Here is a 113127-nt window from a genome sequence, read left to right on the forward strand (position 1 = left end):
GGCGGCAACACCGACCTGTAGCTCGGCGGCGAAGTCGGTCTCGGGATCGGGCGCGCGGAGATCCAGCCGGATCGTCCGCACCCCGGCAGACATCAGGGTGCGGGCGATCGCCGCACCGATACCCGAGGCCGCACCGGTGACCAGCGCGTCACCGCCGCTGAAGGTCAGCGGCAGCGACTTGCGGCCCGTCGTGCCGCTCATCGCGAACCGAATCTGCGCCCGTGCTCGGCAAGCGCGTCGGCGAAACACTCGCGGGGCGCCCGGATGACGCCTGCGCCGATCTGACCGCCGTCGCGACCCGCCAATCCCACGTCCATCACCGGAAGGACCGCAGTCTCGAGGACCTTGCGGGCGTCGATACCCGTGGGCGTACCGCGGAAGCCGAAATGCGGTATCCGGTAGGTGCTGTTCTCTCCATACGTGATGGCATACATCTCGAGGTTGCGCTCGATCATCACTTCTGGCGAACCGCCCTGATATTCCTGCAGCGACAGCGCGCAGGCCTGAGCGAAGCCGCCCAACCCGATGGTCTCGGTGATGGGCGATTCGCCGCCCATCCACGTGATCTCGTCCTCGGTGTGACCGGCGAACAGCTTGCCCTGATGGATCGGGGGCGGCCCCTCGAACCAGGTCTCGCCCAGGCCCGCGAGCTTGATCGCGAACCCGCGGCACGAGAACGCCATCGCCGAGACCAGCGTGGAACCGGGGACCACCATCGCATCAGCTGAGGCCTTGGCGGCCGCCATCGACAACCTCAAGAAGAAGTAGTCGTTCTCGGCCAGGTGCAGCATCGTCTCGCGCACACCCGCCACACCGTCGTCGACCATGTCCAGGACCGCGGGCAGGATCTCGCGGTTGAACAGGATCGACGCTGCGGCGTTGCGGCTGTGCACCTCATCGCCCATCCGCAGAGCCCGGGCGATCAGCGGCTTGAGCGCGATCCCCCCGCGGCGACGGATCGCCTCTCCGACCACGGGCGCCAGCACGGAGTTCACGTGCAGGAGACGTTCGTGCACACCCTCGTCGTAACAGCCATAGTTCAGGCGGCGCGGTTCCTTGCCCTCATAGAAGTTGCAGAAGCCCACGTTGCCGTGCGTGCGGTTCTCCACCACGAACACCGGCATGGAGGCGGTGTAGATCCCGGCCAGCGATCCCACTGCGGCGTAGTCATGGCACGCGCCCACCTCGATCTCGCCGCTGGCGAAACCGGCGATGGCGTCCTCGCGGTTGTCGGCCAACCCCTCGAACAGCGCCCCGCCGATGAGCGCCTCGCGCTGCCCGCCGGTGTAGTCGTGCCATGACATCGGCGCCCCCGAGGTGAGCACCAGATTGTCGCGGTAGCCCGGCAGCACGTCGCGTGCCGGCCGGACGTCGATGACCCACGGGTCGGCGGCATCCAGGCGGGAAAAGGCCTGCGCGTTGGCGTCCTCGACCGAGGTGAACTCGCGCAGACCCGCACCAGCGTGCTCGGTGCTCACCACGCGACCACACCCCCATCGACCAGCAGGGTCTGGGCGGTGATGAACGACGCGCGCGGCGAGAGCAGGAACTCAACCGCCTCGGCGACCTCTTCTGGCTCGCCGATGCGCTTGAGCATCGCGTAGCTAGCGCTGAGTTCCTCACCGCCGGACACCCGCGCCATCGACGGGCTCATCGGTGCGCGGATGACGCCCGGGGCGACGTTGTTGACCCGGATGCCACGATCGGCGAGTTCCTCTGCCAGGTAGCGGGTGTAGGCCGCGATCCCGGCCTTGGTCGCGCCGTACACCGATGCACCCCGGAAGCGTCCGAAATGTCCAGTGAGACTGCCGATGTTGACGATCGCGCTGCCCTCGGTCAGCAGCGGCGCCACCACGTCGGTGACGCGAGCCATCCCCGCGATGTTCACCTGGAACATCAACTCCAGCTTCGCCTCGTCCAGCTCACCCAGGAACGAATCACGCAGAATGCCAGCGCAGTTGACCAACCCGTATAGCGTCTCGCCGTCCTCGACCACCGACGCCACCGCGGCGGCCACGCTATCGCGGTCACTCACATCCATCGCCACTGCCTGCGCGCCCTCCATGCGGGCCTGCACCAGATCCAGCTCGCCGACCACCGATTCGACATCCGCGGCGACCGCAACGTAGCCACTCTGCAGCAGCCGGCGGCAGATGGCCTGGCCGATGACGCCCGCTCCTCCGGTGACGATGACTTTCTGTCCCACGGTTCTTCCCTTCACTGGTGATGGCGATCACTACTTGAAGCAAGTCTCACGCACAAAGACCTATTGGTCAAGTTTTTAGGTGTTTAAATTCCGGCCCTCCGATCGGCCCCCTTTTGCACCCCCGTACCGATTGGTTCAAAGGTCAGGGCTAACCCGGTTTGAAGGTGCGGTGCGCTACCCTCGGGCAAGCGAAAGGGGGCAATCCGATGACGGCAACAGGGCGATCCTCGGCACTGAGTCCGGTCCGTCAGATTCCGGCCCACGAACTGGTGGTCGACCAGATGCGCCGAGCGCTGGAACTGGGCCAATTTCGGCCCGGCGACCGGCTCCCCACTGAACGCGAACTCTCCGAGATGCTCGACGTATCGCGAACCACGGTGCGCGCGGCGGTGGCCGTTCTCGAACGCGAGGGTTTGATCGCCGTACGGCGAGGCCGCGGCGGCGGTTTCACAGTGCAGGCCCCTGAGTACGACCCCGTCGAGATGCGCCGCGAGATGCGCCGCAACAAGCGGGCGATCCGGGACGCCTTCGACTACCGGATCATCGTCGAGACGGGCGCCACCCGCCTGGCGGCCGAGCGACGCCGCAATCTCGACCTGACCGATCTGCACAAGTTGCTCAGCGGAATGGACACCGCGTTGGACACGGCGCTGCACGAGCAGTCCGCACAGCACACCACGGAGTTTCAGACCTTGGACTCGGCGTTCCACATGGGGATCGCCCAGGCGGCGCAGAACGACCGGCTGCTCGACGCGGTCGCCGACGCCCGCAGGCGAATGTGGCTGCCCGTCGGCGCGATCTTCGGTCGGCTCGAGGCGAATGCCAACGACTACCACGAGTCGATCCTGGAGGCCATCGAGAATCGGGAGCCCGAACTGGCTGCGGCTCGAATGGAGGAACACATCAACGACACCCGCCACACCATCGAGTCCTGGCTCAAGCGCTGAGCCAGGACCCGAGGCTCACACACCCTCTGGGAACTCGGGCAGGGTCTGGCCACCGTCGATCACCAGCGTCTGGCCCGTGATGAACCCGGCCCCCTCGCCCGCGAAGAAGACTGCAGCAGCAGCGATGTCGGCGGGTGTGCCCAGGCGACGCTGCGGTATGCAGGCTCGCATCTTCGCGATCGCTTCATCGCCAAGGCCGGTGAGCCCCTCGGTCAGGATGCTGCCCGGCAGGATCGCGTTGATGGTGATGTCGTCACCGGCCAGTTCCAGGGCGGCACTGCGCACGAAGCCAAGCTGAGCGGCCTTGCTCGCGCCGTAGTGACTGAGCCCGGGGTAGCCGGTGACGGGTCCGGTGATGGAGGAGATCACCACCACCCGACCGCGCCCGGAGGACCTCAGCGCCGCCCGGCACGCCTGCACCGAGAAGATCGTGCCCGCGACGTTGGTGCCCATGATCTCGGCTACGTCGGCGGCCCCGAGATCATCGAGGCTGCGTTCGGGATAGATACCGGCGTTGGCGCACAACACATCCAGCCCGCCCATACGCTCCTGGGCCTCCGCCGCCATCTGCGCACACGACTCAGGGCTCGCGACGTCGGCCACAATCGTGTGGACTCGATCGCCGTGTTCGCCGAGACCACGAGCCGCGCCGGCCAGCGCGGCGGCGCTGCGGCCGCTGATCGCGACCGCCGCACCGGCGCGCAGGAAACCCTCTGCGATACCCAGCCCGATCCCCCGGCTACCTCCAGTGACCAGCACCCGCATCCCGGAGCGGTCCGTCACGACCGGGTCTCGGCCGGCAGCTCGTTGGGAGCGTCGTCGAACACGGTGCTGCCGATCCGCTCATACAGATCGGGACGCGCCTTGCGGAGATAGGCCGCCACAGCCATCGAGCCGAACAGCAGTCCCACGACGACGTACGGAATCACCTTGAAGAACAGGGTCTCCGAGGCTCCACCCGCGGCAGCGGACATATTGGAGAGCATCAGGTAGATGACGTACACCATGCCGGCCCCACCGATGATCGGGGCGGCAATCGTGCGCCACCAGCTGGCGGTCTCGGGGTGCTGCTTCTTGACGTGGAAGTACACCACCGTCGCGACCGACGACATGGTCTGCACGATCAGCAGACACAGCGTCGCCATGATCGCGACCAGGACGAACAACACGCCGTAGGGGTCGGCACCGCTGACCGCACAGATGATGAGGATGACGCCGGCGATGGCACTCTGCGTCAGGGACGCGATCCACGGTGACGCGTGCTTGGGATGAGCCTCACCCAACCGGCGCCACAGCAGGCCGTCGCGGCCGAATGCGAACAGGTAGCGTGCAGCCGAGTTGTGAATGGCCAGGGCACAGGCGAACGATCCACCCACGACCAGCCACTCGAAGACCGTCACCGCCCAGCTCCCGAGATACGCCTGCGCCGGTGCATAGATCAGGTCGAACGGACTTGCGCCCGAGGCCAACTCGACTGCCTTGGTCGGGCCATTGCCGACAATGACTGCCCATGAGATGAAGGCGTAGAAGACGCCGATCCCGATGACCGCGATCATCGTGGCCTGCGGGACGATCCGCTTGGGATTCTTCGACTCCTCGCCGTAGATCGCCGTCGACTCGAAACCCACCCAGGACCAGAACGCCATCAGCAACCCGAGCCCGACCACGCCTCCCGCGACACCGTTTGTGCTCATGGCAGTCACCGGATTGAGCGACGTCCAGCTCATGCCCTCGGGGTGATGCATCAGGGACGCCACGGCACTGATTGACAGCATGGCGATCTCGGCAACAAGAACCACACCGAGAACCTTGGCCGCCAGCGAGATATCCCAGTGCGACAACAGCGCGATCACGACCAGACAGATTGCCGCGTAGACGAGCCACGGCAGGTCCAAGCCGAACTGGTTGGTGAATGCCTGATCGGCGAAGGCGGAGAAGATCCCAATCAGCCCCGCCTCCATCGTCATGTAGACGAACATCGACATGACGCCCGCGGGCAGCCCGGGGATTCGCGACCAGCCGCGTGAGACGAAGGTGTAGAACGCTCCGGCCGCGGTGATGTGCCGCGCGAGCGCGACGAATCCGACGCTGAAGATCGCAAGCACGATGGTGGCGAGCACGAATCCGCCCGGCGCCCCCAGACCGTTGCCGAACCCGACGGCGACCGGCAGGTTGCCGGTCATGGCGGTGATCGGAGCGGAGAACGCCACCACCATGAACACCACGCCGGCCAGCCCGATCGCCCCGCGTTTGAGGGTCGCGCGGCCCGGCTCCACGCCAGCCGGCGTGGCGACCTCGGGTACAGATTCAACGGCCATGAACAGCCCGCCTTTCGTTAGGCACAAACGTGACGTGCATTACAGATGACGCGAGCCTAGAGGCTTAAAGATCTAAAAACAAGACCTATAGACCAAACGCGATGTGCCGTGACATGCTGTTAACACCCCAGTCAGCACTTCCCGTGCGCAACAGGAGAATCGCCATGCCCACCTGTGCAGAGCCCACCGCGTTGACCGCGGAGTTGACCGCACACCTCCATGCCGCCGCCGCGCACGGCCGTCACAGCTCCTGTACAGGTTCGGTCAGCACCCAGATCCCCGCGCTGGCCGCAGTGCCCGCCACCAAGTTCGCGATGGCCGTGGCCACTGTCGACGGGACAGTCATCCACACGGGAGACAGCACCGAGGCCTTCTCCATCCAGAGCCTGTCCAAGCTTTTCGCGCTGTGCGTGCTGTTGCAACACGACCCCAGTGCCTGGCTCGACGTGGGATGGGGTCCGACCAATGCCGGCTACGGGTCCGTCGCCGACCTCGAACGCAACCAGGGCCGCCCCGCCAATCCGTTCGTCAACCCCGGCGCCATAGTCGTCACCGATCGGTTGATAACCCATACCGGCGACCCCGTCAGGGCCACCAGTGCACTGCTGCAGCGGGCCGACCCCGACGGGGTCGTCTCATGCGATACCGACGTCGCGATATCGGAAGCCCGTACCGGGCACCGTAACTCGGCCATCGCGCACGTGCTCGCCGAGCATGGACTACTGAACAATCCGATCGAACAGGTGCTGCACCACTACTTCGCCCAGTGCGCGATCACCGCCACCGTGCAGACCCTGGCCAAGGCGACTCTGTTCCTGGCTGACAGAGGCGGCGGCAACCCGCCGCTCAACCGTCCACTCGACGAGGCCACCGTGCGGCGCGTCAACGCCGTCCTGCTCACATCGGGAATGTACGGCGCTGCAGGCGACATCGCCTACCGCATCGGACTTCCCGCCAAGAGCGGTATCGGTGGCGGCGTCCTTGCCGTCATGCCAGCACGCGGCACAGTGTGTGTCTGGAGTCCACCACTGGACGGCGACGGCAACTCCGCCGGCGGCGTCGCCGCGATCGAGGAGTTCGCCCGGCTCGCCGGGTGGTCGGTGTTCTAGGGGCGTCCCATCGCCGCATCGAACCGCGCGGCATGAATCGAACGGCCGCGCGGGCGCTCACCGACGGAGACGATGGCGACGATTCGCTCGTCCTCGGACAGCCCTCCCCAGATGCCGAAACCCTCCCGGCCAGCCACGGCGAATGCCGCACACTCACGGATGACCGGACACTGCATGCACACCTGTCTCGCGCGCCGCAAGCGGGCGGCGCGCGCCGCGGCACGTTCGCCCTCGGGGTGAAAGAACAGGTCAGGGTCGACGGTGCGGCATCGCGCGGCCTCCTGCCAAGCCCCGTCCCCATGACCGGACAGGGTCGGCGGGGTTGCGGGCCTGACGACTGGGAGGCTTTGTCGGTTCTGAAGTTCCATGACTTGTTGAGAGAGTGCCTACGCGCAGTGCGCGAGCGGGGAGAGCACGTCGGCGCCGAGATCGGCCGCCATGGCATCGGACCTGGTAGCACTCATTCGCTCGTCCCTCCTGTACCGGGGTTGTGTCGCTGACCCACGGTAGGGGTACAAACACCTAATAACAAGACCTTTAGCCCAATATTTACGGTTCTCGTACTGCGACTGTTCAGTAGTCGATGAGTCGCGTCACGTAGGGCATCATGCCGGTGGTACGCACGGGTGACACCTTGACCTGGGATCCGGTGTACGGCGCTTCGAGCATCATGCCGTCGCCGAGGTACATCGACTCGTGTTGGCTGGCATTGGGCCCATAGAAGATGAGGTCACCCCGGCGCATCTGTGAGGCTGGGATCTTGCGGCCGGCGTTGTACTGCGATCCCGAGTAGTGGTCGAGCTTGATTCCCACACCGGCGAAGGCATACAGCATCAGCCCCGAGCAATCGAATCCGACGGTGCCCGCCCCCTGATCGACGCCACGCGATGCGCCATTGGCGTTACCGCCGCCCCAGGAGTAGGGAACCCCGATCTGCGACATCGCCCGGCGAATGACGTACTCGGAGGCCTGTCGGCCAGATACCCGCGGAATCCGACCATTGGTGAAACCGGGGTCTGCGGCTGCCGTCGGTTGCGGCAGGATCCCGATCCTCGCCAGGAACTTTCTACCCATCTCCGCAGTCACCTGTGCCGAGGTGGACGATATCTGCAGCACCGAATTGAAGATGGCCACCGGGTCTCCGGTGACGTTGGCGCTGGGCACCATCGGCAATGTGGTGTCCCACTGACCCGCATCGGTGTGAACGCTGGTGTCGTGACCGGCAGAGGCGACGCCAGCTGCGCCAAGCAACAATGCGGGTACGAGCATGACCGCGAGAATGCAGGTGCGGTAGGGGCGCATACGCCTCATGCGAACTCCTAAGCAATAGGCGCGCAGCTTGCGCGATGATCGGCACGGTGCCACGCAGATGCCGTCCGGCACCGCTACGTAGTCGTTACGTACGTACTGACTCAGTACGTATCGGCAACGTATATCACCGCAGCCACGCGGGGAACACCTGGCGCGTGTCATCTCGATAACGATTCCCGGGCGGGACGGTCCGCCCACAGTCCGGTAAATATGTTCCGGTACAGCGAGTTTCACGGACTCAGCGTGACGCGATCGCGAGGCGATAACAGCATGGCGTCAAGTCTGCGGCGCGCTGAACGAGGTCAAATCCGCTGTTACAGTGGCGAACAACGTCGTATCGCTGTCGAGTGACCGGCTGGTCGGCACGCACTACGGGTTACAACACCATCGTCGGAATGGGGATCCTCGTCGGCAATCTCGCGACGGGTTCGTCACCCCTTGTGCGCCGCACCTCCCGGGGCTACGGTGTTCGCATACCCTCCAGGGGTACCACGCCAATCTGACGAAGCGGTGATGGCTCACCGTTGGAAGGAGCCGACACCATGTCCGCGCCCTCGCACGAGCATGAGAACCACGCGCACCAGAACCACGCTGACCACCACGATCACGATATGGGCAGCACGAACGCGATGGCCGTCAGCGCGACGCTGCACTGCCTCACCGGGTGCGCCATCGGCGAGATCCTCGGGCTGATGATCGGAACCGCGATCGGACTGAGCAACCTGGCCACGATCGCCCTGGCTGTCGGCCTCGCCTTCCTGTTCGGATACGCGCTGTCAACGCTGCCGCTGCTCAAGGCCGGATTGACCTTCTTCGCAGCGCTCAGCGTGGTGCTGGCCGCAGACACCCTCTCGATCCTCACGATGGAAATCGTCGACAACCTCGTCATGGCGGTGATTCCAGGGGCGATGAACGCCGGCCTGGTCAACCCCGTCTTCTGGGCGTCGATGATGATCGCGCTGACCGCGGCGTTCTTCGTCGCGTACCCGGTCAACCGCTACCTGCTGCAGCGCGGCAAGGGCCACGCGCTGACCCACAAGTACCACCAGTCCGGCGGCACCGTGACCGGCGCGCGGCGCTTCATCCCCGACCTCAGCACCGGCGCGCTGGTCGCCGTGATCATCGCCTTCATGTTGGGTGGCCTGGTGGTGTCGATCGCCGCCGAACTCACCGACTCCGGCAGCGCGCCGCCCCACGCACTGGCTGCTCAGATGCCGATCAGTGGATGACCATCGGCCTGCCACGCCCGCATTCCGCCGCGCAGCTCGACAACATCTGTGTAGCCGAGCTTGTGAAGCGTCTCGGCCGCGATAGTGCTCATCGGTCCGGAACGGCAGTAGATCGCAAGTCCGGTACTGCGATCGGCCGGTAGCCGGCCGGCATTGGCGTCGATCTGGTCAAACGGAATGGACAGGTCGGTACCGGCGATATCACCCTCGAAGGGCACGTGAACATTGATCGTCACTCGGTCAGGCTGGGCGACCATGCCTGCGAATTCATCGGAATCCACAAGGCGCGCAAACGATGTCGTATCGGCTGACGCACTCGCCGGCGTTTCCGGCCGGTCGGTTCCGCACCCCGTCAGCGCCAGCACGCCGCAGGTGGTGAGCACCGCGCCGAATGCCCGGCGCCTACTGATTGTCCGCATGCGCACATGATACCCCCATGGGGTACTAACCCTGGGGTGGTGCAGCCTCGGCGGGCCCGGGTTCCACGTCGTCGGCCTGCCCCTTGATGGTCGGGCCGACCTCGGCTTCGAGCCTGGCCTCCTCGACATCTGGATCGTCGGCGATCAGGACGCGCGTCGCACTGTTCAGAAACGCCACGATCGGAACCGCCAGCAGCGCACCGACGATGCCGGCGAGCACGCCACCCGTCGCGATCGCGAGGACAATCGCCAGGGGGTGGATCGACACCGCGCGGCCCATGACAAGGGGCTGCAGGACGTGCGCCTCGAGCTGCTGCACGGCGATGATCAGGCCGAGCGTGATCAGGGCGTAGACCCAGCCCTTGGCGATGAGCGCGACGATCACCGCGATGCCGCCGGTGAGAACGGCACCGACGAGCGGGATGAACGCACCGAGGAATACCAGTGAGGCCAATGGCAGGGCCAGTGGAATCCCCATGATCGCCAGGCCCGCTCCGATGCCGATGGCGTCGACAAGCGCCACCAGGAACGTCGCGCGCACGTATCCGATCAGCGAGTGAAACCCGGCGCGGCCGGCGTCGCGCACACGACTGCGCACCGACGTCGGAAAGACCAGGGTGACGAACGAGAAGATGTTGCGTCCGCCGTGGAGCAGGAAGACCAGGGTGAAGAACATCAACAGTGCCCCGGTGACGATCTCGGCGATCGTGCCCGCCGTCGAGAAGGCACCGCTGGTCAGCTTGGCCTGGTTGCTCTTCAGCGCCTCGATCGCTGCGTCGGTCGCACTCTTGACCTGGTCATTGCTGAAATGGGAGAACACGCCGGTGGACAACCACTGCCGGGCATTCGTGATGCTTCGCGTCATCTGATCGATCAGAGCGGGCGCACCCTCGATGAACTGGCTGATGACGAATGCCAAGATGCCGCCGACCACCACGAAGCTGCTGAGCAGGACCACCGAGACGGCGGCTCCCCGGTTCAGGCCACGGCGGTCGAGGTAGTCGACGAGGGGCAGCAGCATCGCCGTCACCATCGTCGCGAGCAGGACGGGCACGACGATGAACTCGATGTGCCCGATGACCCATAGCAGGGCGATGAGCGCACCGAGGATGACGATCAGCCGCCACGACCACGCCGCGGTCTTGCGTACCAGCGGATGCACCGAGGCGTCGGCCGCCGAGTCCAGAGAGAACCCGGAGTCCACCGAGAAGCCCGACAAAGAACCTGATCCCCCACCCACCGGCATGCCGGTAGCGTAACGACTTGAATCCCGACGACGCGGCACGCTTGGCCGACGCGCCCGCGCCGTTACCCTGTAGGGCGTGTCGCACGACGCGCCGGCCGGCGACGCTCGCCAAGAGAGCCGCTCGCGTGGCAAGTACTGGTGGCTGCGATGGGCGATCATCGCCCTCGCGGTGACCGTGCTGACCGTGGAAGTGGCGCTGGTCTGGGACCAGCTCGCCAAGGCGTGGCGCAGCCTGCTCTCGGCCGACCTGTGGTGGGTGCTGGCATGCGTGGTCGCCGCCATGGCCTCGATGCACAGCTTCGCGCAGATCCAGCGGACGCTGCTGCGATCGGCGGGCGTGCGGGTGCACCAATGGCGTTCGGAGGCCGCGTTCTACGCAGGCAATGCACTGTCCACCACGATGCCCGGCGGCCCCGTGCTCTCGGCCACCTTCATATACCGCCAGCAGCGGCTCTGGGGCGCGTCGCCCGTGGTTGCCTCCTGGCAGCTGGTGATGTCAGGTGTGCTGCAGGCCGTCGGTCTGGCCCTGCTCGGACTGGGCGGCGCGTTCCTACTGGGCGCCAGCAAGAACCCCCTGTCGTTGATCTTCACCCTCGGCGGCTTCATCGCGCTGCTGGTACTCGCCCAGTCCGTGGCGTCCAATCCCCAGCAGATCGACGGCATCGGCGCCAGGGTGCTGTCCTGGTACAACTCGGTGCGCGGCAAACCCGCCGACACCGGTCTGGTCAAGTGGCGCGAAACGCTCGAGCAGTTGGAGTCGGTGAGCCTGAGCCGACGCGCCCTGGGGACGGCGTTCAGCTGGTCGTTGTTCAACTGGATCGCTGACGTGGCGTGCCTGGCCTTCGCCGCATACGCGGCAGGCGGCCATCCATCCCTGGCCGGCTTGACGGTCGCCTACGCGGCGGCGCGCGCAGTGGGTTCCATACCGCTGATGCCCGGCGGCCTCCTGGTGGTCGAGGCCGTCCTTGTGCCAGGGTTAGTATCAAGTGGAATGACGCTGGCGTCAGCAATCTCGGCGATGCTGATCTACCGGCTTGTGAGCTGGATCTTCATCTCCTCCATCGGCTGGGTCGTCTTCTTCTTCATGTTCCGCACTGAGAAGGACCTCGACCCCGACGCCAACGACACGACCTCCACAGGCACGACGGAAGTCGACGAGACACCCGCCCCACCGCAGTTCAGCCCTGATCCCGAAGTCGTGCACGAACCGGACTCACCTCCGGATTCCACTCCACAGGAGCGATGAATGAAACCCCCCATGCACCGCATCGCCGTGCTCGTCGGCGCACTCGCGCTCCTCACAGGCTGTTCGAACTCCACCGAGTCAGCCACGCAGACATCGGAATCCGAGTCGAGTACACCGTCCAGTTCGGCCGACGCCGAGCCGTCGGCGGCAACCCCGATGCTGGGGCGCGTTCTCGCTGCGCCGATCCCCGTGGCCGCCACCGACGGCAAGGTGCACCTGGCCTACGAGCTGAACCTGACCAACTCCCTCGGCCAGGAGATAACCGTGGAGTCGGTCACCGTCAACGCCGGCGACAGGAAGCTGCTCTCACTCTCCGGCGAGGACCTGGCGGATAAAACGCGCATTCTCGGCGCGATGGACAGTCCGACAACCAAGTTCGGTCCCGCGCAGAGCGGCCTCGTCTGGCTGGACGTGGTGATTGACGGCGCCGAAGGTGCCACACCCGCAGTGCCCGAGCAACTCTCGCACACCGTCGTAGTCAACCTGACCAAGCCAGCGCCACCCATCATGCCCGCCACCATGGCCGAGGACATCGCCAAGGTCACGGTCTCCACGCGCAAGCCTGCAGTCATCGCACCACCGCTCGACGGCCCGAACTGGCTGTCCGCCAACAGCTGCTGTGACGCCATGACGCCACACCGGATGGCGGCGAACCCGCTCAACGGCGAGCTGTGGATCTCCGAGCGGTTCGGCATCGACTATCTCCAGTTCGGCGAGGACGGCACAGCCTTCCGCGGTGACGGCACCAAGAACGAGAGCTACCAGTTCTTCGGCGACGACATCCACGCCGTGGCCGACGGCCCCGTCGTATCGGTGCTGGACGGGATGCCCGAGCAGGTCCCCCTCACGGATGCCACCGGACTCAAGGTCGAGGAGTACGGCGGCAACCACGTCGTACAGGACATCGGCGGTGGCAACTACGCCTTCTACGCCCACCTGAAGACCGGCTCGGTCAAGGTCAAGCCCGGTGACCGGCTCAGCACCGGCCAGGTGCTCGGAAACCTTGGTAACAGTGGGAATACGTCTGCACCGCACCTGCACTTCCACGTCATGGACGGTCCTGATTTCCTCAAGGCCAACGGCCTGCCCTTCGTATTCGACTCCTTCAAGCTCGACGGCCGGATGGTCTCGAATGACGACGTGGTTCCACTGCTGGAGGGCAAGCCGATCAATCTGGAGCCCGGCTTTGTGCCACGCGACGAAACCAATGTCAGCCCGCTAGTCCTGGATGTGATGACCTATGACCTCGGCTAGCCCGACCACGGCCCGCACCGTCGCCGTTGCGGCGGTGCTCGACATCGTGTGCGTACTGGTGTTCGCCACCGTCGGCCGCCGCAGTCACGACGAGGGACTCACCCTCGCAGGGGTTGCCGAGACGGCGTGGCCGTTCCTGACGGGAACGGCACTGGGCTGGTTGGTGATACGCGGCTGGCGCCGCCCCACAGCGTTGTTCCCAACTGGACTGGCGGTGTGGGTGGCGACTGTTGTCGTCGGGATGGCGTTGCGCAAGCTCACCGGCCAGGGCACGGCCATCAGCTTTGTGGTGGTCGCCTCGATCGCGACCGCCATCGTGCTACTCGGCTGGCGCGGCGTCGCAGCCGCCCTTGCTCGCCGCTGACCGACTCGTCCCGCTCCGAATCCTGCTCGCGCACAGGAGAGGTCGATAGCGTCAGCGTGCCACGCAGGCCACCCATCGGGCTGTCGGACAACGCGAACGAGCCACCGTGCAGTTCCGCCTGCTGCGACACCAGTGCCAGGCCCAGCCCCGACCCGCCGGGTGCTGCGGTGCTGCCCCTGGCGAACCGGCCCATGACGGCGTCGTGCTCCTCGACGGGAAGCCCGCGGCCGTTGTCGTCAACCACAATGGTCAGCACCTCGGCCGCGCCATCGCCGACTGTCCTCTCCCGACGCGCCGCCAGCACGATACGGGTGGCTCCACCGTGCGCAATCGCGTTGCGTACCAAGTTGTCCACGGCCAGTCGCAACCCACCAGGCCAGCCCCATATGGTGCCGATATCCTCACCGGCCTCCACCACGATGTCCACGACACCGTCCTTCGCGTTCTCCCGCGCCACCCGGTCGAGCATGTCGGTGATGTCGATGACCTCACGGTCCTCGGCCTGGGCGAGTTGACCCGACGCGAGCTGACCCAGTGCGGTGATGATCGCCTCAACGCGCCGTTGGGCACGGGCCAGGTCAGCCACGACCTCATCGCGCTCGTCGGCGGGCAGGTCGTGGATGCGCAGCGTGTCCAGGTCTGCCCGCATTGCCGTCAACGGGGTGCGCAGCTCGTGTGCGGCGTTGGCCGCGAAATCCTGTGCGGCTTGCAGCGAATTGGTGGTCGCCTGTTGCGCGGCGGCCAATCTGCTCAGCATGTCAACCATGGCGTCGGACAACTCCTCGGCCTCCCGGACACCCGTGACAGCCTCGATGTGTTCGGTGCCCTTGCCCAACCGCATCGTCTGCGCGGTCAGTCTGCGCAGGGGGCGGATCGCTGGACCCGCAAGCAACCAGCCGAGCCCACCGGCGACCAGCACGGTGAACACCCCGACAGCGGCGTAGACCGGAATCCTGGCCGGGCTCAACAGAATACTGTCAGTCCGGATACCCACCGACACCAGCACGCCGCCCTGCTGGTCCATGGGGATGGTGCGCACCCGGTACTCGAGTCCGTTCACCTCAACCGAGGCCGTGCCGGTCGAGAGACGAGGCAGCTGAAATCCGCGTTGGAACACCACCTGCCCCGATGAGCGCGACCGGCCGGTGGTCAGAACACCGCGGCTCGGATCGCTGAGCTGTTCGGGATACATGCTGGCGTCGACGATCGAGTCGAGGCGCCGATCAAGTTGCACCGCATCGTTGTTGGCCAGCACCACTGACGTCAGCACGGTGAAGACCGCCACCACTGCGGAAGCCGCCGCCGCCGCCGCCAAGGCGACCCGCGTGCGCAGCGACGCAGATCGGAGAAACCGTGGCCAGCGCACCTACGGATCGTGACGCAGGACGTAGCCGATCCCGCGCACCGTGTGGATCACCCGGTTGTGCCCATCACGCTCCAGCTTGCGCCGCAGATAGCTGATGAACACGTCGGCGACGTTGGTGTCGACGTCGAAGTCGTAGCCCCACACCAGTTCCAGCAGACGCTGCCGGGACAACACCACGCCAGCGTTCTCGGCGAGGATCGCGAGCAGATCGAACTCCCGCTTGGTGAGTTCGACGCGCTCACCGTCGACGAACACCAGCCGGCGCGCGGTGTCGATGGTCAGCGGACCGACCCGCATGGTGTCCGACGTCGGGTCCGAATGCGACGACCGGCGCAAGAGGGCATGCAGGCGCGCGACGAGTTCACCGAGATCGAACGGTTTGGTCAGGTAGTCGTCGGCCCCGGCCTCTAGCCCGGCGATGCGGTCATTGACCGTATCGCGTGCCGACAGCACGCAGATGGGAATGTCGTTGCCGAGCGCACGAAGCGCGGTCACGACGGCCACTCCGTCGAGTTCGGGCATCTGCACGTCGAGCACGAGCGCGTCGTGCGTCTCGGTGGAGAGCAGCCGCAACGCTTCCTTACCGTTGGCCGCGACCCGAACGTCAAAGCCGGAGTGCCGCAGTCCGCGGGAAACCGACGTCCTGACGTCCGGATCGTCGTCGACCATCAGGACCATCCGGCCCGATCCGTCCGCAGTGGACGGATCGGTGCCGGATTCCTCCCCCCTATTGGGAGGTGCCCCCTGCCGAACCGGCACGGGGATTACGGAATTGCAGGCGCAGGTGCCGTGCCGCAGCGGTTCTTAAGATCGACCAGCGGCTGGCGGATGCCCGTCAACTCGGCCTTCACCTGGGGGTTGTTGTTCAGGTAGGTCGACACCTCTTCGCGGATGTCCTCACGCTGCTTGCCTTCGAGGCTCGTGAAGAACCAGTTCACGTCGGGATGTGTGAACAGGTACGCCGATGTCGAGGCCGACACGCCTGCGGCCACACCGGCCAGATCGGCCGCCGTGCAGTTCGGCGGGTTGAGCGCCGGGTCGTCGGCCATGGCAGACGGGATGGCACCGAACAGCATCGCACCGGCGATCGCGCCAGCGCTCGCGACGCCAGCAACCGCACGCCGCCGACCAGTGGTCGAGAGCAACATGATCAAGCTCCTTTATCGAATACTGAATGGCCGTAACCACGGACGGTTACCGACACAGAAAAGCTAAGCAGAATCGGCGAAGACTTTCTCCCCTTGCGGTCAACCAATCTTCCTGACGCTCAAAACCCCAGTTCAACGAGTTGGCCGGGAGTCTGGGACGCGTCGCGGAAAGCTAGCCTGCGGCGGTCGCGGCGGTTGTGGCGGGACCAGGCAATGGGCCTGCGCCTTGGCGGCCGACCGATGCCGGTGGCCGCGACGCCGGCAGACCGGCACCCGGGACGCCTACGGTCTGAGCCGACCCGAGCCCTCCTGGCAAACTTTCCGGGGTCGCGCCCTGCAGTGCGCCCGCCTGTGACTGCGCGCCCTGCATCAGGCCCATAAGCTGCGGCAGCGTGAGCGGAAGCTTGCAGCGCGACGACAGCACGACGAGGGGCTGCTGCAACTGCTGCATGTCCTTGCCGGCCTGCGGGTTGGCATCGAAGTACGTCTTGAGCGCCGCCAATGACGCAGGACCCGCTTGCTGTTTCGATATGGTCGTCAGCGCTGTGTTGGTCTCCGGATGAGTGTCCAGGTAATTGCCCGTGGACGTTGCGACCGAACCCAACGTCTTGGCGACCTCGCTGGCCGCGCACGGGTCGGATGCTGCGGTGGCCGATGGGGCGGCCAGACCGCCCGGAACGGCCAGTGCGACGACGGCAGCACCGCCCGCCGCAGTTACAGCGAACGCTCCGAAGAGTCCTCGTCGCGCACGCTCAGATGTGCTTCCCATGGTTGGCTCCTCACGGTTCACGCAGGGCTCCTACCCGCACAAACCCTTGCTAATGGCGGCAATCTGATCCCCGACCCGAGGCCGCACTCGCCCATCCTGCCATCGCGGCGGACCACCGGCACAATCCGCACAGCAAATTCGCAGGTCAACCAGATCGCTGGCCGACCAATGCGGTCGCTCCTGGCGAAGCCGGTCACCCTACCCCACCCTGCGGTACGCTCCAGCTACGAAACGCCGCGAGAAGGCCGAGGTTCGTCATACAGCAGTTCATGATGCGCTTGAGTAGCAATCTGCGCAGATATCGCTGGGCGGTCTTCGCGGTGTGGCTGCTCCTCCTATTGCCGTCGATCTACCTGTCACTCAGCCAGGCCGGCAATCTCACCGGCGGCGGCTTCGAGGTCGCGGGATCGCAATCGCTGGCCGTCGAGCGGCAGGTCGAGGACCACTACCCCGATCAGGGCGCATCACCTCTGGCATTGGTCGCCGCGCCGCGCGCCGACGCGTCTTACGAGGATATGAACGCCGCCGTGGCGCAGCTCGAGCGCATCGCCGCCGCGGAGTCCCGCGTCACGATCGTCCCGAACCCGCAGCAGCCACCACCCCGGCCTGACCGCCCCTACGTCGTCTCCCTGCAAACCGGTTTCGACGCCGGCAGCACCGACGTCGCCAAGCAGTTGCGCAAGGCGATCGGCGTCGACGGGGATCAACCCGGACAAACGGAGAACGGAAAGGTCCGGCTCTACGTCATCGGGCAGGGCGCGTTGGGTGCCGCCGCAAGTGAGGCCACCAAGCACGATGTCGCGCAGGCCGAGAAGTGGAATCTGCCGATCGTCATGATCGTGCTGCTGGCGGTCTTCGGGTCGCTCGCCGCCGCTGCGCTTCCGCTGCTGCTGGGCGTGTGCACCGTCGCCGTGACGATGGGGTTGGTCTTCCTGCTGTCGATGGTGACGACGATGTCGGTGTTCGTGACATCGACGGTGTCGATGTTCGGTATCGCGCTGGCAGTGGACTACTCGCTGTTCATCCTCATGCGCTTCCGTGAAGAACTGCGCGCAGGCCGTGACGCCGAACAGGCCGCCGACGCGGCGATGGGCACGTCGGGCCTGGCGGTACTGCTTTCTGGTCTGACGGTTATCGCATCGGTTACGGGCATCTACCTCATCAACACGCCGGTGCTGTCGTCGATGGCGACCGGCGCGATCCTGGCCGTCGCGGTCGCCGTGTTGACGTCGACCACCCTGACCCCGGCCGTGCTGCGAACTTTCGGCAAGGCCGCCGCGAAGAGGTCGACCTACCTTCATATGTCCCGCCGGCCGGACACCACGCAGTCGCGATTCTGGACCCGCTGGGTCACCGGGGTGATGAGACGTCCCTGGCTGTCGGCGATCGCGGCCACCATCTGCTTGCTGACGCTGGCCGCCCCGGCGTTCGCAATGACCCTGGGCAACAGCCTGCAGCGACAGTTCGAGCCCACCCATGAGATCCGCGGCGGTATCAACGCGGCGGCCGATGCGCTCGGGCCTGGCGCGCTGGGGCCGATCCGGGTGCTGGTGACGTTCCCTGAAGGCAGCGCCAACGAACCCCAGAACGCCGCCACCCTGACCGCAGTCGAGGCAAGGATCGCCGAGGCGCCGTATGTGGTGAACGTTTCGCCCGCCGTATTCGGCGACGACAATCGCAGCGCCCTGGTGTCGGTCGTGCTGTCCATCGACCCCGAGGAGATGGGCGCCCGCGACACCATCGACTGGTTGCGAGCCAATCTGCCCGAGGCTGCCGGTGATCGCGCGCATATAGATGTCGGCGGACCGACCGCCCTGCTCAAGGACTTCGACGATCGGGTGGCGGACACCCAACCCCTGGTGTTCGCGTTCGTGGCGTTCATCGCGTTCGTGATGCTGCTGATCTCGATCAGATCGGTGTTCCTGGCCTTCAAGGGCGTGCTGATGACGGTGCTCTCGGTGGCCGCGGCGTACGGCAGCCTCGTCGTCGTGTTCGAGTGGGGGTGGTTCGAGTCGCTCGGATTCGAGCCGCTGACGTCGCTGGACAGCACCATCCCGCCGCTGGTCCTGGCGATGACCTTCGGGTTGTCGATGGACTACGAGATCTTCCTGCTGACCCGCATCCGCGAGCGTTTCGTCCAGACCAAGAACACCCGGGATGCAGTCGCGTACGGCGTGAGCACCAGCGCCCGCACCATCACCAGCGCGGCGCTCATCATGATCGCGGTGTTCGTCGGCTTCGCATTCGCGGGCATGCCGCTCGTGGCACAGCTCGGCGTGGCCTGCGCCGTGGCGATCGCCGTCGACGCCACGGTGGTGCGGCTGGTCCTGGTGCCGGCGTTGATGGCGATGTTCGCCGAATGGAACTGGTGGCTGCCGCGCTGGCTGGACCGGATCCTGCCGTCGGTGGACTTCGAGAAGCCGCTACCCAAGATCGACATCGGCGACCTCGTGATCATCCCGGAGAACATCTCCGAGCTGGGTCCGTCAGGCTCCGATATCCGCACCGTCGTCAAATCGGCAGCCAAACTGAAGACCCTTGCGCCGCAGGCGATCATCGTCGCGGACCCGCTGGCGTTCAGCGGCTGCGGACCGCTTGCGGTCAAGGGCTGCGACACGCCCGTGGCGCTGGCCGGGTCCATGGTCCGGGTAAAGAGTCCAAGCGACAACGGCGGCGGCGTGGCCAGCGCAACCCGCGCCGGACAGACCAGCGCGACCCGCGCCGGACAGACCAGCGCGACCCGCGCCGGACAGACCAGCGCGACCCGCGCCGAGGCCCGCACCGTACGGATCGGGTTGCGCGGCGTGGCCGGTGCGGGTCGAGCGGGTGGCAAGGCGGCGCCCACAACCGTCCACCCGGTGACGCTGTGGCGGGGACGACTGGCGGTCGCGCTCGACGCACTGCAGACCGCTGCAGACGCCGAGGCGCCCGTGGTGGAGCGCCGCAGGCCGATGGAGACCACCAACGTTCTGCTGCCCACCGGCGACCGGCTTCAGATCCCCACCGGAGCCGAGACACTGCGACTCAAGAGCTATCTCGTGATGTCGCGGAACGCCACGCGGGACTTCAGCGAGTTCGCCGATCTGATCGACTCCATGGAGACCCAAACTGCAGCGGAAGTCTTGACCCGCATCGACCGGTACTACGCTGGTCAGCGCTCGAGGAAGCAGTGGGTCGCCACGCAGCTGATTCGCCGCCTGTCCGATCCGCAACCGTCGGATCATGATGACGAGAGCGCGTCTGACCCGGCAGCAGTGGCAGACTGGGAGCGTGTCAGGCAGCGCTGCCTGGAAGTGGCAGTGGCGATGCTGGAGGAGGCGAGGTGACGTTGAGTTCCGACGTGCGGGACACGCATGACGACGCCGCGCCCGGCCGTCCGACCCCGGTCCCGGACCCGGCAGCGGCACCGCGGCGTCGACAGACCGACAGTCGTCCCGTCGAGTTCTGGCCGACGTCATCGATCCGTGCGGCGCTGGAAACCGACGATCTCAACGTGTGGCAACGCATCGTCGTCGCCGTCAAGCGCGACCCCTACGGCCGTACCGCGCGACAGGTCGAGGAGGTCCTGCACTCCGCGCCTCCGCAGGGCGTCTCCAAGGCGTTGGCCGAGGTCCTGCTTCGCGCCCGCGCGAATCTCGAGGCCAATGAGTGCGCTGAGGTCGGCCGCCATGTGCGCCTACTTCTGGAGCGCTCCGGTCTGGGCCAGCAGGAGTTCGCGTCGCGGATCGGACTGCCGAATGAGGAGTTCGGCTCCTATCTCGAGGGCCGCGACTGCCCGGCCGCGTCACTGATGATTCGTATGCGCCGGCTGTCGGACCGGTTCGCCAAGATCCACGACGAGCGCACCGGTCGCACCGGCTGATGTCGCTGACGCCGGCGATCAGCGGGCGTTGATCGGCGAGACGTCGACCACCAACCACTTGCCGCTGGCCTTGGTCAGTGCCACCCGCAACGCCAGCACCGCCACGTCCTGCGGCTTGCCCGGCGCGTTCTGCGTACCCCGCATCACCACCGCCACGCTGGCGGCCTCCGGGCCGATAGCCTCTACGCCAGCCGAGATCGTGGACGCCTGGCCTGAGACGTTCCTGCTCGTGAGTTCCTTTGCCACCGACTCGAATTCGGCGCGGTAGGCCTGTGCTCGCTCGGACGTCATCAGATCTGCTGCCCGGTTGATCGATGCGTTCGGGTCCTGCGGGGTGAAGGTGGCCGACGCCTCCGCGACGCTGCTGGCGATGCCCACCACCTCGGTGATGTCGGCGCGCATGGCACGGTCCGGTGCCGTCCACTGCGTGTAGCCGACCGCGACGGCGGCCACCAGCGCGGCCGCCGCCAGACCGACGACGGCCAGACGCAGCACGGGCCCGTCGTCATCGGTACCGATCGTCACACCGTCGCGCCGGTACAGCACGAAGTCGACGATCATGCCCTGCACGATCAACAGTGCTGCCACCGAGCACACCGACACCCACCACAGCGGCCACGCCAGAGCGGCCCCCACGTAGACCAGGGCGGCGATCGCGGCCAGCGGGGCCAGCACGTCGACCGCGGCGACCCGCAGCGCATTCCTCATCGCAGGGACTCCAGCCGCGAGATCAGCAGCTTGCCGTCCACGTCGGAGACTCCGAGGCGCAGATTCCAGCGCACGGGTCGTGGTTCCGTGCCGCCGGCGTTCTGGCTCATCGACGTCGCGACCACGAGCACCGTGTCGGTGCGTGAGGCCACCGTGGACAGTTCGGGCTGCGGCGGCGCTCCGGCCGGGCCGGGAAGCTGGTGGTAGAGCGTTTCGATCGACACCGACTCGACCTGGCCGGTGGTCTGCGACTGCAACTTCGCCACCAACTGCTTGAACGGTTCGACAGTGCTCTCGAAGTCGGCGTTCAGCTGGCCGACGGTCCCACTGTGCAGTGTGCGCAGGCTGTCGTCGATGGAGTCCTTGTCCATGTTGATCAGGACGGTGGTCCAATCGGCGGCGGTCTGCAGGACGTCGGTCTGGTAGGTGCGCTCGGCGACATCGCTGCGGTGACCCGACCAGATCATGAACGCCAGGACCGCGGCCACCACCGCCACAAGCCCCAGTACCACCGACCCGATGCCGTAACCGCTGAGTCCGCCGCGGGCGGCGGCGTCAGCCTGCTCCACCTTGACGGCCTGCTCCACCTTGACCTCGTCGGGCATGGCGTGAGGGTACCCGGCGCCACGGCACGCACTTGCCAGGCGATGGCAGGATGGCGGAGTGACGCTTGAAGCCATCCGCTCCGGAATCGATCTGTCCTACGTCGACGAGGCTGCACGCCCGCAAGACGACCTGTTCGGCCACGTCAACGGCCGCTGGCTCAACGACTACGACATTCCCGCCGACCGCGCGACCGACGGCGCGTTTCGTCTGCTCGCCGACCGCGCCGAGGAACAGGTGCGTGATCTGATCGGTGAGGCGGCCGCAGCAGGCGGGGCCGCCGGCACGGACGAGCAGCGTGTCGGTGACCTGTTCGCGAGCTTCATGGACGAGGCCGCGGTCGCGGCCGCCGGCGTGCGGCCACTGCTCGACGAACTCACCGCGGTGGATTCCGCCGCGGACCTCGTGAGCCTGGCCGCCGTGATGGGCGCGTTGCAGCGCAGCGGCATCGGCGGGGGCGCCGGTGTGTACGTCGACACCGACTCCAAGGACTCCACCCGCTACCTGCTGCACTTCTCGCAGTCGGGCCTCGGGCTGCCCGACGAGTCCTACTACCGCGATCCCGCGCACGCCGAGATCCTGGCCGCCTACCCCGGGCATATCGCGCGGATGCTCGGGTTGGTGTTCGGGGAGGAGCCGCAGCCAGGCGAGTGGGCGGCAACGGCCGAGCGCATCGTCGCGTTGGAGACCGACCTGGCCGCGGCCCATTGGGACGTGGTGAAGCGCCGCGACGCCGACCTGACCTACAACCTGCGTACCTTCGCCGATCTGCCGAATGAGGCGCCCGGCTTCGACTGGGCTGGCTGGGTCGCCGCGCTGGGCACCACTGAGGGCGCCGTCGCCGAGATCGTGGTGCGCCAGCCCGACTTCCTGACGGCCTTCGCCGCGCTGTGGGCGCAGCGCGACATCGAGGACTGGAAGCGCTGGTTGTGGTGGCGTGTGATCAGTGGCCGTGCGGCGATGCTGACCGACGAGATCGTCGCCGAGAACTTCGACTTCTACGGCCGCACCCTGAGCGGCACCGAGGAGATCCGCGACAGGTGGAAGCGCGGCGTCTCCCTCGTCGAGAACCTGATGGGCGACGCGGTCGGCAAGCTCTACGTCGAACGCCACTTCCCGCCCGGTGCGAAGGCGCGGATGGACGAGTTGGTGGCCAACCTGCGCGAGGCCTACCGCGTCAGCATCAGCGATCTGGAGTGGATGACTCCCGAGACCCGGCAGCGCGCCCTGGCCAAGCTCGACAAGTTCACGCCGAAGATCGGGTATCCGGCGAAGTGGCGTGACTACTCGACGCTGGTGATCGACCGCACCGACCTGTACGGCAACTATCTGCGCGGTCAGGCTGTCGCCACCGAACGGGAACTGGCGAAACTGGGCCAGCCGGTGGATCGCGATGAGTGGTTCATGACCCCGCAGACCGTCAACGCGTACTACAACCCCGGTATGAACGAGATCGTCTTTCCCGCGGCGATTCTGCAGCCCCCGTTCTTCGACGCCGAGGCCGACGACGCCGCGAACTACGGCGGGATCGGGGCCGTTATCGGACACGAGATCGGGCACGGCTTCGACGACCAGGGCGCCAAGTACGACGGCGACGGGAACCTCGTCGACTGGTGGACCGACAGCGACCGCGCCGAGTTCGGCGTCCGGACCAAGGCGCTCATCGAGCAGTACGACCACCTCGTGCCCCGCCAACTCGGTGAGGGCCAGCACGTCAACGGCGCGTTCACCGTCGGCGAGAACATCGGCGATCTCGGCGGGCTGTCCATCGCCCTGCTGGCCTACGAGCTGTCACTGGGCGGCAAGGATGCACCCGTCATCGACGGCCTCACGGGCGCGCAACGGGTGTTCTTCGGCTGGGCCCAGGTGTGGCGCACCAAGTCCCGCGACGCGGAGGCGATCCGCCGGCTGGCCATCGACCCGCACTCGCCGCCGGAGTTCCGGTGCAATACCGTCGTCCGCAACATCGACGCGTATTACGACGCGTTCGATGTCGACACGGCCGACGAGCTGTACCTGGAACCTGCTGCGCGGGTGCGCATCTGGAGCTAGGCGCGGCCCAGCCAACCGCGCCGGCTAACCAACCAGACGGGGCGGTTTCTCGGAAGAGCCTGGACGCACCAGCCCGTGGGCGAACATGTCGTCGACCTGGTTCAAGATGACCGCCATCGCTTCGGCGTCCTCGACGAATCCCGAGTACAGGCCGACCCCCCACAGGATCGAGGCCAGCAGGCCCACCGTGGTGCGGACGTCGCTGTCCGGCGGGAGTTCACCGCGGCTGATCGCCGAGCGCACCATCGTGACGAACAACTGTGCGGTGCCCGCCGTCAGGGGCCCGCTGTCGCGGCCCACCTCCGGGCTGCGCGCCGCGTCGAGGTAGGTCCGGACCATGAACGCCATGATGGATCTGTCCTCGGAGTCGAGCCTGTGCATCGCGAAGATGAGCGCTCGGATCTGCGCGCGAATCGTTGGCTGCTCGAGGACCTCGCCGATAATCGCCTCAAGGAGGGTCACGGTGTCCGCCACGACTTCGTCGTAGATCTCCTCGAGGCTGCCGAAGTGGTAATAGACGCCGGTCACCGATAGCCCGGCCTGCTCGGCGACCATTCGCACGCTGGTGGCCGAGTAACCCCGTAACCCGAACACCGTGCGGGCCGCGCGCAGAATCCAGGCGCGCGTCACCTCCGGATCCCTGCCTGCGGGCCTGCCGCGTTTGGGTTTACCCGGTCGTTTTCGTCTCATTCCGCTTTCAGCCATGTCCACCCCTGCTCAAAGAATGCCACCAACCGGCGAAAGGAGCGAGGCGATTGGCATGTGGCAAATTCTGCCCGGGAATGACCCCGAGGGATGGCATCGCACATCATGCTGATGAAACGAGGTTGCCCCCGGAGTCTTGGACTCCGGGGGCAACCTCGTTTGAGCTGGTGTGCGTCGGTTAGAACATCTGCCAGTCCGACGCGCCGTCGGGCTTGTTGTAGAGCCCGACGGAGTTCTTGACGACGACGGGGTCGCCGCTGCCGAAGTTGTCGTAGAACCACTGCGCGTTGGCCGGGCTGAGGTTGATACAGCCGTGGCTGACGTTGCGCTTGCCCTGATCGCCGACCGACCACGGCGCACTGTGCACGAAGATTCCGCTGTTGTCGATGCGCACCGCGTCCTGGACCTTGAGCTTGTAGCCCTCGGCGGAGTCGACCGGCACACCGTAGGTGGACGAGTCCATCACCATGTCGGCGAACTTCTCCAGCACGTAGTAGGTGCCGTTATGGGTCTCGTGCTTGCCGTCGGGCTTGCCCATCGACACCGGGAAGGTCTTCTCGAGCTCGCCGTTGCGCCGGATCTCCATCTGGTGGGTCTTATCGTCGATCGTGGCCACCAGGTAGTCACCGGTGCGGAAGCTGGACTTAGTGCCTCCCGCGTCGATGTTCACCGTCGTGTTGGCCGGCCAGAAGTCCTGCGGACGCCACCGCAGCTGCGTATCGGTGACCCAGTAGAACCGACCAGCCACGGGCGGGCTCGACGTGATCCGGACGGCCTGCTCAGCAAGTGCCCGATCGGCGATCGGCCGAGCGAAGTTGATGTAGATCGGCTTGGCCACACCCACCATCGACCCGTTGACCGGGTTGAACGTCGGCGGCGCGAAAACGGGCTCACCGGTGTATGGCGTCGGGTTCTGGCCCGCGGGCGTGCCCTCCGGGATCACCGCGGGCGCGCCGTACTGGTTCAGCGGCGCCGCCGGTTCGGTCGGGGGTGGCGGCGGAGCCGGCGGGTCCCAGGGCATCGGGAACGCCGGTGGTGGCGGCGGTGGTGGGGCCGCCACGACTGGTGGTGTGTCGACCACCGCCGGATCGGGGCCCACCTCCGGATCCGCCATCGCTGACGGGCTTCCGACTACTCCACCGACCAGTCCAACCGCGAAGATCGCGGTGGCCAGTCTCCTCAACGTCCCTTGCGGCATACGCCACCTCCATAACCAAATCTGAAACCAGTGTGGCACAACGCCAGGGGCTGGCCCTCGCGGCGATATCGGCCCGGCCCGGGCCCTGGCTCTTCCAAAAGTGCGCTGAACTGCACTGTTAATCGTCACGCGGGCCGACATCGTTACCTCCGTCTCCCCGGTGCGTGGACCGCCGTTACGAGGCGAGAGGGTCAGGACCGGACCAGCCTGGCAATCGCCGCCGACGCCTCAGCCAGCTTCTTGTCGGCCTCAGCGCCACCCTCAGCCACGGCATGGCTGACGCAGTGGCCGAGGTGCTCCTCGAGCAGGCCGAGCGCCACCGACTCCAGCGCGCTCTTGACGGCGCTGATCTGCGTGAGGACGTCGATGCAGTACTTGTCCTCGTCGATCATCTTGGCGACCCCGCGGACCTGGCCCTCGATACGCCGCATCCGCTTCGCGTAGTTCTCCTTGTTAGGCGAGTACCCGTGCGGGGCGGCAACCTCTGTCTCATCTGCCATGTCAGGCTCCCAACATCTGCTTCATCTGATTGATCTCGGTCTGCTGGGCGGTCACGATCTGCTTGGCGAGCGCCTTTGCATCCGTGTTCACGCCGTCGGCGATCTCGGTGTTGGCCATCGTGATGGCCCCTTCGTGATGGCCGATCATCGACTGCAACCACAGCGTGTCGAACTCAGCACCCCGCAGCGTCTCCAGCTTCGCCATGGTGGGTCCGTCGACCATGCCGTCCATGGAACCCATGTCATGCCCCGCATGGGGGTCCGGGCTGGATCCTGCGGACTCACCGCCCCGCCACTGAACGAGGAACACCTTCAGGGCCTCCATCTCGGGCTTCTGAGCCCCGGAGATGGCCGCCGCCAGTTCGACGAGGGCCGGGTCCGAGGAGCGTTCGGGCACCAGCGCCGACAGTTCGATCGCCTGCTGGTGGTGCGGGATCATGTCGGTCGCGAACACCACGTCGGCATCGTTGAAATTCGCCCCCTGCGCTGCGGCGGACGTCTCGCTGTGGTGCGATTGGTCGGTGTGGCCGTCCGATGCGGGCGGGCTGGAACAGGCCGACATGAACAGTGCGGTGGCCAGTACGGAGGTCAGGGCCACAACGCGGGCAGTCATCAGCTTCACGAACCCATCATACCTCATACCCCTCGGGGGTATTGGAATTGGTTTGGTGGGCTCACTGCTCAGGCGCATAATCGTCCAATGCCCTCAGAAAGCACGCCCGATATCAAGCCCCGCAGCCGCGACGTCACCGATGGCCTCGAGAAGACCGCCGCCCGCGGGATGCTGCGCGCGGTCGGCATGACCGATGACGACTGGGTCAAGCCGCAGATCGGTGTTGGGTCGTCGTGGAATGAGATCACCCCGTGCAATATGTCGCTGCAGCGACTGGCGCAGGCGGTCAAGGGTGGTGTGCACGAGGCCGGCGGTTATCCGCTGGAGTTCGGCACCATCTCGGTCTCCGACGGTATCTCGATGGGCCACGAGGGCATGCACTTCTCGCTGGTGAGCCGCGAGGTCATCGCCGACAGCGTCGAGACCGTTGTGCAGGCCGAGCGCCTCGACGGCACGGTGCTGCTGGCGGGCTGCGACAAGTCGATTCCCGGCATGCTCATGGCCGCCGCCCGACTCAACCTGGCCTCGGTGTTCCTCTACAACGGGTCGATCATGCCGGGCGTCGCCAAGATGACCGACGGCACCGAGAGGGAAGTCACCATCATCGACGCCTTCGAGGCCGTCGGGGCCTGCTCCCGCGGGCTGATGTCCCGGGCGGACGTCGACATCATCGAGCGAGCCATCTGTCCCGGCGAGGGCGCCTGCGGCGGCATGTACACCGCCAACACCATGGCATCGGCCGCCGAGGCGCTGGGCATGTCACTGCCGGGCAGCGCATCACCGGTGGCCATCGACAAGCGGCGCGACGAGTACGCCCGCAAGTCCGGTGAGGCGGTGGTCGAGATGTTGCGCCGCGGTATCACCGCGCGCGACCTTCTCACCAAGGAGGCGTTCGAGAACGCCATCGCCGTCGTCATGGCATTCGGCGGCTCCACCAACGCGGTGCTGCACCTGCTGGCGATTGCGTGGGAGGCAGGGGTCAAGCTCACGCTCGAGGACTTCACGCGGGTCGGACGGAAGGTGCCGCACCTTGCCGACGTGAAGCCGTTCGGCCGCCACGTGATGAAGGATGTCGACGAGATCGGTGGTGTGCCCGTCGTCATGAAGGCCCTGCTGGACGCCGGCCTGCTGCACGGGGATTGCCTGACGGTGACGGGTAGGACCATGGCCGAGAACCTGGCCCACATCGCGCCGCCGGACCCCGACGGCAAGGTGCTGCGGGCGATGAACAACCCGATCCACCCGACAGGCGGCATCACGATTCTGCACGGCTCGCTGGCCCCCGAGGGCGCCGTGGTGAAGTCGGCGGGCTTCGACTCCGACGTGTTCGAGGGCACCGCAAGGGTTTTCGAGCGCGAGCGAGCAGCACTCGACGCGCTCGAGGACGGCACCATCACGCACGGCGACGTCGTCGTCATCCGGTACGAGGGCCCCAAGGGCGGCCCAGGTATGCGCGAGATGCTCGCGATCACCGGCGCCATCAAGGGTGCGGGCCTGGGCAAGGACGTGCTGCTGATGACCGACGGCCGGTTCTCGGGCGGTACGACGGGCCTCTGCGTCGGGCACATCGCGCCCGAGGCCGTCGACGGCGGACCCATCGCGTTCCTGCGCGACGGTGACCGCATCCGCCTCGACGTCGGCAAGGGCACCCTCGACGTGCTGGTCGACGTCGACGAGTTCGAGTCCCGCAAGGCAGGTTTCGAGCCGCTGCCGCCGGTCTACACCACCGGCGTCCTGGCCAAGTACACGAAGCTGGTCGGCTCAGCGGCAACGGGCGCTGTCTGCAGCTAGTCGACGTCGGCCGTCCGGCCGGGGACACACCCGGCCGGCCACTCGCATTGGCTCAGCGCGTTACGGGACTACCCGTGCCGGGCTCCGGAATCGCGGACGCGCATTCCGAAGTACACGGCGTTCATGCCAAGCAGCGTGATCAGCGCACCGCAGATCACGTGTGACCAGATCATGCCCGCGGTCGGTGACGCGACGAACATCCACGGTGAGGCGATGAGCCACAGACCGAAGACGGGCAACGTCCACGTCATGCCGTGGGTACGGTCCAGCGCCGACCCGAAACACATTGCCAGTACAGCGACAGTGATACCGACGATCAGATCGTTGAAGGGCAGCCGCGTGAAGGCGTCGAAGCCGAAGATGTACGGCGTCAGCGCAACGAAAACCGCCGTCAGCAATGTCAGGCCGAAGGTGGCTTGCGCGGTCATCGACTCGGAGGCGCGGTCATAGCTCGCGCGCAGAGCCAATATGTCAGGATGCTGATCGATTGATGTATGGGACGTTGTCATTTCGTATCCTTTCCGTTATGCAGCAAGCTTTTTGAGGCTTGCCGCACCCCCATTCATCACTGTCCAAAGTACGCCTGGCCCGACAGGCCAGCCATCAAGATCCGGTCGCAATGAGCTCGCGAGCCGCCTCCTATCTGACCAGCGCCACGGCGAACCCGTCCCACCCCTTGGTGCCGACCGTCTGAATCGCGGCGGTGTCCAGGCGCGGGTGCTCGCCCATCATCACGAACATGTCCCGCACGGCGCGGGCCTGATGGTCCTCCGGCCCGGGATCGAGCACACGGCCCATCCGGGCGATGTTGTCGACCACGATGACCGCGCCGGGCTCGGCCAGCGTGACCGCCCACTCGACGTAGGCGGGGTTGTTCTCCTTGTCAGCGTCGATGAAGAAGAAGTCGAACCTGTCACCACGGTTCGCCAGCCGGGGCAGGGTGTCCAGCGCGGCGCCGACGATGATCTCGACGCGCTCCCCCACATCGGCGTGGTCGAGGTTTCGGCGCGCGACGTCGGCGTGTGCCTGCTCGTACTCCAGGGTCACGACCTGCCCGCCCGGCCCGATGCCGCGCGCCAGCGCGATGGTGCTGTAGCCCGCGAGCGTGCCGATCTCCAGGACGCGCGCGGCTCGGGTGCTCGTCGCCAGCAGGGTCAACAACTTCGCGTGCTGCGCGGACACCTCGATCTGGGGCATGCCCGCGGCGTCGGCGGCCTGACGTGCCGCGGCCAATGCCGCGTCCTCGGTGTGCAGCAGCTGGGTGAACATGGCATCCAGTGCGCGGGGATCGGGTTCGGTCACCTCGCCCACGCTAGCCGGTTTGTGTTATCGCGCAGTCTCCTTCACCGCACACCCTCCTTCGCGTAAACCACGCGCAGCACATGGGCCACCTCGGGGCCCATCACCGCGGCCGCCAGATCACACAGCGTCGAGGTGAACTCCGGCCCGTGCGCAGGCTCGCACGGAGACAGGTGGTGGGCGATCTCGTGCAGCACCACCAGTTCGCGCAGCGCCCACGTGGTGTGGCGATCGGGGACGGCGATGGTGGCGACCCCGTCACCGCGTTCGTAGTGTGCGGCCGTGCAGCCCCGTCGACTGCGCACGGCCAGCGGTTCGGCATCGGGCCAGCGCTGCTCGACCGCGCCGTGTCCGAGTACGGAGTCGACGTAGCGCCGCACGGACTCGACCGACGCGAACCGCGCCTCCGGGGGAAGGGTGATGTTCGCCCCGAAGAACTCCAGCGTGCTCTCACCGCGGGACTGCGCCCGGTCGAACAGCGTGCGGACGAACTGCTCGGCCGCGTAGACCTTCGAACGTTGCGCGTCGCGGGGCACGGGCGTCAGCGGTCCAGAGCGCCGCGGGAGCCCGCGAGTTCGGCACTCGCGCCCAGTCGGGCGCGCTTGCCGGCCCGGTCGCCTGCCCGTCTGGCGGCCGACGAGTATCCCGCGGAGGCGCTGGTGGCCCGCCACGTGCCGCGCGCCTTGGAGGCCTCCCGGTAGAAGGACTTGAGTTCGATGTCCTTGTTGCGCAACGCGACAGCAGTGCCCGGACGCTGATCGGCACCATGGGTCGCCTGGCGGGTCGCCTCGTCGCGAGCCTCGCTGAGCCGTTGGCCAATGCGCGCGCCGAACGCCAGGTGGAAGTTGAGCCGGGCGGTGATGGTCGGCGTCGGCTTATGTGCACCGGTGGCGATGTAGGAGTCCGACGCCTTCACCATCTGCACCACCAGGCCGGCGTAGAGGGCGTGGGTGGCGTCGATGTCCTCGGCGAAGCCGTACGCGTAGACGAACGTGGAGTTGGACGCGACATCACACTTCACGTCGTTGGCGATCGCGATCGCCACGAACAGCTGCACGTAGGTGCGCAGGCCCTTGGTGCCCGCGGTCCCGATCGTGACGGTGCGCTGCACCGGGGTCTGGGCCGCCGTGCGGGTGGCCGCGTGCGCCCGCGCCACCGCCAGGTCGATGGACGTGGTGGTCGCCAGCCGTTGCGCAGCGGTCATGAACGCCTCAGCCTCGTGGGCGTTCTCGGTGTTCTCGGCCTGCCGCAGCAGGGCTGCGATCCGGGCCAGCATCTTGTCATCGGTCATGCGCGGATCCGCTCCGCTTCTCGCTGAACGGTCATGTCATCACTCGCTGGGTTGTCGGGTTATCCGTCATGGGCGTCACGTTAGGGAACGAGTCTGACCTTCCCCGGGCCATCGCACGCCCCGTGGCTGCACACCGTGTCATCCATCCCCACAACAGTATTCATCCACAGGCGCCACTACTTGCCGACGAAGCCGTCCAACGCGGCCAGTAGCTGGGGCGACAGCGGGTCCTTGCTGGCGTAGTTCCCGACGTTGTCGGTCGGGTCGTCGCGCAGGACGTGATTGACGCCCTTGAGTTCCACGACGGTCAGGGCCGTGTGCCCCAGAGCCGCGAACAGCGGCCGCTCCGCCTCGCAGTTGGCCTGGGCGTCGGAGTCCGAGCACGTGGCGAGGACCGGCATCGCCGCGGGGAGCCTGGCGGCCAGCGCCAACGGGTCGATGGCGTCGGCCTCCACGACCGCCTTCACGTTGCCCGGATTGAGGACCGCGCTCAGGCCCTCAGGCAGTTTCGCCGGCGCGGTGCCCTCGGTGCGCGCCTGCGCGACGGCGGCGTTCCACGCCGTCAGCACCTCACCGGCCTGCTCAGCGGTCTTCGCCCCCGATGACACCGCGGCGTCGACGTCGGCGTGGACGCGCCCCGTGATGATGTCGAGATAGCGGGCGGACAACGGCGCAAAGAGCCCCAGCGAGTGGATCTTCGGCGCACCCGCGGCCGTGTCGAGGGCGACGGCCATGGCGTGCACGGTGCCCTCCCCCAGCGCGTAGACCGAGATGCGGGCCGGATCGGTACCCGGGCGCTGCGCAAGGAACCCGGCCGCCGCCTGGGCGCCCGTGGTGTAGACGGCGCTACCGACGTCGGCGGGCCGCTTCGCGTACGGGCCCAGGCCCGTCTCACCCGTGCCGACCTTGTCATAGCGCAGGCTCGCGATCCCCTTGCCGGACAGGTACTCCGCGAGTTGGCGCATATTGCCGACCGGGCCTGCCACCGCGTTGTCGCCGTTGCGGTCGGTGTTACCGCTCTCCGAGATGAGCAGGGCCGCGGGTCCGGGCGCGGCGTCTTGGCGATGCCGATACGTGCCGTGAATGGTCAGGCCGTCGGCCTCGAACGACACGGACTCCTCGATCCAGCCGTCCGGAGTGACCGCCTTCGTCGACGCTGCCGCGGCCGACGTGCCCGGGGTATCCGCAGTGGACGAGGCTGCCGGGGTGCCATTGTCGGAGGAACACCCCGCGACGACGAGCGTCAGTGCCACAACCCCGATGAGCCACCGCGCCGGGGCGCGAGTCAGACCCCGCGCAGTCACAGATGAACCTCGATCCACGACACCACGTCGTCGAGCACCAGCTCGCGCTCCGGCTCATTGAACACTTCGTGGAACAGCTCCGGGTAGACCTTCAGGTTCACGTCCGAGGATCCGACGCACTCCACCAGACGTCTACTCCCCGCCACGGGGATCAAACTGTCCCGACCGCCGTGGACCACCAGAAGCGGCGCGGTGAGCGCGGCGGCCCTGGTCGGCATCGACTCGCCCACGCCGATCAGCGCCTTGGCGATACCCGCGGGCAGCTTGCCGTGGTGCACCAACGGGTCGGCGATGTACGCGGCGACGACGGCGGGGTCGCGGGACACCGCCTCGGCAGGCAGATCCTGCACGGGAAGGCCGGGCAGCACGCTGCCGACCACCTTGGCGACGCCGATCATGAGGGACGAGACACCGTCCTGGGCATAGACAGCAGGCCCGGACAGCACCATCGCCGCATAGTCGTCGGGGTGCTCGACGCCGTAGGCGAACACGACACCACCACCCATGCTGTGCCCGAGGACGACCCGCTTGAGTTCAGGACGGTCGACGGCGGCGATCCCGACCAGCGCGCCGAAGTCAGCGGTGCACTCCGAGATGTCCTTGAGGTAGACGCGCTTGCCACCCGAGCGACCGTGTCCCCGCTGGTCCAGCGCGTACGTGATGAGACCGGCCTCGCCGAAGCGCTGCGCGACGTGGTCGTAGCGGCGAGCGTGTTCGGCGTAGCCGTGGCACAGCACCACCACGCCGCGCGGTGCTCCGTCCGGGGTCCAGACGTCGTAGACGATGCGGACACCGCCGACACCGTCAAAGCTGCGTTCGTCGCGGGTTGTGAGCACCAGGCGAGACTATCGGTCGCCTTCACTTGTCGGAGGGTCTGAGTAGGGTCGTGGGGGTGAGCCTCCTGGCGGATATCCCGGAGTCGTTCGACTCAAAAGACACCTTCCTGGCCGATGCCCAGCGCTACCGGCGTGAACTGCTGGCGCACTGCTACCGCATGACCGGGTCCCTGCACGATGCCGAGGATCTGGTGCAGGAGACCTACCTGCGGGCCTGGAAGTCCTACGAGGGGTTCCAGGGTCGGTCCTCTGTGCGGACCTGGCTATATCGGATCGCCACCAACACGTGCCTCACCTCGATCGACAGCCGCAAGCGCCGGCCGCTGCCCACCGGCTTGGGGGCACCGGCCTCGGACCCAAGCGGCGATATCGCCGAGCACCACGAGATCACCTGGCTTGAGCCGCTGCCCGACGCGCCTCAGGAGGATCCGTCGGATCCCTCAGTGATCTTCGAGGCACGGGAGTCGGTGCGGTTGGCGTTCGTCGCGGCGCTGCAACACCTGTCGCCGCGGCAGCGCGCAGTATTGATCCTGCGGGAGGTGCTGCAGTGGAAGGCCGCCGAGGTCGGTGAGGCGATCGGCGCCTCGACGGCGGCGGTCAACAGCCTGCTGCAGCGCGCTCGCGCGCAGCTCGACGCCGTGGCGCCGACGCAGGACGGCGAGGTCGCGGCCCCGGACTCCCCCGAGGCTCAGGATCAGCTCGCCAAGTACATCGAGGCGTTCGAGACCTACGACATGGACAAGCTCGTCGAGTTGTTCACCGCCGAGGCGATCTTCGAGATGCCCCCGTTCGACGGCTGGTATCAGGGTCCGGAGAACATCGTCACGCTCTCCAAGACGCACTGCCCCGCCCAGGGCGCGGGCGATATGCGCTTCCTGCGCACCGTCGCCAACGGCCAGCCCGCGGCCGCGCTCTACATGCTCAACCCTGAGACCGGCGCGCACGAGCAGTTCCAGTTGCACGTGTTGGAGGTCCGCCCTGGCGGTATCTCGCACGTGGTGGCATTCCACGCCGCAGAGGGCCTGTTCGCGACGTTCGGCCTGCCTGCCGCGCTGTAGTCACCGTGACCGACGGTGTGGGGACGAACCCGCAGTACAACGATTTCGCCGACGAGTTCCTCGAGCACAGCCGCGACGGCCTGTACAACGCGCACTACGACCGGCCGGCGTGTCTGGACCTCCTCGGTGACGTCGCGGGCCGCACCGTCCTCGACGCGGCCTGCGGACCCGGTCTCTACGCGTCCGAACTCGTCGCCCGCGGCGCGACGGTGCTCGGCTTCGACCAGAGTCCGCGCATGGTCGAACTGTGTCGGCAACGGGTCCCATCGGGGTCCTTTCGGGTGCATGACCTCGCCGATCCGATCGCCTGGTTGCCCGATGAGTCGGTTGATCTGGTGCTTCTCGCCCTTGCGCTGGAGTACCTCGACGACCGGACGAGCGCACTGCGCGAGCTGCGGCGGACGCTCCGTCCCGACGGTGCGCTGGTGCTGTCGCGCATGCATCCCACCGGGGACTGGCTGCGTCATGGCGGCAACTACTTCGACGCCCGGGTTGTCGACGAGGTCTGGAGTCGCGGCTGGCAGGTCCGCTACTGGTTGTCACCGCTGGAGCAGACCTGCGAGGAACTGCGCGCGGCGGGTTTCCTCATCGAACGGCTCGTCGAACCGCGCCCGACCCCGGCGGCCGCCGAGATCGACCCCTCTGCCTATCAGCGTCTGACCAGCGAGCCGTCCGGGTTTCTCGCGATCAGGGCGATACCCGATCCACGACTGGTTCTGACCGATCATCACCGCAGGTAAGTGGCCTAGTTCACGCGAGTTCTGAAACGTGTTCTATGATCGCCGCCATGAAGACCAAGGGCGCTCTGCTGTGGGAACTGAACACGCCGTTCCGGGTCGATGAGATCGAGTTGGGCGACCCCGTCGCCGACGAGGTCCAGATCCGCATGCACGCGGCGGGCATGTGTCACTCCGACTATCACCTGACGACGGGTGCCACTCCGATCGCGCTGCCCGCACTCGGCGGCCACGAGGGTGCCGGCGTGATCACCAAGGTCGGCAAGAACGTCACGGGCATCGAGGAGGGCGATCACGTCATCCTCGCGTTCATCCCCGCGTGCGGTGAGTGTCCGCCCTGCATGAAGGGGTTCCGCTCACTGTGTGACCGCGGCGCACTCCTTCTCGGCGGCAAGGCCATCGCCGACGGAACGTCGCGGATCCACTCGGGCACCCACGAGGTGTCGCCGATGAACCTGTTGGGGACGTTCGCGCCGTACATGACGGTGCACAAGGACTCCGTGGTCAAGATCGACAAGGACATCCCGTTCGAGACCGCCGCCATCATGGGCTGCGCGGTGCCGACCGGATTCGGGTCTGCCACCAACGTCGCGCAGGTCGCCCCGGGTGAGACCGTCGTGATCGTGGGCGTCGGCGGTATCGGCATGAGCGCTCTGCAGGGCGCGGTGATCTCCGGCGCCAAGACCGTCATCGCGATCGATCCCGTCGAGTGGAAGCGCGACCAGGCGATCAAGTTCGGCGCGACCCACGTCTACCCGTCGATGGCCGAAGCCATCGGGCCCATGATCGACGTGACGCACGGCCTGATGGCCGACAAGGTGATCATCGCCGTCGGTGAGATGCGCGGTGAGTACGTCGAAGAGGCGATGATCCTGACCGCCAAGACCGGCACGTGCGTGGTGACCGGCATGGGCTCGATGATGGACGCCGACGTCAAGCTCAACCTGTTCCTCTTCACGATGTTGCAGAAGACGTTGAAGGGCAACATCTTCGGCGGCGGCAGCTCACACATCGAGACGCCGAAACTCGTCGGCCTCTACAAGTCGGGCGTACTGAACATCGACGACATGGTCACCAAGACCTACACGTTGGACAACATCAATGACGGTTACCAGGACATGCTCGACGGTAAGAACATCCGCGGTGTCGTCACGTTCGACGAATCCGACTGGTAATCCCCTCTGCCGAGCAGTCCGCAAGCGGCTCCAGCAAAACTGCCCCTTTTCGCGTGAAAAGGGGCAGTTTTGTGTCTGCTGGCGGGGGGCTCTCGGGAGTTACTTGGGTGGCATCCGGATGCCACCGTCCACTCGAACGACCTCAGCGTTCATGTAGGAGTTGGTGATCAGTTCGATGACCATCGACGCGAGTTCGTCCGGCTTGCCGAGGCGATGCGGGAAGAGCACCGATTCGCCCAGCTTGGCCTTGAACGCCTCCGACGCCTCGCCCTCGCCGTAGATCGGCGTGTCGATGAGACCGGGGGCGACGGTGTTGACCCGGATGCCGACGGCTGAAAGATCGCGCGCCACCGGCAGTGTCAACCCGACCACGCCACCCTTGGACGATGAGTAGGCGGCCTGGCCAATCTGGCCGTCGAAGGCCGCGACGCTCGTCATGTTGACGATCGCGCCGCGCTCGCCGGTGTCGGTGACATCGTTGCGGCTCATCGCGGTCGCCGCCAGCCGAATGCAGTCGAAGGTGCCGACCAGGTTGATGGCGAGCACCTTCTTGTAGGCGTCCAGGTTGTGCGCCGAGGCGAACTCCCCGTCCTTGCCGATTGTGCGCTGGGCCCAGCCAATACCCGCCGAGTTCACCAGGGCCCGCAGTGGACCGAGGTCGGCGGCAGTGTTGACCGCATCCTCGATCTGCTCGGTGTTGGTGACGTCGACGCTGACGAACACGCCGCCGATCTCGTGCGCGAGCTTCTGCCCGCTCTCCGCGTTCAGGTCCGCGACGACGACCCGAGCACCCTTGGCCGCCAACTGGCGTGCAGTTGCCGCGCCGATACCCGACGCGCCACCAGTGACGATTGCGCTAGCACCATTGATATCCACGTCGACAGACTAAGCCCATTCCACCGGTCGCTCAGTCAGCGGTGTGGCCCAGCCTCTCCAGCACCGCGGAGGTCCATTGCGTCAGCGCACGGGCCTGCTCTGTGCTCATGCCCTCGAACACCACCGAGCGCACGAGTTCGGCATGCCCCGGAGCCGCTGCTCGAAGCGCCGAGCGCCCATCGTCGGTGAGGTCGACGGTGGCCGCCCGACGATCATCCGATGCGCCCTGACGCGCGATCAATCCACGCGTGCGCATTCTCGACAGTTGATGTGACAGCCTGCTCTGCTCCCAGCCCAGCCGGTCTCGGAGTTCGGAGATTCGACACTCATGCCGTTCGTCGAGCGCGACCAGCACGTCGTACTCGGCCAGTGACAGCCCACAGTCTCGCGAGAGCTGGCGGCTCATCTCCGCCTGCAACCCGGCGGTCATCGCCAGGTAGGCGCGCCACACCCGTTGTTCGTCGTCTGACAACCACACGGAATACATGACACATCATCTATGTTGTCGTGTCCAGTGCTCGCCGCTTAGGCTGGCCAGGACCTCCAAGGAGTGATCAGATGACCGGCACCGAGACCGTCGAGATTCGACGCGCGGCGGATCGCGCCGCCACCACGATCTCCTGGTTGGACTCCAAGCACTCGTTCTCGTTCGGCGGCAACTACGACCCCGCCAATACCCATCACGGCCTGCTCCTGGTGAACAACGACGACGTCGTCAAACCAGGCCAGGGCTTTGACACCCATCCGCACCGCGATATGGAGATCGTCACGTGGGTGCTGCGCGGATCACTCGTGCACCAGGATTCGACCGGGCACTCGGGTGTCATCTATCCCGGTCTGGCGCAACGGATGTCGGCAGGCCGCGGAATCCTGCACTCGGAGAGAAACGACTCATGGACGCTGACCGGCGACTCGGAACACGCGGAGCCCGTGCACTTCGTCCAGATGTGGGTGATGCCCGATGAGGCCGGTGTCACCCCGGGCTACCAACAGCTCGAGATAGACGACGAACTGCTGCGCGGCGGGCTGGTCACCATCGCCTCGGGGATGCCCGAGCATGCCGGCGACGCGGCCGTCACGATCCGCAACAGGCACGCGGCGCTGCGGGGCGCCCGGATGCAGCCCGGTGACGTCGTCGAGCTGCCGCACGCGCCCTATGTGCACCTGTTCGTCGCCCGCGGCGAGGTCAGCCTCGAGGGGGCTGGCGCACTGGCCGAGGGTGATGCGGTGCGGTTCACCGCGTCCGGCGGTCAGAGGATCACCGCCATCGAGCCGTCGGAGATCCTGGTCTGGGAGATGCATGCAGGGCTCTCGGCGGCGTAGCTCCTGGCGCGCGGTCCTTGCGACCGGACTCGCCGCCGCGGTTGTGGCGGGGTGCTCGTCGGCGCCCCCGCCCGGCACCGACTCGACCGGCACCGCCTCGACCCGCCCGCCGATTGAGACCGGGCTCGAGGAGGTCACCGTGACCGTGCCCGACGATCTCACAGCGGCCCCGTTCAACGAGCCACGAAAGGCTTTGGTACCCAAGGGCTGGACGATGTCGGTGTGGCAGCGGATACCAAAGCCCAGGCTGATGGCCTGGACGCCGGATGGCGATCTCCTGGTGTCGCTGCCAAGCACCGGGCAGGTCATTCGCATGCAGCCCACGGGCGCCGGTCCGCTGTACTCCGCACTGCTCGACGGTCTCGACCAGCCGCACGGGCTCGCGTTCGCCGGGTCGACGCTCTATGTCGCGCAGAGCGATCAGGTGGACGCCTATGAGTACGCCGACGGAAGGGCGAGTCTTCCGCGCGTCGTCGCCTCGGGCCTACCCGACGCCAAGAGCCCCGACCTGCAAGGCGCCTACTCGCATGCACTCAAGAGCGTGGCGGTGGGACCCGATGGGGCCGTGTACTTCTCGATCGGCTCCACGGGAAACATCTCGGCATCAGACCGCACCGCCACCCCGCCACGCGCCACCATCATGCGGGTACCACCGGGCGGTGGCCCAGCCGAGCCGTTCGCGACGGGCGTCCGCAACGGGACCGGGCTCGCCATCGCCCCGGACGGTGCGGTGTGGACCGCGATCAACAACCGCGATAACGTCGCGGTCCCCGACGCGGGACCGGACTACGGCCGCGTCGTGCCCGGCTATGTCGATGACCATCCGCCCGAATCGCTGGCCAGGCTGACGCCGGGACGCGAGCTGGGTTGGCCCTACTGCAATCCCGACGGCGGACCCGCCGACCTGCCCCTGATCCGCGACGTCCAGACCAACGCCGACGGTAACGAACTCGACTGCGCTGCACTGCCACCCATTGAGCAGAGCCTCGGCGCCCACTCCGCGCCACTGGGATTGAGCTTCGTCGACGGTGCCCTGCCCGCGCCGTACGCGCGTGGGGCACTCGTCGGCGTGCACGGTTCCTGGAACCGGCAGGCGCCGCAGGCTCCGGAGGTGTCGTTCTTCCCATGGCAGGACGGAGGCCTGGGGAACCAGCAGACGCTGGTCGGTGGATTCCAGACCGGCGACGGGGAACGCTGGGGCCGCCCAGTTGCCGCGGTAGTGGGGCCCGACGGTGCGGTCTACGTCTCCGACGACTACGCCGACGCCATCTACCGCGTGGCGCCGCCGGGGCGCTGAGACGGCGCGGTCAGTTGGTGGTCGTTGAGGTGGCGACGTCGTCACCGAACCATTTCTCTTTGATCAGGTTGTAGGTCCCGTCTTCTCGCATACGGAACAACGCCTGGTTGATCGGCTTTCGCAGTGGACTGTTGATTTTGAACACGAAGCCTTGGTTCTCGTCTTGGAACACCGGCCCAGCCATGACGGCGACACCTTCGCCTCGGTGGGCAACGTAGTAGCGCAGGACGGGGGCATCGAAGACCACCGCGTCGTAGCCCTCTTCGCGCAGGAGGTGGTAAGACTCCTCGATGGTCTTGGTCTCAGTCGCGTCAATACCCATGCTGCGAAGAAACGCGGCAGCTGTGGTGTCACCAACGGTAGCGACGGATTTTTCGTAAAGGTCGGCCGGGCCGCTGATCTTGGCATCCAATTTGGCGACCGTCAGGGTGGCGCTCAGATTGGCGGAGTAGAACGAGACGAAGACGATGCCCGCGAAGCCCCACAGGATCGCCAGTGCCTGGGTAATCGTCTTCGTCGCCGAGGTGCTGTTCTTGCCAACGAGCGATCCGATGCCCCAACCGAAGGACTGCAAGATTCCTGGGAAGTAGGACCGCGACACGACGGGTTCTGCGCTGCGACGTTCGATCAGCCAAAAGATGTGCGCGGGCACCACACTGACCACCACGGCCGCGCTGAGCCAGATCAGCATTGTCCGCGACAGCAGCAGATCAAGGTAGCCGCCGAGCCCAGGCACCGAGGGGCGGGTGTCGTGCACTGGGACGATGATCTGCAGCCCGGCATCGAGAGTGGGCTGAGAGAAGTCGAATAGCTGTTCGCGATCAGCCGTCAGCGAGATCGCCCCGATTGCGACGTCGGATCGTCCCTCGGTGATCGTTTCCAACTGTCCGCGTACGTTGTCGGTTTCGATGTAGTCGGTTGTCCATCCCAGTCGCTGGGCGACTTCGTTCCACAGGTCGATGCTGAAACCCGTCAGCTCACCGCTGCTCGTTCGGACGACAAACGGCTCCAGGGTATGGACGGCGACGGTGACGGATTGGGAATCGGAATCGGCTGCGGGTTCAGCCGCCGCCTGCGGAATGGCCGCCGGTACCGCGCCGAGCAAGGACAACGCGAACACAAACGCCGTCAGCACGAAATACCGCAATCTGCTATCGGCAACGAGACCGCCAATTCCCACGGGCAACACCCTACGGGCGGCCTATCCGGACGCGCCCGGGACCTGGAGACCGCGGCGCGGGGTTAACTCCTCGCCGCCAGGTCGGCACGGGCCAGTTCCGCTGGGTCGCAACTACGGCAAACACATTGCCGTCAACGCAATTCTCCCGTTGTGCATCCGTGATGCAGTTGTGACGAAAGTTGACAGTGTGTCACCTGTGATTATTGTTGTCTTGTATTCGGGGATCACCAGAAGGGGGCGCCGGTGCCGAACCCAACCGCAAACATCCGGCGCATCGTCGCCTTCGCATCATCACTGATGATGTGCGCCACCCTGGCTACCACAGCGGGCGTGCCGACAGCCCGCGCAGCCGATGCCCGGGAGCTGCTCGCCGGGGCCATCGCGGGAACGCGCGGCTCCTATCTGGTCTACAACTTCGGCGGCGGAAATCCGGCACCCATGCTCAACGCGGGTGGCAACTGGTACGAGATGACCAGCGGCGGGCACCTGATGATCATCAAGGCGGCGTCGCAACGGCTCACGCCACGCCTGCTGGTGGATTCGCACCGCGGTTACCAGGCCCGCTGCGAACGCGATCCGCGCGCCCGCACGAGCGAGGGCCTGTGGCAGGCATCGGAGACCTTCTCACCTCTGCAGGCATGGCAGGCACTCGGTCGACCGACCATCGCGATCAACGCCAACTTCTTCGACGTGCGCGGTCAGAAGGGCGGCTCGTGGAAGTCGACGGGCTGCAGCTCACCGCTGGGCGCCTACGTCGACAACACCCGGGGGCAGGGCCGCGCGAATGCCGCCGTCACGGGCACCATCGCGTACGCAGGCAAGCAGGGTCTGTCGGGCGGAAACGAGACCTGGACGGCGCTGAGCACCATGATCCTGCCGGTCGGCGGTGCGCCGTTCGTCATCGCCCCGAAGTCGACCGACGACTACGACGCGGCAACCCCGGTGATCACCGACCTCGTCGACAAGGGCAACCGCTTCGTCGCCGTTGCCGGCCTGCACCTGCTGGCGCCGGGCGACACCGCGCAGATGAACGACGGCGGACCAAGCGCCGCGCGCACCGCGCTGGCGTACTCCCGCGACAAGGACGAGATGTACGTCTTCCAGGGCGGCAGTTACACACCGGATCAGATCCAGGATCTGTTCCGCGGCCTCGGCAGCGACAGCGCGATACTGCTCGACGGCGGCGGATCCTCGTCCATAGTGTTGCGCCGTGACACCGGGGGCATGTGGGCGGGTGCCGGTGTGCCCAAGGGATCCTGCGACACCTACGAGGTGCTGTGCGACTCTCGCGAGCGGGCGCTTCCGAGTTGGCTGGCCTTCAACTGAGGTCAGGCGGCGTCGGACGCGCTGCCCTCGGACGACGCGTCGGCGCCGGTCGCGGCAGCGGCCTCGGTGACACCCTTGCCATCGTTGCCGTTCTTGGACTCCGACACGGGGCCGGGCTTGCCCTTGGGCGAGAACGCATTCGCGATATCGCGTACGACGTTGAGCGACGGCTTGGGCTTCTTCACCGGCTTGGTGGCGGTCTCGTCGGCCGCCGCCGCAGGCTTGGCCTCATCGTCGGACTTCGCGTGCTTCGGCGCCTTGGCCTCAGCATCGGACTCAGGCGACTCGCCTGGCTCACCCTCACCTTCGGGCTTCGCGTGCTTCCCCGGCGAAAGCTGTTCCGGGGCAGGCTCTTGGGCGCCGGGATCTGTTTCGTCGGCGGGCTTCTCGTCGGCGGGCTGCTCCGTGGGCACCTCCGCTGGCTTCTCGGCACCGTTGGCCTCTGCGGCCTGGCTCTGATCAGCCTGACCCTCGGCCTCGACGGCCAACTTCTCGGTTGATTCGTCTGCGATGGAGCCGGTTTCGTCCTCCACGGCGCCGGCAGGAACGGAGATCCTGGAGAACGTCGCGTTCAGGTCGGGAACATCTCCGATCTCGGACTCGGAGCTGATCGCGGCTGGGGCGATGGAATTGCCCAGTCCCCCAAACAGTCCGCCGAGCAGGCCACCGACACCGCCGATGACTCCTCCCAGCAGATCACCGAGCGGATTGCCCGGCGCCGATGGCGTTCCGCCGGGCACCTGCGGAGTTCCGGCAGCGCTCGTGCCGCCAAGGAGGTCCCCGCCAAGCAGGCCGTCCAGCAGGTTCTTCAGTACGTTCGGGCCGCTCGGCGTCGGGTTCCCGCTGAAGAACTCCTTCTGAATGCCGCCGACGAGGGCCCCGAACGTGTCAACGAGCGCCCGCCCGTAGTCGATGTTGGCGAAGGAGAAGAACGGCGTCTCAACCCCGGCATTGGTGAAGTCCCGGGTGTAGGTGCCGTCGGGATTCCGCACCACGTTGGAGTAACCGATGTTGGTGAGAATTGTCAGAGCGGGCATGAGCGCGTTCGCAATTCGCATCGGAATCTGCGCCAGCAGGCCCAGGCCGACCAGATTCAGGAAGTCGGCGGCAAGGAAGAGCGGCTCCACCAGGGGGAGAGCCTTCGACTGCAGCGTGAGATAGATGTTGAGCGCCAGTGGGTCATCCAGGTCGAGCGCCTCGTCCACAGCATCTCCGACGAGATCGATCAGCTGATCGTCCAGACCTTCGAGGGTCAGCCCACGCAACATGTAGGTGGGCATCATCGCAGCGGCCAGATTGTTGGCCAGCGTGAAGGGATTTGGCCAGGACGCCAGGTCAGACATGGGTTGATACTCGAAGGCGATGTCGACCAGGATCGGCAACACGTTCGCGCCGCCGATGTGCAGGCCCAGTGGCCCCCCAATCCCCCCGTTGCCTGTCACCTCCGTCGTCGGATTGACGGTGTTTATTCCGAACAGCGCCGCGAGCGGGCCGAAACGCGCGAACGCACCACCGTCGGGCCGACCCGGGTTGTTGATCAGAATCATCGGAAGCAGGGTCAGACTGCCCAGCAGCGGTTTCACGCCGTCGTAGTTCAGTCCGCCGGGCTGGTTCGCCAGATCCGCGATGACCCGCTCATAGGCCATCGCCGCGGCGAATGCGCCGAGCCCAATGCCCACGGTCGGAACGACGCGGAGGTCGAGCACGTCCGGGATGGCCGAGGTGAGGCCGTCGATCGCGTCCCTGAGCCCGTTCCTCAACAGGCCGAGCGGATCGAGGATGTCCACCAGCGGGTTGTCCTCGAGTTTGTCGAGCAGATTGGTCAGCAGGCCATTGGCCCCGATCTCGAGATACGGGGAGTTGTTGATCGCGTTGGCCACCGAGTTCGGCAGCGCGGACGTCCACCCGAGGTCCAGGCCCAGCATCTTCAGGATCGAGAACGTCGGCCCGGCCGTAACGATGTTGACCCCGGACAGGTCAAGCAGATTCGACAGATTCAGCGGATTGGACAGGTCGAGACCGATCAAGGCGAGCAGCCCCGTCAGCGATCCGTCGACGAGTTCGTCCAGACCGAGCGCGTCGAGTACGTCGGCGAGCAGCTCGCCGATCCCGGGGACCTGGTCGAGCACCACGCCCAGGAGCGGAAGGTCGAGCGCCAGCGCGGAGATGATCCCCGGCAGCAGGTTCGCGGGGATGTCCGCCAGCAGCGTGTTGATCAGGCTCCGTGGATCGATGCCCGCCGCCTGCGCCAGCGTCGCGAGGTTGATGCCGTTGACCACCGCCCGGATCAGTTGATCACCGATCGCCTGGCTGCCGTTGTAGATCGTGGAACCAAGGCCGCCGGTGATATCGGGCACCTGCCCGGAGTTTGGCAGCAACCTGATGGCAGCCGACAGGTCGATGGCCTCCTGGCTGACCGACCTGGACGGCTGCGGCGCCGGAGCCGCACCCACCGTCAACGCCGATACCGTCGCTGTCGCGGTGGCGACCACGGCGATCTTCTTAACCTGACGGCTCCCCTTGCGATGCTTGGCTGCCACCTGACCAGTCCCTTCGCCGCATTCTCATCCGTTTCACAGGACGCTAACACTTACGCCGACGGCAATAGTGCGGATTGCTGAGGGAATACTTGTAGATGCAAGTGACGGATTTCGACCCACTCCGAACCCGCCCACCGGAACGTTCCACCGAGGCTCGGCAGGCAAACAGAGGAGTCGGTGCAGGCCGGTCAGACCCGCAATCATCAGACCGCCTCGACGTCGCGGATCTGTCAGACCACCTGGTGGACCGCTAGGGCCTGCCCGCAGTCCACGCCAGCAGCTTGTCCGCGGACCAGGTGTTGACGATGCGGTCGATCGGCACGTCGTTGTCGAGCGCGCGTTGCGCGCCGTAGCCCAGGAAGTCGAGTTGGCCGGGTGCGTGCGCGTCGGTGTCGATGGAGAAGTCGCAGCCGATCTCCAAAGCCATTGACAGCAGTCGGGTGGGCGGGTCGCGACGCTCGGGTCGCGAGTTGATCTCGACGGCGGTGCCGTGGTCGCGGCACGCGGTGAACACCTTCTCGGCGTCGAACGCCGACTCGGGCCGGATGCCGCGGTTGCCCTCCACCAGTCGTCCGGTGCAGTGGCCAAGCACGTCGGCGTATCCCTCGGAGACCGCCCGCACCATGCGGCGCGTCATCGCCGGGGCGTCCATCTTGAGCTTGGAGTGCACGCTGGCGACGACGACGTCGAGGCGATCCAGGAGTTCGGGCTCCTGGTCCAGGCTGCCGTCGTCGAGGATGTCGACCTCGATGCCGGTGAGGATGCGCATGGGCGCGAAGCGCTCACGAAGTTCGTCGATGACGTCGAGCTGCCGGCGCAGCCGTTCCGGGGACAGTCCGTTGGCGACCGTCAGGCGGGGCGAGTGGTCGGTCAGCGCGCAGTACTCGTGGCCGAGAGACATGGCGGTGGCCATCATCTCGGCGATCGGTGCCGATCCATCCGACCAGTTGGAGTGCAGGTGCAGGTCACCCTTCAGCGCGGCCCGGACCTCGCCGCCACCGAGATCTTTTGCCGCTGAGCGCAATTCAATGAGCGTCTCGGGTTCGCGGCCTGCCCACGCCTGCGCGATGACCTTGGCGGTCTTGGGTCCGACTCCGGGCAGGATCTGCCAGCTGTTGGCCTTGCCGTGCTTCTCGCGCTGGGTGTCGTCGAGGCCCTCGACGACGTCGGCTGCGTTGCGGTAGGCCATCACCCGCCGCGAGTCCTCGCGCGCACGGTCCTTGTAGAACGCGATCTCGCGCAGTGCGGCTACGGGATCCATGTCCTCCAGTGTGCCCTGCGCGATCACGAGCACCATGCAGGTTCCGGGTCTAGGCTCGCTCACGTGCGATTCGCCTTCAAGACCTCCCCGCAGAACACCACCTGGGCCGAGATGCTGCCGGTCTGGCAGACCGCCGACGATATCGACGTCTTCGAGTCGGGCTGGACGTTCGACCACTTCTATCCGATCTTCTCCGACCCCGCCGGCCCGTGTCTGGAGGGTTGGATCACGCTGACCGCGCTGGCTCAGGCCACGACGCGATTGCGCGTCGGCGTGCTGGTCACCGGCATCCACTACCGCCACCCCGCCGTGCTGGCCAATATGGCGTCCGCGCTCGACATCGTGTCGGGTGGACGCCTCGAGTTGGGCATCGGCGCCGGCTGGAACGAGGAGGAGTCCGGCGCGTACGGCATCGAACTGGGCAGCATCAAGGAGCGGTTCGACCGCTTCGAGGAGGCCTGCGAGGTGCTCACCGGGCTGCTCAGCCAGGAGACCACCACGTTCGAGGGCAAGTACTACCAGCTCAAGGACGCCCGCAACGAGCCGAAGGGACCGCAGCAGCCCCACCCGCCGATCTGCATCGGCGGGAGCGGCGAGAAGCGCACGCTGCCCATCACGGCCAAGTACGCCGACCACTGGAACTTCGTCGGTGGTCCGCCCGACGAGTTCGCCCGCAAGCGTGATGTGCTCGCCGCCCGGTGCGCGGACATTGGCCGCGACCCGAAGGAGATCACGCTGTCGGCGCACGTGCGCCTGGACACGGACCTCGACTACGCGAAGGTGGTCGCCGAGGCCGCTGCTCTCGGTGAGGAGGGTCTGGATCTGGCGATCATCTACCTACCGCCACCCTTGGATCCGGCGGTCCTGGAACCGCTTGCGCAGGAGATCCGGGACTCAGGGCTGCTCTGACCCTCTCGCTGCGAACGCGTTTCGCCAAGCAAACAACCACTCGCCGGTGGCGGTGGGTGTCTGCTCGGTTCAGTATCCGTAGCGCAGCATCTCGGCCGCGGTGACGAGGCGTTCCTGCTTGGCCGGGAACTCGCGGCACTTCATCGGGTGTAGGAGGTATGACCAGGCGATTCGCTTCATCCGCGAACGCGCCAGCGGGTTATTTGGCACGGTGTTCACTCCTGCGTCGTACGGCTGCACCGTGGGGTCACACTCACGCACGACCCCCGCAGACCATTAGACACCTGTGACGTAGCTAACACCACGTGACTCGCCGAGCTTTGGTCAGATGTTTTTGGTGTGACTGAAGTGATTATTGGGACTTCGCGCAAGCGCTCATCGCTGGCTCATCTGCTCTTCGCGCAAGCGCTCATCGCTGGTTCATCTGCTCTTCGCGCAAGCGCTCATCGCTGAGGCGCGGCGGTCGGCTTGATGGGTACGGGCAGCGCACTGTCCCCCATCAGGTACCGATCCACACCAGCAGCAGCGGCACGACCCTCGGCAATCGCCCACACGATCAGCGACTGTCCGCGTCCCATGTCACCGGCCACGAACACACCGGGCAGCGACGTCTGGAAGTCGTCGTCACGCTTGACGTTGCCGCGGTCGGTCAGCTCCACCTTCAACTCGGTCAGCAGTCCCGCGCGCTCCGGGCCCACGAAGCCCATCGCGAGCAACACCAGGTCGGCCTCGAGTTCGAAGTCACTGCCCTCGACCTTGACGAACCTGCCGTCCTGCATGACGACCTCGTGCACCTTGAGCGCGGTGACGTGACCATCGGCGCCGACGAACTCCTCGGTGTTGACCGAGAACACCCGCTCGCCACCCTCCTCGTGCGCCGAGGACACCCGGTACATCAGCGGGTAGGTGGGCCACGGCGTCGAGTCGGCGCGCTCCTCGGGAGGCCGCGGCATGATCTCGAACTGGTGGACACTGGCCGCGCCCTGACGGTGCGACGTGCCCAGGCAGTCAGCACCCGTGTCGCCGCCACCGATGATGACGACCTTCTTGCCCTTCGCGGTGATCGGCGGCTGGCCGTCGGCATCGAGGACGTCATCGCCCTGCTGCACGCGGTTGGCCCAAGGCAGGAACTCCATCGCCTGATGGATGCCCTTGAGTTCGCGGCCAGGAATCGGCAGGTCACGCCAGTCGGTCGCGCCGCCGGACAGCACCACCGCGTCATAGTTCAGGCGCAGCTGTTTCACCGTGATGTCGACGCCCACGTTGACGCCGGGCCGGAACTGGGTGCCCTCGGCCGCCATCTGCTCCAGGCGCCGGTCGATGTGGCGCTTCTCCATCTTGAACTCGGGGATGCCGTAACGCAGCAGACCACCGATGCGGTCGGCCCGCTCGAACACCGTGACGGTGTGACCGGCCCGGGTGAGCTGCTGGGCAGCTGCCAGCCCGGCTGGTCCGGACCCGACCACGGCGACCTTCTTACCGGTCTGCACGTCGGGCAGCATCGGGACAACCCAGCCCTTGTCGAAGGCGTTGTCGATGATCTCGACCTCGACCTGCTTGATGGTCACCGCGTCCTGGTTGATGCCCAGGACACAGGAGGCCTCGCACGGGGCTGGGCACAGTCGTCCAGTGAACTCCGGGAAGTTGTTGGTCGCGTGCAGGCGCTCGATGGCATCGCGCCACCGATCCTTGTACACCAGGTCATTCCACTCGGGGATGAGGTTCCCCAGCGGACAACCGTTGTGGCAGAAGGGAATGCCGCAGTCCATGCATCGGGCAGCCTGATCCTGCAGGGCCTCGTGGGAGAAGTCCTCGTAGACCTCTTTCCAGTCGCGCAGGCGCAGCGGGACCGGCCGGCGTTGCGGGGTCTCGCGATGAGTGTGCTTGAGGAAGCCGCGCGGATCAGCCACTGGTGGCCGCCATGATCGCGGTGCCGACGTCCTGGCCGTTGCGTTCGGCCTCGGCGATCGCCTCCAGCACACGCTTGTAGTCGCGTGGCATGACCTTCACGAAGTGCTTCAGCTCACCCTCCCAGTCAGCGAGGACACGTTGGCCCACAGCCGAATCCGTTGCGTCGACGTGCGCGACGAGGATGTCGCGCAGCCAGCCGACGTCGTCATCGTCCAACGCCTCGAGTGCGACCATCTCACCGTTGAGGTTCTCACTCAGTGCGGTGTTCGGGTCGTACACGTAGGCGATACCGCCCGACATTCCGGCGGCGAAGTTGCGGCCGGTCGGGCCGAGGATCACCACCCGTCCGCCGGTCATGTACTCACAGCCGTGGTCGCCGACGCCCTCGACGACGGCGTGCGCACCGGAGTTACGGACGGCGAACCGCTCGCCGCTCTGGCCCCGGATGAACGCCTGACCGCTGGTGGCGCCGAACAGAATCACATTGCCGGCGATGATGTTGTCCTCGGCGGCGAAGCCCTCGGGCGCCTGCTCGGACGGGCGGACCACAATCCGGCCACCCGACAGACCCTTGCCGACGTAGTCGTTGGCGTCGCCGTAGACCCGCAGGGTGACACCCTTGGGAACGAACGCGCCGAAGCTGTTTCCGGCCGAGCCATCGAAGGTGATGTCGATGGTGCCGTCCGGAAGCCCCTGCCCGCCATAGGCCTTGGTGACCTCATGGCCGAGCATGGTGCCGACCGTGCGGTTGACATTGGTGATCTTGGTGGCGAATCGCACCGGCGATCCCGAGTCCAGGGCCTCACGGCTTTGGGCAATCAGCTGCTGGTCCAGCGCCTTGTCGAGACCGTGGTCCTGACGCGAGCTGCAGTACAGATCCTGGTTCATGAACGCCGATTCGGGTTCATACAGCACCGGCGACAGGTCCAGCTTGTGCGCCTTCCAGTGCTCCGCGGCCTGGGTGGTGTCCAGCGCGCCGACTTGGCCGACCATCTCGTTGATGGTGCGGAAGCCCAACTCCGCCATGAGTTCACGGACCTCATCGGCGATGAACATGAAGAAGTTCTCGACGAACTCGGGCTTGCCATTGAACCGCTCGCGCAGCACCGGGTTCTGGGTGGCGACACCCACCGGGCAGGTGTCGAGGTGGCAGACCCGCATCATGATGCAGCCAGCCACGACCAGCGGCGCGGTGGCGAAACCGAACTCCTCGGCACCCAGCAGCGCAGCGACAACCACATCGCGGCCGGTCTTGAGCTGACCGTCGACCTGGACCACGATGCGGTCGCGAAGACCGTTGAGCAGCAGGGTCTGCTGAGTCTCGGCGAGACCAAGTTCCCACGGCGCACCGGCGTGCTTCTGTGAGGTCAGCGGGGTGGCACCGGTGCCACCGTCGTGGCCCGAGATCAGCACCACGTCGGCATGCGCCTTGGAGACACCCGCGGCCACTGTTCCGACGCCGTTCTCAGACACCAGCTTCACGTGCACGCGGGCGCTCGGGTTGGCGTTCTTCAGGTCGTGGATCAGCTGGGCAAGATCCTCGATCGAGTAGATGTCGTGGTGCGGCGGCGGCGAGATCAGGCCGACACCCGGGGTCGAGTGCCGCACCTCGGCCACCCACGGGTACACCTTGTGCCCCGGAAGCTGGCCGCCCTCACCGGGTTTGGCGCCCTGCGCCATCTTGATCTGAATGTCGGTGCAGTTGGTCAGGTAGTGACTGGTGACACCGAACCGGCCAGACGCCACCTGCTTGATGGCACTGCGACGCCAGTCGCCGTTGTCGTCGGGCTCGAACCGGTCCACGCTCTCGCCGCCCTCGCCCGAGTTCGACCGGGCGCCAAGGCGGTTCATCGCAATGGCCAGTGTCTCGTGCGCCTCGGCCGAGATCGACCCGTAGCTCATGGCGCCCGTCGAGAACCGCTTGACGATATCGGCGGCCGACTCCACCTCATCCAGCGGAACCGGCTGGCGCACCCCGTCGCGGAACTTCAGCAGACCGCGAAGCGAGGCCATCTGCTCACTCTGGTCGTCGACCAGTGCGGTGTACTCCTTGAAGACCTTGTACTGCCCGGTGCGGGTGGAGTGCTGCAGCTTGAACACCGTGTCCGGGTTGAACAGGTGATACTCACCCTCGCGACGCCACTGGTACTCACCGCCCACCTCGAGCTCACGGTGGGCGCGCTCATCGGGCCGATCCAGGAAGGCCAGCGCGTGCCGGGAGGCGACGTCGCTAGCGATGTCCTCGAGGTCGATTCCGCCGACCGGGCAGTTCAGCCCGATGAAGTACTCGTCGAGCACGACCTGGGAGATGCCGATGGCCTGGAACAGCTGCGCACCCGTGTAGGAGGCCAGGGTGGAGATGCCCATCTTGGACATCACCTTGAGCACGCCCTTGCCCGCTGCCTTGACGTAGTTGGCCTTGGCCTGGTCGCTGTTGATTCCGGTGATCACGCCGCGGTCGACCATGTCCTCGATCGACTCGAAGGCCATGTACGGGTTGATCGCGGCGGCGCCGAAGCCACACAGCATGGCCATGTGGTGCACCTCGCGCGCGTCGCCGGCCTCGACCACCAGGCCGACCTTGGTGCGGGTGCGCTCACCGACGAGGTGGTGATGCACGGCCGCAACGGACAACAGCGACGGGATCGGCGCCATGGTCTCGTTGGACTCGCGGTCGGACAGCACGATGATGCGGGCACCCTCGCGGATCGCCTCCGACACCTTGGCGCGCACAGTGTTCAGTGCTTCTTTGAGGCCCTGCCCGCCCCGATTCACCGGGTACAGACAGCGGATCACCGCGGCGCGCATACCGTGCTTGTGGCCGCGGATCTCGTGGTCGGGATCGACGCAGATCAGCTTCGACAGATCGGCATTGCGCAGGATCGGCTGGGACAGGACGATCTGGCGACACGACTCGGGGCCCGGGTTGAGCAGGTCCCCCTCGGGCCCGATCACGCCCTGCAGGCTGGTCACGACCTCTTCGCGGATGGCGTCCAGCGGCGGGTTGGTCACCTGGGCGAACAGCTGCTGGAAGTAGTCGAACAGCATGCGGGGGCGCTGCGAGAGCACGGCGACCGGTGTATCGGTCCCCATCGAACCGAGGGCCTCGGCGCCGGTGCGCGCCATCGGCGCCACCAGCATGTTCAGTTCCTCGTAGGTGTAGCCGAAGATCTGCTGGCGCAACACCACCCGGTGGTGCGGCATGCGGACGTAATCGCCGGGGGGCAGCTCGTCGAGGGGGAACAGGCCCGCGTCGAGCCACTCCTGATACGGATGCTCGGCGGCGAGTTCGGACTTGATCTCCTCGTCGGAGACGATTCGGCCCTGGGCGGTGTCCACCAGGAACATCCGGCCGGGTCGGAGGCGCAACTTCTGCACGACGGTGGACGGGTCCAGATCGAGCACACCGGCTTCGGATGCCATCACGACGAGACCGTCTTCGGTCACCCAGATCCGCGACGGGCGCAGGCCGTTACGGTCGAGCACGGCGCCGATGACGGTGCCGTCGGTGAAGCACACCGCAGCCGGGCCGTCCCACGGTTCCATCAGCGAGTCGTGGAACTCGTAGAACGCGCGACGCGCGGGGTCCATCGACTCGTGACGCTCCCAGGCCTCGGGGATCATCATCAGCACCGCGTGCGGCAGGCTGCGACCGCCGAGGTGCAGCAGCTCCAGCACCTCGTCGAAACGCGCGGTGTCGGATGCGCCGGGGGTACAGATCGGAACGATCTTGTCGAGCCCCTCGGTCCCGAAGGCGTTGGTGCGGATCAGCGCCTCGCGCGCCCGCATCCAGTTCTCATTGCCTGTGACGGTGTTGATCTCGCCGTTGTGGGCGACCCGTCGGAACGGGTGAGCCAGCGGCCACGACGGGAAGGTGTTGGTGGAGAACCGCGAGTGCACGATGCCCAGCGCGCTCATCATGCGCTCGTCCTGGAGATCCAGGTAGAAGGCCTTGAGCTGAGGCGTGGTCAGCATGCCCTTGTAGACGAACGTCTGACCGGAAAGGCTTGGGAAGTACACGGTTTCGCGTCCCGGCCCGTCTTGCCCCGGCCCCTTGGTGCCCAGCTCGTGTTCGGCGCGCTTGCGCACCACGAAAGCCTTGCGCTCCAGGTCCATACCCTCGGCGCCGGCGATGAACACCTGACGGAACGTCGGCATCGCATCGCGCGCCAGTGCACCCAGTGAGGAGTCATCGGTGGGGACCTCGCGCCAGCCGAGCAGCGTCAGACCCTCGGCTTCGACGATCTTGCCGACGGCCTCACAAGCGGCGGCCGCATCCTTGGCCGACTGCGGGAGGAACGCGATACCGGTGGCGTAGCTGCCTGCCGCGGGAAGCTCGAAGTCCCCTTGTTCCGCACACACCGCCCGCAGGAACTCGTCGGGCACCTGAAGCAGGATTCCGGCCCCGTCACCCGTACTCGGCTCGGCACCCTGAGCACCGCGGTGCTCGAGGGCCACCAGCGCCGCAATGGCCTTATCCACAATGTCACGGCTACGTCGTCCGTGGATGTCCGCAACCATCGCGACACCACAGGAATCGTGCTCATATGCGGGGTTGTACAGCCCGACCGCCTTGGGCGCCATTCCCACCTGACCTTTTCTCTTCACACGCCTTCACGCAGCGTGTCTGCGTGGCAGCCGTCAACAGACGGCACTGCCGGGCTAGGCGATGGGAGGGCCAGTGTGCAGCACTGAACGACGGGCTTTATGTCCCCAATTGCCTCGAGTGATAAACGATATGACAGACACTGCCTGACATGCCAACTTAGCCAGACCTAACTAATGCGCCGGGGCATCCAGCCGCGCCGCCCGGCGTCAAGGCACGATTTCGACTCTAAAATGTTGCAGCACTGCAACTTTCGTGACAACGCCGAACAGGCCGCCCGATCGAGGTGCGATCCACGTCACGCTCGGGATCGTCCCACCAGTTTGCCCTAGATCAATATCAGCTCATCTAGCTGCTACTATCAGGTTATTTCAATTTGCTGGAAAGCTTTCCCGGATTCTTAGACCCGACCAGGGCAAACTTGGCCGCCACGGAGCCCGCCCATACCCGTCCGGATACCCCTGCTGGGTATCAAGGAGCGCCCCTGCCGCCAAGCTTTGCCAGATGCGACACCACGCGAGTAACACGCCGATCGGCAGATTCCGGATCGAGACCCTCGAGGAAGGCGTCGACCGATGCGCCGCCACGATGCCCATTGAGGGGTTGCTCAACCCAGCCACCGGGGAGCCGAGCCTGGGCCCACTGGCAGTCCTGACCGATCACATCGCCGGGTTGCTCAACCACCACCGCCGCCATGATCACGAATGGACCGTGTCCAGCGAACTCTCTCTGGAACTGGCGCCTGACGCCGCCGCGGCGGTCGCTGCCGCAGGTGACGAGACCGTGCTGGGCATCAGCCGTCCGATGAGCGGCAAGCACGCCACCGCGGTCGGCGAGTGCGAGTTGCTCCTCGCGGGCAGGCTCATCGGGAGCGGGACCGTGCGGTCGTTCTACATCGACCACCCTGGCGAGTTCGCCGAGGCAGCCGCCCGCGAGGGTGACATGGAGGAGAAGTTCGGCCTCTCCGACATGATGGCGATCGACTCCCCGCGTGGCGAAGGCGAATCGGTGATCCTGGGACAACGCGCCGATCGAGTGCTCAACAACAACATCGACGTCGTCCACGGTGGTATCGCCTCGGCAGGCCTGGAGATTGCCGCGTCGGCCGCCGTGAACGCCGGCCGCTCCGGGAACCCGCTGATCACCGCGTCACTTCGAGTGAACTTTCTGCGGCAGTTCCTGGCGGGCGGGGAGTCCCGTTACGTGGGAACGCCGTTGCGCGTCGGGCGCCGCAGCGGCGTCGCCGATGCGCAGGCAATCGGCGCCGACGGTAAGGTCGCGATCATCGCCCGCCTCACCGCATACCGCAGCTAGCGCGAAACCACGCTACGTAACGTCCCGGTAGCTTTCGGTCACGATCAGGCAGAGGTTCGGCCACAGTCACCCCTTCGCAGTGTTCAACCGTGCGACCCTCTCGCAACGGGCACCTCAACGGCGCACCGGCAAGGGAGGTTTCACATCATGACAACCCCGACCATGACTCACCGCTTGGCAGCCGAGTTCATCGGTACATTCTGGCTTGTACTCGGCGGCTGCGGCAGTGCGGTGTTCGCCGCGAAGTTCATAGCCGACGACGGCGTCTCGCTTGGCATCGGATTCCTCGGTGTCGCACTGGCGTTCGGCCTGACGGTGCTCACCGGCGTGTACGCGTTCGGCACCATCTCGGGCGGCCACTTCAATCCGGCCGTCACGCTCGGCGCCGCCCTCGCGCAAAGGGTGGAGTGGAAGGCAGTGCCCGGCTACTGGATTGCACAGGTCATCGGCGGCCTCGTCGGCGGCGCGGTGATCTACGTGATCGCCAAGGGCCAGGACGGCTGGACGGCGACCGGCAACATGGCCGCCAACGGTTTTGGCGACCATTCACCCGGTGGCTACTCGATGGTGGCGGTGCTCATCGCCGAAGTCGTCCTCACCGGTGTGTTCCTGCTTGTCATCCTCGGCTCCACCGATGACCGGGCACCAAAGGGATTCGCGGGCTTGGCAATCGGGCTGACGCTGACACTCATCCACCTCATCTCGATCCCGATCTCGAACACCTCGGTGAACCCGGCACGTTCGACTGGCGTCGCGTTCTTCAACGGCGACGGGGCCCCCGCGCAGCTCTGGCTGTTCTGGTTGGCACCTCTGGTCGGAGCGGCGATCGCCGGTATCGCCTACCCGTATCTGTTCGGCCGCGCCGAGGAACTGGCCGACCGGCCCGTCCGCGACGATGCGCTCGATCAGCAGAAGTCCTGAGCTAGAAGGGAAGTCGGACCCGCACCCATGTGGTGCGGGTCCGATCCCCGGCTGACTACTTAACCGGAGCCTTCTTCTTGGCGTTCTGCGCGGCCTTCTTCTCGGTGGTCGCGCCCTGGCTGGACAGCTGACCCCCGGAGTTCTCCAGGTGCGCACGAACGAACCACTGAAACTTCTCCAGTTCGCCGACCTGACCGATCACCAAGTCTTGAGAGACGAGATCAAGATCGTCGAGCGTGTCGATCGCCTTGCGGGCGTCCTCGATCACGCCGGTGTACACCAGATCCAGCGCGGCAAGATGGGCCTGCACGGTGTCCCGGCCGACCGAGTAGTCGTCCCAAGTGCGATCCTTCAAGATCGCGCCTGGCGTGCCCTTCGGCGACGCGCCCAGCGCCGCAATCCGCTCGGCGGCGTCGTCGGCGTAGCCGCGCACCAGCTCGACCTGCGGATCGATCATCTCGTGCACGCCGATGAAGTTCGGGCCAACTACATTCCAGTGCACGTGTTTGAGCGTGAGGTGCAGGTCATTGTAGGTGCTGAGCAGCTTCTGCAGCAGTTCAGCGACCTCGCGGCCGGCCTTGTCGGATAGGCCCGGAAGCGTGAATTCAGCCATAGTTGGACTCCTTTGGTCTTGACGTCCTAGGAGTCCTACCCGCGACTTGCAGGGGCTAATCCCCGCCGTCAGAGACTGCGCAGATCCGGGATCGCCATGCGCGCGCCGTAGCGTGGATTACGCGCCATGCCACTGACTTCGAGGAGACGCACGGCCCGATGCCGGTGCGGCCGTAGCGGTTCCAGCAGCTCCAGCATCTCGGCATCGTCGATGCGGTGGCCCAGCAGGGTGCAGCCGACCACGTTCGACAGGTTGTAGTCGCCGACCGACAGGGCGTCGGCGTCGCCCCACGCGCGTTGGGCGGTCTCGGCGGCGGTCCACTCGCCCACCCCGGGTAGCGATTGCAACGCCTCCCTCGCGCCGGCGCTGGGGCGCGCCGTCAACCGTTCCAGGGACGCGGCCCGCTGCGCGCACGACACCAGCGTCCGGGCGCGTCCGGGATCGACGTTGGCGAGGTGGAACTCCCAGGACGGGATGCGCCGCCACACGTCGGCGGCAGGCGGCACGCGCATCCGGGCCGGGGCGGGCCCGGGTGCGAGTGTGCCGAACTTCGTGACCAGCAGGCGCCATGCGCGAAACGCGTCCTTACCTGCGACGCGTTGTTCCAGGACGGCGGGCAGCAGGGCCTCAAGCACGCGTTCTGTGCGCCCAAGCCGAAGGTGCGGCACACGCCGATAGGCGGCGGCGATCGTCGGTTCCCGCGGCGCGAATCCGGCCGCGTCGTCGTGGGCACCGAGGAAGGTGGGCAGGCCGTCGACGAATTCGGCCGCGCCGTCACCCCAGGCCTCACACTCGACGGTGTCGCGCCCGGTCTTGAGAATGCGGGCGCTCACCGGGCCGCTGGTCTGCAGGCTGGTCTTCCAGATCGCGCCGTCGGCCAGTTGGTAGCACGGGTCACCGGGGCCGCGTCGCAGTGGCGAAAGGGTCAGCGCCGGACTCGCAGGGCCTGAGAACGCCACAGTCCTGCGCAGCGGTTCAGCGTCCACCCCACCATCCTGGCCTATGTCGCCAGGACTAGCTCGAAACTACGATGTCGGCCTTGTCGGCGTAGAACGCGACGTGACCTGCGATCGCGGCGACGGCCGGGTAGGGCTGCTCGTAGGTCCAGATGGCGTCGGCGACCGTGGTCTGGCCGTTGGTGACGTCGTAGTAGTTGGCCTCACCCTTGTATGGGCAGTAGGTGGTGGTTTCGCTGCGCCGCAGGAAGTGTTCGGCGACGTCCGCGAGCGGAATGTACTGAACGGCGGGGTAGGTGGATTCCTGCAGTGTCAGCGCGTCGTCGGTTTCGGCGACGACGTCACCGTGCACCCGTACGACGACGTGTCGGGCGGTCGGCGTGACGGTTATCGGATGTTCGGCGGTGGGCTCTAGAACGGGTCGATCGGTCATGTTGATGCCAACGTACTCAGCAGGGTGTGAGATTCCTTTCTCACCTGAATGCCTCATCGCTACGATCGCCCCGTGAGCGAACCCGGTCCAGCGTCGGCCCAAGCTTCTGTGACGATCACTGCCAGCTGCGGCGACGTATATGCCCTGATCACCGATCTCCCGACCATGTCGACACTGACCGCGGAGACCAACGCCATGGAATGGCATCGGGGTGACTCCGCCCAACCCGGCGCGGTGTTCAAGGGCCACAACAACAATGGCGGCAAGGAGTGGACGACCGAGTGCACGGTCACCCATGCCGAACCTGGCCGAGTGTTCGCCTTCGACGTCGTGTACGCCGTCGACGCCGAGAGCCCCGTCATCTCGGTCTCGCACTGGCGTTACGACATCGCACCCGTCGACGGTGGCTGCAGTGTCACCGAGCAGACCTGGGACCGCCGACCGGACTGGTTCCGCAAGCCCGCGGAGCAGGCCACCGGCGTCCACGATCGAACCTCCGCCAACGCCGAGCACATCAAGCTGACCCTGGATCGCCTCAAGGCGAAGGCCGAAGCCGGGGCCTGACGCTCCGATCCCTCGATACGATCGCCGAATGACACCACTCGGCCCTTCCTCCGCCCAGGCCTCGATGACCATTGCCGCCGCGCCCGAGGCGGTGTACGCGCTGATCACGGACCTTCCGACCATGGCGGCTCTAGCCGAGGAGACCGACGCGATGGAGTGGCATCAGGGCGCTAGCGCCACACCGGGTGCGGTGTTCAAGGGTCACAACAGCAACGGTGGCCGGAAGTGGACCACGATGTGCACGGTGACGCATGCCGAGCCAGGCAGGACGTTCGGGTTCGACGTGAAGAGCCTCGTCATCCCCGTGGCGCACTGGCGCTACGACATCGCACCGGCCGAGGGCGGCTGCACCGTCACCGAGCAGACGTGGGACCGGCGCCCCGGCTGGTTCCGCAAGGTGGCCGGGTTGGCCACCGGCGTCAGCGACCGCGAATCCGCCAATGCCCAGCACATCCGGCTGACGCTGGAGCGCCTGAAGGCCAAGGCCGAAGCCTGATTTACACGGCCTGATTCATGGCCTTCCAGTGATGACGTCGGCGACCCGCGCGATCGGCGAGGTGGTGGCGCGGCCGCCGGCCTCGTGCCGGTCGGCGAGCTTGTAGGCGATGTAGAGGCCCCGCACTCCCAGCCAGCGCAACGGCTCGGGCTCCCAGTTGCGCGAGACGTGGCCGACCCAGGGAAGTTCGGTCAGCGGGGTTGCCTGCTCGAGCACCAGGTCAGCCAGGGTGCGGCCGGCCAGGTTGGTCGCCGTCACGCCGTGGCCGACGTAGCCGCCGGCCCAGCCCAGCCCGCTGGCCCGGTCCAGGGCGACCCCGGCCTCCCAGTCCCGCGGCACGGCGAGCACGCCACACCACCCGTGCGCGATCGGGACATCGCGGACCTGGGGCAGGACGTCATGTAGCACCTGAGACAAGTGGCGGATGGTGCGCGCGGGCACCCGACCGTCGACGTCGGTACGCGACGCGTAGCGGTAGGGCACGCTGCGGCCACCGATGGCGATGCGGTCGTCGACGGTGCGCTGGGCGTAGAAGAAGCCGTGCGCGGTGTCACCGACGGTCTCACGGCCGTTCCAGCCGATCGACTCCCACCGCTCGGCGCTGATGGGCTCGGTGGCGATCATCGAACTGTTCATCGGCAGCCAGCGTCGACGCAGACCGCGCAGCCCAGGAGTGAATCCCTCGGTGGCGCGCAACACGATCTGCGCGCTGACCGTGCCGAGCGGCGTGGTCGCGCGGCCCGCCGCGATCTCCGTGACGGGCGAGCGCTCGTAGATCTGCACGCCGAGACGTTCGACGGCTTCGGCCAGACCCGTCGCGAGGTGGGCGGGCTGGATCCGTGCACAGTGCGGCGTGTGGTAGGCCGAGATCACGTTGGCGAATCGAATGCGTTGCGCCGCTTCGGCTGTCGTCAACGGTTCGATACCGTCGACCCCCCACTTGCGCTCCTCCGCGATCGCATCGGCAAGCCGGGTGGCCTGCGCGCGGTTGCGGGCGATCTCGAGGGAGCCGCCCTTCACGATGCCCGCGTCGATACCCTCACGCTCGGCCACCGAGGCCACCTCGTCGACGGCGTCGTTGAGTGCGCGCTGCCAGGCGACGACGCCGTCGCGGCCGTACTGCTTGGCCATCGCGTTACGGTCTCCCGGCACGAGGCCCGACAGCCACCCACCGTTTCGGCCCGAGGCCCCGAAGCCCGCGAAGCGCGCCTCGAGGACGACGACGCGCAGACTCGGGTCAGCCCTCTTGAGGTAGTAGGCCGTCCACAGACCGGTGTAACCCGCCCCGACGATGCAGACGTCGGCGTCGAGGTTCCCCGGCAGAGATTGACGTGGTGTCGGCAGCCGGTCGAACCAGTGGGAGACGAGACCGTTCTTCGCTGTGGGCTCATGAGTTGGCACGAACCAATTCTGTCAGCCGCCGTGGTGGTCTAATCGGCACATGACCGCTCTCCAGCGCCGCGACGCCGTGTACGTGTTGACCCTCGGTGATGACGAGAACCGGTTCCACCCCGACCGCGTGGCGGCGATCAATGCCGCGCTCGACGAGGTGGAGGCCGCGCCCGGTCCCAAGGCCGTCGTCACGACGGGTGTTGGAAAGTTTTACTCCAACGGCCTGGACCTGGCCTTCATGGCGGAGAACCCCGATGCGGCCGAGGCGAACCTGCGGGAGGTGCACGCGCTGTTCGTCCGGGTACTGACGTTCCCGGCCCCGATGGTTGCCGCCCTGCAGGGGCACGCGTTCGCCGCCGGCGCCATGCTCGCGCTGGCACATGACCTGTCGATCATGCGATCCGACCGCGGCTACTTCTGCCTGCCCGAGGTCGATCTCGGCATCCCGTTCACCCCGGGTATGAACGCATTGATCCGGGCGCGCCTGCCCATCGCCACCGCGCACGAGGCAATGACGACGGCGCGGCGCTACGGCGGCGACGAGGCCCACGACGCGGGCATCGTGATGGGCGTCGGCACCGAATTCGAGATCCTCGACATCGCCGTGGCCCGCGCCGCCGAGCGTGCGGCCAAGGCCGGCCCCACCATGGGCGCGATCAAGGCCGGGCTCTACGCCGAGGTGGTCGCAGCGCTCGCCAGCTAGAACGGCGGATTCATATGGTCAAGACAACATCCATCGCACCCGACGCCGCCCGCTGTGGCAATCCGAATGCACGGGCGTCAACGGCGCGGTACGCCCATCGATACCCGTACTCGTCGAGCGTCTCGGTGAGGTGTCTCATGACGATGGACATCACCGACCGTCGAGCCATCGCCTTTGCCCTGGTTACATCGTCGTCAGCAGCGACGCGCTAAGCGTGTCAGACGTTAGGGTTTGCCGGTTCACCGTGATAATGGCCGAGTGACGGATGGGGGTGGCGATGCGGCTGGTGCGCCGTCGCTGATCCGCTTCCTGCTGGACACCAACGCGTTGATCGCGCTGGAGCCGTTCGACGGCCAGATGGAAGCGGGGATGGGCCCGGCCGCCGCGTTCATGCGTCTGGCGATGAAGCAACGGCATCACATCTTCGTCCACCCAGCTAGTCGCGACGAGCTGGCGGGCGGCAAGGACGCGGCCCGCGTGAAGCAGCGCATGGCGGAGATCGACAAGTTCGATATGTTGGCCGAGTCGCCGATCCACTCGTCCATCGACAACGAGCTAGGTCCGGTTGAGCCGGACAGTAACGATCACCGAGACCGACGCATCTTGGCGTCCTTGCACTCAAACTCGGTCAACTTCCTCGTTAGCGACGACGGCCGGCTCCGCAAGAGAGCTAGGCGGGTCGGCGTGGGCATGCGTGTCCTCACACTGGCGGACGCAGTGGCGATGTTGGAGGGTTTCGAGCCCACAGCCATACCTCCCCCTCCTCAGGTCGCTAACGTGCCTTCGTATGCGCTCGACGTCGAGCAAGAAATCTTCGTCAGCATCCGTGGAGACTACGATGACTTTGATGACTGGATCACCAAAGTTCAAGGGGATTCTACGAATCGCGAGTGCTTCGTCGTAAAGAAGGACGACGGCACGTACGCCGCAATCGCTATCCTCAAAATTCGCGAAGATGATTGCGAGTACGACTTTACTCAACCAGTCACTAAGATATCTACTTTCAAAGTGGCAGAGGACTTTTCGGGCAACCGCTACGGAGAGCTTCTACTAAAGGCTGTTCTCCAGTCGCACCATGATCACCGTGTCGGCAGTGCGTACGTGGAGGTGTGGGACCATCATCAGCCTCTGATCGACTTCCTCGGTCAATTCGGCTATCTCGACGCCGGTCAATCGCCGAAAGGTGAAATTGCGCTTGTCAAGTCATTCGGGCCGCGCGACGAAGCGTTGAGTCCACTGGACTATCACATCCGGTACGGGCCTCCTGCCGTGTCAGCCGCCGCCTCGGCGTTTGTCATACCCATCCGGAATCATTGGCACAACCAACTATTCCCAGAATGTGCGATGTCTGGGCCGAGAGGCCAGCTGATCTTTCCCGACTTAGCTGGCGAGCCCATCCGGCCCTGGGGCAACGCACTCCGAAAGGCATACTTGTGCAACGCTTCAACCAATAGCATAGAGCCAGGAGACATCATCCTCTTTTACCGGTCCGGAGGATTCAAAACGGTGGAAGTCGTGGGCATTGCGGAGGAGACACATCGAACCGCATCGGCAGAAGAGGTAATGAACATGGTTGGTGGCCGCACCGTGTACAGCGCGGAAGATGTTGAACTGCTCGCGCAACATCCATCTCAGGTGCTCGTCGTCCTCTTTCGTCGGGATTGGGTCATCGATCCACCTTGGACTTTGGGTGAGTTGCAAGCCAACGCCGTTTTGAAGGCACCGCCGCAGACTGTTCAACAGGTGAAGGAGGCTGGTACGCAATGGGTTCACCGGCAACTGGCCGACAGGTAGTGATGTCGGTACATCCGCAGTATGCGGAGGCGATCATGGACGGCCGCAAAAAGGTCGAGTTCCGCAAGCGCCCCCTGGCGGACGACGTCACGGTGGTATGGGTATACGCAACGGCACCGGTACAGCGGATCGTCGGATACTTCGAAGTTGGCCCGAGCGTTACCGCCGCTCCCAAGGTTCTGTGGCGACAGTTCAGACGTGTGGGTTGCATCGACCGAACCGACTTCGACCGCTACTACGCAACGAGCGCCATCGGTGCAGGAATCCAGATCAGGAGTGCAACGCGTCTTGCAACGCCGATTCTCATCAGGAATCTGCTTCCGTCAGGTGTTCCACCTCAGAGCTTCGCGTACGTCGGTCCTAACGGCGTCGATGTCAACACTTCCTCTTGTCCGCTGGCCGTCGAATCGGAGATCATTCAGTAGGGCAGGTCGCTCAGCTCTGCAGGTCGCGGTTACAGCGGGTGGGCTCTTGATCTCTCAGTTGCTGGTCGCTTGCGGCACCCCGTGGAGTAAGGGCGTCAATCTCGTAGTTCCCTTACCTCATCGCCAACTCTGACACTAACGACGACGGCGGCGGCAGGCTTCCGCGATGGGCTGGGCTGATTCGCGATGCGCTGGCGACCGAAAATGCTGCCTGCACCAGAATCGAGAATGTCACGAACGTCGACGCCAGACATGCCATCTAGCGGAGTCACGATCTTGTACGTCTCAGCCAACGAGTACTGAGGGAAAACTTCGGCGACCTTCAGGCGAAGCTTCTCGCCCATGCGCGGGCCGAGATCCGCTCCCGTCTTTGGATGTCTAACGCGCTGGCCTACCTCTCCGATGACGGCGAAGATCATCCCTACCTCTACACCGTCGTCACTTCCGACGCTAATGATGACCGAGTAGCGATCTTCCACATCAGCGACGACCCCAGTAATAACCGGCTTGTCAGCCATTGGTCGGACCTCCTCGAGCGACGTCTCCCGCCGGGGCCCCCGTTGCTGTAGTGATCACTGGTCCTCCCGCGGCCGCGCTAGAGAGTTGCGCGACGACTGTTACCTCCTGACGTCTGCCTTTCTTCTCTTCATCTAGTTCGAATTTCTTGGTGGCTCTCTCGACCGCCGCAGCTGAAAGGCTTTCCCACTCTCGTAGCGACTGGTGTGCGTTACGCAGAGTGCCGGAAGTGATTGCAACTGCTGTTGATACTGCGACTAGGGCCTTAGCAGGCTTGCTCTCGTTGAGTCTATTGGATGCTTCGGCAAGCTGATCCTCGATGTCGTATACGCCTTGAAGCATGACATTGGTTGCGTAGGCTGCGTTCTCCACATCTCTTTGGATCTGCTTGTACGCGTCTCGCCGGTGATAAAAGTCGGCAGACCAGAAGCTAAAGGCTGCGACAAGGACAGGTGTCACAACGTTCCGAAGAAAATCCTGAAGTTCGGCCCCGGCCCGAAAACCACCAAAAATGCTGAGCAGCGATGCCGCGCCAAGAAAGATGCCGAGTGCGATATACATAGCGGACTGCTTCTGCGGGTGCGGCTCTGTGTCTTCCATCCTGTGGTCTTTCCGTTTGCGGCCCGGTGTTGCAACCTTGTAGCTAGGTATCCTAACTTCCGCGGCGAACGCCTAGGATCCGCCTCGTATTAAGGGGCAGCGATCCAGTGAACGAGGCGTCGTCGCCGCTTCTGCGTGAGGGTGCGGAAACCCCGTCCTCACTCTCCCAAAGACCAACGGCCGCAACGCTAATTCGTGGCTGTACGGGTTGAGGACATTTTCACAGGAGGAAATGTACCAATTTGTATCGGTCGCAGCGATGGAGTCTTTTCGGCTGAGACTTAGCCAACCTGTACTTGCGCCGTTCGCTGGCCCTCACCGCTATCGTTTTCGGTGCCTACTCCATACCGTCGCTCATCCGAAACAACCCTTGGGACGTTGCCCAAGGTAGGCCGCCGCTGCCATCGCCTGACGTGGAGGAGCCTCCGGTTAGATCGACACCCTGGGGTCGTCGCAACCGTCGCATCGAACGGGGCCCTTAATGAGCTGGGTATCGACTACTTCTCCAGCCTCAATGTCGTCTACCACCATGAGATGGACCGTCCCGCCACAGTTCTGGCACGGGCGAGTCGTTTCGCGCGGTGCTCCCGCTATCCCCATCCTGCGTTCCTCTCCTCGGCCTGATCGTCGCGAGCAAGTCTTCCTTGAATTCGGTCCCATTGCTTCGCTTTTCTGCACATTGACGAAGACTCATTGAGCCGATTCCTGTCTCCATGCCCGCTGCCGCTCGTCCGACGTCCTAGAAGCCACCATCGGATTGCAAGACCGCGCGATTGACAATGGGCGCGCCTCGCAATGATTACCGTGCCGCCAGAAAATGTGATCCCGAGGAGGTCAAAGGGCGACCACACTGCGATAGCAAGCTGCACAAACTGGGTGGCACTATGGGCACCTACTTAGCTAGGTCGAGTTGGGCTGACGTGGGCTTGCGTCAGACGGCCAAGGTGTACCTCAGAAAGGTCGCGGTGCCATCGGGCAACTGTCGGTCGCACCAACCCGCGTGCCCGCTCCAGAATGTCTTGAGCAAGTGATGGCATCGACTCGTCGAAGAACATTTCAAGTTGCGCGGGCGCCCTCCTATTCAACTGGTACGGCTAATATTCCGATTACGACGTCATGCTCGAGAGCCGGGTCAACGCTCAGGTGCATGCCAGCTCGGTGATTCTCCCGTCACATGGATTCCACGGACGGAGGGGGCGATCGTGACCCAGGAGCGAGCCGAGTGAATCGATCGTCGGCTTCCACAGGTTCACCCAGTTTCTACTGGGGCCAATCAGGAAAGCGAGTTCGAGCTTGACGGGCCGTATGAGATCGCGGCGGCGGTAGCGGTGGCGGTTTGGATCTGTACCTGTGCGGCGTGAGCATCCCACGACGCTGTCGTTGTCACGTGCAATACGCCAGTCGGCGCCGCGGGCATCATTCGGGCGGCTTCGATCCGCATGGAAGACTGCTCGCCGTGCTGCTTCATGCAGCACACCGACACCAGGCGGTCATCCTCGAGGCTAGAGGCTTTGCACAGTTGTTGAGGTCCCTTTTGTCGAGGAGTTCCTGATCTCGCGACAGGGCTACATCGAGTGGGAGTGTCCACGGGCCGTTGATCGCCGCGGTGTCAATCAGATCTTCGGTGTCGTCGAGGAATGCCCGCAGTGCAACCTGATTCGCGTGATCGGCTTTGTACATGGACCACAGCCGTGGGGCGACTCTCAGCTGATGGTTGTCGCGTTCAGTGCGGGCGTGCCAGAGCACGCAGACAAAGTTGCACATCCTCGGCCTAGCTTCGGCGCTATAACGCATACGGTGCCAGAGGCAGCGCGACGAAAAGTAATACGCTGCCCACACTCTGGGCTGGCGATTGGGACCGAGTCAGCTGCAAACGTTTCCAGCATGGTTGGGATCTTCAAGTCGTTGGTCTTGAAAAAATCTGTACAGCGTCGCGATGTCCACAATCCTTTCGCGCGCCAGCTCGGAACAAAACCCGGACGGACCCGCTAACTGTCAACTGGCTGAAGTATGTGTCGGAGAGTCGAGCTGCAGGCAAGTTAGGAACCGCACTTCGATATCTGTGCGCGCAACAACGCGCTGGCCAGGCTCGATCTTGACCGAACTGGGGTGAGGATCTGGCCTTGGAACGCAATGTCTATCCCACCGGACCAAACGCGTAGCGGTGAAACTGCGCCATGGTTCGCACGCCGGGGATCCGGTTCATCACAGCCGCCATCACCCGGTAGGCACCGGGCAGCGTGCCGAAGACCTCCGACTCGAACACGGGCACCCACGCCAGCAGCCTGGTGCCCGGCACCTGATCGAGGATGTCCGCCGGCCCGTTGATACCCCAGTACAGCGTCGAACCTGACCGCCGCACCACCGGATTGCTCCACTGCGACTTGATGCCGAGCGTGTTGAACGCGTCGAATTGCAGTTCCCCGGAGGGGAATCGGTTGACGACGCGACGAAGCAGCGCGATGCCCTCGTCGCGGGTGAGGTACATGGTGAGGCCCTCGCCGAGGACCAGCGTCGGGCGATCGTCGGGCACCTCGGCGAGGTAGGCCGCGTAGGTGACGGAGCTGGCGAGCACGTGATAGTGCTCCCGAGTCGGGTAGAGCTGGGTTCGCAGCGCAGCCACGTCGGGATAGTCGACGTCGAACCACTCGACGTCGGGGCCGGGATTGACGCGGAAGTAGCGACTGTCCAACCCGCAGCCCAGGTGGATCACCGTGGCACGGGGATGAGCGGCAAGGAACTGCCGAGTCCAGATGTCGAAGTGCGCCGAGCGCGAACTCACCGACGGTGAGTTGCGCGGCGTCATCGACGTCCGCGACCAGTCGTAGTCGATGCGATCCACGACATCCCTGGCCCAGGTGTCGTGCAGCACCGAGTTGGGCAGATCGGCGTCCAGGGCCTTGGCGTACAACGTGGCCAGCATGGTCTGCGGCGATCCGGACAGGTCGACGCGCAGCTTGTCCGTCATGGTGTTCAGGCTAGGCGGGTCCTGCGCACACGCCCAGCACCTGAACGACGCACCGCGCGTCGTTCAGCCGGCCTGCTTGCTCTTGCGCCTGCTGTCGCGCAGCCCCGCCCAGAACGTCGCGGCCTCGCGGATCGACTCTTCGACCGGCCTTGGCTGCCAACCCAGTTCACGCTTCGCCTTGCTGCAGTCGACCGGCGCCTCGGCGCGCATCAACCGCAGCGAGTTGATCGACAGCTGCTCGTCGGTGCCCTTGAATCGGCCCTTGGCGCTACCGAGGGCCGCCATCGCGTAGGACACCGGCAGCGGTACCGACTTGGTCGGGGCAGGCATTCCGGCGGCCTCTGCGGCGATGCGCACAACGTCGGCGTTGGTGATCATCCGGTCCGAGATCAGGTATCGCTCGCCGACGCGGCCCTTGTCGGCGGCCAGAATCATCGCGCGGGCGGCGTCGTCGACGCCGACGGCCTCGAGCTCGATACCGCTCATCACGAACGGCAGCTTGCCGAACGCGGCGCCGGCGATGATCGCGCCGTGCGGGGTTCGGCCCCAGTCGCCCGCACCGTATGTGGTCGACACGCACATGGCGACGGCGGGCAGGCCCCGCTCGCGGGCGTACTGCAGCACCAGGTTCTCCGCCTGCACGCGCGAGCGGACATACGCGGTGAGCCGCTTGTCGTTGACGTCGGCGATGACATCGGCCTCGGTGGACGTGCGCCCGCGCCTGCGGCCGACGGTGGCATAGCTGCTGGTGAAGACGAAGCGCCGCAGGCTGGCCGCGATGGCGGGCTCGACGGCGATCTCGAGCACGTTGCGGGTGCCCTCGACGTTGGTGCGAAACAGCGGTGCCGGGTCACGCAGCCAGCCCCGCGTGTCGACCACGCAGTAGTAGACGACGTCGACGCCGGTCATGGCCTCGCGCAGCACGTCGTCGTTCCAGATGTCGCCGACAAAGCGCGTCACCTCGAGGTCATCGATGCCGATGGTGGTGGCGCCCTCGCGCACCATGACGCGCACGTTCTGGCCGTCGGCGACGAGCTGGCGCGTGACGTGGCTGCCGAGATAGCCGTTGGCCCCGATGACCAGGCTCGTCGTACTCCCGGACTCGTTGGCAGTCACAGTGCGCGCCCCACCTGCCGCATCCACTTCTCGGCCTCCTCGGGCAGCGTGCCGAGCTCATTGGCCTTCCTGCACCACTTCGCCGCCGCAGAGACGAACCGAAGGGGGTTGTAGACGTCCTCCTGACGGCTCCACTTGCCGTCACCCGCGTAGGTGAGGATCGACAGGTTGGTGGCGGTGATGATCGTGCCGTCGCCGGGATCGCGCATGGGGTTGTCGAGTTCGCAGATGATGCGCCCGGTGGCCTCGTCGATCACCGACCACAGCGACGGGAACGACGTCATGTAGCTGCCGGGGAAGCTCTCCATGGTCTGCCAGATCCACGGACGCACCTGTTCGCGGCCGCGCATGGTGCCTGCGGCGTGCTCGACGTAGACCACGTCCTCGGTGTACTGGTCAACCCACGGATCCCAGTTTCTGGTCTGCGCGGCACGATCGACTGTGTTCTCGAATTCGACGAACGCCGAGGCGAGTTCGTCACGACTGAAGGTGTTGCCCGTCACACCCAGAACTAGAACACGTTCTACCGGAGTTTGTCGAGGGGCTGCGCGCGGAACTTCTCAGGGACACCTGTGGTTATACGAGTGCCGACCCAAGGAGGTCACAGTGGAGAAGGTCTACAACAAGAACCCCGCGGCCGTGAGCGCGCTCTCCCCCGAGCAGTACCAGGTCACCCAGGAGAACGGCACCGAGCGACCGTTCACCGGTGAGTACTGGGACAACCACGCCGCGGGCCTCTATGTCGACGTGGTGTCGGGCGAGCCGTTGTTCGCCTCGACCGACAAGTTCGACAGCGGATCGGGCTGGCCGAGTTTCACCAAACCGATCGAGTCCGCGAACGTCATCCAGAAGCGCGACTTCAGTCATCTGATGCTGCGCACCGAGGTCCGGTCCACGCACGGTGACAGCCACCTCGGCCACGTCTTCAAGGACGGTCCGGCGCAGGCGGGTGGCTTGCGCTACTGCATCAACTCGGCTTCGCTGAGATTCATCGCGCTCGAGGACCTCGAGGCGCAGGGCTACGGCGAATATGTGTCGCTGTTCAATGAGGAGGCGCAGGCATGACGACCACACAGACCGCGGTACTCGCCGGTGGATGCTTCTGGGGCATGCAGGATCTGATCCGCAAGCAGCCAGGCGTGGTGAGCACCCGCGTCGGCTACACCGGTGGCCGCAATGACCACCCGACGTACCGCAATCACCCCGGTCACGCCGAGGCCATCGAGATCGAATACGACCCGGCCCAGACCGACTACCGGGCGATTCTGGAGTTCTTCTTCCAGATCCACGATCCGAGCACCAAGGACCGCCAGGGCAACGACGTGGGGTCCAGCTACCGGTCGGCGATCTTCTATCTCGACGACGAGCAGAAGCGTGTCGCCGAGGACACCATCGCCGACGTCGACGCCTCGGGGCTATGGCCAGGCAAGGTGGTCACCGAAGTGACACCGGCCGTTGACTTCTGGGAGGCCGAGCCGGAGCATCAGGACTACCTGGAGCACTACCCCAACGGCTACACGTGCCACTTCCCGCGGCCGGGCTGGAAGCTGCCGAGGCGCGAAACCGCGTCGCAGTAAGCGGACGGTTCAGCCCAGCGGGGTGACCCGACGGCGCACCGTCAGGCGCCCACCGGACTTCGGCGTGTAGGCGACGCCGCGGGAGTGCGGTTTCTCGTCCGGTGCCGTGGTGGTCTCGATGGCGAAGTGACGCAACACCGTTCGCAGCACGACGTCCATCTCGACGTTCGCGAAGACCGCACCAACACAACGCCTGGTACCACCGCCGTACGGCATGAAGGCGAGCATCGACGGCTTGTTGTCGACGAAGCGCTGCGGATCGAACCGGTCGGCCTTGGCGAAGTCCTGCTCCCGGTGTTGCACCTTGTTGATCGCCACCGTGACCGAATAACCCTGCGGGACAACCCACTCGCCGAGCTGCACGGTGGGCGCGTACACGTGCCGTCCGGCGAAGTCGATGACGGTGCGCACGCGCTGAGTCTCCAGAATGGTGGCCTGGCGGTACTCGTTGTCACCGGTGGCCGCCTCGGCCTCCAGCGCGGCGAGCACCTCGGGATGGCGGCTGATGCGCTCGAAAACCCAGGCCAGGGTGGAGCCGGTGGTCTCGTGGCCTGCGGCAAGCAACGTCAGCAGTTCGTCGGCGATATCGCGCCGCGACATCGCCGAGCCGTCCTCGTAGGTACTGCGCAGCAGCAGGGCCAGCACGTCGTCGCGGGTGTCGAAGTTGGGATCGGCCGTCACATCATCGATCAGCCGGTCGACGACCTCGTCGTACTGGCGGCGGTACTCGGCCAGTCGACCCCACGGGGTCAGGCGACCGTAGGTGCGCGACGGCACCGGCAGCACGGCCAACCGGGAGCCCAGCGTGACCCACGGCGGAATGATCCGTCGCAGTTCGTCGAGCCGTTCCCCATCGGCGCCGAAGACGGCCCGCAGGATGGTGTTCAGCGTGATCCGCATCATCGGCTCGAGGGTCTCGAACTGCTCGCCCTCGGGCCACGACGCCGTCTCGCGCAGCGTCTCCTCCTCGAAGATTCGCTCATAGTTCTTGATGCTCTTGCCGTGGAAGGGCGGGGTCAGAAGCTTGCGTCGACGACGGTGCTCGGTGCGGTCGAGGGCGAACACCGAACCGGAGCCCAGCACCCGGCTGAGATTGGGCTGGATGTTGCCGACATCGTCTGTGTTGGCGGTGAAGAGCTGCTTGGCGACGGCTGGGTCGGCGACCACGACGGAGCGCCCGAACACCGGCAGCGTCATCGTGACGACGTCACCGTACTTGCGCGTCATCCGCTCGATGGTCCACGTCCGCGAGACCGCGTAGGCCAGGCCCTGGACGAACTTGGGTAGCCGCGGACCGGGCGGCAGGTTGATGACGGCAGTGGATGCCTCGTTGATGGTCGCTTGGCTCACGCGAATCTCCAACCAGTCGCGGTACTGCGCTGTACCGAAGGTGTGTGAGGTACGGTACCGCCTGGTACCGCACATTCGCAAGGGTTGGAGGTGACGACATGGCGGCCTCTCTGATGGAGCCCGACCCGACGAACACCCAGGGCTTCCGAAACCGACTCCTCGACGGCCTGATCTCCTCGATCGAGCACCGCGGCTACCGCGACACCACCGTCGCCGACATCGTCCGCGGCGCCAAAACCTCCAAGCGCACCTTCTACAGCGAGTTCGCCAGCAAGGAGGAGTGCTTCGTCGAACTGCTGCGGACCAACAACGACGAACTCATCGTCGACATCCGCACGGCGGTGAATCCCGAGGCCGACTGGCATGTCCAGATCAACTCTGCGACAACCGCATACGTCGACCACATCTCATCTCGGCCCGCCATCACGCTGAGCTGGATCCGGGAGGCGCCCGCGTTGGGCGCCGCAGCGCTTCCCCTGCACCGCGCCGCGATGGGCAGCCTCGTTGACATGCTCGTCGACCTGACCGACAGTCCCGGTTTCCGCCGCGCCGACCTCGAACCGATCTCGCGCCCGTTGGCGCTGATCCTGTTGGGCGGCCTGCGCGAGCTGACGGCGCTGACCGTCGAGACCGGCAACGATCCACAGCAGATTCTCGAGCCCGCCGTCACCGCGGCGACGGCGATCCTGGGGCCGCGCGTCAGCCCAGCATGAGGCGGGCGGACTTCTCGAGCCGCTGTGCGATGTCGGCGTAGGACGCGTATCCCATGCCTGCCCGCACCAGGGCACCCGAGTAGAGCATCTCCAGCGAGTCGATCACGTCGGGATCGGTGTCCGGGGCCAGCGCTGCCGCCAGCCGGTCGCGGATGTCGCGGCCGATCCGCTGGCGCAACGCCTCGACATCCGGATCGCGGCCCAGCAGCGCGGTCGTGACCGCGCCGGCGAACTCCGGCTCGTCGGCCATCAGCAACGCGATGTGACTCAGCACGTCAACCACGCGGGATGCCGCGTCCTCGGAGTCGTGCGGAACGGGCGGGGACGAGACGAGCCGTCGCCAGAAGACCTCGGCGACGAGGTGTTCCTTGGATGAGAAGTACGTGTACGCGGTGGCGGCACCGACGCCCGCCTCGGCGGCCACGCGCCGGACCGTCAGACCCGTGAAACCCTCGCGCTTGAGCAGCTCGACCGCGGCCTTACCCAGGCGATCGACAGTGTCGGCCTGCTTGGCGGTCAGTCGGCGCCGAGTCGACTCCAAAGCCGGATCGGACACGTGTCTGGACGCTACTACAACCCGGGTGGACCAGCAACGGTAGGTTGGCCGAATGAGCACCGCCGACACCGCACTGCCGCCGTCCGCCGCGCGCCTGTTCTCGCACGCCGAGCAGGTCACCGGTTTCATGCCCGCGGACGAGGGACGCGCCCTCTACGACGCCGCCGTGCGCTACCTCGGTGACGGCGTCGGCGTCGAGATTGGCACCTACTGCGGAAAGTCGACCGTAATGCTCGGCGCGGCCGCGCAGACCACCGGTGGCGTCCTGTACACCGTCGATCACCATCACGGCTCCGAGGAACACCAGGTCGGCTGGGAGTACCACGACACGTCCATGGTCGATCCGGTCACCGGACTCTTCGACACGCTGCCCTCGCTGCGCCACAATCTGGACGCCGCGGGACTCGACGACCACGTGGTGGCCGTGGTGGGCAAGTCGACGGTGGTGGCCCGCGGCTGGCAGACGCCGGTGCAGTTCCTGTTCATCGATGGCGGCCACACCGAGGAGGCCGCGCAGCGCGACTACGACGGCTGGGTCAAATGGGTGACCGTCGGTGGCTGCCTCGTCATCCACGACGTGTTCCCCAACCCCGAGGACGGCGGGCAGGCGCCGTTCCACGTGTACCAGCGTGCGCTGAACTCGGGCCAGTTCCGTGAGGTCGGCGCGACCGGATCGATGCGCGTCCTGGAGCGCACCGCGCCACACACGGAGTAATCCCCACCCCCACTGCGCTCGTTTGTGAATCTGACGACGCGAAACCGACTGAAACGTCGCAGGATTCACAAATGGGCGTAGAGACAGGCGCTGACTAGCGCCGGGTCACGCAGGCGCAGTCGAACTCGCTCTCCAGGCCGCGCGGCAGGTCGTCGGCACGGAAGATCCCGCTGCCGGCGGTGGTCGACGACAGGGCATCGGCGGCCAGGATCATGGCGGCACCCGTCCAGGTCGTCCGCTCCACCGGCCAGCGCTTACCGTCGGCGAACACCAGACCCGTCCAGTACGAACCGTCGGTCTCACGCAGATGGTGCATCGCCGCGAACTGTTGGTGCGCACGCGCCGAGTCGCCCATGGCGTCCAGCGCCATCACGAACTCGCAGGTCTCGGCGCCAGTCACCCACGGCCGATGGTCGATGCAGCGAATTCCCAGGCCCGGCACCACGAACTCGTCCCACCGTGCGTCGATACGCGCGCGGGCGGCCTCGCCCCGGATCGCTCCACCGAGCACCGGGTAGTACCACTCCATCGAGTGGGTGTCCTTGGCCAGGAACAGCTCCGGATGCTCTGCGATGGCGTGGCCGAGTGCACCGACCGCGACCTCCCACTCGGGCTGCGGCTCGTCGAGGTAGTTCGCCAGCGCGATCGCGCACCGCATCGCGTGGTGGATGCTGGCACAACCGGTCAGCAACGCCTCCTGGATGATTCCGGCAGGGCTTGCGGCCCAGGCGATCTCGCCACCGTCGAGCTGCAGCGTCAGGACGAAGTCGATGGCCCGGCTCACGACGGGCCACATGGTCTCAGCGAAGCCCCGGTCCTGGGTGATCAGCACGTGGTGCCACACGCCGGTGGCGACGTACGCGCAGAAGTTGCTGTCGCTGTTGGCATCCTCGATGACACCGTTACGGAACTGAATGGGCCACGATCCGTCCGCACGCTGCGTGGCCCTGCACCACTCGTAGGCGGCGCGGGCGGGTTCCCACAGCCCGGCGACGGTGAGAGCCATCGCGTTCTCGACGTGGTCCCAGGGATCGGTGTGACCACCGTCGAACCAGGGCAGTGCGCCGGTCGACTCCTGGGTGGCGGCGATGGACTCGGCGGTCTGCAGGCACTGATCTGGAGTCAGAACGCCTGCGACGCCTGGAATTTCGTGACTGTGCTTAGGACTTCTCACTGGCAATCACCGGCTTACGGAAGTACAGCGCGACGCTCTTGCCGATCAGCGGATTCAGCAGCGCCTCGGCATTTCGGGTTAGCCACGGTCGCGACATCATGTCCCACACCAGCAGCTTGTGATAGGCAGCGACGGCGGGGTGGTTCGGCTTCTCCACGCCCACAGCACATTTCAGCCACCAGAACGGCGAGTGCAGCGCGTGCGCGTGGTGACTGTGATCGAACTCCAGGCCGCGAGCCGCGATCTTGGCGTGCAGCTCATCGGCGCGATAGATGCGAATGTGGCCGCCCTCGTTGGCGTGGTACTCGTCAGACAGCAGCCAGCAGACCTTCTCGGGCAGCCAGCGCGGCACCGTGACGGCGAGCCGGCCGCCCGGCTTGAGCACACGAACCAGCTCATCGATGGCGCGGTCGTCCTCCGGGACGTGCTCGAGGATCTCCGACGCCATGACGCAGTCGAATGTGCCGTCGGCGTAGGGCAGTTCGAGCGCATCGCCCTTGACCGCCTCCGCCTTGGCCGATGCTGGCGCCTCACCCTGCTCCTGCATGGCCTGCAGAATGGCGTCGACATCGTTCAGGTCTTCAGCGCTCTGGTCGAACGCGATAACGTCCGCGCCCCTTCGGAACGCCTCGAACGAGTGCCTGCCCGCACCACAGCCGACGTCGATGACGCTGGTGCCCGGGCCCACGCCAAGCCTGTCGAAGTCGACGGTCAGCATGCGCCTGCCTTCCTCTGCCCACCACGTTGAGTTCGCTCACACGCCCGCTCGTACACGGCGACGGTCTGTGCGGCCACGGACTCCCAGCTGAACACATCGACGGCCCTGGTACGACCCGCGGCACCGAGGCGCCGCAATTCGAGCGGCGAGTCGAGCAGTGCGCCAAGCACATTGGTCAGGTCGTCGACATCGCCCGGGTTGACCAACCGCGCGCACTCGCCGTCGGGCCCCAGGACCTCCGGCAGCGCACCCGCGCGGCTCGCGACGATGGGCGTGCCGCTGGCCATCGCCTCGACGGCCGGCAGCGAGAAACCCTCATACAGCGACGGGATGCAGGCAACCTCCGCCGAGGCCAGCAGGCTGGCGAGCGCGGCGTCGGACAACCCACTCGAGCTGTGCACGATATCGGAGATGCCCAGTTCGGCGATCAGCTTCTCGGTCGGGCCGTTGGGCTCGAGCTTTGAGACGAGCTGAACGTCGAGGTCACGCTCCACGCGCAACCGTGCCACAGCGTGCAGCAGGTGGCTGACGCCCTTGAGTGGCACGTCGGCGCTGGCGATCGCGATGATCCGGTTGCGCACCCGATCACCCGCGGGCTTGAACAGCTCGGTGTCCACGCCGAGCGGAACCACCTGCAGCTGATCGAGCGAGACGCCGAAGTCCGCGGCGATGTCGGCTGCCGAGGTCGATGAGACGGTGAGCAGCTCCGGGATCCGGCGAGCCACCCGCTTCTGCATCTCGGCGAACCCGTACCACCTGCGCACCAAGGGCTTTCGCCACCACTTGGCGGCTGCGACGTCGACCACGCGGTCGCGCGTGATCGGATGGTGCACGGTGGCGACGACCGGCAGACCCGTGGCGACGATCTTCAGCAGCCCGTCGCCAAGGCTCTGGTTGTCGTGCACGACGTCGAACTCGTCGCGACGCTCGGCGAGGATGCGCGCCATCCGCAGACAGAAGGTCTTGGGCTCGGGGAAGGCCGCGGTCCACGTGGACAGCAGCTCGAGCAGATCGATCCGATCGTGAATCTCGCTGGGCCGCGGGATACGGAACGGATCCGGCTCCCGATAGAGGTCCAGGCTGGGCACCTCGGTGAGCCGCACCCGGGGGTCGAGGCCCTCCGGGTAGGGCGGGCCGGAGAACAACTCGACGTCGTGACCGAGTTCAACGAGGCCGCGACTGAGGTGCCGGACATACACACCCTGGCCGCCACAATGCGTCTTGCTCCGATAGGAAAGCAGGGCGATCCGCATGGTCAGTTCACCGCGGCCAGAGTCGGCGTGAGGGCTCTGGACATGTGTCCAGACTATAGTTTGACTAGCTAGTGACCGCAATGTGGCCGCCTTGGCCGACCACCGCGAGCGGTGCTCTCGCCCTACGCGGGAGGGAATCCTCCGGTGGCGATCGGACCCCATCGCGTCGGCGTCACACGGATCAGGCACTTGCCCTGGACGATCATCGCCTCGCGGTATTCGTCCCAGTCCGAGTGCTCGCCCGCGACGGCGCGGAAGTACTCGACCAGACCGTCTACGGCCTCGGGCACGTCGATGACCTCGGCATCGCCGTCGACCTGCACGTATGGCCCGTTGAATTCATCGGACAGCACCGTGATGCTGGCGCGGCGGTCACGGCGCAGGTTCACCGACTTGGCCCGCTGCGGATAGCTCGCCACCACGATCCGGCCCTCTCCGTCGACACCCCCGGTGACGGGCGAACTCTGCAATGAACCATCGGCCCGATGGGTGGTCAGCACCATGTGATGGCGGGAGCGGATGAAGTCGAGCATCTCGGGGCGGGCGACGACGTCAGCCGTGGCGTACTTGCGAGCCATGCCTCCAACGTACTGACGTGCGCGAATTCCGCTACTTGCGCTTCAACGTCCAGGCCGGCACCCAGTGCGTGACGGCCCTGCGATCTGCGCCGTAGGCCACGTCGTAGGTCACCCATCCCCACCAGTGGCCCTGCTCGCACAGCCCCCAACACGTCAGCCTTCCCTCGACGATGGCGTGCATCTGCAGGCCTGCCGGGTGGTAGCCGCCGGTCCGATGCGGCTCGCGCGGGAACATCGTGGCGAGATCGATCAGGACCGGCATGGGCGGATCCACCCGGCGAAACGTCGCCGGCTGCGGCTGACCGTTGTGCCCGATCGACTGCAGCTGCCCCATTGTTCGATCATACGTTCGAATCAAGGTCGGACGGCAGCACGAACGTGAACGCTCGCGGGAAACCCAAGCCGGTCAGCCGGCCGGTGCGCACCGCGCTCACCGAAGTCGTCCTGACCTCACCGGAGGACGGTTCGTAGCAGCGCAGACGCTCCCCCGACGCCTCGACGATCAGCACCCAGTGCCGCGGGATGACGTTGCCGACGAGCATGGCTACGGGACGCTCCTGCGCGACGGCGGCCAGCACGTCGGCCATCGCGTCGCGTCGACCCCACAGCCCGCGGCACAGACGCCACCGATAGGGCACACCGCAACCGGCACCCTGCGCGCTGATCGCCCTGGTCATGCCCATCGGGGTGGTGCCGAGCGCCCGCGGCCAGACCCGGTTGATTCGCCCGTGCACCCGGCCCTGCTCCCTGGCGAACCACGTGGGCGCCGCAAGTTCGCGGCGATACGCCGGGTCCAGCAGCGCACCCGCCACCACGGCGACGGCAGGACCGCACGAGACGCCGTCGCGCTGCCGCAGGCGCAGAGCCGCGAGCTTCACGATTCCCAGGCTAGGCCGATCGGGATTCCCGTCACCCAGATATGGGTATCGGTGAACACATGTCCACTGGAACGCAGGGTCGGCCATGAGCCTCGACTTCACGCCGACCATCGCGCAGCATGATCTGGCCCGCCGCACGCACGAGTTCGCCGAGCACGTGATTCGGCCGGTGGCACGCGACTACGACCAGCGCCAGGAGTTTCCCTGGCCGGTGCTGGAGGAGGCCGCCGAGCGCGGGTTCTACAGTCCGCTGTTCTATCGCGACCTGATCGGCGACCCGAGCGGCCTCTCGCTGCCGATGTTCATGGAGGAGCTGTTCTGGGGCTGCGCGGGGATTGGGCTGGCGATCGTCATGCCCGCGTTGGCGCTGTCAGCGATCGGACAGTCCGCGACGCCCGAACAGATGCTGCAGTGGGCTCCGGAGTGCTTCGGGTCGCGCGGCGACCTCAAGCTCGCCGCGCTGGCCATCTCCGAACCCGAGGGCGGCAGCGATGTCCGCAACCTGCGTACACGCGCACGACGCGACGGCCCCGGCGAGAACGCGGACTGGATCATCGACGGCAGGAAGATGTGGATCGGCAACGGCGGCATCGCCAACGTGCACGTCGTGAACGCAGTGGTCGACGACGACCTCGGCCATCGCGGGCAGGCGCTGTTCGTGGTGCCCGGTGGCACACCCGGTCTGGAGATGGTGCGCAAGCTCGACAAGCTGGGCTGCCGCGCGTCGCACACCGCGGAGCTGAGATTCTCTGGTGTCCGGGTGCCTGCGGCCAATCTGCTCGGTGGACCGGACAAGCTCGAACGCAGGCTGGCGAGGGCCCGCGAAGTGGTGGCCGGGGCCAAGCACTCGGGTTCGGCGACCATGGGCACGTTCGAGCAGACCCGCCCGATGGTCGCCGCCCAGGCCCTTGGAATCGCGAGGGCCGCACTGGAATACGCCACCGAATATGCCAACGAACGCGAAGCCTTCGGCGCGCCCATCATCGACAACCAGGGCATCGCGTTCCCGCTGGCCGATCTGGCAACCAAGGTCGACGCCGCCCGACTGCTCACGTGGCGGGCCTCGTGGATGGCCGCCACGGGTGTGCCGCTCGAACGCGGCGAGGGCTCGATGGCCAAGCTCGCCGCGAGCGAGGTGGCGGTCGAGGCCACCGAACGCGCCATCCAGACCCTCGGCGGCTGGGGCTACATCACCGACCACCCCGTCGAGAAGTGGTACCGCGACGCCAAGCTGTACACGATCTTCGAGGGCACCAGCGAGATCCAGCGCATCGTCATCTCCAACGCACTGGGCGCCGCCGCGGGCAAGCCCCCGCTGCACGTCGAACTCGAGCCGTCCGGCGGCCCGCTCAACGCGGCGTTCGGTCGTGGCACCCCAGCGCGCACCTGGGCGGCCAATGCCGCCCTGGACATGCGGGACAAGGTGCCGGGTCCCGTGATGAACCTGGCGATGAAGGTGCTGCGGCCACCCAGGAAGAACCGATGATGCGGTACCCCTGGTCACGCATACCGGATTCTGGCAACATTACCGGCGAGTAGGTTCGGCTGGCCGAACACGATTGAGGTGGGGATTTCGATGGAGACTCGGCAGTTCGCAGTTACCTACCTCGCCGCGGGCACCGAGGGTGGCGGGGCGGCGATCGGTGAGGTCATTGGCATGTCCGCCGTCGGGCTGGTCGTCGGCGTCATCCTGATCTGGGTGGGCTATCTGCATCGGGCACGCAAGATCACCTGGCTGCACGATCTCGGCGAGCGCGCCGCCCGCAGGTTCAAGCGCCCGGCCTGGGTCGCACTGCCCATCATGCTGTTCATCACGACCATCATCAGCGCGCTGTTCGGCTTCATCTGGGACGTCAGCCTGCACATCGGCAACGGCCGCGACCCGGGGCCGCTGGCCAACCCCGCCCACTACTTCATCCTCTTCGGGCTCTTCCTCCTGTTCGTCGCCGGCTGCCTGGCGTGCGTGCTGCCCTATGACAAGCCGGGCCCGTCGGCCGTCCGGATCACGCGCACCTGGTACGCCCCGGTCGGGGGGCTACTGATGGCCGGATGCGGGCTGTACGCGTTGATCGGGTTCCCCCTCGACGACATCTGGCACCGCATATTCGGTCAGGACGTGACGCTGTGGGGTCCGACCCACCTGATGATGATCGGAGGCGCGGGATTCTCCACGCTCGCAGCGCTGTACCTCGACCACGAGGGCCGTCGGGCAGTCGGTGAGGACGCCCCCAAGGACGGACCCGGGCTGAAGTTCGTGCAGTACCTGGCTTTTGGCGGCGTGGTCATTGGGATGTCGGTGTTCCAGATCGAGTTCGACTTCGGCGTGATGCAGTTCCGCCAGGTCTTCGAACCCATGCTGATCGCCGCCGCGGGAGCCTTCGCACTCGTCGCGGCCCGGATGATGCTCGGCCGTGGAGCCGCGATCGTGGCGGCGCTGCTGGCGATCGCGCTGCGCGGCCTGATGGCCGTGCTGGTGGGCCCGGTGCTTGGCGCTCCGATCAACTGGTTCGCGTTGTACCTCGGTCCGGCCATCGTGATCGAACTCCTCGCGCTGACACCGCTTTTCAAGCGCCCAGTGCTGTTCGGCCTCGTCAGTGGCGTCGGGGTGGCGACGGTCGGCCTGTGGCTGGAGTCGCTGTGGATCGGCGCCGTCTACGAGTACCCGTGGCCTGCCAGCATCTGGCCCGAGGCGCTGATGATGGCGGTTCCCGTCGCCGCGCTCGTCGGTGCCTGCGGAGCCATGGTCGGCATGGTGGTCACCGGGCAGACGCTGCCGAGTCGAGCAGTGAGCGTCGGCCTGGTGGTGCTGGCAGTCATCGCCATCGCCGCAGCCACGGCCAACGGGCTTCGCTACGACGTCCCACAGAACGCCACCGCGACCATCACGTTGACCGAAGCGCCCAGCATCGGCGACCAGCGCATGGCGACCGCCGACATCCGCATCAACCCACCGGATCTGGTCAGCGCAGACCCCAACTGGGTGTCGGTGTTGGGCTGGCAGGGCGGAATCGAGAACGATCGCGGCATCTTCGTCGATCATCTGGAGCGACTCGGGTCGGGGCACTTCCGCTCGACCGAGCCGATGCCGATCTCGGGTACCTGGAAGACGCTGTTGCGCGTCCACGACGGCCGAACCCTGGCGGCCGTGCCGATCTACCTTCATGGCGACCCGGGCATCGGCGCCGAGGAGGTACCCGCGGAGTCCTCGATGACGCGGCCGTTCGTCGCCGAGGTCACCATCCTGCAGCGCGAACGTAATCCCGATATTCCACAAGCACTTTGGCTTATCGGCTGCCTCGTGGTGCTGTTCTGCACGCTGACCCTCATCGCCAGTCTGGCCTGGGGCGCGGGACGGCTCAACAAGAACGAGCCGACCACCAGCGAGCCCGAGCTGGCACCGTCCGGGCAGACATGACGGGCAGCACCGCACCCGAGATTCTCGCCGACCATTCGATCCTGCTCGCGATTCCCGCTTTCGCACCAGCGCTTGTCGTCGTGGGCGTGGTGATCTGGATTGTGATGCGCGACAGGCGCCGCGGCGACGACGAGGGTCCTTCCAGCGAATCCCCAGCGTCGACCGGCGAGGATGGCTCACCGTGACCACATCCACAATCTCCCGGACTCTGCTTGCCACCCTTGCCGCGGCACTGATCACCGCGGGCTGCGGCGGACCGACTCAGGAGGCGACGAGCAGCTCCCCGACATCTCCGGGCGCTTCCCCATCATCCACGGCCGCACCGGAACTCACCGATCAGCAGGAACCACCCGCCGTCGCGTCGCTCGACGTCACGATCAGGGACGGTGAGGTCATACCCACCAACACGCAGATGGACGCCCAGGTGGGACAGCCCATCGTGATCCGGGTCAACAGCGACGCGGCCGACGAGTTGCACGTGCACTCCAGTCCCGAGCACAGCTTCGCCATCACGCCGACGAACGGTCAGTCCTTCCAGTTCACCGTCGACGTGCCCGGCAGGGTCGACGTCGAACTGCACCAGCTACACACGACCATCGTCACCATCACCGTCGTGCAGTGACGCCCGCGCAGGCGACGGTGGTACTCGCGCACGGGTTGGGTGGATCTTCCGATCTTCCAATTCCCTTCACCTACGCCCTGATCGGCGCCGCGTGGGCGTTGACGTTCACATTCGCCGTCGTCGCACTCGCCTGGAAGCGCCCCCGCTTCGACCCGGACAGACCCGCACGGCCCCTGCCCCAGTGGTGCACGGCCCTGGTCGACAACTCCGCCGTGCGGTGGACGGTCGCGCTGCTCGCGCTGCTGCTCGCGCTGTGGGTGGGGGTGGCGGCGGTGTTCGGGCCCCAGGACGGCGACAACCCGTTGCCCGGCGTCTTCTACGTGCTGCTCTGGGTCGGTCTGGTGGCAGTGTCGGTGGTGTTGGGGCCGGTCTGGCGGCTGCTGTCACCGGTGCGCACGGCCTACCGGCTGCTACCCATCTCGCGCAGGCCGCCGCCGCGGGCGTACCCGGCGCGTTGGGGGTACTGGCCGGCCGTACTGGGCCTGTTCGCGTTCGTCTGGCTCGAACTCGCCAGCTCCGATCCGGGATCGCTTGCCGCCATTAAGGTATGGCTGCTGGCATACCTGGCGGTGACGATGGCCGGCGTGCTGCTGTTCGGGACGCGCTGGGCCGCCCGGGCTGACCCGTTCGAGGTGTACGGCGTTGTGGTGTCACGCCTGTCGCCATTGCGGCGCAACGCCGACGGTCAGCTCGGCGTCGGCAACCCGTTCGACCACCTGCCGTCGTTGCCGGTTCGGCCGGGCACGGTTGCGGTGCTGGCGGTCCTGCTGGGATCCACTGCGTTCGACAGCTTCTCGGCGATGCCGGGATGGCGCGGTTTCGTCGACGATGTGTCGGGCGGTTCGGGAACGGTCGCGGTACTGATCCGCACGGTGGCGCTGACCACTTTTGCCGGGGTGGTCGGCGGGTCGTTCTGGCTCGCGGCGCGCGCGACGGGCGGGGTCGACCACGCGAAGCGGCGGGAACTGCCGGGCCTGTTGGCGCACTCGCTGATTCCGATCGTGGTTGGTTACGTGTTCGCGCACTACCTGACCTATCTGGTGGAGCGCGGCCAGCAGACGGTGCTGCGCCTCGCCGACCCGTTCGGCTGGGGGTGGCTCGGCGACGCGCACGTGTCCTATGTGTTGTCGATGCACCCGTCGGTCCTGGCCACCCTCAAGGTCGGCTTCGTGGTGGCCGGGCATATCGCGGGTGTGGTGGCCGCGCACGACCGGGCGCTGGCAGTGCTGCCGAGACGCCACCAGGTGAGCGGGCAACTCGCGATGATGCTGGTCATGGTCGGTTACACGTTCACCGGGCTGTACCTGCTGTTCGGCGGTTAAGTTTGTCAGCATGCGCGCGCTGATCATTGTCGACGTTCAGAAGGACTTCTGCGAGGGCGGCTCCCTTGCGGTCGAGGGTGGCGCGGACGTCGCGCGCAAGATCACCGACCTGTTGCGCAACCACGACTACGACCACGTGGTCGCGACGATGGATTACCACATCGATCCCGGCGAGCACTTCTCCGAGCACCCCGATTACCAGGACTCCTGGCCGCCGCACTGTGTCGTGGGTACCGCGGGCGTCGAGTTCCATCCGGCGTTCGATCCGTCCGCCGTCGAGGCCGTGTTTCACAAGGGCCACCACTCGGCGGCCTACAGCGGTTTCGAGGGTGCGCACGCCGAGGACGGCACGGGGCTGGCCGACTGGTTGCGCCAGCGCGGTGTGGACGCCGTCGACGTGGCGGGCATCGCCACCGACTACTGCGTGAAGGCCACCGCGGCCGATGCGGTCGCCGCCGGTTTCACCACCCGCGTCCTGCTGGATCTGACGGCGGGGGTGTCGCCGGCGACGACCGCGCAGGCGGTCGACGCGCTGCGTGCCTCGGGCGTCGTGATCGGCTAGCTGCGGACCTCCCGGGCGGCGCTCACCAGGTGCCTCAGCGACGCCGTCACCTCATCGGTGGTCCGTGTCTTCAATCCACAGTCTGGATTGACCCAGAGCCGTTCGGCGGGAACGGACTTCAGCGCCTCCCGCAGCGATGACACCATCTCGTCGACACCGGGAACACGCGGTGAGTGGATGTCGTAGACACCCGGTCCGACGCTGTTGGCGAAGCCCACCTCGTTGAGGTCACCGAGCACCTCCATGTGTGACCGCGCCGCCTCGATCGACGTCACGTCGGCGTCCAGGTCGGCGATCGCTCCGATCACCTCGCCGAACTCCGAATAGCAGAGGTGCGTGTGGATCTGGGTGGAGTCGGCGACCCCCGACGTGGACAGCCGGAACGCGTCGACTGCCCACCTCAGGTACTCGTCCTTGTCCTTCGATCGCAGCGGTAGCAGTTCACGCAGCGCGGGCTCGTCGACCTGAATGATCGCGATACCCGCCGCCTGCAGATTCACCGTCTCGTCCCGGATCGCCAGCGCCACCTGGGCCGCGGTGTCGGCCAACGGCTGATCGTCGCGGACGAACGACCACGCCAGGATGGTCACCGGGCCCGTCAGCATCCCCTTCACCGGCTTGGCGGTGAGCGACTGCGCGTAGGTGATCCACTCGACCGTCATGGGCGTCGGCCGGCTGACATCGCCGTACAGGATCGGCGGACGCACGCAGCGGCTGCCGTAGGACTGCACCCAGCCGTTCTGCGTGGCGAAGAACCCGTCGAGCTGTTCGGCGAAGTACTGCACCATGTCGTTGCGCTCGGGCTCGCCGTGCACCAGCACGTCAAGACCCAGGTCCTCCTGAAGCTTGATGACGTCGGCGATCTCCGCCTTCATCCGGCGCTCGTACTCCGCCGCATCGATCTCGCCGGCCCGCAGTGCGGCCCGGGCCACTCTGATCGCCGATGTCTGCGGGTAGGAACCGATGGTCGTGGTCGGCAGGTCGGGCAGCCGCAGCCGTTGGTTCTGCGCCTCGCGGCGCTGCGCCGCCGGACCGCGCGTGGTGCCGGATGCGGCGATCGCGGCGATACGCGCGCGGATCCGCTCGTTGGACAGGCGCGGGTCGGCACGCCGTGAGGCGATGGCCGCGTTCGATGCGGCGACCTCGGCGGCGATGGCGTCCCGCCCGTCCCTCAGACCGCGCGCCAACGCGACCACTTCGGTGACCTTCTCGGAGCCGAACGCCAACCAACTGCGCAGCGCGGTCTCGAGCCCGGGCTCCGCGTCCAGTGTGTATGGCACGTGCAGCGTTGAGCAGGACGTCGAAACCGCCACTGCACCCGCCGATCCCACAATCGTGGCTAGCGTGCCCAACGCCGCCTCCAGATCGGTGCGCCAGACGTTGCGGCCGTCGACGATCCCGGCGACGACGGTCTTGCCCGCCAACTCCGGGACAGCGGCCACTGCCGATACGCCGCCCGCGACCAGGTCGACGCCGATGGCCTCAACGGGCGTCCGCGCCAGTGCGGGCAGCGCATCGGTCAACTCACCGAAGTAGGTCGCCACGAACAGCGCCGGCCGCTTGGCCAGCCCGCCAAGCAGTCCGTAGGCGCGCTCGGCCAACTGCGCGCCGTTGTCGAGGATGTCGGTCACCAGCACGGGCTCATCGAACTGAACCCACTCCACGCCCTCATCCACGAGGACCTCAAGCAGTTCCGCATACACGCCGAGCAGGTCATCGAGACGTGCGATGGGCGCACCCGCCCCGTCGACGGCCTTGGACAGCGCGAGGAACGTGATGGGTCCGACGATGACCGGCCTGGCCGGAATGTCGAGTGCGCGTGCCTCTTCCAGCTCACCGAGGAGCTTGAGGGGATTGAGTGCGAACCGCGTCCTCGGGCCGATCTCGGGAACCAGGTAGTGGTAGTTGGTGTCGAACCACTTGGTCATCTCCAGCGGCGCGACGTCGTCGTTCCCACGGGCGGCGGCGAAGTAGCGGTCCAGATCGCTGGAATCGGCACCGATACCGGCCACACGCTCCGGCAGGGCACCAACCAGCACGGCGGTATCAAGCATCTGGTCGTAGTAGGAGAAGGTGTTAACCGGCACCGAGTCCAGGCCCGCGGTGACAAGCGACTGCCAGGTGTCGGCACGCAGGTTCGCCGCAAGGGCCTCGAGTTCGGCTCGCTCGATGCGACCCGCCCAGTACCTCTCGACGGCACGCTTGAGTTCCCGATTGGGGCCGATCCGCGGTGATCCGGTGATGGTGGCGGTGAACGGTCTAGCTGTGGTCATGCAACGTCCTCTTGACGAGACGGATGGATATCACCAAGAGACGTCGAACCGAACGCGATCATTCCACTGGAGTAACCGCTTCGGCCACTGCCCATTCCACGAGGCGATGATCCACCGAACGCGGCGCGTCCGGTACGGCTGGCAGGTCTTCGGACTCACAGGCGCGCACGATGCTCGTGCACCTACTGGCCGTCGCTTCCCAGCCCTCGCGGGCCAGTGCTGATGACGGCGGTCGTTCCTGCATACCGCTGCGGGACAGTCCCGGATTCCCACCGGGTTCCCTCTTGCGATGTCGCCGTCCGAGGACGACGACAAACCAGCTGCACTGGCCAGCGTATCCCTAGTGCCGCGTCGGGTCGACGGGCCGCCCGGACCACTGCGGTGCACGACCGGCCTGGAACGCCCGCACGCCCTCGCGGGCGTCGTCATGGGCCATGAGTACGCGGTGGATGGCCGTCTCCCGCTCTCCGACCGCGGCGGAGTCGAGTCCAAACGAGTCCCACAGCAGTCGCTTGCTCGCCGCCACCGACATCGGCGCGGTATTGGTCGCGATGTCGTTGGCGATCTCCAGGGCCGCGGGCAGCACCTCGTCGGCGGCCAGCACCCGGCTGCCCAGCCCCAGCGCCACGGCGCGGTGCCCGTCGAACGTCGCGCCCGTCAGCAGGATCTCCGCGGCGTTCGCGATGCCGACGAGACGAGGCAGCACCCAGTGCGAGTACGCGTCGCCGACGACCCCGCGACGGACCTGCACGACGCCGTAGGTCGCGTCGGCGGCGAACAGGCGGATATCGCACTGCAGAGCCAGGGTGAGACCCAGCCCGATGGCGTGACCGTTGACCGCGGCGATCACCGGCTTGCTCAGCGTCCAGGCAGGCACCGCGACACCCGCGGCGGTGAAGTCGGGACCGGTTCCGGCGAAGGTCTCCTCGCCCCCGGCGAGGTCGGCACCCGCACAGAACGCGGGCGGAGCACCTGTGAGGACCACCACGCGGACCCTGTCGTCGGCATCGAGCCTGGTGTACGCGTCGGCCAGCTCCTCGCGCATACCATCGCCGACTGCGTTGCGCTGCGCGGGCCGATTCAGCGTGACAGTGGTTACACCGCCGCTCGCGCTGGTTTGCAAAGTGCGGTAAATGGGCAGATCAGCGGGTGCGGACAAGTGGCGTACCTCCAATGTGAGCCTCTCGCCCGCCATGCTCCCGCACCCTGGCACGTCGTATCGTCGACTTGGTCCGGATATCTCCCAGCAAGAAGGGTGCCCCTTGACCCAAGTCTCGAGTCCCAACGCCGTTCCTCAGGAGGTCTGGCGCGGCAAGGCCTACCCCCTTGGCGCCTCATATGACGGCTCCGGCACGAACTTCGCGCTGTTCAGCGAGGTCGCCGACCGCGTCGAGCTGTGCCTGTTCGACGCGGATGGCACCGAGACCCGGCTGACCCTGGAGGAGGTGGACGGGTTCGTGTGGCACGGCTTCCTGCCGAACATCGAGCCCGGACAGCGGTATGGGTACCGCGTGCACGGCCCCTTCGACCCCGCCGAGGGCCACCGGTGCAACCCGACCAAGCTGCTGCTCGATCCGTACGCCAAGGCGATCGACGGCATCTTCGACTGGAACCAGTCGCTGTTCGGCTACGACTTCGGTGACGAGGACAGCCGCAATGACGACGACTCCGCCGCGAGCATGCCGAAGTCGGTGGTGATCAACCCGTTCTTCGACTGGGGTATCGATCGTCCGCCGAACCACGAGTACGCCGACACCGTCATCTACGAGGCCCACGTCAAGGGTCTCACCGAAACCCATCCCGACATCCCCGAGCAGATGCGCGGCACCTACGCCGCCGTCGCCCATCCGGCGATCATCGAGCACCTCAAGGCACTCGGCATCACCGCCATCGAGTTGATGCCGGTGCACCACTTCGCCAACGACTCGACGCTGATCGACAAGGGGCTGTCGAACTACTGGGGTTATAACACCATCGGGTTCTTCGCACCCGACCCGAAGTACAGCAGCAGCGGCACCCCCGGCGGCCAGGTGCAGGAGTTCAAGGCCATGGTCCGCGCCCTGCACGAGGCCGATATCGAGGTGATCCTCGACGTGGTCTACAACCACACTGCCGAGGGCAACCACCTGGGCCCGACACTGTCCATGCGCGGCATCGACAACGCCGCCTACTACCGGCTCGTCGACGACGACAAGCGGTACTACATGGACTACACCGGCACCGGCAACAGCCTCAACGTCGGCCACCCGCACTCGCTGCAGCTGATCATGGACTCGCTGCGCTACTGGGTCACCGAGATGCATGTCGACGGGTTCCGCTTCGACCTGGCGTCGACGCTGGCCCGCGAGTTCTACGACGTCGACAAGCTGTCGACGTTCTTCGAACTGGTGCAACAGGATCCGACGGTCAGCCAGGTGAAGCTCATCGCCGAGCCGTGGGACGTCGGCCCCGGCGGCTATCAGGTGGGCAACTTCCCGCCGCAGTGGACGGAGTGGAACGGCAAGTACCGCGACACCGTGCGCGACTTCTGGCGCGGCGAGCCCGCCACCCTCGACGAGTTCGCCTACCGGCTGACCGGCTCCGCCGACCTCTACGAGAACACCGCGCGCAGACCCGTCGCCTCGATCAACTTCGTCGTCGCCCATGACGGCTTCACGCTGCGAGACCTGGTGTCGTACAACGAGAAACACAACGACGCCAACGGCGAGGACAACAACGACGGGGAGAGTCACAACCGGTCGTGGAACTGCGGCGTGGAGGGTCCCACCGACGACGCCGAGATCAACGCCCTTCGCGCCCGCCAGGAACGCAACTTCCTGACCACTCTGCTGCTTTCGCAGGGCGTTCCGATGATCAGTCACGGCGATGAGCTCGGACGCACCCAGGGCGGTAACAACAACGGCTACTGCCAGGACAACGAGATCACGTGGATCGACTGGGACAACGCCGACAGCGATCTCCTCGAGTTCGCCCAGGCGGTCTCCGCGCTGCGTGCCGCACATCCGGTGTTCCGTCGGCGTCGGTTCTTCAGCGGCAAGCCGGTCGGACGGCGCGGCGCGGCGGGCTTACCCGATATCGCGTGGTTCACCCCTGACGGCGCGGAGATGACGGGTGAGGACTGGGGTTCGGGGTTCGCCAAGTCGGTCGGTGTGTTCCTCAACGGCCACGGCATTCCCGACCGGGACACCCGCAATCAGCGAGTCATCGACGACTCGTTCGTGCTCTTCTTCAACGCGCACCATGAGGACATCGAATTCACGCTGCCGCCGACCGAGTTCGGCGAGGCGTGGCAACCGGTGATCGACACCCGCACTGACGATCCGGATCGGGATGCCGTGCTCAAGGCGGGGCTGAAGATCCCCGTCGAGGCACGCACCGTCATCGTGCTGCAGGCCGTCGCCGACTGAGCGTCAGCGACCCCCTCTTACTCGATGACGTCGCTTACTCGATGACGTCGAAGAACGAGTCGCCGTCCTCGGGTGTGCCGTCGATCTGACCGCGCTCGCGGCCGTGCTGCTCGGGGTCGAGGTGATCGATGTCGTCGTCACTGACGACCTCGAGCCCAACGGCCTGGTCGGAGTCCTGCGCGTCGCTGGACGGCTGGCCGTCGTCGAACTCGTCGTCGGACTCGGCGTCCACGTCGGGCTCCTCGTCGGAGAGTCGTTCGTCGAGCGTCTCCTCGTCCTTCGGCTCGATCCAGTTCTGCGGCGCGTCCACCACCTCGTCGCCGTCGTCGTTGCGAATCTCGTCGGAGTCGAGCGACTCGGACGTCGACAGCGGGTTGTCGTCGAAGCCGTCTGTGCTCATACGCCCATGTTGCCCGACTCCTGCCAGAAAGAAACAACCCGGGGTCGCAATTTCGGCGACGACGAGTAATTACCTCTGCAACAGAGGTATTGTTCTGGCATGGACACTCGCGCCGATCTCGCCGCCGAACTGTTCGGCACCGTGGGCCGGTTCCGCCGTCAGGTTCGCCGCTCGGCGGGCCCGGCCATCGGCACCGGACTGCCCGAGTCCCAGGCCGAACTCCTGCGCCTGATCGGACGCCGGCCCGGCATCTCGGTGCGCGAGGCCGCGACCGAACTCGGCCTGGCCCCCAACACCGCCTCGACCCTGGTGTCACGGCTGTGCGCCGACGGCCTTCTCGACCGCACCGTCGACCCCGACGACCGGCGCGTCGGCAGGCTGGCCCTGACCGAGTCCTCACAGCGCATCGCCGACGAGTCCCGCGCCGCACGCCGCGCCGCCCTCGCCGCCGCACTGGATCGCCTCGACGCAGACGCGATCGATCACTTGACCGAGGGCCTGGCCGTGCTGGCCAGGCTCACCGAGCTGCTGCGCGAGGAGGATTCATGACCAACGCGGTACCCGATTCGCGGCTCACCGCGGTCGACTGCCGGCACCTGACCCACCGCTACGGCGACTTCACCGCCGTCGATGACGTCAGCCTGCAGGTCCACACCGGGGAGACCATGGGGCTGCTCGGCCCCAATGGCGCGGGCAAGACCACCCTGGTCCGCGTGTTGACCACCCTCACCCCCGTGCAGGAGGGCGAGGTGAGCATCTTCGGGCTGGACGCACGCCGCGACACCATGGACATCAGACACAATATCGGCTATGTGCCCCAACAACTCTCGATCGAATCGGCACTGACCGGATGACAGAACGTCGACCTCTTCGCGCGCCTCTACGACGTACCGCGCAAACAGCTCCGCGCCCGTGTCGACGAGGCCCTCGAAGCGATGCAGCTCCTCGACGTCGCCGACAACCTCGCGGGCACCTACTCCGGCGGGATGGTCCGGCGGCTGGAGTTGGCGCAGGCACTGGTGAACCGGCCCTCGCTGCTGCTGCTCGACGAGCCCACCGTTGGCCTGGATCCCATTGCCCGCGACAGTGTCTGGTCGCAGGTGGCGCGGATGCAGGACGAGTTCGGCATGACGGTCCTGCTCACAACGCACTACATGGAGGAGGCCGACGCGCTGTGCGACCGGGTCGCGCTCATGCACCACGGCGTGCTCCAGGCAGTCGGCACCCCCGCCGATCTCAAGGCCGAGCTGGTGTCGGAGACCTCACCCACCGTGAGCCTGGAGGACGTGTTCCGGCACCACGCGGGATCGGACCTGTCAGAGGACGCCGCACGCAAGGGACTGCGTGAGATCCGCTCCAGCAGAAGGACGGCCCGCCGTGTCAGTTGAGAGCACTACTCCCGTCGACCTGATCCGGGCGCCCCGCGGGGTGCGGCGCATCCCCGGCCTGCTGCGACGGATGAACGCGTTCGCGCTCGTCGAGTTGCAGAAGCTGCGCCACGACCGCACTGAGCTGCTCACCCGGATGGTGCAGCCCGCGCTGTGGCTGCTGATATTCGGGCAGACGTTCTCGCGTCTCGACGTCATCGACACCGGCGGTGTGCCCTACCTGGCGTTCCTGGCGCCGGGCATCATCGCGCAGTCGGCGCTGTTCATCTCGATCTTCTACGGCATTCAGATCGTGTGGGACCGCGACGCCGGCATCCTCGCCAAGCTGATGGTGACGCCCGCGCCCGCATCCGCACTGATCACCGGCAAGTCGTTCGCGGCGGGTGTGCGGTCGGTGGCTCAGGTGGTCGGGGTGCTGGTAATCGCCTATCTGATGGGTATCCACCTCACCGCCAACCCGCTGCGAATCCTGGCCGCGATGGGAGTGGTGGTGCTGGGGTCGGCGTTCTTCGCGTGCCTGTCCATGACGCTGGCCGGTCTGGTGCGAAACCGCGACCGGTTGATGGGCATCGGTCAGGCCATCACCATGCCGCTGTTCTTCGCCTCCAACGCGCTCTACCCCGTCGATGTGATGCCGCAGTGGTTGCGCTGGCTGTCAGCGGTCAATCCCTTGAGCTACGAGGTCAACGCGCTGCGGGCGCTTCTCATCGGCACGCCAGGCAACACGCTGCTCGACGTCGCGGTGCTGATCGTCGCCGCCGGCATCGGGGTTTTCGCCGCCTCGACGCTGCTACGGCGGCTGGTGCGCTGACAGGGCCCGTTGCGGGTTGGTGGTCAGCATCGCCGACACGATGTCATCCGCCACCCCGTGCGCGCGCAGCACCTGGGGCACCTCGTCGAGAAGATGGGTGAGACCGACCCCGCCGTAGGACTGGAAATGACTGAGCCGGAACAGGTCATGCGAGAGCAACACGCGGGCGTGATGTCCGGCCTCAACCAGACGGGCGACGTAGCCGGCGATCCGCTCGGTGTCGTAGGCAACGTCGGTGGTGAATCCGTCGAACTCGGCCCAGCAGCCCCGTCGGACGACCTCGAGGTGGAATTGCGGATCGTTGACGGTGTCGAGGTGACCGACCACCACCCGCTCCATCGGCACACCGCACTCGGCCAGGATGTCCAGAATGTCGCGGCCGACGGGCCAGCGCGCGGCGTGCAGGCTGATGGTCACGCCGGTGCGGGCATGCGCCCACGCCGCGGCGCGCAGGGCACGCTCCTCGAGTGCGGAGACCCAGCCCGCGTCGGCGCCGACCTCGCCGATGATGCCCGGCCGAACCCCGTCGACGCCGTCGGTGAACTCCGCAACGAGGTCCGCGCCGATCTGGGCGACAGTGCGCCGGTCCAGGTCGGTGTCGGCAAGGTAGGGATCGCGGTAGTGCCCGCACCCCATCACGATGTGCACACCGGTGGCGTCCGAGGCCTCGCGGAGCAGATCGGGACGCCGGCCGAAGGTCGGGCAGGTCAGCTCGACCACAGTGCCGCCGCCGGCCGCCTTGAACCGCCGCAGCTCCCGCACGGCGAGTTCGAGGTCGTCGAGCAGGCCGTCGGAACGATACTCCCGCAACGTGTTACAGAACAGGTGCTCATGCGGCAGCACCACTCCGAGCCGGTCCGCGCGGACCGGTCCGAGTACCGTCATCACCTCTGCGGCCGGGGATTCCGGCGGTTTGGCCATCACCTCACCCTGGCGAGGAACGCCCGGGTGCGCTCCGAGGACGGCTGGGCGAAGAACTGCGCCGGTGGCCCCGACTCGACGATGCGACCGGCGTCCATCATCACCACCCGGTCCGCCACGTCGCGTGCGAACCCCATTTCGTGTGTCGCGATCACCATGGTCATGCCGGCCAGTGCCAACTGTTTCATCACGTCGAGCACATCGCCGACGGTCTCGGGGTCAAGCGCGCTCGTCGGTTCGTCGAACAGAATCGCCCGGGGTTTCATACCGAGCGCGCGAGCGATCGCAATGCGCTGCTGCTGGCCGCCGGAGAGCTGACGCGGGTAGGAGTCCGCCTTGTCCGGCAGACCGACCTGGGCCAGCAGCTCCCGAGCGGTCTCCTCGGCGTCGGCCTTGGGTACCCGCGCGACATGGATCATGCCATCGGTGATGTTCTGCATCGCGGTGCGATGACTGAACAGGTTGAAGCGCTGGAACACCATGCCGACGTGCGCCCGTTGGCGGGCAAGCTCGGCGTTGCGCAGCGGTTTGACGGTGCCGTTGACCTGCCGGGTGCCGATCGGCGTCCCATCGAGCCGCACCTCACCGCGCTCGGGCGCCTCGAGATGGTTGATGCACCGCAGCAGCGTGGTCTTACCCGACCCGGAGGGACCGATCAGCACCACGACCTCGCCGCGTGCGACGGACAGGTCGACGTCATGCAGGATCTGCTTGTCGCCGAACCACTTAGAGACCCCAGTTACCTCGATCAGGCTGATCGCTTGCTCGCTGGTCATGCCGCCTCACTTCCGACTGGCGCGGGGATGGCCGGGCGGCGTTTTGCCTTGCGCCGCTGCTTGTCGGGACTAATCCGACGTTCGATCCGGCCCTGGATGACCGTCCACACCACAGTCAGCGCCAGGTAGTAGATGGCCACCGCTCCGAAGACCTCGAACGGCTGGAAGGTCTGGCCCTGGATGATGGCCGCAGCGGTGTAGAGCTCGATGACGCTGATGACCGACAACAGCGAGGTGTTCTTGAGCATCAGGTTGAACTGGTTGCCCAGCGGCGGCACGATGGTGCGCGCCGCCTGCGGCAGCACGATGCGACGCATGGTCTGCCGGTGGGTCATGCCGATAGCGTGCGCGGCCTCGACCTGACCGACATCGACGGAGCCGATGCCGGAGCGGATGATCTCGGCCATGTAGGCGCCCTCGTTGAGCGACAGGGCGAAGATGCCGGCCAGGATGCGACCCAGGATGACGAAGCCGAGCAGCCGCACGTCATCCCAGCGGTATCCACCGAAGATGGACAGCCCGAAGAACGGAAAACCGGCGAAGAAGATGATGGATACCTGCACCAGGAACGGTGTTCCGCGGAACAGACCGATGTAGCCGGCCGAGAGCCAGCGGACCGCGCCGAACCGGCTTTCCCGACCGAGAGCGGCAACCAGCCCGATCAGCACGCCCAGAATCTGGGAGACGATGGCGATAACCACCGTGAGCACAAGGCCTTTGACGACAAGACTGCTGGGATGAATCAGGTAGTCCCAGAACGCAGGCCAGTCGAACGGGTATGTGTTGGCGGCAGCCGCCATCAGCTTGGTCTCCATGAAAGCCTTTCCATGGCGGGGCGGTTCGCGGCCGCCCCGCCGTCACCGGGATACGTCAGACGAGCTTGGGGTCGATGCTGATGTCGGACAGACCCCACTTCTCCCAGATCTTCTTCCACGTGCCGTCCTCGACCATTGACTGCACCGCCTTCATCACCGGGTCCTGCATGGCCGGGTCGTCGGGCCGGAACGAGAAGCCGGTGAGGCCGGCAAGATCGCCGTCGCCGAGCGGGAAGGTGTCGGTGAACTCGACCTTGGCGTTGCGCTCCTGCTTCAGCAGTAGGGCAGCGACCTCCTCGGTCATCCAGGCGTCAACCTGACCAGAGGCCAACGCCTGGTATGCATCTGGGCTACGCGGGAACTGGAGGATGTTGATCGGAGGCTCACCCTTGGCGGTACAGGCGGCGCTGAGCTTCTCGAGCGCGTCGACGTCCGCGCCGCCCTTCTGCCCGGCCACCTTGACTCCGCAGAGCTGGTCCTTGGTGCCAACTCCCTTGGGGTTGCCCTCGGGCACCACGACCACCTCGGCCGCCTTCCAGTAGGCGACCATGTCGAGCTGGTTGACCCGTTCCGGGGTGACGTACTGGTCGGCCCAGATGACGTCGCACTTGCCGCCCTTGAGCGCGGCGATGACGGTGTCGAAGACCGAGTTCTGAAAGTTCGGCTTGAGGCCCAGCCGGGCGGCCACCTCGGTCACCAGGTCGATGTCGACGCCCTCGGGCTCGCCGGCCTCGTCGAAGTACTGGAACGGCTGATACGGCATGTCCATGCACGTGGTGAGGTAGCCGTTGCGCACCAGACTGTCGGGGGCGATCTCGGCCACCTTCTGCACCGGGGCGCCCGGCGACTCCCCTTCCGCCTCCTCGACAGTGCTACACGCCGAGGTCAGGGAAAGTGCGCCGACCGCCAGCGCGGCGGCCGCAATCTTGATCTTCACGAGGTTTCTCCTGTGGTTTGGCGGCCGGCGGAGCGCCACCGACTGAATCTGATTTGCCTAGCGGACGGTAATCGATCGATCGAACGAGCGCAACGCATAGTTGTTAGATGGGTCACCCAGAGCGCCAGGCGACCCCTCGGCGACCAGCCCTCCGATGTGGCATAACAGCTTCCAACTGCGACTAGTCGACAACGTTGACGTTCCACGGTGCGCTAGTTGTATGCTTCAAAACCAGATCGATCGATCGGCTCAACTTTGCGAAGGAGGCTGAGATGTCCGGGACCGGCTCAGAATCGGCTCGCCAGGAGATCCGCGGTGCGGCACTCGAACTCTTCAGCACCGTCGGGTTCAACGGCACGGGGATCCGCCGGATCGCCGAGGAGGCCGGAGTTTCGCTGGCCACGCTTTACCACTACATGAAGACCAAGGACGACCTACTCGTTGAGATCCTGACGGAGAACATCCTCACGCTGCTTCGCGACGCCGAGATCGCGTTGCAGGGCAAGGTCAGTGCGGTTGACCGCGTGGCCGCGCTGGTCGAGGTCCATGTCCGGATCCACACCAGCCAACGCCTGCAGTGCATCGTCAGCGACATCGAACTACGCGCCCTGACCGACGAGAGCCGCGAGTCGATCGTGACGTTCCGCGATGATTACGAGGCGCTGTGGGCCAAGACAATTGCCGCCGGCCGCAAGGCCGGACAGTTCACGGTGGTCGACGTCGCGGTCGCGACGAAGGCGCTGCTCGAGATGTGTACCGGTGTCGCGCATTGGTATCGCCCGGACGGCAGGCTCGAATTGGCCGACCTCACTGCCATCTACACCGAGTTGTGCCTCAACGCGCTCGGTGCGGCCAAGCCGCGGAAGAGGTCTCAGTGAAGCACTCGTCTGATATGGCGATCGGGACGGCGCGGGTGCTGGCCCCCTCCGGGGCCCTGCCCCAAGCCGCCGAGAAGTTGTCCACTGCAGGCCCTTTGGCAGCCAGTGAGATCGAGATCGATGTCTCCTATCTGAACCTCGACTCGGCCAGCTACCGGGACCTCACCGAAGTGCACGGGCACGACCCCGAACGAATCCGGGCCGAGGTTCTCGCCATCGTCGCCACAGCCGGCAAGATGGCCAACCCGCGTACCGGCTCGGGCGGCATGCTGGTCGGTCGGGTGAGCGCGGTCGCCGACGCAGCGACATGCGCGCCCTATCGCGTCGGCGATCAGGTCGCCACGCTGATCTCGCTGACCGCAACGCCTCTCGAGATCCGCGACACACTCGAGCGGTGGGACACCAAATCGGAGGTGGTTCCGCTGTCAGCGCGGGCGATCGTCGCCGCACCTCGGATGATCAGCGCACTGCCCGACGACCTGCCGCAGGAACTGGCGCTGGCGGTCCTCGATGTCTGCGGCGCCCCGGCGCAGGCCGAGCGCATCCTGTCGCGCCCGCTCGACTCCGGTGCGGTCCGACAGCTGCTCCTGCTCGGCGGCGGTAAGAGCGCGGTGCTCTCGGCAGCGGTCGCACGCCGGCGCGGCGTGCAGACAGTGTGCGTGGTGCCCTCGGTGGCCGAAGCCGAGCGGCTTCGCGAGTTGGCGTTGTTCGACACCGTCCTAGTGGCCGATGCCACCGATCCGGTCGCCGTACGCACTGCACTCGACGAGCATTCGGGGCCTGCCGACGTGACATTCGTGTGCGTCAACGCCCCGGGGTGTGAGCACGCTGCCCTACTGGCGACCCGCGAAGGCGGTGCCGTCCTCTACTTCTCGATGGCAACCAGTTTTCCGGCCGTTGCTTTGGGCGCCGAGGCGCTGTGCCGGGATCTCGACCTGTTCATCGGGTCCGGTTACGTCCCCGGCCATGCGGAGCTTGCGCTGCAGATCGTGCGCGCCGATCCGGCCGTTCGCAGCTTCTTCGACCTTCACCTGCCCGCCCGATCGATCAGCAAGGGAATGAGATGACCCAGATAGTCCACCGCAGGTATGTCTCGCACGGCGATGCCCACTACGCCGGCGGCCTTGTCGATGGCGCCTTCGTGATGCGAATCTTCGGTGAGGTGGCCACCGAGCTCAGCATCCTCACCGAGGGCGACGAGGGCCTGCTGGCCGGTTACGAGGTGGTCGACTTCCACGCACCGGTGCTGGCCGGCGATCTACTGGAGGTCACCGGGCGGATTGCCTCAGTGGGCAGGCGCAGCCGACGCCTGGAACTCGAGGCACATGTGACCTCACGCGCAGACCCGACACACCGCGAGTCCGGCGCGATCTGCCTGGCCGAGAAGAAGCTGGTGACCAGTGCGGTTGCGGTGCTGGTCGTACCGGGATCCGACAGGTGAGCGCGCTGTTCATCACCGTGGCGCCAACCGGCGCCGAATCCGGCCCACAGGACAATCCACACATACCGCTACAGCCCGAACAGATCGTGGCCGAGGCGATCGCCTGCGAGCAGGCCGGCGCTGCGCTGATCCACATCCACGGCCGCGATCGCGACGGGCAGTCGACACTGGACCACGCCGTGTTGGCGGAGATCGTGGCCGGAGTGCGGGAAACGACAGGGCTGATCGTGCAGCTGTCGACCGGCGGTAGTGTGCGCGACCCGTTTGAATCGCGGCTGCGGGTACTCGAGTTGGAGCCTGAGTCGTGTTCGCTGACCTGCGGCACGGTGAACTTCGGGACAGAGGTGTTCGCCAACCCGCTGCCGTTCATCGAGGAGCTGTACCAGGGAGCGCTCGACCGCGGCATCCTGCCGGAGTTCGAGTGTTTCGACTTCGGCCACATCGCCACCCTGCACCGGCTGCTGGATCGCTTCGGCGAGCCGAAACAGGGTGTGGTGCACTGCAATCTGGTGATGGGGGTACCCGGTGGCATGCCGGGAGATTCGCGCACGCTGGTGGCGGCTCAGGCCGCCCTGCCTAAGGGCTGCTCGTGGTCGGCCACCGGCATCGGCCGCTCGACCCTGCCCGTGCTGATGACCACCATGGCGATGGGCGGCAACGTGCGAGTCGGAATGGAGGACGTCCTTCGGTACTCCGCACGTGAACTGGTATCGGGCAACGTTCAATTGGTCACTCGCGCAGCGGAACTAGCGGCCCTGGCCCAACACGATCTGATGGACGCGGTGCAGGCCCGAGTGGCGCTGGGCCTGACGTGACGCTGCTACGGCGCCCGGTGCGCTGACACGCTCGGCGTCGACAGGTCCCACACGAGGGTCTTCCCGACCTGCATGGCGGGAAAGTTCGCCGCCACCCAGCGTGCGATATCGGCGTGGCTGCGCGGTGTCCGCCCCGGGCCTCGGCCAATCGTGTTCGCCGAGACGTAGTACGACACACGATGCGCGGCAACGTCGTCCTGGAACTGCGCCAGTGTGGGCACCGGATCGCTCCCGGAGAACCCCCCGATCGCCATGACCGCGGTATTCGATGAGAGTTCCAGTGCCGCAGCGTTTGACGACCGGTCGACTGCGGCCGACCACGGGGTGTGGGCCGCCTTCAGCATCGCCTCCAGCGGCGCGCTGTTGACACCACGGGCGAATGTCGTGACGTGACCGGGGTGCGGCGGGCCCACTTGCGGTCCCCCGCCCTGGTGCGCCGCACCGACCGTCGCCACGGTGTAGGCCCCTGAACCAGCCAGCGCACCCACCACCGCGATCCCCGCGAGCGCCGCCGCGAACCCCCGCCGCCGAGCCGCCAGCATGCCGATCAGCGCCAGTGACGCCACGGCGGTCAGCCCCAGCACCGCCCACCGCAGGCCGGGCAGCCACCCGACGTTGCGACCAAGCACCCACCAACTCCAGATCGCCGTGCCCAGTACCATCGCCACGAACCCGGCTCGGTACCACCATGATTCGCGTCGCGCCCAGCACTGTTGCACACCGATCGCGAACATCGCCGCGACCGCGGGGGCGATCGACAGGCTGTAGTACGGGTGGATCATTCCGTGCATGTAACTCAGCACCAGACCGTCGACCAGCAGCCAGCCGCCGAAGAGCACTGTCGCCGCGCGGCATCGGTCGGTGCGTGGCGCGCGCCCCCGGGCGATGATCACCAGCACGGCCGCCAGCAGCGCCGCGGGGACCAGCCAGCCGATCTCGTAGCCGAACTCACCGCTGAACAACCGGGACCAGCCCTGCGACTGGGTGCCAAACACGCTCATCGTGGCGGCTTTTCCGGGATCAGCGGCCGGCAGGTCGTGATTGCGGCCGAGGATTCGGGCGACACCGTTGTAGCCCAGCACCAGGTCCATGAAGCTGTTGTCGGTCGACCCGGCCAGGTACGGCCGAGACGAGGCCGGCCACCACATCGTCAGCACCACAAACCAGCCCGCCGTGGCGACGAACACCGCCGCACCACCGAGCAGGTGAGCCAGGCGTGTCCGCAGTGGCACCGGCGCCGCGAGCAGATACGCACCGGCCAGCGCGGGCACGACCATGACGCCCTCGAGCATCTTGGCCAGGAACGCGCAGCCCAGCGCCACGCCCGCCACCGCCAGCCACCGCGCGCCGTGCCGGTCGATCGCGCGCACCGTGCAGTAGGCGGCGGCGGTCATCGCCAGCACCATCGCCGCATCGGGGTTGTTGAACCGGAACATCAACGCGGCCACAGGAGTCAGCGCCAGCGCCGCCCCGGCGAGCAACCCCGCCCACGGCCCGCTGACCCGGGCGACGGTCGCGTAGAGAAGCCCGACGGCGCCGACGGCCATCAGCGCCTCGGGAATCAGCATGCTCGCGCTGCTGAAACCGAACAGCTGGCCGGACAATCCCATCACCCACTGCGACAGCGGCGGCTTATCGACGGTGATGAAGTTGTGCGGGTCCAGGGAGCCGAACAGCAGCGCCTCCCAGTTCGTGGAGCCAGCCGAGGCAGCTGCCGCATAGAACTGATTTCCCATGCCGTTGACCGTGATTCGCCACATGTAGAGCACGGCGGTACCGACCAGCAGTGCCGCGACGCCCAACCGGCGCCACGACCAGCGAGCGGATCGGGTGGGCGCGACTGGTTCGGTGGGATCCTCGGCACCAAGGGTGAGCAGCGCTGTCGTCACATACCCAGTCACGCATCACTACCCTGCGTCGACCTGTGAACGACCCGCCAGGCTGCTGCGAGTTGGGGTCAGGCCAGCAGTCTGGCGATCGACGCCATCGGGATCGGCAGCCAGCCAGGCCGATACCGAGCCTCGTAACCTGCCTCGTAGGTCGCCTTATCGAGTTCGTACGCCGCGAGCACACCGGCGGAGTCGCGTGGATCAGCGCCCGATGTGGCGGCATAGCCCCGGCAGAACGACGCACAGTTGCGGTCCCCCCAGTCCCTGGCGCGCGCCGCAAGGCGGCTGTCGGCCGGGTGTTCGACGAGACGTTGATGGGCGGCATAGTCGTAAGACCGAAGTACACCGGCGACATCGCGCAGTGGCGAGTCCGGGCGGCGCCGCTCGGCCAGCGGCTGGCCGGGTTCGCCCTCGAAGTCGATGACCAACCAGCCCTGCGGCGTTCTGAGCACCTGGCCGAGGTGCAGGTCGCCGTGCACCCGCTGCACGGTGACGGTCTCGTCGGCGAGCTTGCGGTAGCGCTCCTCGATGAGGTCGCGGTGCGGCTGCAGAGCGGGCACCTGGGCGGCAACGGTGTGCAGACGTGCCACCAGGGTGTCGACGGGGAACGGTTCACGCGCGGTACCCAGCGCGGCGGCCAGGGTGTCGTGTACGGATGCCACGGCTTGGCCCAGGCGGTAGGACTCCTCGCAGAACTCGGCGGCGGCCTCGGATTCGACCGCAGTGTCAGATTCGTCGTCGGCGAGCAGGCTCCGCGTGTCCGATGTGGCCATATCCCATCCCTCGGTGGAGCCCGCGGCGAACTCGGTGACCATGCCCAGCGCGTAGTGCTCACCGTCGAGGTCGGTCTCGATGGACCCCAGCAGGCGAGCCACATGCGGATTGCCCGCGCGGGCCAGGACGCGGTTGAGTTCGATATCGGGGTTGATGCCCGGGGTGACACGGCGGAACACCTTGAGGATGGCCGCGTCATCGAACACCACGCTGGTGTTGCTCTGCTCGGCGCCCATGACGCGCGGCGCCGCGTCAAGGGGTAGTGCGGCATCGGGTTCGGAGATGAAGCGCAGCGGACCCACCGCCGCGGACCTGTCGATGAGTTGCAGCAGATGCATCGCCGCAGCGGGGTCCGACAGCGCGTCGTGCGCGTCACCGTCTGCGCGCATCACCACCTGATAGCGGTCCGACGTGCCGTTCGTGTAGTCAGCGTCGAGCAGCACCAGCTTGAGATCGGCTGCCGTGTCGCTATGGGAGCCGTCGCCCAACGGCACTGAAAGCGCCTCAGTGATACCGCTCAGCTCACGTCCACGACCGGCGTACCAGCGCTGCGAGGTCAGCCACTTCGCGAAGTCCACGGTCACAGTCTTCAAAGCTACCCACCGGCACGTCGGTTGAATCACGCTGCGGCGGCGCGCCCGACGCTCGCGGTGCGGTCACTGCAGGAAGCGGGCGGCGTCGGCGCGCAGATAGCGACCGGAGTTGGCCTGGCGGTAGCCGATTACGCCGCCACTGGCCGTGAGCGCCAGCAGCCCCGCGAGGCCGGGGACGGCGACGACGGCGACTTCGGGGATGCGCGCGCTGCGCAGATACTGCGGATAGCCCTGGCGCAGTGCGGTGTTGCCGGGTCCGCCGAATCCGGCCGACATCGTGTTGGCCGGCGCTACCGAGCTCGTCGGCACCAATCCTGTCTGCGTCAGCGAACCCTTGATCTCCGCGGCCCGCACACCAGCGGATCCGGCACCAATCACCTGCGGGGAGGCACCGGCGGGGATGGTCCGCTCGACGGGGCGTGGCGGCCCCACCCGTGGCATCGGCAGCGCCATCGGCGCCTGCAGCACCGGCATCGGGGGCATCGGGTCTGAACTCGACGCACCACCACCGGTGACCGGGCCTGTGCCGACGTATCCGCCGCCGGCGTCGGCGACCGGTGTCTCCTCGGTGATCCGCAGCGTCGGCTCCGGCGGCTTGGGTGGGAACGGGTTGTACGGGGCGATGGCCTCGGAGACCAGGGTGCCGACCTGGTTGAGCGTGCTGGTCACCGACGTGAGCGCCTTGAACGGGTCGGACAGATCGATCGAGAACTGGGTGGCTCGCGCGCCGGGACGGGTCGGCAGCGGGACGGAGAACGGCGAGACGAACGGCAGCTGCACCCGCGCGGTGTGCCAGGACGGCTTCTTCGCCGGCGGGTCAACTCTCGGGTCGACGACGATCGGATCGACGGGAGACGGCTCCTTGGGCTCGCCCTGCACCGGCTCGCCACCGGGTTTGGGCTCGATCCACCCGGGTTCGACGCCGGCGATCGGAGGAACCCCGACGCTGAACTCCGGGACCAGCGGGCCCGGTGTCCGTCCGTTGCCAAAAACAGCGCGCGGGCGCTGCAGGAGATCCCGCAGTTGGCCCAGTGGGCTCTTCACCGCGGGCACCGGCGCCTCCGTCGGTGGCGCTTCGCCGGGGCCGCCGGGTTCGCTGGATTGACCGGAGCCGGGAGGGTTGCCCGGGTCCTCGGGCTCAGCCACCGCGACACCCGCACCCGCGCCACTCAAGATCAGCATCGCGGCGAACACGCCGATGCTGAATGCCAAGCGTCGAGTCGGGGTCGGCACAACCCTCTCGTTTCTGTTTCGACGGGTGCCAGACAGTCCATTTCAGGCCGTCGGCCGTTAGCCGATTGTGGCATAAAGAACCACTTCAGGCGGTGAAAAGGTGACCGCAGATCGGATCGGGATATGGTTTCGAACGTGGCATCCCGTGACCACGGCGACCCGGGCGATGCCCCGTCGGTTCCGCCGGCCCTGACTCCCATCGTCAACGACGTCCGGCCGACGGCCGCCGAGGAGGCGCGGACCATCGCCGCGTCGACCAACACCGGCACGCTCGCCACGCTGACCGCCACCGGTGATCCGTGGGCGTCCCTTGTCACCTACGGTCTCGACGGCGGCGCACCGGTGCTGTGCGTGTCGAACCTCGCCGAGCACGGCCGTAACCTTGCGGCCGATCAGCGCGCCAGCATCTCAATCGTGGCGCCCGCAACGGATGCCGACCCGTTGGCCAACGCCAGGATCACCCTGGCCGGTGTGGTCGTGAAGCCCACCGGCGCCGCGCACGATACGGCCCGCCAGGCGCACCTGGACGCCGTGCCGTCTGCCAAGTACTACGTCGACTACAGCGACTTCACCCTGTGGGTATTGCGCGTGGACCGCGTGCGCTGGGTCGGCGGGTACGGCCGCATGGACTCGGCCAGCGGGCAGGACTACACCGCGGCCTCATCCGATGCCGTCAGGCCCGCGGCCGCCGGGGCCATCGCCCACCTCAACGCCGACCACGCCGACTCACTTGTGGAGATGGTCCAGGCCCTCGGCGGCTATCCCGACGCCACCGCCGCCGTCTGCACCGATCTCGACCGCTACGGCATGGATCTGCGGGTGACGTGCCCCCGCGGTATCGCCTACACGCGGGTCGGGTACGCCAACCCGATCGACTCGGCCGATGAACTGCGCTCTGCCACAGTCGAACTCGCCCGCCGCGCACGCCAGGGATGACCGCTGGTCACCTCCTGGGTGCCGGACCGATACGATCGCACCATGCCTGAACGCCCGGACAGCTGGCACGCCGCGTTCGACCTGATCCGCACCCGTGGTTACGAACGCCGCGAGGAGCCGTTCCGGCTCGCCAGCGGCCAGATGAGCCACGACTACATCGACGGGAAGTTCGCCGTCGACACAGGTGAGCGCCTCACCATCGTCAGCCGGGCGGTAGCCGATCTCGCGGCCCGCACCGGCATCGAGTTCGACGCCGTCGGCGGCCTCACGATGGGCGCCGATCCGCTGTCTCACGGCGTGGCCATGGTGACCGGCAAGGCCTGGTTCTCGGTCCGCAAGGAGCAGAAGCAGCGCGGCCGCGAGCAGTGGGTCGAGGGCACGCGGCTCGAGCCGGGAACCCGTGTCCTGCTGGTCGATGACGTCATCAGCACGGGCGGCTCCACCGAGATCGCGTTCGACCGGGTGACCGCGCTCGGCGCTGTCGTCACGGGCGTCATCCCGATGGTCGACCGTGGCGACGTCGCCACCGGACGGTTCGCGAAGCGAGGCGTGCCGTTCGCCGCACTTGTCACCTATCGGGATCTGGGCATCGAGCCCGTCAAGGACGTCTGAGTCCCGCCGCGGGAGTTACTCCGCGACCACCAGCACACGGGTCTGCTCGACCCCGAGCGCCACGGGATCACCGGCCCGGAACTCCTGCGCCTGCGACGTCGGCATCTGCGCATTGACCACGACGCCGTCCGGCAGCTCGACGTACACCCGCGAGATGGGGCCGAGGAACGCCACCGACTTGATGGTCGCCACTCCTGAGGCGTCGGCACTGACCCGTACCGACTCAGGACGCAGCAGCGCCGTGCCGGGGCCCGACGCGATCGACCCGGGCAGCGTCGGCGTCCATCCCCCGAACACCAACGCCGTCCCACCCGACACCCTCGAGGGCAGCCGGTTGTTCAGGCCGACGAACTCCGCGACGAACGGCGTCGCCGGGTGCGCGTACACCTCGGCGGGCGAAGCCAACTGCTCCAGCCGGCCCTGGCTCATCACGCCGACCCGGTCGGCGACGGCGAGCGCCTCCTCCTGATCGTGGGTGACGAACAGCGTCGTCGTCCCGACCTCGAGCTGAACGCGGCGGATCTCGTCACGCAGCTGGACGCGCACCTTGGCGTCCAGCGCGGACAGCGGCTCGTCAAGCAGCAGCACGCTGGGTTCGATGGCGAGCGCACGCGCGAGCGCCACGCGCTGCTGCTGACCGCCCGACAGCTCGGCGGCGAACTTGTTCAGGTGCGCTGAAAGCCCGACCAGATCAAGCATCTGCGCTGCGCGGCGCGCCCGATCGGCCTTGGCTCGGCCCCGCACCTTGAGCCCGAACTCCACGTTCTGCAACGCGGTCAGATGCGGGAACAGGCTGTAGGCCTGAAACACCATGCCCATATCGCGCTTGTTCGCGGGCACCGATGTGATGTCGCGACCGCCGACGGCGACCGCACCCGAACTCGCCTCATCGAGGCCGGCGAGGATACGCAGTGCGGTGGTCTTACCGCATCCCGACGGACCGAGCAGCGCGACGAACTCGCCGGGCTCGATGTGCAGGGTCAGTCCGTCGAGAGCGCGCACCGTGCCATACACACGGGTGAGGTCGGTCATCTCCACGGCCACACTGTTGGTCGTCATGGTCTGCGCCTCCGTCCGATCAGCAGTGAAAGTCCCAGCAGCAGAACGAAGCCGAACAGCAGCACGGCCAGTGAGGCTGCCACCGAGGTGGGGCCGTCGCTCTTGCCGATCGCCACGATCTGCACCTGCAGGGTCTCGAATCCCGACAGTGAGGCGATGGTGTACTCACCCAGCACGACGGCCACCGAGATGAACGCCGCCGACAGAATTCCCGACCAGATGTTGGGCACCACCACACGCAGGATGGTGGTGGTCCAGCCGGCGCCCAGCGACCGTGCGGCCTCCGACAGCGTGCGCAGATCGATGGCCGACAACGCGGCGTCCAATGCGCGGTAGGCGAACGGCAGCACGATGACGACGTAGACGAACGTCAGCGTGAGTGCGGACTCGCCCAGCAGATACGTCACCCACAGGTAGACGTTCTTCAGGCCCACCACGATCACCAGCGCGGGGATCGTCAGCGGCAGCAGGCACAGGAACTCGACGGCACCCCTGGCCCACGGTGCGCGCAGCCGCACCCAGATCATGGTGGGCACCAACAGCACCAACATCGCCACGACGGTCAGCAGCGCCAGCAGCAGTGACGTCACGATCGCCTGGTACAGCGCGTCATCGGTGAACAGGTTGGTCCACGCGGCCCAGGTGCGGCCACCGTGGATCAGGTTGCGGGTCGAGAAGTCCGCCATCGCATACAGCGGGAACAAGAAGAACGCCGCGAACATCACCCCGAGGCCGGCTCGGGCCGCCGTCCTCATCGCAGCCACCTCGCGGTGCGCCGGACCAGCAGGTTGTAGGCCACCATCACCACCGCGACGACGACGATCATCTCGAGTGCCAGCGCGTAGGCGAAGCCCGACTGGCCGAGCACCACCTCACTGGTCAGCGCCGAGCGGATCATCAACGGCACGATGGGGCTGCCCTGGCTGACCAGCGCGGCGGCCGTGGCGTAGGCGGCGAAGGCGTTGGCGAACAACAGAAGCGCCGAGCCCAGGAACGCGGGGGTGAGCAGCGGTACGGCCACCTCACGCCAGTACTGCCAGGTGGAGGCGCCGAGGCTGACGGCAGCTTCGCGCCATTGCTCGCGTAGCCCCTCCAGCGCGGGCAGGAAGACGATCACCATCAGCGGGATCTGAAAGTAGGTGTACACCAGGATCAGACCGGGCAGCCCGTACAACCACCCCGATCCGGCGATGTTCCAACCCAAGTGCTCGGCCACCCACAGCGTCAGCACCCCGTTCAGTCCGATGGTGGCGAGAAACGCGAATGCCAGTGCCACACCACCGAACTGGGCGAGCACACTGCACAGCGACAGCACCGTGCGGCGCAGCAGCGACTCAGCCGGGCGCGTGACGATCAGCCACGCCAGTAGAGCCCCGAACACCGCGCCGAGCAGTGCGGTGCTGCCGGATAGCACGACGCTCCTGCCCAGCGCGGCCAGCGCGGTCTCGGAGAACAGTGCCTGCACGCGCGCAGGTGAGAATCCGGTCTCGTCGAGAACTGCGCTGACGATGACCGTCACCGTCGGCACGATCAGGAAGATCGTGACGACCGCGAGGAACGGGAGAAGCGGCAGGGCGTCGCGGACGCGACCCAGGACTCGGCCCCGCGAGATCAGCCGACCGCCTTAACCCAGTTGGCTTCCAGATACTTGGTCGCGGCGGCGTTCTGGTCCACCGACACGAACGTGGCCGCGCCGTCGACCGGGGGCAGCACGGCGTAGGCGGCTCGGTCGATGGTGCCACTGGTCACCATCGTGTCGGCGCGGACCGGACGGGCACCGCCCTGCAGGTAGAGATTCTGGCCCTCATCGCTGTAGAGGAACTCCTGCCACAGCCGGGCGGCGGCGGGATGTGGGGCGTCCTTGTTGATCGCCTGGAAGTAGTAGCCCGCGACGGCGGCGTTCGTCGGGATGACCACCTTCCACGTCGGCAGCTTCTTGCTCTCGGCCACGTTGAGGTAGTCCCAGTCCAGCACCACTGGTGTCTGACCCGACTCAATGGTGGCAGGGGTCGGGTCGACGGGCAGGAAGTTGCCCGCCTCGTTGAGCTTCCGGAAGAAGTCCACACCCGGAGCGACGTCGTCGGGTGAACCGCCTTGAGAGACCGAGACCATCATGACGCCCATGAACGCCGCACCGGCCTGTGTCGGGTCGCCGTTGAGGGCGACCTTGCCCTTGAACTCTGGCTTGAGCAGGTCGTCGACACCGGTGATCTCGGGCGCCTTGGCCGAGTCGTATCCGATCGACATGTAGCCGCCGTAATCGTTGACCCACTTGCCATCCGGGTCCTTGAACGCGTCGGAGATGTCGCCGAACGTCGCCACCTTGTACGGGGCGAACATCTCGGTGTTCGCCAACGCCACCGACTGGCCGAGGTCGAACACGTCTGGCGCGCTCGACTTGCCCTTCTGCTGGTTGGCCGCGTTGATCTCGTCCTGGCTGGCCGCGTCCGGCTGGGCTGAGGTGACCTTGATGCCGTACTTGTCACCGAATGTCTTGATCATCGCGCCGTAGTTGGCCCAGTCCGGCGGCAGCGCGATGACGTTGAGCTCGCCCTCCTTCTTGGCCGCCTCGATCAGACCGTCGAGACCACCGAAGTCAGCGGCCGACGTCGCCTCACCCGCCTTCACACCCGACTGCGTCTCCTCGCCACCGGAGTCCTTCTCGGGAGGTGCGCAGGCGGTGAGCCCGCCCGCGAAGAGAAGCACCAGGGCGCTCGTGGCTGCTGCCAGCCGGAAACCGGATGTGGGGAAATTGGGCATACCGAACCTTCTAGTGGAGGGGAAGCGCGACGATGGCGCCGAGGTGACGACGCCGGGTCGCCGCGATGAACGGAACAACCTCGCCGGTGACCATACCGGCGGCCCCGCCGAGCGGCGAGCGTTCGCCCCGACCTGGGCACCACTGGTGCAGCGATATCAGCGCGGACGGCCGACACCCCGCTCTTCGTCCATACCTGTCACCCGTTTTCGCTGGTAGCCGCCTACCATCATGGGGTGGTTGAACGAGGAGACCCGGGGGACTCCGACTACACCGGTGACATCGTGACGGGCGGCGCCGCCAGTGAGTCCGCCGATGAGCGCGTCCCCGGCGATAGCGGCCCCGATCACGACTACCTGCTCAACGACGTGCCGCAGGGCCATCCGGTCGGCATCGCGTGGAGCGAGACCGAGTGGGGCCACCCGGAGCGCCAGCCCGAACCGATGCCGAGTGACGGCCGATTCGACGCGTTCAACGCGAGCACCTGGAACTTCAAACCGGCACCGCCGCCCTGGTACGACTCCACGCAGGCGAAGCTGGCGATCGCCGCTGTGTCCCTCGCCGTCGCGGCACTGGTGGTGTCGATCGTCCTGCTCCTCTTTCAGGGTTCCTCGGGTGAGGACAGCGAACCGTCCCCCACTACCGCCACCACGGCACCGACCACGACGACGGCCTCCAGCGAGGCGCCGCCGCCTCCACCGCCACCTCCCCCGCCGACGTCGCAGACTCCCGAGCAGGCGCCCGTGATCGTTCGACCCCGCCAGCCGACCCGACAGAGCAACAAACCCGAGATCGGCGTCACCCGGACCCCGGTCACCCGCTCGCCGATCAGCGTGAGCCCGCAGCGACCCGGCGCGAACCGCTAGCCGACATGCCCGACGCGGCCTATACGCCCCACGCGGCAACGCTGTTCGGCACCGCTCCCGTCGCGGTGCTGACGACGGTGGGCTCCGACGGTGCGCCGCATGCCGTGCCCGTCGTGTTCGCCCTGCGCGACGACGTCCTCTTCACCGCGGTCGACGCGAAGCGAAAGTCCACCCACCGGTTGCGCCGATTGGCCAACATCGCAGCCGAGCCACGCGTCAGCGTGCTCGTCGACCACTACGACGAGCAGTGGTCGCAGTTGTGGTGGGTGCGCGCCGACGGTGTGGCGCAGGTGCACGAGGCCGGCGAGGCGATGGCCACGGGCTACGCGCTGCTGCGCGCCAAGTACCCCCAGTACGACCGCGTCGCGCTCGACGGCCCCGTCGTCACGGTGGCGGTACACAAGTGGACCGAATGGCATGCCTGACTGAGTGACTTCGGCGCTGCGCGACTTCGCCTGTGGCGCAGGCCACTAGTGCCATTCCTGCCATCCGTCGATGAATTCCTGCCAGCGGAATTAAACCCCCGAGCAGTTGGTTTAAACCATCAGACCGGTCAGGACGGAGTTCTGCAATCGGTCGTGCGGATGCGGATGCGAGAAAAGAAGGAAACACGATAATGAAGAACCTCGGTATTGCCACCATCGTCGCAAGCGGTTTGGCGGCAGCCGTTCTCGGGCTGGCCGCCCCTGCCGTTGCGGCCCCCAGCGGCCCGGGCAGCGCGCAGCAGACGATCAACCAACTACAGCAGCAGGGCTACAACGTGATCGTCAATCAGGTTGGCAGCACGCCGCTTTCCCAGGCGACCGTCGTCTCGGTACGCCCCGGGCAGACGTACAGCCGGACGGACTCGGGCAACCCCGGCGACAGCAGGCAGACGACCGTCACCAACAAGACGATCTACGTGGACGTGAAGTAGGTCCTACGACGACGACGAAGGGGCATCCCCGCGGGGGTGCCCCTTCGTCATGTTCGGGGTCGTGTCCTGTGTCGCCATGTTCGGGGGCGCCGTTCTGTCCACGCCTGGTGCGTGCGCATGCGACTGTGATGGGCATGACACTTCGGATCATCGTGTGGGGCACCGGCGCCGTCGGCAGGGAGGTGCTCGCCACCGTCCTCGATACGCGTAGCGGGCTCGAACTGGCAGGAGTCAGGGTCTATTCCGACGATAAGGCCGGCGTCGACGCGGGGTCCCTGATCGGGCGCGACCCGGTCGGTGTCTCCGCCAGCACCGACGTGGACCGAGTGCTCGCGACGGCCGCCGACTGCGTCGTCTACGTCCCGCGCCTCACCAGCGTCGAGGAGGTCTGCGCGATCCTGGCCAGCGGCAAGAACGTCGTCACGACCGCGTTCCTGTTCCACCCCAACCGGATCGCCGCCACCGACCGGGACCGCCTGCTGGCAGCGTGCCGCGCGGGCGGCACCAGCGTGCACGGCTGCGGGCTCAACCCCGGGAACCTGTCCGGCGCGCTACCCCTGGCGCTGAGCGGTATGAGCCGCACCATCGAGAAGCTCACTCTGCAGGAGCGGGCCGACTGGTCGGTCTACGACAGCACGGCGATCACGTTCGACAACATGCGATTCGGGGCCCCCGTCGACGAGATCAGCGTCGACGCCAACGATTTCCTGGCTTTCAACAGTGCGATCTTCACCGAGCAGGTGTGGCTTCTCGCCGACGCGCTGCACGCGGGTATCGATGAGGTGAGCGCGACGGTCGAGGCGATCGCCGCCGAGCACGATCACGAGATCTTCGATCACATGCTGCGCGCCGGGACCACGGCGGGTCAGCGGTGGAATTGGGTGGGCCGCCGCGACGGTCAGCCGCTTGTCGAGATCGAGACGCTGTGGACGGTGGGCAACGAGTACCCGCGGAGTTGGCCCAAGCCCAGGCACGGGTGGACCCTGACCATTGAGGGCGATCCGTCGATGCAGGCCCACTTCATGTCGCTCGCCAGCTTTGAGCGCGAAGCCACGATGCTCGAGCACGTGAACTCCGCCAACGTCGCCACCGCAATGCAGGTTCTCAATGCCGTGCCCGCGGTGTGCGAGGCCGATCCTGGCTTCGCGACCATCGCGGATCTGCCGTCGGTGCGCTCGCTGATCGGCTTCGGCAACGCCTGAGTGACGTCCCGACCCCCTCACCGTCGCCGAGACTGCGGTGAGATCGCGATTTCCGGGGAGTTCGCGATCTCACAGCAGGCTCGACGCGAACGTGGCCGTCGCCCACTGTGTCAGCGCTTGCCGATACTGGCTTCCACGAGCATCCCCAGATGAACGGCGGCCAGCCGGAGCGGCTCATCGTCGCCGGAGACTCGGCTGAGGAGTTCGGCTCCCTCCAGGGTGGAAAGGACCGTGCAGGACAGCGCCATCGCTGTGCTCTCGGGAACGCCGCCAGCCCGGAGTTCGGCGGCGATCAGTTCGCGCCACTGTTTCAGAGCATCGTCTGAGGCCTGCTGGATCAGCGGGGAACGGCCGATGATCTCCAGCGCTGTCGCGGCGACCGGGCAGCCGTCGGTCCACTCGGACTCACGCAGGGTGTCCGCCAGCAACAGGGCGCAGTTGGCGACCGCCTGAGCGGGGTCCTCGCTGGTCGACAGGCCTCGGCGCAGCAGATCGGAGAAGTCCTCGGCGCCGTACCGCAGCGCTTCTGCCGCAAGCTGCTCTTTGCCCTCGGGGAAGAAGTGATAGAGCGAGCCGAATGTCGCACCCGCGTCGGTCAGGATGCGCTTGATACTCGTCGCCTCATACCCCTGACGCTGCAGCAGCGCGGCGGTGGTCGCCACCAGTCGCGCGCGCGTGTCCGTCGCCGGGGCCGTGCCGCCCGTGGCTCGATCTGGACTCTTCATGAGCTGAGCCTACGCCTGAATAGAGCGATCAATCCAGTGCCTGATACGGTCGGACTAGAGCGAACGATCTAGTGGAGGAAACCGTGCACAACTGCGCAGTGGCACAAGAGTCGGAGAACGGTCAGCACCGGGCGGCGATCAGCGGACCGTTGGCTGAGCATCCGGGGTTCGGGCGGATGTTCACGCCCGGTCGGCTCACAGTGGGGCTGTTCCTACCGCTGTGGCCCTTCGCCGGGGATATGGCCGGCATGGCCGGACAGGGTGAGATCATCTCTCGCGCAGACGATTCCGATTTCGCGGCGGTCTGGGTGCGTGACGTCCCGCTGTCCGATCCTCGATTCGGTGACGTGGGCCAGGTCTACGATCCGTGGACGTATCTGGCCTGGCTGGCCGCACGCACCACGCATCTGTCGTTGGCGGCCGGGAGCGCCGTCTTCTCCCTGCGCCACCCCATCGACCTCGCCAAGCAGGCCACCTCGATCGACCAACTCTCCGGAGGGCGACTCGTCCTCGGTGCCGCATCAGGTGATCGCGTCTCGGAGTTCCCCGCATACGGGATCGACCA

112 protein-coding genes, 3 pseudogenes and 1 riboswitch (2 of these 116 only partly in view) are annotated in these 113127 nt (G+C 66.5%); of the genes and pseudogenes, 49 read left to right on the forward strand and 66 right to left on the reverse strand.

Going from position 1 to position 113127, the window contains the following annotated elements; translation table 11 throughout:
* The 3 genes in view from ACZY0X_RS05575 to ACZY0X_RS05585 are tightly spaced (each overlapping or abutting the next) and all read right to left on the reverse strand, a layout consistent with a single transcriptional unit that may run on beyond the window.
* Positions 1-201, reverse strand: partial view of an SDR family NAD(P)-dependent oxidoreductase gene (locus ACZY0X_RS05575; protein ID WP_463768592.1) — the beginning only. It extends 579 nt beyond the left edge of the window; 201 of the gene's 780 nt are visible here — the first part of the coding sequence; its start codon is at positions 199-201; its stop codon lies beyond the left edge, outside the window.
* Positions 198-1478 carry a YlbE family protein gene (locus ACZY0X_RS05580; RefSeq protein ID WP_463768593.1) on the reverse strand — a complete coding sequence of 427 codons (1281 nt, stop codon included), beginning with the start codon at positions 1476-1478 and terminating at the stop codon, positions 198-200. The genes ACZY0X_RS05575 and ACZY0X_RS05580 overlap by 4 nt, the downstream gene beginning before the upstream one ends.
* On the reverse strand, positions 1475-2206 hold the full coding sequence (locus tag ACZY0X_RS05585; protein WP_463768594.1) for an SDR family NAD(P)-dependent oxidoreductase: 732 nt from the start codon (positions 2204-2206) through the stop codon (positions 1475-1477). Before ACZY0X_RS05585 ends, ACZY0X_RS05580 begins: the two co-directional genes overlap by 4 nt.
* 206 nt (positions 2207-2412) lie before the next feature.
* Here ACZY0X_RS05585 and ACZY0X_RS05590 point away from each other — a divergent pair, with 206 nt between their 5' ends.
* Positions 2413-3153 (forward strand): FadR/GntR family transcriptional regulator, encoded by a 741-nt coding sequence (locus ACZY0X_RS05590; protein WP_463768595.1) that lies wholly within the window; start codon positions 2413-2415, stop codon positions 3151-3153.
* Positions 3154-3168: 15 nt separating this feature from the next.
* Here the strand turns inward: ACZY0X_RS05590 and fabG are convergent, their stop codons facing one another.
* Together fabG and ACZY0X_RS05600 are read right to left on the reverse strand one after the other, a co-directional pair.
* Positions 3169-3936 (reverse strand): 3-oxoacyl-ACP reductase FabG, encoded by a 768-nt coding sequence (fabG, locus tag ACZY0X_RS05595; RefSeq protein ID WP_463768596.1) that lies wholly within the window; start codon positions 3934-3936, stop codon positions 3169-3171.
* Positions 3933-5471, reverse strand: a complete 1539-nt coding sequence (locus ACZY0X_RS05600; RefSeq protein WP_463768597.1) for an APC family permease — start codon at positions 5469-5471, stop codon at positions 3933-3935. The genes fabG and ACZY0X_RS05600 overlap by 4 nt, the downstream gene beginning before the upstream one ends.
* A 164-nt stretch (positions 5472-5635) precedes the next feature.
* On the opposite strand from ACZY0X_RS05600, the gene glsA reads away from it, so the two are divergent.
* Positions 5636-6580: a glutaminase A gene (gene glsA, locus ACZY0X_RS05605; RefSeq protein WP_463768598.1), complete on the forward strand. Its 945-nt coding sequence runs from the start codon at positions 5636-5638 to the stop codon at positions 6578-6580.
* On the opposite strand, the gene ACZY0X_RS05610 is transcribed toward glsA, so the two are convergent.
* Entirely contained in the window at positions 6577-6948 is a 372-nt protein-coding gene (locus tag ACZY0X_RS05610; protein WP_463768599.1) for a WhiB family transcriptional regulator, read from the reverse strand. The genes glsA and ACZY0X_RS05610 overlap by 4 nt on opposite strands.
* A 205-nt stretch (positions 6949-7153) precedes the next feature.
* Positions 7154-7771 (reverse strand): annotated as a pseudogene (locus ACZY0X_RS05615) (NlpC/P60 family protein); the annotation flags it as partial.
* A gap of 662 nt (positions 7772-8433) precedes the next feature.
* Here ACZY0X_RS05615 and ACZY0X_RS05620 point away from each other — a divergent pair.
* Positions 8434-9120 (forward strand): DUF4396 domain-containing protein, encoded by a 687-nt coding sequence (locus tag ACZY0X_RS05620; RefSeq protein WP_463768600.1) that lies wholly within the window; start codon positions 8434-8436, stop codon positions 9118-9120.
* On the opposite strand, the gene ACZY0X_RS05625 is transcribed toward ACZY0X_RS05620, so the two are convergent.
* Together ACZY0X_RS05625 and ACZY0X_RS05630 are read right to left on the reverse strand one after the other, a co-directional pair.
* The gene (locus tag ACZY0X_RS05625) at positions 9099-9503 is read right to left on the reverse strand and encodes a rhodanese-like domain-containing protein (RefSeq protein ID WP_463768601.1); all 405 of its coding nucleotides are present in this window, start codon (positions 9501-9503) and stop codon (positions 9099-9101) included. The genes ACZY0X_RS05620 and ACZY0X_RS05625 overlap by 22 nt on opposite strands.
* A gap of 61 nt (positions 9504-9564) precedes the next feature.
* Positions 9565-10743, reverse strand: coding sequence for an AI-2E family transporter (locus tag ACZY0X_RS05630; protein WP_463768789.1), 1179 nt, complete (start codon positions 10741-10743; stop codon positions 9565-9567).
* A 118-nt stretch (positions 10744-10861) separates the two neighbouring features.
* Between ACZY0X_RS05630 and ACZY0X_RS05635 the strand changes: the two genes are divergently transcribed.
* From ACZY0X_RS05635 to ACZY0X_RS05645, 3 genes are read left to right on the forward strand one after another with little or no spacing between them, the layout of a single operon-like run.
* A complete protein-coding gene (locus ACZY0X_RS05635) occupies positions 10862-12031 on the forward strand; it encodes a lysylphosphatidylglycerol synthase transmembrane domain-containing protein (RefSeq protein WP_463768602.1) in 1170 nt (389 codons plus the stop codon).
* Complete coding sequence (locus ACZY0X_RS05640) at positions 12032-13285, forward strand: M23 family metallopeptidase (RefSeq protein ID WP_463768603.1); 1254 nt, start codon at positions 12032-12034, stop codon at positions 13283-13285. It begins immediately after the preceding gene.
* Positions 13272-13649 (forward strand): DUF3054 domain-containing protein, encoded by a 378-nt coding sequence (locus ACZY0X_RS05645; RefSeq protein WP_463768604.1) that lies wholly within the window; start codon positions 13272-13274, stop codon positions 13647-13649. The genes ACZY0X_RS05640 and ACZY0X_RS05645 overlap by 14 nt, the downstream gene beginning before the upstream one ends.
* Here the strand turns inward: ACZY0X_RS05645 and ACZY0X_RS05650 are convergent.
* The 4 genes from ACZY0X_RS05650 to ACZY0X_RS05665 all read right to left on the reverse strand — a co-directional run bounded on the left by ACZY0X_RS05650 (position 13564) and on the right by ACZY0X_RS05665 (position 16932).
* The gene (locus ACZY0X_RS05650) at positions 13564-15015 is read right to left on the reverse strand and encodes a sensor histidine kinase (RefSeq protein ID WP_463768605.1); all 1452 of its coding nucleotides are present in this window, start codon (positions 15013-15015) and stop codon (positions 13564-13566) included. The two genes, ACZY0X_RS05645 and ACZY0X_RS05650, sit on opposite strands and share 86 nt — an antisense overlap.
* On the reverse strand, positions 15016-15693 hold the full coding sequence (locus ACZY0X_RS05655; protein ID WP_241405906.1) for a response regulator transcription factor: 678 nt from the start codon (positions 15691-15693) through the stop codon (positions 15016-15018).
* A gap of 86 nt (positions 15694-15779) precedes the next feature.
* Positions 15780-16163, reverse strand: coding sequence for a heme-binding protein (locus ACZY0X_RS05660; protein ID WP_463768606.1), 384 nt, complete (start codon positions 16161-16163; stop codon positions 15780-15782).
* A gap of 172 nt (positions 16164-16335) precedes the next feature.
* On the reverse strand, positions 16336-16932 hold the full coding sequence (locus ACZY0X_RS05665) for a hemophore (RefSeq protein ID WP_463768607.1): 597 nt from the start codon (positions 16930-16932) through the stop codon (positions 16336-16338).
* Between the two features lie 269 nt (positions 16933-17201).
* Between ACZY0X_RS05665 and ACZY0X_RS05670 the strand changes: the two genes are divergently transcribed.
* Positions 17202-20258: an MMPL family transporter gene (locus tag ACZY0X_RS05670; RefSeq protein WP_463768608.1), complete on the forward strand. Its 3057-nt coding sequence runs from the start codon at positions 17202-17204 to the stop codon at positions 20256-20258.
* Positions 20255-20794 (forward strand): XRE family transcriptional regulator, encoded by a 540-nt coding sequence (locus ACZY0X_RS05675; RefSeq protein WP_463768609.1) that lies wholly within the window; start codon positions 20255-20257, stop codon positions 20792-20794. Before ACZY0X_RS05670 ends, ACZY0X_RS05675 begins: the two co-directional genes overlap by 4 nt.
* Before the next feature lie 18 nt (positions 20795-20812).
* On the opposite strand, the gene ACZY0X_RS05680 is transcribed toward ACZY0X_RS05675, so the two are convergent.
* Together ACZY0X_RS05680 and ACZY0X_RS05685 are read right to left on the reverse strand one after the other, a co-directional pair.
* On the reverse strand, positions 20813-21502 hold the full coding sequence (locus ACZY0X_RS05680; protein WP_463768610.1) for a hypothetical protein: 690 nt from the start codon (positions 21500-21502) through the stop codon (positions 20813-20815).
* Positions 21499-22107: a hypothetical protein gene (locus tag ACZY0X_RS05685; protein WP_463768611.1), complete on the reverse strand. Its 609-nt coding sequence runs from the start codon at positions 22105-22107 to the stop codon at positions 21499-21501. Before ACZY0X_RS05685 ends, ACZY0X_RS05680 begins: the two co-directional genes overlap by 4 nt.
* A 58-nt stretch (positions 22108-22165) precedes the next feature.
* Between ACZY0X_RS05685 and ACZY0X_RS05690 the strand changes: the two genes are divergently transcribed.
* The gene (locus ACZY0X_RS05690) at positions 22166-24157 is read left to right on the forward strand and encodes a M13 family metallopeptidase (protein WP_463768612.1); all 1992 of its coding nucleotides are present in this window, start codon (positions 22166-22168) and stop codon (positions 24155-24157) included.
* A gap of 24 nt (positions 24158-24181) precedes the next feature.
* On the opposite strand, the gene ACZY0X_RS05695 is transcribed toward ACZY0X_RS05690, so the two are convergent.
* The 4 genes from ACZY0X_RS05695 to ACZY0X_RS05710 form a co-directional block, all read right to left on the reverse strand.
* On the reverse strand, positions 24182-24862 hold the full coding sequence (locus tag ACZY0X_RS05695; RefSeq protein WP_463768613.1) for a TetR/AcrR family transcriptional regulator: 681 nt from the start codon (positions 24860-24862) through the stop codon (positions 24182-24184).
* A gap of 178 nt (positions 24863-25040) precedes the next feature.
* Positions 25041-26060 (reverse strand): L,D-transpeptidase, encoded by a 1020-nt coding sequence (locus ACZY0X_RS05700; protein WP_463768614.1) that lies wholly within the window; start codon positions 26058-26060, stop codon positions 25041-25043.
* A gap of 191 nt (positions 26061-26251) precedes the next feature.
* Entirely contained in the window at positions 26252-26560 is a 309-nt protein-coding gene (ricR, locus tag ACZY0X_RS05705; protein WP_463768615.1) for a copper-sensing transcriptional repressor RicR, read from the reverse strand.
* A 1-nt stretch (position 26561) separates the two neighbouring features.
* A complete protein-coding gene (locus ACZY0X_RS05710; RefSeq protein WP_463768790.1) occupies positions 26562-27173 on the reverse strand; it encodes a DUF305 domain-containing protein in 612 nt (203 codons plus the stop codon).
* Positions 27174-27260: 87 nt separating this feature from the next.
* Between ACZY0X_RS05710 and ilvD the strand changes: the two genes are divergently transcribed.
* On the forward strand, positions 27261-28964 hold the full coding sequence (gene ilvD, locus ACZY0X_RS05715) for a dihydroxy-acid dehydratase (RefSeq protein ID WP_463768616.1): 1704 nt from the start codon (positions 27261-27263) through the stop codon (positions 28962-28964).
* Between the two features lie 68 nt (positions 28965-29032).
* On the opposite strand, the gene ACZY0X_RS05720 is transcribed toward ilvD, so the two are convergent.
* From ACZY0X_RS05720 to ACZY0X_RS05745, 6 genes are all read right to left on the reverse strand, one after another.
* Positions 29033-29473, reverse strand: a complete 441-nt coding sequence (locus ACZY0X_RS05720) for an SPW repeat protein (RefSeq protein ID WP_463768617.1) — start codon at positions 29471-29473, stop codon at positions 29033-29035.
* A 130-nt stretch (positions 29474-29603) separates the two neighbouring features.
* A complete protein-coding gene (locus ACZY0X_RS05725) occupies positions 29604-30233 on the reverse strand; it encodes an O-methyltransferase (protein ID WP_463768791.1) in 630 nt (209 codons plus the stop codon).
* 74 nt (positions 30234-30307) lie between these two features.
* Positions 30308-30799, reverse strand: a complete 492-nt coding sequence (locus ACZY0X_RS05730; protein WP_463768618.1) for a TIGR04338 family metallohydrolase — start codon at positions 30797-30799, stop codon at positions 30308-30310.
* Positions 30800-30804: 5 nt separating this feature from the next.
* Positions 30805-31554, reverse strand: coding sequence for a DUF2786 domain-containing protein (locus tag ACZY0X_RS05735; RefSeq protein WP_463768619.1), 750 nt, complete (start codon positions 31552-31554; stop codon positions 30805-30807).
* Between the two features lie 176 nt (positions 31555-31730).
* The gene (locus ACZY0X_RS05740; protein ID WP_463768620.1) at positions 31731-32858 is read right to left on the reverse strand and encodes a hypothetical protein; all 1128 of its coding nucleotides are present in this window, start codon (positions 32856-32858) and stop codon (positions 31731-31733) included.
* Complete coding sequence (locus ACZY0X_RS05745; protein ID WP_463768621.1) at positions 32855-33694, reverse strand: alpha/beta hydrolase; 840 nt, start codon at positions 33692-33694, stop codon at positions 32855-32857. The genes ACZY0X_RS05740 and ACZY0X_RS05745 overlap by 4 nt, the downstream gene beginning before the upstream one ends.
* A gap of 56 nt (positions 33695-33750) precedes the next feature.
* Here ACZY0X_RS05745 and ACZY0X_RS05750 point away from each other — a divergent pair, with 56 nt between their 5' ends.
* Genes ACZY0X_RS05750 through ACZY0X_RS05760 form a run of 3 tightly spaced genes read left to right on the forward strand, consistent with a single transcriptional unit; the run spans position 33751 to position 36664 of the window.
* Positions 33751-34752 carry a sigma-70 family RNA polymerase sigma factor gene (locus ACZY0X_RS05750; protein WP_463768622.1) on the forward strand — a complete coding sequence of 334 codons (1002 nt, stop codon included), beginning with the start codon at positions 33751-33753 and terminating at the stop codon, positions 34750-34752.
* Positions 34753-34757: 5 nt separating this feature from the next.
* Positions 34758-35492, forward strand: coding sequence for a class I SAM-dependent methyltransferase (locus ACZY0X_RS05755; RefSeq protein ID WP_463768623.1), 735 nt, complete (start codon positions 34758-34760; stop codon positions 35490-35492).
* Positions 35493-35539: 47 nt separating this feature from the next.
* Entirely contained in the window at positions 35540-36664 is a 1125-nt protein-coding gene (locus tag ACZY0X_RS05760) for an NDMA-dependent alcohol dehydrogenase (protein WP_463768624.1), read from the forward strand.
* Between the two features lie 99 nt (positions 36665-36763).
* Here ACZY0X_RS05760 and ACZY0X_RS05765 read toward each other — a convergent pair whose 3' ends face one another.
* Together ACZY0X_RS05765 and ACZY0X_RS05770 are read right to left on the reverse strand one after the other, a co-directional pair.
* Complete coding sequence (locus tag ACZY0X_RS05765) at positions 36764-37540, reverse strand: SDR family NAD(P)-dependent oxidoreductase (RefSeq protein ID WP_241401773.1); 777 nt, start codon at positions 37538-37540, stop codon at positions 36764-36766.
* A gap of 31 nt (positions 37541-37571) precedes the next feature.
* Complete coding sequence (locus ACZY0X_RS05770) at positions 37572-38027, reverse strand: MarR family winged helix-turn-helix transcriptional regulator (RefSeq protein ID WP_463768625.1); 456 nt, start codon at positions 38025-38027, stop codon at positions 37572-37574.
* A 71-nt stretch (positions 38028-38098) separates the two neighbouring features.
* Here ACZY0X_RS05770 and ACZY0X_RS05775 point away from each other — a divergent pair, with 71 nt between their 5' ends.
* Together ACZY0X_RS05775 and ACZY0X_RS05780 are read left to right on the forward strand one after the other, a co-directional pair.
* Positions 38099-38863: a pirin family protein gene (locus tag ACZY0X_RS05775; RefSeq protein ID WP_463768626.1), complete on the forward strand. Its 765-nt coding sequence runs from the start codon at positions 38099-38101 to the stop codon at positions 38861-38863.
* On the forward strand, positions 38841-40160 hold the full coding sequence (locus tag ACZY0X_RS05780) for a PQQ-dependent sugar dehydrogenase (protein ID WP_463768627.1): 1320 nt from the start codon (positions 38841-38843) through the stop codon (positions 40158-40160). The genes ACZY0X_RS05775 and ACZY0X_RS05780 overlap by 23 nt, the downstream gene beginning before the upstream one ends.
* 10 nt (positions 40161-40170) lie before the next feature.
* Here the strand turns inward: ACZY0X_RS05780 and ACZY0X_RS05785 are convergent, their stop codons facing one another.
* Positions 40171-41340 (reverse strand): transporter substrate-binding domain-containing protein, encoded by a 1170-nt coding sequence (locus ACZY0X_RS05785; protein ID WP_463768628.1) that lies wholly within the window; start codon positions 41338-41340, stop codon positions 40171-40173.
* A gap of 297 nt (positions 41341-41637) precedes the next feature.
* Between ACZY0X_RS05785 and ACZY0X_RS05790 the strand changes: the two genes are divergently transcribed.
* The gene (locus ACZY0X_RS05790) at positions 41638-42666 is read left to right on the forward strand and encodes a phosphodiester glycosidase family protein (protein ID WP_463768792.1); all 1029 of its coding nucleotides are present in this window, start codon (positions 41638-41640) and stop codon (positions 42664-42666) included.
* Positions 42667-42668: 2 nt separating this feature from the next.
* On the opposite strand, the gene ACZY0X_RS05795 is transcribed toward ACZY0X_RS05790, so the two are convergent.
* Complete coding sequence (locus ACZY0X_RS05795) at positions 42669-45206, reverse strand: AAA family ATPase (RefSeq protein WP_463768629.1); 2538 nt, start codon at positions 45204-45206, stop codon at positions 42669-42671.
* Positions 45207-45456: 250 nt separating this feature from the next.
* Entirely contained in the window at positions 45457-46467 is a 1011-nt protein-coding gene (locus ACZY0X_RS05800; protein WP_463768793.1) for a PHP domain-containing protein, read from the reverse strand.
* Between the two features lie 63 nt (positions 46468-46530).
* Here ACZY0X_RS05800 and ACZY0X_RS05805 point away from each other — a divergent pair, with 63 nt between their 5' ends.
* Positions 46531-47376, forward strand: a complete 846-nt coding sequence (locus tag ACZY0X_RS05805; RefSeq protein ID WP_463768630.1) for an LLM class F420-dependent oxidoreductase — start codon at positions 46531-46533, stop codon at positions 47374-47376.
* 69 nt (positions 47377-47445) lie between these two features.
* On the opposite strand, the gene ACZY0X_RS05810 is transcribed toward ACZY0X_RS05805, so the two are convergent.
* The 3 genes from ACZY0X_RS05810 to gltB all read right to left on the reverse strand — a co-directional run bounded on the left by ACZY0X_RS05810 (position 47446) and on the right by gltB (position 53871).
* Positions 47446-47586 (reverse strand): hypothetical protein, encoded by a 141-nt coding sequence (locus ACZY0X_RS05810; RefSeq protein ID WP_463768798.1) that lies wholly within the window; start codon positions 47584-47586, stop codon positions 47446-47448.
* 233 nt (positions 47587-47819) lie between these two features.
* Positions 47820-49286 (reverse strand): glutamate synthase subunit beta, encoded by a 1467-nt coding sequence (locus ACZY0X_RS05815; protein ID WP_463768631.1) that lies wholly within the window; start codon positions 49284-49286, stop codon positions 47820-47822.
* Positions 49279-53871 (reverse strand): glutamate synthase large subunit, encoded by a 4593-nt coding sequence (gltB, locus tag ACZY0X_RS05820; protein ID WP_463768632.1) that lies wholly within the window; start codon positions 53869-53871, stop codon positions 49279-49281. The genes ACZY0X_RS05815 and gltB overlap by 8 nt, the downstream gene beginning before the upstream one ends.
* Before the next feature lie 526 nt (positions 53872-54397).
* Between gltB and ACZY0X_RS05825 the strand changes: the two genes are divergently transcribed.
* Both ACZY0X_RS05825 and aqpZ read left to right on the forward strand, forming a co-directional pair.
* Complete coding sequence (locus ACZY0X_RS05825; protein ID WP_463768633.1) at positions 54398-55207, forward strand: PaaI family thioesterase; 810 nt, start codon at positions 54398-54400, stop codon at positions 55205-55207.
* A gap of 147 nt (positions 55208-55354) precedes the next feature.
* Complete coding sequence (gene aqpZ / locus ACZY0X_RS05830; RefSeq protein ID WP_463768634.1) at positions 55355-56128, forward strand: aquaporin Z; 774 nt, start codon at positions 55355-55357, stop codon at positions 56126-56128.
* Positions 56129-56183: 55 nt separating this feature from the next.
* Here the strand turns inward: aqpZ and ACZY0X_RS05835 are convergent, their stop codons facing one another.
* The 3 genes from ACZY0X_RS05835 to ACZY0X_RS05845 all read right to left on the reverse strand — a co-directional run bounded on the left by ACZY0X_RS05835 (position 56184) and on the right by ACZY0X_RS05845 (position 58130).
* A complete protein-coding gene (locus ACZY0X_RS05835) occupies positions 56184-56741 on the reverse strand; it encodes a Dps family protein (protein ID WP_463768635.1) in 558 nt (185 codons plus the stop codon).
* A gap of 68 nt (positions 56742-56809) precedes the next feature.
* Positions 56810-57727, reverse strand: a complete 918-nt coding sequence (locus ACZY0X_RS05840) for a DNA-3-methyladenine glycosylase family protein (protein WP_463768636.1) — start codon at positions 57725-57727, stop codon at positions 56810-56812.
* A 28-nt stretch (positions 57728-57755) separates the two neighbouring features.
* Positions 57756-58130 (reverse strand): DUF427 domain-containing protein, encoded by a 375-nt coding sequence (locus tag ACZY0X_RS05845; RefSeq protein ID WP_463768637.1) that lies wholly within the window; start codon positions 58128-58130, stop codon positions 57756-57758.
* A gap of 72 nt (positions 58131-58202) precedes the next feature.
* Here ACZY0X_RS05845 and ACZY0X_RS05850 point away from each other — a divergent pair, with 72 nt between their 5' ends.
* Entirely contained in the window at positions 58203-58694 is a 492-nt protein-coding gene (locus ACZY0X_RS05850; protein ID WP_463768638.1) for an SRPBCC family protein, read from the forward strand.
* Positions 58695-58722: 28 nt separating this feature from the next.
* Positions 58723-59190 carry an SRPBCC family protein gene (locus ACZY0X_RS05855; RefSeq protein WP_463768639.1) on the forward strand — a complete coding sequence of 156 codons (468 nt, stop codon included), beginning with the start codon at positions 58723-58725 and terminating at the stop codon, positions 59188-59190.
* 15 nt (positions 59191-59205) lie between these two features.
* Here ACZY0X_RS05855 and ACZY0X_RS05860 read toward each other — a convergent pair whose 3' ends face one another.
* On the reverse strand, positions 59206-60591 hold the full coding sequence (locus tag ACZY0X_RS05860) for an NAD(P)/FAD-dependent oxidoreductase (RefSeq protein WP_463768640.1): 1386 nt from the start codon (positions 60589-60591) through the stop codon (positions 59206-59208).
* Positions 60592-60631: 40 nt separating this feature from the next.
* Here ACZY0X_RS05860 and ACZY0X_RS05865 point away from each other — a divergent pair, with 40 nt between their 5' ends.
* The 3 genes from ACZY0X_RS05865 (at position 60632) to ACZY0X_RS05875 (ending at position 63504) form a co-directional block, all read left to right on the forward strand.
* Positions 60632-61285 (forward strand): enoyl-CoA hydratase-related protein, encoded by a 654-nt coding sequence (locus ACZY0X_RS05865; protein ID WP_463768641.1) that lies wholly within the window; start codon positions 60632-60634, stop codon positions 61283-61285.
* A gap of 258 nt (positions 61286-61543) precedes the next feature.
* A complete protein-coding gene (locus ACZY0X_RS05870; RefSeq protein WP_463768642.1) occupies positions 61544-63079 on the forward strand; it encodes a GNAT family N-acetyltransferase in 1536 nt (511 codons plus the stop codon).
* Positions 63049-63504 carry an ASCH domain-containing protein gene (locus ACZY0X_RS05875; protein WP_463768643.1) on the forward strand — a complete coding sequence of 152 codons (456 nt, stop codon included), beginning with the start codon at positions 63049-63051 and terminating at the stop codon, positions 63502-63504. The genes ACZY0X_RS05870 and ACZY0X_RS05875 overlap by 31 nt, the downstream gene beginning before the upstream one ends.
* 95 nt (positions 63505-63599) lie before the next feature.
* Here the strand turns inward: ACZY0X_RS05875 and ACZY0X_RS05880 are convergent, their stop codons facing one another.
* From ACZY0X_RS05880 to ACZY0X_RS05905, 6 genes and pseudogenes are all read right to left on the reverse strand, one after another.
* Entirely contained in the window at positions 63600-64022 is a 423-nt protein-coding gene (locus tag ACZY0X_RS05880) for a hypothetical protein (RefSeq protein ID WP_463768644.1), read from the reverse strand.
* A complete protein-coding gene (locus ACZY0X_RS05885) occupies positions 64015-64620 on the reverse strand; it encodes a hypothetical protein (protein WP_463768645.1) in 606 nt (201 codons plus the stop codon). Before ACZY0X_RS05885 ends, ACZY0X_RS05880 begins: the two co-directional genes overlap by 8 nt.
* A 964-nt stretch (positions 64621-65584) precedes the next feature.
* Positions 65585-65689, reverse strand: a pseudogene (locus tag ACZY0X_RS05890) (hypothetical protein); the annotation flags it as partial.
* 1068 nt (positions 65690-66757) lie between these two features.
* Complete coding sequence (locus ACZY0X_RS05895) at positions 66758-67588, reverse strand: class I SAM-dependent methyltransferase (protein ID WP_463768646.1); 831 nt, start codon at positions 67586-67588, stop codon at positions 66758-66760.
* A 63-nt stretch (positions 67589-67651) separates the two neighbouring features.
* Positions 67652-68704 (reverse strand): NAD-dependent epimerase/dehydratase family protein, encoded by a 1053-nt coding sequence (locus tag ACZY0X_RS05900; protein ID WP_463768647.1) that lies wholly within the window; start codon positions 68702-68704, stop codon positions 67652-67654.
* Positions 68701-69207 (reverse strand): nuclear transport factor 2 family protein, encoded by a 507-nt coding sequence (locus tag ACZY0X_RS05905; protein ID WP_463768648.1) that lies wholly within the window; start codon positions 69205-69207, stop codon positions 68701-68703. Before ACZY0X_RS05905 ends, ACZY0X_RS05900 begins: the two co-directional genes overlap by 4 nt.
* A gap of 103 nt (positions 69208-69310) precedes the next feature.
* On the opposite strand from ACZY0X_RS05905, the gene msrB reads away from it, so the two are divergent.
* Together msrB and msrA are read left to right on the forward strand one after the other, a co-directional pair.
* Complete coding sequence (gene msrB / locus ACZY0X_RS05910; RefSeq protein ID WP_463768649.1) at positions 69311-69769, forward strand: peptide-methionine (R)-S-oxide reductase MsrB; 459 nt, start codon at positions 69311-69313, stop codon at positions 69767-69769.
* A complete protein-coding gene (msrA, locus tag ACZY0X_RS05915; RefSeq protein ID WP_463768650.1) occupies positions 69766-70281 on the forward strand; it encodes a peptide-methionine (S)-S-oxide reductase MsrA in 516 nt (171 codons plus the stop codon). Before msrB ends, msrA begins: the two co-directional genes overlap by 4 nt.
* Before the next feature lie 9 nt (positions 70282-70290).
* Here msrA and ACZY0X_RS05920 read toward each other — a convergent pair whose 3' ends face one another.
* Positions 70291-71631: a cytochrome P450 gene (locus ACZY0X_RS05920; protein WP_463768651.1), complete on the reverse strand. Its 1341-nt coding sequence runs from the start codon at positions 71629-71631 to the stop codon at positions 70291-70293.
* A gap of 98 nt (positions 71632-71729) precedes the next feature.
* On the opposite strand from ACZY0X_RS05920, the gene ACZY0X_RS05925 reads away from it, so the two are divergent.
* Positions 71730-72344 (forward strand): TetR/AcrR family transcriptional regulator, encoded by a 615-nt coding sequence (locus tag ACZY0X_RS05925; protein WP_463768652.1) that lies wholly within the window; start codon positions 71730-71732, stop codon positions 72342-72344.
* Here the strand turns inward: ACZY0X_RS05925 and ACZY0X_RS05930 are convergent.
* A complete protein-coding gene (locus ACZY0X_RS05930) occupies positions 72331-72900 on the reverse strand; it encodes a TetR/AcrR family transcriptional regulator (RefSeq protein WP_241401809.1) in 570 nt (189 codons plus the stop codon). The two genes, ACZY0X_RS05925 and ACZY0X_RS05930, sit on opposite strands and share 14 nt — an antisense overlap.
* 52 nt (positions 72901-72952) lie before the next feature.
* Between ACZY0X_RS05930 and ACZY0X_RS05935 the strand changes: the two genes are divergently transcribed.
* Positions 72953-73615 (forward strand): class I SAM-dependent methyltransferase, encoded by a 663-nt coding sequence (locus tag ACZY0X_RS05935; protein ID WP_463768653.1) that lies wholly within the window; start codon positions 72953-72955, stop codon positions 73613-73615.
* Between the two features lie 94 nt (positions 73616-73709).
* Here ACZY0X_RS05935 and ACZY0X_RS05940 read toward each other — a convergent pair whose 3' ends face one another.
* The 6 genes from ACZY0X_RS05940 to ACZY0X_RS05965 all read right to left on the reverse strand — a co-directional run bounded on the left by ACZY0X_RS05940 (position 73710) and on the right by ACZY0X_RS05965 (position 78216).
* Positions 73710-74789 carry a prenyltransferase gene (locus ACZY0X_RS05940; RefSeq protein ID WP_463768654.1) on the reverse strand — a complete coding sequence of 360 codons (1080 nt, stop codon included), beginning with the start codon at positions 74787-74789 and terminating at the stop codon, positions 73710-73712.
* Positions 74776-75507 carry a class I SAM-dependent methyltransferase gene (locus ACZY0X_RS05945; RefSeq protein WP_241401812.1) on the reverse strand — a complete coding sequence of 244 codons (732 nt, stop codon included), beginning with the start codon at positions 75505-75507 and terminating at the stop codon, positions 74776-74778. The genes ACZY0X_RS05940 and ACZY0X_RS05945 overlap by 14 nt, the downstream gene beginning before the upstream one ends.
* On the reverse strand, positions 75501-76760 hold the full coding sequence (locus tag ACZY0X_RS05950; RefSeq protein WP_463768655.1) for a glycosyltransferase family 4 protein: 1260 nt from the start codon (positions 76758-76760) through the stop codon (positions 75501-75503). The genes ACZY0X_RS05945 and ACZY0X_RS05950 overlap by 7 nt, the downstream gene beginning before the upstream one ends.
* 122 nt (positions 76761-76882) lie before the next feature.
* Positions 76883-77338, reverse strand: a complete 456-nt coding sequence (locus ACZY0X_RS05955) for a PPOX class F420-dependent oxidoreductase (RefSeq protein WP_463768656.1) — start codon at positions 77336-77338, stop codon at positions 76883-76885.
* A 31-nt stretch (positions 77339-77369) separates the two neighbouring features.
* Positions 77370-77672, reverse strand: a complete 303-nt coding sequence (locus ACZY0X_RS05960; RefSeq protein ID WP_463768657.1) for a hypothetical protein — start codon at positions 77670-77672, stop codon at positions 77370-77372.
* Between the two features lie 7 nt (positions 77673-77679).
* On the reverse strand, positions 77680-78216 hold the full coding sequence (locus tag ACZY0X_RS05965) for a hypothetical protein (RefSeq protein ID WP_463768658.1): 537 nt from the start codon (positions 78214-78216) through the stop codon (positions 77680-77682).
* An 85-nt stretch (positions 78217-78301) separates the two neighbouring features.
* On the opposite strand from ACZY0X_RS05965, the gene ACZY0X_RS05970 reads away from it, so the two are divergent.
* The 6 genes from ACZY0X_RS05970 to ACZY0X_RS05995 all read left to right on the forward strand — a co-directional run bounded on the left by ACZY0X_RS05970 (position 78302) and on the right by ACZY0X_RS05995 (position 84137).
* On the forward strand, positions 78302-79702 hold the full coding sequence (locus ACZY0X_RS05970; protein ID WP_463768659.1) for an acyl-CoA dehydrogenase family protein: 1401 nt from the start codon (positions 78302-78304) through the stop codon (positions 79700-79702).
* A gap of 90 nt (positions 79703-79792) precedes the next feature.
* A complete protein-coding gene (locus ACZY0X_RS05975; RefSeq protein ID WP_463768660.1) occupies positions 79793-81631 on the forward strand; it encodes a hypothetical protein in 1839 nt (612 codons plus the stop codon).
* Positions 81628-81816, forward strand: a complete 189-nt coding sequence (locus ACZY0X_RS05980; protein ID WP_463768661.1) for a hypothetical protein — start codon at positions 81628-81630, stop codon at positions 81814-81816. The genes ACZY0X_RS05975 and ACZY0X_RS05980 overlap by 4 nt, the downstream gene beginning before the upstream one ends.
* Entirely contained in the window at positions 81813-82253 is a 441-nt protein-coding gene (locus ACZY0X_RS05985) for a hypothetical protein (RefSeq protein WP_463768662.1), read from the forward strand. The genes ACZY0X_RS05980 and ACZY0X_RS05985 overlap by 4 nt, the downstream gene beginning before the upstream one ends.
* Positions 82250-83575: a hypothetical protein gene (locus ACZY0X_RS05990; protein ID WP_463768663.1), complete on the forward strand. Its 1326-nt coding sequence runs from the start codon at positions 82250-82252 to the stop codon at positions 83573-83575. The genes ACZY0X_RS05985 and ACZY0X_RS05990 overlap by 4 nt, the downstream gene beginning before the upstream one ends.
* Positions 83576-83585: 10 nt before the next feature.
* Complete coding sequence (locus tag ACZY0X_RS05995; RefSeq protein WP_463768664.1) at positions 83586-84137, forward strand: isochorismatase family protein; 552 nt, start codon at positions 83586-83588, stop codon at positions 84135-84137.
* On the opposite strand, the gene metE is transcribed toward ACZY0X_RS05995, so the two are convergent.
* Positions 84134-86410, reverse strand: coding sequence for a 5-methyltetrahydropteroyltriglutamate--homocysteine S-methyltransferase (gene metE / locus ACZY0X_RS06000; RefSeq protein WP_463768665.1), 2277 nt, complete (start codon positions 86408-86410; stop codon positions 84134-84136). The genes ACZY0X_RS05995 and metE overlap by 4 nt on opposite strands.
* A 123-nt stretch (positions 86411-86533) precedes the next feature.
* A riboswitch (cobalamin riboswitch) is annotated at positions 86534-86746 on the reverse strand.
* A gap of 4 nt (positions 86747-86750) precedes the next feature.
* Positions 86751-87605: an enoyl-CoA hydratase/isomerase family protein gene (locus ACZY0X_RS06005; RefSeq protein ID WP_463768666.1), complete on the reverse strand. Its 855-nt coding sequence runs from the start codon at positions 87603-87605 to the stop codon at positions 86751-86753.
* Between ACZY0X_RS06005 and glgX the strand changes: the two genes are divergently transcribed.
* Complete coding sequence (gene glgX / locus ACZY0X_RS06010) at positions 87544-89817, forward strand: glycogen debranching protein GlgX (RefSeq protein ID WP_463768667.1); 2274 nt, start codon at positions 87544-87546, stop codon at positions 89815-89817. The two genes, ACZY0X_RS06005 and glgX, sit on opposite strands and share 62 nt — an antisense overlap.
* 34 nt (positions 89818-89851) lie before the next feature.
* Here the strand turns inward: glgX and ACZY0X_RS06015 are convergent, their stop codons facing one another.
* Complete coding sequence (locus ACZY0X_RS06015; RefSeq protein WP_463768668.1) at positions 89852-90217, reverse strand: hypothetical protein; 366 nt, start codon at positions 90215-90217, stop codon at positions 89852-89854.
* Between the two features lie 99 nt (positions 90218-90316).
* On the opposite strand from ACZY0X_RS06015, the gene ACZY0X_RS06020 reads away from it, so the two are divergent.
* The 3 genes and pseudogenes from ACZY0X_RS06020 to ACZY0X_RS06030 all read left to right on the forward strand — a co-directional run bounded on the left by ACZY0X_RS06020 (position 90317) and on the right by ACZY0X_RS06030 (position 92416).
* Positions 90317-90766, forward strand: coding sequence for a MarR family winged helix-turn-helix transcriptional regulator (locus ACZY0X_RS06020; RefSeq protein ID WP_463768669.1), 450 nt, complete (start codon positions 90317-90319; stop codon positions 90764-90766).
* Positions 90763-91605: pseudogene (locus tag ACZY0X_RS06025) on the forward strand (ATP-binding cassette domain-containing protein). Before ACZY0X_RS06020 ends, ACZY0X_RS06025 begins: the two are co-directional and overlap by 4 nt.
* A gap of 70 nt (positions 91606-91675) precedes the next feature.
* Positions 91676-92416: an ABC transporter permease gene (locus ACZY0X_RS06030; RefSeq protein WP_463768794.1), complete on the forward strand. Its 741-nt coding sequence runs from the start codon at positions 91676-91678 to the stop codon at positions 92414-92416.
* Here the strand turns inward: ACZY0X_RS06030 and ACZY0X_RS06035 are convergent.
* The 4 genes from ACZY0X_RS06035 to ACZY0X_RS06050 are packed head-to-tail and all read right to left on the reverse strand — an operon-like array spanning position 92396 to position 95865.
* Entirely contained in the window at positions 92396-93337 is a 942-nt protein-coding gene (locus tag ACZY0X_RS06035) for a phosphotriesterase family protein (RefSeq protein WP_463768670.1), read from the reverse strand. The genes ACZY0X_RS06030 and ACZY0X_RS06035 overlap by 21 nt on opposite strands.
* The gene (locus ACZY0X_RS06040) at positions 93337-94113 is read right to left on the reverse strand and encodes an amino acid ABC transporter ATP-binding protein (RefSeq protein WP_463768671.1); all 777 of its coding nucleotides are present in this window, start codon (positions 94111-94113) and stop codon (positions 93337-93339) included. The genes ACZY0X_RS06035 and ACZY0X_RS06040 overlap by 1 nt, the downstream gene beginning before the upstream one ends.
* Complete coding sequence (locus tag ACZY0X_RS06045; RefSeq protein WP_463768672.1) at positions 94110-94928, reverse strand: amino acid ABC transporter permease; 819 nt, start codon at positions 94926-94928, stop codon at positions 94110-94112. The genes ACZY0X_RS06040 and ACZY0X_RS06045 overlap by 4 nt, the downstream gene beginning before the upstream one ends.
* Positions 94929-94983: 55 nt before the next feature.
* Entirely contained in the window at positions 94984-95865 is an 882-nt protein-coding gene (locus ACZY0X_RS06050) for an ABC transporter substrate-binding protein (protein ID WP_463768673.1), read from the reverse strand.
* A gap of 272 nt (positions 95866-96137) precedes the next feature.
* On the opposite strand from ACZY0X_RS06050, the gene ACZY0X_RS06055 reads away from it, so the two are divergent.
* Genes ACZY0X_RS06055 through ACZY0X_RS06070 form a run of 4 tightly spaced genes read left to right on the forward strand, consistent with a single transcriptional unit; the run spans position 96138 to position 98999 of the window.
* A complete protein-coding gene (locus ACZY0X_RS06055; protein ID WP_241401834.1) occupies positions 96138-96743 on the forward strand; it encodes a TetR/AcrR family transcriptional regulator in 606 nt (201 codons plus the stop codon).
* Positions 96740-97810 (forward strand): L-erythro-3,5-diaminohexanoate dehydrogenase, encoded by a 1071-nt coding sequence (kdd, locus tag ACZY0X_RS06060; RefSeq protein ID WP_463768674.1) that lies wholly within the window; start codon positions 96740-96742, stop codon positions 97808-97810. The genes ACZY0X_RS06055 and kdd overlap by 4 nt, the downstream gene beginning before the upstream one ends.
* The gene (locus tag ACZY0X_RS06065; protein WP_241401836.1) at positions 97807-98184 is read left to right on the forward strand and encodes a hotdog domain-containing protein; all 378 of its coding nucleotides are present in this window, start codon (positions 97807-97809) and stop codon (positions 98182-98184) included. The genes kdd and ACZY0X_RS06065 overlap by 4 nt, the downstream gene beginning before the upstream one ends.
* Entirely contained in the window at positions 98181-98999 is an 819-nt protein-coding gene (locus tag ACZY0X_RS06070) for a beta-keto acid cleavage family enzyme (protein WP_463768675.1), read from the forward strand. The genes ACZY0X_RS06065 and ACZY0X_RS06070 overlap by 4 nt, the downstream gene beginning before the upstream one ends.
* 5 nt (positions 99000-99004) lie before the next feature.
* Here the strand turns inward: ACZY0X_RS06070 and ACZY0X_RS06075 are convergent, their stop codons facing one another.
* From ACZY0X_RS06075 to ACZY0X_RS06085, 3 genes are all read right to left on the reverse strand, one after another.
* On the reverse strand, positions 99005-100900 hold the full coding sequence (locus ACZY0X_RS06075) for a glycosyltransferase family 39 protein (protein WP_463768676.1): 1896 nt from the start codon (positions 100898-100900) through the stop codon (positions 99005-99007).
* Between the two features lie 56 nt (positions 100901-100956).
* Positions 100957-102246, reverse strand: coding sequence for a maltokinase N-terminal cap-like domain-containing protein (locus ACZY0X_RS06080; RefSeq protein WP_463768677.1), 1290 nt, complete (start codon positions 102244-102246; stop codon positions 100957-100959).
* Positions 102247-102318: 72 nt separating this feature from the next.
* Complete coding sequence (locus ACZY0X_RS06085) at positions 102319-103488, reverse strand: hypothetical protein (protein ID WP_463768678.1); 1170 nt, start codon at positions 103486-103488, stop codon at positions 102319-102321.
* 135 nt (positions 103489-103623) lie between these two features.
* Between ACZY0X_RS06085 and ACZY0X_RS06090 the strand changes: the two genes are divergently transcribed.
* Positions 103624-104424: a HugZ family pyridoxamine 5'-phosphate oxidase gene (locus tag ACZY0X_RS06090; protein WP_463768679.1), complete on the forward strand. Its 801-nt coding sequence runs from the start codon at positions 103624-103626 to the stop codon at positions 104422-104424.
* A 42-nt stretch (positions 104425-104466) separates the two neighbouring features.
* Positions 104467-105036 (forward strand): orotate phosphoribosyltransferase, encoded by a 570-nt coding sequence (locus ACZY0X_RS06095; protein ID WP_241401844.1) that lies wholly within the window; start codon positions 104467-104469, stop codon positions 105034-105036.
* A 15-nt stretch (positions 105037-105051) separates the two neighbouring features.
* On the opposite strand, the gene ACZY0X_RS06100 is transcribed toward ACZY0X_RS06095, so the two are convergent.
* From ACZY0X_RS06100 to ACZY0X_RS06115, 4 genes are read right to left on the reverse strand one after another with little or no spacing between them, the layout of a single operon-like run.
* Positions 105052-106095: an ABC transporter ATP-binding protein gene (locus ACZY0X_RS06100; protein ID WP_463768680.1), complete on the reverse strand. Its 1044-nt coding sequence runs from the start codon at positions 106093-106095 to the stop codon at positions 105052-105054.
* A complete protein-coding gene (locus ACZY0X_RS06105; RefSeq protein WP_354522461.1) occupies positions 106092-106850 on the reverse strand; it encodes an ABC transporter permease in 759 nt (252 codons plus the stop codon). Before ACZY0X_RS06105 ends, ACZY0X_RS06100 begins: the two co-directional genes overlap by 4 nt.
* Positions 106847-107689 (reverse strand): ABC transporter permease, encoded by an 843-nt coding sequence (locus ACZY0X_RS06110; protein ID WP_463768795.1) that lies wholly within the window; start codon positions 107687-107689, stop codon positions 106847-106849. The genes ACZY0X_RS06105 and ACZY0X_RS06110 overlap by 4 nt, the downstream gene beginning before the upstream one ends.
* Positions 107690-107706: 17 nt before the next feature.
* Positions 107707-108855 (reverse strand): ABC transporter substrate-binding protein, encoded by a 1149-nt coding sequence (locus tag ACZY0X_RS06115; protein WP_463768681.1) that lies wholly within the window; start codon positions 108853-108855, stop codon positions 107707-107709.
* A 234-nt stretch (positions 108856-109089) separates the two neighbouring features.
* Here ACZY0X_RS06115 and ACZY0X_RS06120 point away from each other — a divergent pair, with 234 nt between their 5' ends.
* From ACZY0X_RS06120 to ACZY0X_RS06135, 4 genes are all read left to right on the forward strand, one after another.
* Positions 109090-109719, forward strand: a complete 630-nt coding sequence (locus ACZY0X_RS06120; RefSeq protein ID WP_463768682.1) for a hypothetical protein — start codon at positions 109090-109092, stop codon at positions 109717-109719.
* 5 nt (positions 109720-109724) lie between these two features.
* Positions 109725-110144 (forward strand): TIGR03668 family PPOX class F420-dependent oxidoreductase, encoded by a 420-nt coding sequence (locus ACZY0X_RS06125; protein ID WP_463768683.1) that lies wholly within the window; start codon positions 109725-109727, stop codon positions 110142-110144.
* A 191-nt stretch (positions 110145-110335) separates the two neighbouring features.
* The gene (locus tag ACZY0X_RS06130; RefSeq protein ID WP_463768684.1) at positions 110336-110635 is read left to right on the forward strand and encodes a hypothetical protein; all 300 of its coding nucleotides are present in this window, start codon (positions 110336-110338) and stop codon (positions 110633-110635) included.
* A 134-nt stretch (positions 110636-110769) separates the two neighbouring features.
* Positions 110770-111837 (forward strand): NAD(P)H-dependent amine dehydrogenase family protein, encoded by a 1068-nt coding sequence (locus tag ACZY0X_RS06135; RefSeq protein WP_463768685.1) that lies wholly within the window; start codon positions 110770-110772, stop codon positions 111835-111837.
* A 110-nt stretch (positions 111838-111947) separates the two neighbouring features.
* Here the strand turns inward: ACZY0X_RS06135 and ACZY0X_RS06140 are convergent, their stop codons facing one another.
* Positions 111948-112562 (reverse strand): TetR/AcrR family transcriptional regulator, encoded by a 615-nt coding sequence (locus ACZY0X_RS06140; protein WP_463768686.1) that lies wholly within the window; start codon positions 112560-112562, stop codon positions 111948-111950.
* 98 nt (positions 112563-112660) lie between these two features.
* Between ACZY0X_RS06140 and ACZY0X_RS06145 the strand changes: the two genes are divergently transcribed.
* A protein-coding gene (locus ACZY0X_RS06145) for an LLM class oxidoreductase (RefSeq protein ID WP_463768687.1) crosses the window boundary here: on the forward strand, positions 112661-113127 show its 5' portion. 574 nt of this gene lie beyond the right edge of the window; 467 of the gene's 1041 nt are visible here — the first part of the coding sequence; its start codon is at positions 112661-112663; its stop codon lies off the right edge, out of view.

It is taken from the genome of Mycobacterium sp. IDUB_39 (genome assembly GCF_055419205.1).

Bases quoted from the DNA above. Each gene is read 5' to 3' on its own strand.
- ACZY0X_RS05590 (WP_463768595.1), top strand. From the start codon at position 2,413: ATGACGGCAACAGGGCGATCCTCGGCACTGAGTCCGGTCCGTCAGATT.
- ACZY0X_RS05600 (WP_463768597.1), bottom strand. From the start codon at position 5,471: ATGGCCGTTGAATCTGTACCCGAGGTCGCCACGCCGGCTGGCGTGGAG.
- glsA (WP_463768598.1), top strand. From the start codon at position 5,636: ATGCCCACCTGTGCAGAGCCCACCGCGTTGACCGCGGAGTTGACCGCA.
- ACZY0X_RS05610 (WP_463768599.1), bottom strand. From the start codon at position 6,948: ATGGAACTTCAGAACCGACAAAGCCTCCCAGTCGTCAGGCCCGCAACC.
- ACZY0X_RS05620 (WP_463768600.1), top strand. From the start codon at position 8,434: ATGTCCGCGCCCTCGCACGAGCATGAGAACCACGCGCACCAGAACCAC.
- ACZY0X_RS05640 (WP_463768603.1), top strand. From the start codon at position 12,032: ATGAAACCCCCCATGCACCGCATCGCCGTGCTCGTCGGCGCACTCGCG.
- ACZY0X_RS05645 (WP_463768604.1), top strand. From the start codon at position 13,272: ATGACCTCGGCTAGCCCGACCACGGCCCGCACCGTCGCCGTTGCGGCG.
- ACZY0X_RS05655 (WP_241405906.1), bottom strand. From the start codon at position 15,693: ATGGTCCTGATGGTCGACGACGATCCGGACGTCAGGACGTCGGTTTCC.
- ACZY0X_RS05660 (WP_463768606.1), bottom strand. From the start codon at position 16,163: ATGTTGCTCTCGACCACTGGTCGGCGGCGTGCGGTTGCTGGCGTCGCG.
- ACZY0X_RS05665 (WP_463768607.1), bottom strand. From the start codon at position 16,932: ATGGGAAGCACATCTGAGCGTGCGCGACGAGGACTCTTCGGAGCGTTC.
- ACZY0X_RS05670 (WP_463768608.1), top strand. From the start codon at position 17,202: ATGATGCGCTTGAGTAGCAATCTGCGCAGATATCGCTGGGCGGTCTTC.
- ACZY0X_RS05680 (WP_463768610.1), bottom strand. From the start codon at position 21,502: ATGAGGAATGCGCTGCGGGTCGCCGCGGTCGACGTGCTGGCCCCGCTG.
- ACZY0X_RS05685 (WP_463768611.1), bottom strand. From the start codon at position 22,107: ATGCCCGACGAGGTCAAGGTGGAGCAGGCCGTCAAGGTGGAGCAGGCT.
- ACZY0X_RS05695 (WP_463768613.1), bottom strand. From the start codon at position 24,862: ATGGCTGAAAGCGGAATGAGACGAAAACGACCGGGTAAACCCAAACGC.
- ACZY0X_RS05700 (WP_463768614.1), bottom strand. From the start codon at position 26,060: ATGCCGCAAGGGACGTTGAGGAGACTGGCCACCGCGATCTTCGCGGTT.
- ricR (WP_463768615.1), bottom strand. From the start codon at position 26,560: ATGGCAGATGAGACAGAGGTTGCCGCCCCGCACGGGTACTCGCCTAAC.
- ACZY0X_RS05710 (WP_463768790.1), bottom strand. From the start codon at position 27,173: ATGACTGCCCGCGTTGTGGCCCTGACCTCCGTACTGGCCACCGCACTG.
- ilvD (WP_463768616.1), top strand. From the start codon at position 27,261: ATGCCCTCAGAAAGCACGCCCGATATCAAGCCCCGCAGCCGCGACGTC.
- ACZY0X_RS05720 (WP_463768617.1), bottom strand. From the start codon at position 29,473: ATGACAACGTCCCATACATCAATCGATCAGCATCCTGACATATTGGCT.
- ACZY0X_RS05725 (WP_463768791.1), bottom strand. From the start codon at position 30,233: ATGTTCACCCAGCTGCTGCACACCGAGGACGCGGCATTGGCCGCGGCA.
- ACZY0X_RS05735 (WP_463768619.1), bottom strand. From the start codon at position 31,554: ATGACCGATGACAAGATGCTGGCCCGGATCGCAGCCCTGCTGCGGCAG.
- ACZY0X_RS05760 (WP_463768624.1), top strand. From the start codon at position 35,540: ATGAAGACCAAGGGCGCTCTGCTGTGGGAACTGAACACGCCGTTCCGG.
- ACZY0X_RS05770 (WP_463768625.1), bottom strand. From the start codon at position 38,027: ATGTATTCCGTGTGGTTGTCAGACGACGAACAACGGGTGTGGCGCGCC.
- ACZY0X_RS05775 (WP_463768626.1), top strand. From the start codon at position 38,099: ATGACCGGCACCGAGACCGTCGAGATTCGACGCGCGGCGGATCGCGCC.
- ACZY0X_RS05780 (WP_463768627.1), top strand. From the start codon at position 38,841: ATGCAGGGCTCTCGGCGGCGTAGCTCCTGGCGCGCGGTCCTTGCGACC.
- ACZY0X_RS05790 (WP_463768792.1), top strand. From the start codon at position 41,638: ATGATGTGCGCCACCCTGGCTACCACAGCGGGCGTGCCGACAGCCCGC.
- ACZY0X_RS05800 (WP_463768793.1), bottom strand. From the start codon at position 46,467: ATGGATCCCGTAGCCGCACTGCGCGAGATCGCGTTCTACAAGGACCGT.
- gltB (WP_463768632.1), bottom strand. From the start codon at position 53,871: ATGGCGCCCAAGGCGGTCGGGCTGTACAACCCCGCATATGAGCACGAT.
- ACZY0X_RS05825 (WP_463768633.1), top strand. From the start codon at position 54,398: ATGCGACACCACGCGAGTAACACGCCGATCGGCAGATTCCGGATCGAG.
- aqpZ (WP_463768634.1), top strand. From the start codon at position 55,355: ATGACAACCCCGACCATGACTCACCGCTTGGCAGCCGAGTTCATCGGT.
- ACZY0X_RS05835 (WP_463768635.1), bottom strand. From the start codon at position 56,741: ATGGCTGAATTCACGCTTCCGGGCCTATCCGACAAGGCCGGCCGCGAG.
- ACZY0X_RS05845 (WP_463768637.1), bottom strand. From the start codon at position 58,130: ATGACCGATCGACCCGTTCTAGAGCCCACCGCCGAACATCCGATAACC.
- ACZY0X_RS05855 (WP_463768639.1), top strand. From the start codon at position 58,723: ATGACACCACTCGGCCCTTCCTCCGCCCAGGCCTCGATGACCATTGCC.
- ACZY0X_RS05865 (WP_463768641.1), top strand. From the start codon at position 60,632: ATGACCGCTCTCCAGCGCCGCGACGCCGTGTACGTGTTGACCCTCGGT.
- ACZY0X_RS05875 (WP_463768643.1), top strand. From the start codon at position 63,049: ATGGGTTCACCGGCAACTGGCCGACAGGTAGTGATGTCGGTACATCCG.
- ACZY0X_RS05880 (WP_463768644.1), bottom strand. From the start codon at position 64,022: ATGGCTGACAAGCCGGTTATTACTGGGGTCGTCGCTGATGTGGAAGAT.
- ACZY0X_RS05885 (WP_463768645.1), bottom strand. From the start codon at position 64,620: ATGGAAGACACAGAGCCGCACCCGCAGAAGCAGTCCGCTATGTATATC.
- ACZY0X_RS05895 (WP_463768646.1), bottom strand. From the start codon at position 67,588: ATGACGGACAAGCTGCGCGTCGACCTGTCCGGATCGCCGCAGACCATG.
- msrA (WP_463768650.1), top strand. From the start codon at position 69,766: ATGACGACCACACAGACCGCGGTACTCGCCGGTGGATGCTTCTGGGGC.
- ACZY0X_RS05925 (WP_463768652.1), top strand. From the start codon at position 71,730: ATGGCGGCCTCTCTGATGGAGCCCGACCCGACGAACACCCAGGGCTTC.
- ACZY0X_RS05935 (WP_463768653.1), top strand. From the start codon at position 72,953: ATGAGCACCGCCGACACCGCACTGCCGCCGTCCGCCGCGCGCCTGTTC.
- ACZY0X_RS05945 (WP_241401812.1), bottom strand. From the start codon at position 75,507: ATGCTGACCGTCGACTTCGACAGGCTTGGCGTGGGCCCGGGCACCAGC.
- ACZY0X_RS05950 (WP_463768655.1), bottom strand. From the start codon at position 76,760: ATGCGGATCGCCCTGCTTTCCTATCGGAGCAAGACGCATTGTGGCGGC.
- ACZY0X_RS05955 (WP_463768656.1), bottom strand. From the start codon at position 77,338: ATGGCTCGCAAGTACGCCACGGCTGACGTCGTCGCCCGCCCCGAGATG.
- ACZY0X_RS05960 (WP_463768657.1), bottom strand. From the start codon at position 77,672: ATGGGGCAGCTGCAGTCGATCGGGCACAACGGTCAGCCGCAGCCGGCG.
- ACZY0X_RS05970 (WP_463768659.1), top strand. From the start codon at position 78,302: ATGAGCCTCGACTTCACGCCGACCATCGCGCAGCATGATCTGGCCCGC.
- ACZY0X_RS05975 (WP_463768660.1), top strand. From the start codon at position 79,793: ATGGAGACTCGGCAGTTCGCAGTTACCTACCTCGCCGCGGGCACCGAG.
- ACZY0X_RS05980 (WP_463768661.1), top strand. From the start codon at position 81,628: ATGACGGGCAGCACCGCACCCGAGATTCTCGCCGACCATTCGATCCTG.
- ACZY0X_RS05995 (WP_463768664.1), top strand. From the start codon at position 83,586: ATGCGCGCGCTGATCATTGTCGACGTTCAGAAGGACTTCTGCGAGGGC.
- metE (WP_463768665.1), bottom strand. From the start codon at position 86,410: ATGACCACAGCTAGACCGTTCACCGCCACCATCACCGGATCACCGCGG.
- glgX (WP_463768667.1), top strand. From the start codon at position 87,544: ATGGGCAGATCAGCGGGTGCGGACAAGTGGCGTACCTCCAATGTGAGC.
- ACZY0X_RS06005 (WP_463768666.1), bottom strand. From the start codon at position 87,605: ATGGCGGGCGAGAGGCTCACATTGGAGGTACGCCACTTGTCCGCACCC.
- ACZY0X_RS06015 (WP_463768668.1), bottom strand. From the start codon at position 90,217: ATGAGCACAGACGGCTTCGACGACAACCCGCTGTCGACGTCCGAGTCG.
- ACZY0X_RS06020 (WP_463768669.1), top strand. From the start codon at position 90,317: ATGGACACTCGCGCCGATCTCGCCGCCGAACTGTTCGGCACCGTGGGC.
- ACZY0X_RS06030 (WP_463768794.1), top strand. From the start codon at position 91,676: ATGAACGCGTTCGCGCTCGTCGAGTTGCAGAAGCTGCGCCACGACCGC.
- ACZY0X_RS06035 (WP_463768670.1), bottom strand. From the start codon at position 93,337: ATGGCCAAACCGCCGGAATCCCCGGCCGCAGAGGTGATGACGGTACTC.
- ACZY0X_RS06040 (WP_463768671.1), bottom strand. From the start codon at position 94,113: ATGACCAGCGAGCAAGCGATCAGCCTGATCGAGGTAACTGGGGTCTCT.
- ACZY0X_RS06045 (WP_463768672.1), bottom strand. From the start codon at position 94,928: ATGGAGACCAAGCTGATGGCGGCTGCCGCCAACACATACCCGTTCGAC.
- ACZY0X_RS06055 (WP_241401834.1), top strand. From the start codon at position 96,138: ATGTCCGGGACCGGCTCAGAATCGGCTCGCCAGGAGATCCGCGGTGCG.
- ACZY0X_RS06065 (WP_241401836.1), top strand. From the start codon at position 97,807: ATGACCCAGATAGTCCACCGCAGGTATGTCTCGCACGGCGATGCCCAC.
- ACZY0X_RS06095 (WP_241401844.1), top strand. From the start codon at position 104,467: ATGCCTGAACGCCCGGACAGCTGGCACGCCGCGTTCGACCTGATCCGC.
- ACZY0X_RS06100 (WP_463768680.1), bottom strand. From the start codon at position 106,095: ATGACGACCAACAGTGTGGCCGTGGAGATGACCGACCTCACCCGTGTG.
- ACZY0X_RS06105 (WP_354522461.1), bottom strand. From the start codon at position 106,850: ATGAGGACGGCGGCCCGAGCCGGCCTCGGGGTGATGTTCGCGGCGTTC.
- ACZY0X_RS06115 (WP_463768681.1), bottom strand. From the start codon at position 108,855: ATGCCCAATTTCCCCACATCCGGTTTCCGGCTGGCAGCAGCCACGAGC.
- ACZY0X_RS06125 (WP_463768683.1), top strand. From the start codon at position 109,725: ATGCCCGACGCGGCCTATACGCCCCACGCGGCAACGCTGTTCGGCACC.
- ACZY0X_RS06130 (WP_463768684.1), top strand. From the start codon at position 110,336: ATGAAGAACCTCGGTATTGCCACCATCGTCGCAAGCGGTTTGGCGGCA.
- ACZY0X_RS06135 (WP_463768685.1), top strand. From the start codon at position 110,770: ATGACACTTCGGATCATCGTGTGGGGCACCGGCGCCGTCGGCAGGGAG.
- ACZY0X_RS06140 (WP_463768686.1), bottom strand. From the start codon at position 112,562: ATGAAGAGTCCAGATCGAGCCACGGGCGGCACGGCCCCGGCGACGGAC.